We start from the raw sequence: 115,343 nt of genomic DNA on the forward strand, positions 1-115,343 counted from the left end.
CCATGTGCCGTATTCCCACACCCTAGAACACGGGTGCCCGAACCGCGCCTTCGACGGGATCGTCCACGCGGCACCGGTCAGCCCGGCCTCCTGGCTCAGGGACGGCCCCGGGCCAGCAGGAGCGTCACGTCGTCGTCGGGGACTTCCGTCGGCATGGAGCCGATCACCGACCGGGACAGAGCATCGAGGGACCGCCCGGGCTGCCCCAGGGCCTTGCGCAACCGCTGCATCCCCACATCGATGTCCTGGTCACGTTTCTCGACGAGTCCGTCGCTGTAGAGAGCCAGCAGGCTTTCCGCGGGGAGTTCCAACTCTGCCGTCTCGTACGGCGACAGGCCGATCCCGAGGGGCGTGCCGAGCGGCAGGTCGGGAAACACGACGCTGCCGTCGGGCTGGACGAGGGCGGGCGGCGGGTGCCCGGCCAGCGCCACCGAACACGTTCGGGCAGCGGGATCGTAGATCACGTACACGCAGGTGGCCCCCATGGACGGCACCGGTTCCCCCGCCTCCTCGTCGTCCTCCACCAGGCGAATGAATGTGCGGTCCAGTCTGGTCAGCACTTCCCCGGGGGGAAGATCGAATTCGGCGAGTGTACGCACGGCGGTGCGTAGCCGGCCCATGGTGGCGGCGGCGTTGATGCCGTGCCCGACCACGTCGCCGACCACGAGTGCCAGACGGCCCCGAGGCAGGCCGATGACGTCGAACCAGTCGCCGCCGACCGTGTCCTGGCCATCCGCGGGGAGGTACCGGGCCACCACGTCCATGGCCGCCCCGCCGTTCACCCGTCGTGGCAGGAGGCTGTGCTGCAACGCCAGGGCGGTCCTCCGCTCACGGGTGTACCGGCGCGCGTTGTCCAGGCTCAACGCGGCCCTGGACACCAGTTCCTCAGCCAGGAGTTGATCGCTCTCGTCGAACGGCGCCGGATTGTCCGTCCTGACGAACACCGCTACTCCCAGGAGCATGCCTCGGGCGAGCACGGGGAGGATCAGCAGCGAATGCATGCCGTACTCACGGATCTTCTGGGCACGGGAGGGGTCGTTCTCGAGCCAGGTGTCCCGGGAGACGTCCATGACCGGCTGAAGGAAGGGACGGCCAGAGGACAGGACCTGAAGGAAGGGAGAAGGCTCGGGGACGTAGACCACGTCGCCCGGGGACCACAGGGACTCCGGGGAGCCCGTGTGGATGGACGCTCTGCCCGCACGCTGGAAGGTGGGAATGCGACCCTGGGACCGCCCGTGGCGCTCCAGGGGTTCCTCGCCCAGACGCGCCGCCTCGGTCAGGTCCACGGTGACGTAGTCGGCGAACCCGGGGACCGCGAAGTCGGCCAGTTCCTGTGCGGTGAGCATGATGTCCAGCGTGGTCCCGATACGGGCGCCGGCCTCGCTCATCACGGCCAGGGCGTCTCCGGTCCGGGCCGACCGTTCCTCGACGATGAGGCACACTCCCAGAGCGTGCCCGTGCGCGTCGTCCAGGCGGAAGAACGATGCCGAGAACGCCCGGTCCTCCGGCACGCCGGAGCGGGCTCCCACACGGTACTGGACGCCGGTCACGTCATCACCCGTGCTCAAGACACGTCGCACGAGTGTCGCCAGTTCGGCCGCGTCGCCCGCCAGTGCCTCCTGGGGCGGACGCCCCAGCCTCTCGGCCCGCGGGATGCCGTCGCAGCGCTCGAGTGCATCGTTCACCCACGTGCAACGCAGGTCGGTGTCCCAGATGGCGATGGCAGCGGCCGAGTGCGCCAGAAGAGAGCGAAGTGCTCCTGCGACGGCGCCTCCGACGCAATCCACCACGGAGTCCACTTCGGCTGCCGCGACGGCGGGGAGGTCCTTTGACCACATAGGGCATCATCCCTAATGCATGGATTGTTATGTTATTCGAACTAAGTCCCCTTGGTCTGGAGCAGGCGTGCTCCGTCCGGATATTCCCCCTTGGGGGCAGGGTGTGACGCCTAGTGGACGCCTGTCGGGTGCTGGTCGGTGGGCGCCCCCGGAATCTCGCCGGTCCGTACGGGTCTGCGCTCGCGGCGCGAGATGTCGCAGGCCTCCGCGATCCGCAGGGCCTGAAGCGCCTCGCGCCCGTCGCAGGGGTTGGCCCGCTCGCCGCGCACCACCTGCACGAAGGTGGTCAGCTCGGCCTCGTAGGCGGGTCCGAAGCGCTCCACGAAGCCGGTCCACGGCTTGTCGGCGGCCGGTGGTCCGGTCGGCTCGGTGGACGCGATCGGCGTACGGTCGTCCAGCCCCACGACGATCTGGTCCAGCTCCCCGGCCAGCTCCATGCGCACGTCGTACCCCGCCCCGTTCAGCCGCGCGGCCGTGGCCGTGGCCAGTGTGCCGTCGTCCAGCGTGAGCAGCGCCGCGCCGGTGTCCACGTCGTCCGCCGCGCGGAACATCGGCGGACCGGCGTCGGACCCGGCGGCGTACACGTCGACGACCTCCCGCCCGGTCACCCAGCGCAGGACGTCGAAGTCGTGGATGAGCGTGTCCCGGTAGAGCCCGCCGGACTGCGGCAGGTAGTCGGCCGGCGGCGGGGTCTGGTCGCTCGTCACCGCCCGGACGGTGTGCAGCCGGCCGAGCCGCCCGGACCGCACCGCCTCCCGGGCCCCCGCGTAGCCGGTGTCGAAGCGGCGCTGGAAGCCCATCTGGAGGACGGTCCCGGCGGCCTCCACCTCGGCGATCGCCTGTAACGTCCCCGGCAGGTCCAGCGCGATGGGCTTCTCGCAGAACACCGGAAGTCCCGAGCGGGCCGCCCGGCCGATCAGTTCGGCATGGGCCGGCGTCGCCGTGGTGATCACCACCGCGTCCACGCCCCACTGGAAGATCTCGTCCACTCCTGGTGCCGCCGTCTCGCCCAGCCGGTGGGCCAGGTCCTGCGCCCGCGTGATGTCGGCGTCCGTGAGGATCAGGGATCCGACGTCGCGGTGGCGGCTGAGCGTGTTGGCGTGAACGGTGCCGATGCGGCCCGTTCCGATGACCCCGATGCGCATGGAATCAAAGTGGGCTCACAGCCGCTCCCTGTCAATGCGTATGTCCGGACAATCGAACTGCGCAGCTTCCCGTCACCTCGGCACGGAGCTACGCTCGGCCCGTGCCGAAACCAGAAGTGGACCCGACCGTGTCGCTGGACCTCAGCGTGGATCGCAGCAGCCCGGTGCCGCTGTACTTCCAGCTGTCGCAGCAGCTGGAGGCGGCGATCGAGCACGGCGCGCTGACCCCCGGCAGCCTGCTGGGCAACGAGATCGAGCTCGCCGCGCGGCTCGGTCTGTCCCGGCCCACCGTCCGCCAGGCCATCCAGTCGCTCGTCGACAAGGGCCTGCTCGTGCGCCGCCGCGGCGTCGGCACCCAGGTCGTGCACAGCAAGGTCCGGCGCCCCCTCGAACTCAGCAGCCTCTACGACGACCTGGAGGCGGCGGGCCAGCGCCCCGCCACGAAGGTCCTGGTCAACACCGTCGTCCCGGCCACCGCGGAGATCGCCGCCGCGCTGGGCGTGGCCGAGGACAGCGACGTGCACCGCATCGAGCGGCTGCGGCTGACCCACGGGGAACCGATGGCGTACCTGTGCAACCACCTGCCGCCCGGCCTCGTCGACCTGGACACCGGGCAGCTGGAGGCCACCGGCCTCTACCGGCTGATGCGCGCCGCCGGGATCACCCTGCACAGCGCCCGGCAGTCCATCGGCGCCCGCGCCGCGACCTCCGGTGAGGCCGAGCGGCTCGGCGAGGACGCGGGCGCGCCGCTGCTCACCATGGAGCGCACCACCTTCGACGACACGGGACGCGCCGTCGAGTTCGGCAGCCACACCTACCGGCCGTCCCGCTACTCCTTCGAGTTCCAGCTGCTCGTGCGGCCCTGAGCGACCACGTCCGTCGGCCGCTCCCACGGCAGCTGCCACGGCCGCTCCCACCGGCAGCTCCCACCGGCGGCCCCCACCGTGCGGGTTCGTCGCAATGTCCGGACAATGTGACCGTCGGCCGATCCCCGGAGGCGAGCGCTCCGCTTGTGTGTCGGACAATGGGGCGTTTGGGGTTTCCAGAACCCGGCCGGGGCCGGGAAGGCCCCGCACGCACAGCACGGCACAGCAAGAAGGGCACGGCCTCGTGGCACGGTTTCGGACATGGGTGGGCATCGCGCTGGCAGGGGCACTGTCGGTGTCCCTGGCCGGCTGCAGCAGTACCGGCGGCAAGCGCGCCGAGGACGCCCGCAAGGCCGCGTCGGCCGAGGGCAGGGCGGCGGTGAACACCCCCCGCTGGACCTTCGCGATGATCACCCACTCGGGTGATGGCGACACCTTCTGGGACATCGTCCAGAGCGGCGCCGAGCAGGCCGCGGTCAAGGACAACATCAACTTCCTGTACTCCCACGACGACGAGGCGCAGCAGCAGGCCCAGCTCGTGAACGCCGCCATCGACAAGAAGGTCGACGGCATCATCGTCACGCTCGCCAAGCCCGACGCGATGAAGTCGGCCCTCGCCCGCGCGCACAAGGCGGGCATCCCGGTGATCACGGTGAACTCCGGCTCCGAGGAGTCCAAGGAGTTCGGCGCCCTCACCCACGTCGGCCAGGACGAGACGATCGCCGGTGAGGCCGTGGGCGAGGAGCTGAACGAGCGGGGCCGCGAGCAGGCGGTCTGCGTGCTCCATGAGCAGGGCAACGTGGGCCACGAGCAGCGCTGCGACGGCGTCGAGAAGACCTTCGACGGCAAGGTCCAGCGGCTCTACGTCAACGGCACCAGCATGCCGGACGTGCAGTCCGCCATCGAGGCCAAGCTCCAGACCGACAAGTCCGTCGACGCCGTCGTCACCCTCGGCGCCCCCTACGCCGACACCGCGGTCAAGGCCAAGCAGGGCGCGGGCAGCAAGGCCGAGATCGACACCTTCGACCTCAACGCCAAGGTGGCCGCCGGACTGGAGGACGGCACCCTCGGCTTCGCCGTCGACCAGCAGCCCTACCTCCAGGGCTACGAGGCCGTCGACCTGCTCTGGCTGTACAAGTACAACGCCGACGTCCTCGGCGGCGGCCGTCCGGTGCTCACCGGGCCGCAGATCATCACCAAGGACGACGCCGCCGCGCTGGCCGAGTACACGAAGCGGGGCACGCGATGAACGCCACGCAGGTGAAGGCGGCTGACGAAAGGATTCTGCACACCTCTCCGCTGCGGAAACTCCTCGGCCGCCCCGAGCTGGGCTCCGTCGTCGGTGCGATCGCCGTCTTCGTCTTCTTCGCGTTCCTCGCCGACAGCTTCCTGCGCGCCGCCAGCCTCAGCACGGTGCTCTACGCCGCCTCCACGATCGGCATCATGGCCGTCCCGGTGGCGCTGCTGATGATCGGCGGGGAGTTCGACCTGTCCGCGGGCGTCATGGTCACCTCCTCGGCGCTGGTGTCGTCGATGTTCAGCTATCAGATGACCGCCAACGTCTGGGTCGGCGTCGGCGTGTCCCTGCTGGTCACCCTGGCCATCGGCGCCTTCAACGGCTTCATGCTCACCCGCACCAAGCTCCCCAGCTTCATCATCACGCTCGGCACGTTCCTCATGCTGACCGGCCTGAACCTGGGCTTCACCAAGCTCGTCGACGGCACCGTCTCCACCAAGTCGATCGCCGACATGGAGGGCTTCTCCTCCGCCCACGACGTCTTCGCCTCCACGATCACCGTCGGCGGCGTCGGCTTCAAGGTGACCATCCTGTGGTGGCTCGCCCTGGTCGCCGTCGCCAGCTGGATCCTGCTGCGCACCCGCGCGGGCAACTGGATCTTCGCGGTCGGCGGCAACAGGGACGCCGCCCGCGCGGTGGGCGTCCCGGTCGCCAAGACCAAGATCGGCCTCTACATGGGCGTCGGCTTCGGCGCCTGGATCTCCGGCCAGCACCTGCTCTTCTCCTACGACGTCGTCCAGTCCGGCGAGGGCGTCGGCAACGAGCTGATCTACATCATCGCGGCCGTCATCGGCGGCTGCCTGATCACCGGCGGCTACGGCAGCGCGGTCGGCTCCGCGGTCGGCGCGTTCATCTTCGGCATGACCAGCAAGGGCATCGTCTTCGCCGAATGGAACCCCGACTGGTTCAAGTTCTTCCTCGGAGCGATGCTGCTCCTCGCGACCCTGCTCAACGCCTGGGTCCGCAAGCGCGCGGAGGCCACCAAGTGACGCGGAACGAAGACCGTACGGCGCTCGTCGAGCTGTCCGGCGTCAGCAAGAACTACGGCAACGTCCGCGCCCTCGAAGGCGTGTCCCTGGAGGTCCACGCCGGGGAGATCACCTGCGTGCTCGGCGACAACGGCGCGGGCAAGTCCACCCTCATCAAGATCATCGCCGGGCTGCACCAGCACGACGGCGGCACGCTGAGCCTGGACGGCGAGGAGACCCGGCTCTCCTCCCCGCGCGAGGCCCTGGACCGAGGCATCGCCACCGTCTACCAGGACCTCGCCGTCGTCCCCCTCATGCCGGTCTGGCGCAACTTCTTCCTCGGCTCCGAGCCGCGCAAGGGCGTCGCGCCGTTCAAGCGCATGGACGTCGACCACATGCGCCGCACCACCCACGCGGAACTCCTGCGCATGGGCATCGACCTCCGCGACGTCGACCAGCCCATCGGCACCCTCTCCGGCGGCGAACGCCAGTGCGTGGCGATCGCCCGCGCGGTGTACTTCGGCGCCAAGGTGCTCGTCCTGGACGAGCCGACGGCGGCACTGGGCGTGAAGCAGTCGGGTGTGGTCCTGAAATACGTGGCGGCGGCACGTGACCAGGGCCTCGGTGTTGTGCTGATCACCCACAACCCGCACCACGCCTACCTGGTGGGCGACCGCTTCGTGCTGCTGAAGCGCGGCACGATGGTGGCCAATCAACTGCGTGACGAGGTCACGCTGGACGAGCTGACCCAGCAGATGGCCGGTGGAACTGAGCTGGACGATCTACGCCATGAACTGGAACGCAGGTAAGGGGCGCGGGGAACTGCGCGACCAGCCACGACGTACCGTCACTCGGCAACGAACCCCTCCACCCACCCCCCGCCCATTCGGCACCCAGCGTGAGCGTGCGGCACAATCGCACCCGATGAGCACCTACCGCGACTTCACCGCCCCCATCGGCTCCCGCCGTGCCCCGGTCCTGCGCACCGTGGGCACGAGGGAACGCCGCTCGCACCTCACGGCACCCCGCGTGCCCACGGTCGGCATCGACATCGGCGGCACGAAGGTCATGGCGGGTGTCGTCGACGCCGACGGCAACATCCTGGAGAAGCTCCGCACGGAGACCCCGGACAAGTCCAAGAGCCCGAAGGTCGTCGAGGACACGATCGTCGAACTGGTCCTGGACCTCTCCGACCGGCACGACGTGCACGCCGTCGGCATCGGCGCGGCCGGCTGGGTCGACGCCGACCGCAACCGCGTCCTGTTCGCCCCCCACCTGTCCTGGCGCAACGAACCGCTGCGCGACCGCATCGCCGGCCGCCTCGCCGTGCCCGTCCTGGTGGACAACGACGCCAACACCGCCGCCTGGGCCGAGTGGCGCTTCGGCGCCGGCCGCGGTGAGGACCACCTCGTCATGATCACGCTCGGCACCGGCATCGGCGGCGCGATCCTGGAGGACGGCCAGGTCAAGCGCGGCAAGTACGGCGTCGCCGGCGAGTTCGGCCACATGCAGGTCGTCCCCGGCGGCCATCGCTGCCCGTGCGGCAACCGCGGCTGCTGGGAGCAGTACAGCTCCGGGAACGCCCTGGTCAGGGAGGCCCGCGAGCTGGCCGCCGCCGACTCGCCGGTGGCGTACGGGATCATCGAGCACGTCAAGGGCAGCATCGGCGACATCACCGGACCGATGATCACCGAACTGGCCCGCGAGGGCGACGCCATGTGCGTCGAGCTGCTCCAGGACATCGGACAGTGGCTCGGGGTCGGCATCGCGAACCTCGCCGCGGCCCTCGACCCCTCCTGCTTCGTGATCGGCGGCGGGGTCAGCGCCGCCGACGACCTGCTGATCGGCCCCGCGCGCGACGCCTTCAAGCGTCAGCTCACCGGCCGCGGCTACCGTCCCGAGGCCCGCATCGTCCGCGCCCAGCTCGGCCCCGAGGCCGGCATGGTGGGCGCCGCCGACCTGTCCCGGCTGGTCGCCCGCCGCTTCCGCCGGGCCAAGCGGCGCCGGGTGGAGCGGTACGAGCGCTACGAGCGGTACGCCGAGGCCCGCCGCGAGTCCCGGGAGTCGCTGTGACGGAGTCCCTGCCCCACCAGCCCGGCCCCCCGGAGCCGGCCGGCGCCGCGGCCGAGGGCCGTCGGCACATGATCCGCCGCCGTACGCTCACCCTGCTCATCATCGTGCTGCTCATCGGCGTCCCGGCCGGCTACCTCGCGATCTCCGCGAGCCAGAGCCGCGACAGCGGCAGGGACAAGGAGGCGAAGTACGCGGCGACCGGTATGACCAGCGGCTGGCCCTCCAAGCTGCAGCGCCGCATCTACGAGGTGCCCGTCCCGGTCCCGGCCAAGGAGGTCGCGTACTACGAGACGAACAACTGGAAGACCAGCCGGCTCTACGTCCAGTTCGAGACCACCGGTGCCGGTCTCGACGTCTTCCTGGCGGGGCTGGGCGTCGACCGGGACGCGCTGAGGAAGGGCAAGATCGCGATCAGCGACCGCGCCCAGCGGGTCACCGGCTGGCAGTTCGGCGGATCCGGCTCCTGGTGGGGCGTCGTCAACGAGCAGGTGAACCCGGCGCCGACCCAGGACGTCGTAGTGAACATGGAGAACCCGGACTATCCGATGGTGTACGTCGTCTCGCACACCGTTCCGTAGGGCGCTCGCCTCCCGCCTTCGCCCCCGCTCCGCCGCAGGGACCGGAGGCGGGCCGTCGGAGCCGGTTGTCAGACCCCGCCCGTAGAGTCGAAGACATCTGATCGGGCAGACGGGCGGGAGGTGACAGAACGTATGGGCGACATGGCCGTGACGGAGGCAGGGCGGGCCGGGGCGCCGACGGAGTCCGTCCCGGTCGGGCTCGCGGCGGTCTTCCTGCCCGCACCACTCCCGCGCGAGGGACGGATCGCCTTCTGGGATCCCGACGGCGGGCCGGTCGACGCGGCCCTGGACTCCGGCGGGCCGACGGAGCTGACCGTCGTCCGCCCGCACGGCGCCGGGGTGCGGCGCGGGACCGCGCCCGCGCTGTCGCTGCCGCTCGCCGAGGCGCTGCCCCACCTGGTGCGAGCCCGGCACGACCGGGCCGCCCACCCGGCCACCGCCTGCTGGGGCGCGGCGGCCCTGCACGCCCTGCGGCTCACCGCACGCGGCCGGCTGCTGCCCGGCCTGACCGCGACCGGTCACGACGCCTGGCGGGCCGGTCCCCTCGACCCCGACGACATCGCGCACCTGCGGGCCGTGGCCGCCGCCCTGCCGCCGGAGGGCCACGCGGTCCCCCTCGACGGCCCCGGACCGATCCGGCTGCCGGAGCCGGAAGCACTGGTCCGCGCCTTCCTGGACGCGGTCGCCGACACCCTGCCCCGCACTCCGGCCGCGCCCCACGCCTCAGGGCGGCCGTTCGCCGCACCCGAGGCCCGGCACTTGCCCGACGCCCACGACTGGGCCGCGGAGGTCGCCGCGGGCATGGACGCGGGGGTGCGGATCTCGCTCCGCCTGGACCTGTCGGCGTACGACCTGTTCGACCGGGAGGGGGAGGGAGCCCCGGGGAGCGGGAGCGGCGGCGCCGTCGGCGCGCGCAACGCCGGCGCGGCCGTCGTCCAGGTGCACAGCCTCGCCGACCCCACCCTCGTCGCCGACGCGGCGGACCTGTGGTCGGGGGCGGCGGACGCGGCGTTCGGGGCCCGCGCGCGCGTGGACACCGCCCTGGCGGTGCGCCGCGCGGCACGGGTCTGGCCGCCGCTGGACCGGCTCTCCGAGCAGGACGTGCCCGACGTACTCGCCCTGTCCGAGGAGGAGGTCATCGACCTCCTTGGGGTGGCGGCCGCCCGTCTCGCCGCCGCCGGCGTCGCCGTGCACTGGCCCCGCGACCTGGCCCAGGACCTCACCGCGACCGCGGTGATCAGGACCGCGCCCGGCTCCGCGACCGACGGCACGGGCTTCTTCGAGAGCGAGGACCTCCTCCAGTTCCGCTGGCAGCTCGCGATCGGCGGCGACCCGCTCACCGAGGCCGAGATGGACACCCTCGCGGAGGCCCACCGCCCGGTCGTCCGGCTCCGCGACCGCTGGGTGCTGGTCGACCCGGCGCTCGTCCGCCGGGCCCGCAAGCGCGACCTGGGCCTGCTCGACCCGGTCGACGCACTCTCCGTCGCCCTCACCGGCAGCGCGGAGACCGACGGCGAGACGGTCGACGTGGTGCCCGTCGGCGCGCTGGCCGCCCTGCGCGACCGGCTCACCGCGGGGGTGCGCCCCGCCGCACCACCGCCCGGCCTGCACGCCACCCTGCGCGACTACCAGCTGCGCGGCCTGGCCTGGCTCGACCTCATGACCTCGCTCGGCCTCGGCGGCTGCCTCGCCGACGACATGGGCCTCGGCAAGACCGTCACCGTCATCGCCCTGCACCTGAGGCGCGCCCGTACCGAACCGACCCTGGTGGTCTGCCCCGCCTCCCTCCTGGGCAACTGGCAGCGGGAGATCAACCGCTTCGCGCCCGGCGTCCCGGTCCGCCGCTTCCACGGCCCCGACCGCACCCTCGACGACCTGACGGGCGGCTTCGTCCTCACCACCTACGGCACCATGCGCTCCGCCGCCACGACCCTGGCCGAGCAGCCCTGGGGCATGGTCGTCGCGGACGAGGCCCAGCACGTGAAGAACCCGTACTCGGCGACGGCGAAGGCCCTGCGCACGATCCCGTCCCCGGCGCGGGTGGCCCTGACCGGCACGCCGGTGGAGAACAACCTGTCCGAGCTGTGGGCGCTGCTCGACTGGACCACCCCCGGGCTGCTCGGCCCCTTGAAGTCCTTCCGCGCCCGGCACGCGCGCGCGGTGGAGAACGGCGAGGACGACCAGGCAGTGGAGCGCCTCGCCCGGCTGATCCGCCCCTTCCTGCTGCGCCGCAGGAAGTCCGACCCGGGCATCGTCCCCGAGCTGCCGCCGAAGACCGAGACGGACCACCCCGTCCCGCTCACCCGCGAGCAGGCCGCGCTGTACGAGGCGGTGGTGCGCGAGTCGATGCTCGCCATCGAGGAGGCCGAGGGCATCGGCCGCCGCGGCCTCGTCCTCAAGCTGCTGACCTCGCTGAAGCAGATCTGCGACCACCCCGCGCTGTTCCTGAAGGAGGAGCACCCGCCGGGCGGGGCCGACCGGATGACCGCCCGCTCGGGAAAACTGGCCCTGCTGGACGAGCTGCTGGACACGGTGCTCGCGGAGGACGGCTCGGTGCTGGTCTTCACGCAGTACGTCGGCATGGCCCGCCTCATCACCACCCACCTGGCCACCCGCGCGGTCCCGGTCGACCTCCTGCACGGCGGTACGCCGGTGCCGGAGCGCGAGCGGATGGTCGACCGTTTCCAGAGCGGGGCCACTCCCGTGCTCGTCCTGTCCCTGAAGGCCGCGGGCACCGGCCTGAACCTCACCCGCGCCGGACACGTCGTGCACTTCGACCGCTGGTGGAACCCGGCCGTGGAGGAACAGGCCACCGACCGCGCCTACCGCATCGGCCAGACCCAGCCGGTCCAGGTCCACCGGCTCATCACCGAAGGCACGGTCGAGGACCGCATCGCCGAGATGCTCCAGTCGAAGCGTGCCCTGGCCGACGCGATCCTCGGCTCCGGAGAGTCGGCCCTCACGGAACTGACGGCCCGTGAACTGTCCGACCTGGTGTCCCTGCGGAGGCCGTCATGACCCCCCGCCCCGCCGACGAGGCCCGCCGCGCCCTGCGGGAGGCACGCGAGCGCGGCGAGGGCGCGGATGCGCATGCGCATGCGCATGCGGACGCGGACGCGGACCGTGGGCCGACACCCAGGCCGACGCCCACACCCGCGGAAGCGGAAGGGGACCGGGACCGCAAGCCGCCGGAGCACACCCCGACGCGCCCCGGAGACGTCGCCCGTGCCGCGCTGCGCACCGCACTGACCGCGCGGCGGACGGGGGCGCACATTCCCGAGGACATCCCCGACGCACCTGAGGCCCCGGGCGCCGCTGACACCTCGGAGACTGCTCCGGGAGATTCCCGGAATTCGGGAGCGCGTGGAGAGCCGGCGGATCCGGACGAGACGGCGCACCGGCCCGGCGCCATGACCGAGCGGACAGGCCCCATCGAGCCGACCGCCTCCTCCACGGACCCAACCGCCTCCACGGACCCGGCCTCCTCCACGGACCCGGCCGGCTCGACGGTCCCGCCCGCTCCCGATGAGGTGTCCCTCCCCGGCTCCGGTGACGCGGACGGCAGCCGACCGGCGGATGTGGCGCGTGAGGCGTTGCGGGCGGCTCGTCGGCAGGCGAAGGCGGACGCGGCGGCCGAGGGCGCCTCGGCCCGGGGCGCCGCGCCCGCGCGGCGGTCGTCCCGGCCGGCCGGTCGCCAGCGGCGGGCGGACGGTCCGGGCACCGCCGACGCCCGCGCCCGCGCGGTACGGGACTTCGCCGCGGACGCCTTCCGGCTCCCCCCGGAGGCGGACCCGGCCGAGGAGGCCCTGCCCGCCGGGGAGCAGGCCGACGCATCCTCCGCCGAGGGCGGGACGACGGCACACGCGGAGCCTGCTCCGTCGCCCGGTGCGGAGCCTGCCGCCGGTTCCGGTTGGGTCTCTCCTCGTGATGACAGGTATGCGTCGGGCCTCGAAGACCCGTCCCCCGGCGGGCGGTCGGGGCAGCATGCCTCGGCGGCGCGTGGCCGGGCCCTCTCCTCCGCACCGCACCCGAAGACTCGCGCGCCCCGCTCGATGGCCGCACCGGACCGTGACGGCGATCTCCGGCGCACCTTTCCCGCGCTGCCGCCCCGGGAGGCCGCGGAGGAGGGCTTCGCCGGTACCTGGTGGGGGAACGCATGGGTGACCGCGCTGGAGGAAGGCGCTCTGGACGCCGCCCGGCTGGAACGCGGGCGCGGATACGCCGAGCGCGGGCACGTCGACGCCATCACCGTGACGCCCGGGCTGGTCCTCGCCTACGTACAGGGCAGCCGCGCCCGGCCGTACCGGGTGCAGGTGCGGCTGCGCACGCTCGGCGACTCCGACTGGGACCGGTTCCTCGACGCCGCCGTCGAACGCCCCGGGCACATCGCGGCGCTGCTCGACAGGGAACTTCCCCACTCGCTGGCCGACCTGGCGGACCGCGGCGTCCCGCTGCTTCCCGGTCCCGGCGACCTGACCCCGCAGTGCAGCTGCCCCGACTCCGGGCACCCCTGCAAACACGCCGCCGCCCTCTGCTACCAGACGGCCCGTCTGCTCGACGCCGACCCTTTCGTCCTGCTGCTGCTCCGCGGCCGGGGCGAACGCGCGCTGCTCGACGCCCTCTCCCGGCGGAACGCGGCCCGCGCGGCACGCGCGGCCCAGGACCGCGGCCCGGCGCCGCTGCCCGGCGTCCGGGCCGGCACGGCGCTGACCCCGCGCGCCCTGCCGCCCCTCCCGGCACCGTTGCCCGCGCCCCCGCACCCCGAACAGCCGCCGGCCTACCCGGCCGCCCCTGGCGGGCCCGACCCCTTCGCGCTGGACCAGCTGGCCACCGACGCGGCCGCCCGCGCCCACGCCCTGCTCACCACGGGGCGCGACCCGGTCGGGGGACTGACGCTGTGGCAGGACGCCGTCCGGCTCGCCGCCGCGCGACCCGGCTCCGGCCTGACCACGGGCACCCGCGCGCTCTACGCGTCCCTCGCCTCGGCCGCCGGACGCGACACGGCGGAGCTGGCGCGGGCCGTCGCCGCCTGGCGGCAGGGCGGGCCGGAGGGCCTCGACGTCCTGGAGGAGCCCTGGGACCCGCCGGCCGGCCGTTTCGACCGGGCCCGCCCCCTGCTGCTCGCCGCCGACCTCCCCGCCTTCCGCCCCTGGCGCAACCGCCTCACCCACCCGCGCGGCCATGTCCAGCTCAGACTCGGCCGGACGGGGCTCTGGTACGCGTACGAGTCGGAGCCCGGCCGCGAGGACTGGTGGCCGCGCGGCACGCCCGACCTCGACCCGGTCGGCGCCCTGACCGGCCTGGGCACCCGAGTCGATCTCTGACCCTCGCCGACCCCCGGCTGTGAAGTGGGCGTTGTCTTCCGCCTGCCGGATGTATAGCCTCAGTCATGGCATGTGACATTGCACAGTGAGGTGCGTGCACGGAGGAGGAGCCGTTGACCCTGAAGGTCGTCGTCGTGGGCGCGGGAGTCGTCGGGGCCGCCTGCGCCTTCCACGCCGTCTCGGCGGGCATGGACGTCACGGTCACCGACCGCGGACCCGTCGGCGCCGGGACGACCAGCCGCGGAGAGGGCAACGTCCTCCTCTCCGACAAGGAACCCGGCCCCGAACTCGCCCTGGCGCACCTGAGCCGCACGTTGTGGGACGAGGCCGGCCGGGAACTCGGACCCGACTCCTTCGAACTCGAGGCCAAGGGCGGCCTGGTGGTCGCGAGCGGCGCCGAGAACCTCGCGGCGCTCCAGGAGTTCGCCGCCCGGCAGGAGGCGGCCGGTGTCCGCGTCGAGCAGGTCGACCGGGTGCGGGACCTCGAACCCCACCTCGCGCCCGGGATCCCCGGCGGCGTCCACTACCCCGAGGACGCGCAGGTGCAGCCGGTGCTGGCGGCGGCCGCGCTGCTGCGGGCCGCCGTACGGCGCGGCGCGCGCTTCCACCCCGGCGAGGTCGCCGGGGCGGTGACCGCACGGGACGGCCGCGTCACCGGTGTCCGGACGGCCGCCGGTGACGTGCTGCCCGTCGACGCCGTCGTCAACGCCGCCGGAACCTGGGGCGGTGAGGTCGGCCGCCGGCTCGGCGCCCCCATCGAGGTGCTGCCGCGCCGCGGCTTCGTCCTGGTGACCGAACCGCTGCCGCCGATGGTCCGGCACAAGGTCTACTCCGCCGACTACGTCGCCAACGTCGCCTCCTCCGACGCCGGGCTGGAGACCTCGTGCGTCGTGGAGGGCACGCGCGGCGGCACGATCCTCGTCGGCGCCAGCCGGGAACGCGTCGGTTTCGACACCACGATGAACACCGCCGTGGTCGCCCGGCTCGCGGCCCAGGCGTGCCGGCTCTTCCCTTTCCTCCGCGGAGTCCATCTGATGCGTGCCTACCGCGGGTTCCGGCCGTACTGCCCGGACCATCTGCCGGTGGTGGGTCCCGACCCGCGGGTGCCGGGCGTCGTCCACGCGTGCGGCCACGAGGGGGCGGGCATCGGCCTCGCCCCTGGCACCGGCGCGCTCGTCACGGCCCACCTGCTCGGCCGACCCTGGCGCGGCGCCGACCCGGCCGCCCACACCGCCCTTCTCCCCGACCGCTTCCTCACCCCCGGAGGTGCGCCCCAGTGAGCGAGATCGTCGTCGACGGCGAGCCCCTGCCGTTCGTCGAGGGCCAGACCGTCGCCGCGGCCCTCGTGGCCACGGGCCGGGTCGCCTGGCGCACCACCCGCGTCGGACACCGCCCGCGTGGCATCTTCTGCGGCATCGGCGTCTGCTTCGACTGCCTCGTCACCGTCGACGGAGCCCGCGGGCAGCGCGCCTGCCTGGTGCCGGCCCGGCCGGGCATGACCGTCACGACCGTGGAGGGCGACGATGACTGAGCCCGCGGACCTCGTCGTCCTCGGCGCGGGCCCGGCAGGCATGGCCGCCGCGGCCACGGCGCTGGCCGGTGGACTGCGCGTCGCCGTGCTGGACTCCGGAACCGCCCTCGGCGGTCAGTACTGGCGCCACCCGCCCGAGCACGCGCGAGCGGCCCTGCCGACCGACGACCTGCACCACGGACTGGACCGGTACCGCGCCCTGTGCAAGGCGCTGGCCGCACACCGGACGACGGGCCGGCTCGACCTGCGCCTGGGACATCACGCGTGGTCCGCGGTCCGCGAGGGCGACGGATTCGCGGTCCACGCGGTCGACCGCCGCGAGGCGCCGCGGGAGACCGCCGTCGTCCTGCGGGCGCCGAGGCTCCTGGTGGCCACCGGCGCCTACGACCGTCAACTGCCCTTCCCGGGATGGGACCTGCCCGGCGTGCTGACCGCCGGCGGGATGCAGGCCCTGCTCAAGGGCGGCTCAGTGGCCGCCGGGAGCCGCGTCGCGCTGGGCGGCACCGGACCGTTCCTGCTGCCGGTCGCCGCCGGACTCGCGGCCCGCGGCGTCGAGGTGGTCGCGGTGTGCGAGGCGGCCCACCCGCGGGCCTGGCTGCGGCACCCCGGTCCGCTGCTGAGCAACCCCGACAAGTGGGCCGAGGGCGCCGGGTACGCCGCCACGCTCGTGCGCCACCGCGTCCCGGTCCGCCCGCGCACGGCCATCGTCGCCGCGGAGGGCGGCGATCGCGTGACGTCGGTACGGATCGCCTCGCTGGCCCCGGACGGCAGCCCGCGCCCGGGTACGGAACGACGCGTGGAGGTGGACGCCGTCGGCGTCGGCTGGGGCTTCGCCCCCCAGCTCGACCTGCTCGTTCCGCTCGGCTGTTCCCTCACGGACTCGGCGGACGGCAACGCGGTCGTCGCGGTCGACAGGGGCCAGCGCACCACCGTCCCCGGCCTCTACGCGGCGGGGGAGACCTGCGGGGTGGGCGGGGCGGCACTCGCCGTGAACGAGGGCCGGCTGGCCGCGGCGTCGGTCCTCGCCGACGCCCGCGCCGTCTCCGGTGCCACCCCCGTACCTGCGAACAGGCGCCTGGCGGCGCTGCGTTCGGCGGTGGCCCGGCAACGCGCCTTCGCCCGGGCGATGGCGCTGGCCCACCCGATTCCTGCGGCCTGGTCCTCGTGGCTGACCGACGAGACCGTCGTGTGCCGCTGCGAGGAGGTGACCGCCAGTGCGGTCCGGACCGCCCGCGCCGACGGCGCACACGACCACCGGCAGATCAAGCAACTGACCCGGGCCGGCATGGGCTGGTGCCAGGGGCGGATGTGCGGACCCGCCGTGCACTGCCTCACGGCGCGGCGCCGGGCCTACGAGCCCGCGGAACGGCTCGTCGCGACGCCCGTCACCCTCGGGGCCCTCGCCGACCTCGACGAGGGCCCGCCGGTATCGACGACATCGGCGGTACCGGCGACTTCGGCGGTATCGACGGACAGCAGTGAAACCGACAAGGAGTGTCCATGAGCGAGACCCGCAAGCCCTGGCACGGCGTCATCGTCGCCACCAGCCTGCCGTTCGACGACGACCTCTCGGTCGACTTCGGCGCGTACGGCGAGAGCGTCGCCCACCTCGCCGCGCAGGGAATGCACGGCGTCGCGCCGAACGGGTCGCTGGGCGAGTACCAGACCCTCACGTACGAGGAGCGCGACCGCGTCGTCGAGACCGCCGTCGCCAACGCCCCCGAGGGCTTCACCGTCATGCCGGGCGTCGGCGCCTACGGCGGTCGCGAGGCCGAGCGGCACGCCCGGTTCGCCAAGGACGCGGGTTGCCAGGCCGTCATGTGCCTGCCGCCCAACGCCTACCGCGCCGACGACCGCGCGGTGCTCCAGCACTTCGAACGGGTGGCCTCGGTGGGCCTGCCCGTCACCGCCTACAACAACCCGATCGACACCAAGGTGGACCTGCGCCCCGACCTGCTGGCCAAGCTGCACGCCGAGGGGTACATCGTCGGGGTCAAGGAGTTCTCCGGCGACGTCCGGCGCTGCTACGAGATCTCCGAACTGGCTCCCGGCCTCGACCTCATGATCGGCACCGACGACACCGTGCTCGAGGTCGCCCTCGCCGGCGCCAAGGGCTGGGTCGCCGGGTACCCGCAGGTCTTCCCCCGGGCCTGTCTGGCACTGTACGAGGCGTCCGTCCGGGGCGACCTGGAGACGGCGCTGCCGCTCTACCGGCAACTGCACCCGGTGCTGCGGTGGGACAGCAAGACGGAGTTCGTCCAGGCCATCAAGCTCGGCCAGGAGCTGACCGGCCGCCGCGGTGGTGCCTGCCGCCCGCCGCGACAGCCGCTCGGCCCGGAGACCGAGGCCGTCGTGCGCGCCGCCACCCAGGCCCTCGTCGACGCCGGGGTGAACTGACGATGCGTTCGACGGTCTGCTACCACGCCGTCGACTCGCACACCGAGGGGATGCCCACCCGCGTGATCACGGGCGGGGTGGGCGTCCTCCCCGGCGCCACGATGGCCGAGCGGCGGCAGCGGTTCGTGGCGGAACGCGACCACCTGCGCACCCTGCTCATGTGCGAACCGCGCGGACACGCGTCGATGTCCGGGGCCATCCTGCAACCTCCCACCCGGCCGGACGCCGACTACGGCGTGCTCTTCATCGAGGTCTCCGGCTGCCTGCCGATGTGCGGGCACGGGACCATCGGTGTCGCGACGGTCCTGGTCGAGACCGGCATGGTCGAGGTGACCGAGCCGGAGACCGTGGTCCGGCTCGACACCCCGGCCGGACTGGTCACGGCCCGGGTACGGGTGCGCGACGGCCACGCCGAGTCGGTGACCCTGGAGAACGTGGCGTCCTACTGTCACGCACTCGACCAGGTCGTCGACGTCCCCGGACACGGGGAAGTGCGCTACGACATCGCCTACGGCGGCAACTTCTACGCCTTCGTCCGCACGGACGACCTCGGCATCCCCTTCGAGCGGGCGCACAAGCAGCCGCTGCTGGACGCCGGACTGGCCGTCATGGACGCCATCAACAAGCAGAACCCGGTGTCCCACCCCGAGAATCCGGACATCGACGTGTGCCACCACGTCTACCTCGAAGCGCCCGGCTCGACCGCGGAGCACTCACGGCACGCCATGGCGATCCATCCCGGATGGTTCGACCGGTCGCCCTGCGGCACGGGCACCAGCGCCCGCATGGCGCAACTGCACGCCCGTGGCCTGCTGCCGGCCGGCCGGGACTTCGTCAACGAGTCGTTCATCGGCTCCCGCTTCCTCGGGCGGGTCCTCGGGGAGACGACGGTCGGCGGCCGCCCGGCCGTCCTGCCCTCCGTCACCGGCCGGGCCTGGATCACCGGCACCGCGCAGTACCTGCTCGACCCCTCGGACCCCTACCCGGCGGGTTTCACCCTCTGAGCACGGGACCCATGCCTGTGGCCCGGGGCGGCTTCGCGCCACCCCGGGCCTCGGTGCGTCGGTCGTTCCCGCGCCGGGTCCGCGCCGGGTCAGTAACCGGTGGCGACGGTCACCCCGTCGAAGCCGTCCACTGCGTACAGGCTGATGTAGTGGGCGCCGGCCGCCGGGTGTTCGACGGTCAGGGTGTGACTGTTGCCGACGCCCGTGTCACGCCGCGTGTAGCCGGTGGTGCCCGGCCAGCCGCTGTCGCTGTAGTACAGGTCCGCGTCACCCGTGCCGCCGGAGGTGGTGATCGTCAGCTGCGTGGTGCCGGCCGGGACGTAGAGATAGAGGTACGCGTAGTTCCCGGTGGTGGCGGACTGGCCGCTCCGCCGGCAGTTCTGACCCAGCTCCCTGGTGTCGGTGCCGGCGCACTCGGTGCCGGTGCCGCCGCTGACGGCGACCGTCCTCGTCGCGGTGGCGGTCGCGCCCTTGTCGTCGGTGACGGTGAGCCGCACCGTGTAGGCGCCGGCGGTGCCGTACGTCTTGCCCGGGTCGGCGGCGGTGGAAGTGGTGCCGTCGCCGAAGTCCCAGGAACGGGAGGCGATGGTGCCGTCGGGGTCCGTCGACCGGTCGGTGAAGGCGACCTTCAGGCCCTGTACGTCGGTGGTGAACGCGGCGGCGGGTGCCTGGTTGCCGGGCGGGTTGGTGCCCCCGCCGCAGTCACCGGCGGCGCAGCCCGCCAGCCAGGTGTACCAGTCGTCGTCGTAGCGGGTGCCGATGGTGCCGGTCAGGTAGGCGCGGGCGGCGTTCCAGTCGCCGGCGCGGTAGTGGCCGAGCACCGTGTCCAGGTCGGCGCGGTGCTTGTCGAGCATGTACCGCGTGGCGAGGTAGCCCCAGCGGTAGACGCGGGTGGTGTCGTGGCTGTACGTGGTGTCGAAGAGGGTGCTCAGGGCGTAGGTGCCCCGGCCGGCCTCGGTCATCGCCTCCGTGTACGGAACGCCGCGGTAGGAGTAGGAGACGTACTCGGCGAAACCTTCGACCCACCAGATGGTCGGGGTGGTGATGTTGGCGTTGAAGTCGCCGTACATGTCGAAGCGGCCGTCGAGGTAGTGGGTGTATTCGTGGTTGAGGTTCCAGATCTGGAAGTCGGGCCGCAGCCATTCGGCCTCGTAGGCGATGAAGCGCGGCTGGTTGCCGGTCGCCGACGGGTCGCCCTCCAGGTACATGCCGCCGTTGTTGGTGTCGATTCCGAACATGGCACCGGCGTAGGTCTGGTAGTCGGTGCTCGAGTCGAAGACCACGACCTCGATCGTGTCGTTCTTGTCGCCCGCGACCGGCCCGCCGTCCCGGGCGACCGAGTGGAAGTAGGCGTCCTGGCCGCGCAGGCTGTCGCAACTGGACGACAGCTCGCCCGAGGACATCTGCTGGGCCCTGATGGTGATGCTGGAACTGCACGTGTACGTCACCGGCAGCACGGCCTTCTCCAGCTGCGCCGGCAGGTCGCAGGTGCCGTAGGAGGAGCAGTTGGCGGGGTCGTAGTAGGCGGTCATCTCGGCCACGCCGACCCAGAGCGGGGCGGTGTCACCGGTGATCGCGCTCGAGCTCAGCAGGCCGGCGGCGAGCGGGCGGACCTTGCTCCGCAGAGCGGAGTGTTGCAGGAACCTGCCGAGTTCACGTCCGGCGTTGGACGTGAGGTAGGACTGGTCCGTACCCAGGAGTGCGAGGTGACCGGTCGCGAAGCCGTACAGGGCGTCGATCAGGCTGGGATCCGACTCGACGGCGCTCACGAACGCGGGCACCTGGTGACCGCGGAAGGTCACCGTGTAGACGTTGTTGACCGCGTTGAGCATCCACCAGGAGGAGTTCCAGGAGGAGTCGTAGTCCGCCAGGAGCCGTTTGACGACGTGGATGTAGCGGGCGTTCTCCTCGGCGCTGTCGATGAGGGTCACGGCCTCCGCCAGGGTCTCACCGTTGGCGTCGCCGACGTCTCGGGAGTGCGGACTGGCGAAGAAGGCGTCGAGCCCCGCGCGTATGGCCGTCTGCAGGCCGCTGCCGTAGGAGCCCACCGTGTCGGCGTTGTAGTAGTGCACGTAGTAGCCGGCGCGGAGATAGAGCACGAGCTGCGGCATGCCGGTGCTCGCGTTGCCGGGGTAGGACGCCGAACCGTCGCGCAGGGCGTAGGCGACGGTGGTCATCTGCGCTTCGCGGAATGCCTGGTAGGCGTCGCTTCCGGTCAGGTTGAACAGGGTGTTGACGCAGTCGGTCGTGGATGACTCGATCTGCCGCACCAGTGCGCTGCCGGTGCGGGTGGTGAAGGCGGAGACGTCGCACGCGGCGGCCGCGGCGGTGGTCTTCTTCCGGTCCGCGGCCCGCGGTTCCGCGGGTTCTTCGTGCTGTCCGTAGGACTGCTTGAGCGCGTCCTTGCTCGCCGCCAGCGGAGGAATCGCCGAGGCCGTCAGCCGCCCCTTGCCCACATGCTCGGTCGGGGCGGTGACGGACTGGGCCACGGGCGGGGGACCGGCGTGCTGCTGTCCCGTGTGCGCGGCCCGTGCGGCGGAGACGGGGGTCGGGGGCTGGGCAGCGGCCGGCTGCGCCAGAAGACCGACGCCCATGGCGACGGTCAGGGCAAGCGGCAGGGCCGCTCCCAGACGCCGCCGGACAGATGACGTTCTCACTGTGCCTCCCATGAGAGTGGGGATCACGATGGATTGAAGTGAGCATGACCATTGCTGTGCCATGTACCATTGCACATGTGACATGGCATGAAAAGCGGCCTGACGGAATCACGGCCCAACGGTTTACGTCATCACCAAGTGGCCCGTGACAGAGGGGGACTTGAGTGCCCTCTCGGCTCAGTCCCCGGCGTTCGTCCTGCCGTCCGCCCACAGGGTGCGGACGTGCGCAAGATGGCGGCGCATGCATTCCTCGGCCTCGCCGCCGCGGCCCGCCGCCATCAGGTCCAAGAGGTCGACGTGCTCCTGGGCGGAGGCGACCAGCCGCCCCGTCTCGTTCAGGCTGCCCAGCCCGAACAGGCGCGAGCGCTTGCGCAGATCGGCCACCACCTCCACGAGATGGTGGTTGCCGGCCAGAGCCAGCAGCTCCAGGTGGAACCGGTGATCGGCTTCGAGGTACTTGAGGACGTCGTGCTTCCGGGCCGCGGTGACGATCTGCTGTGCCAGCGGGCGCAGCGCCTCCAGTTGCTCCGCGGTCGCCGTCGCGGCGACGCGGCCCACGGTGGGAACCTCGATCAGCGTCCGGATCTCGGTGAACTCGTCGAGGTCCCGCTCGGTCATCTCGGTGACCCGGAAGCCCTTGTTGCGCACCGCTTCGACCAGGCCCTCCCTGGCGAGGTCCAGCATGGCCTCGCGCACCGGAGTCGCGGAGACGCCCAGCTCCGCGGCGAGGGTGGGGGCGGAGTAGACGACACCCGGACGCAGGTCACCGGCGATGAGGGCGGCCCGGAGCGCGTCGCCGACCTGGTCACGCAGATGGGTCTGGACGGAGATCGCCTGGGACCTGAGATGCGGCATCCGTGCTCCTGCGTCCGACCAGCCAATGACCTCCCACTATACAATGTCACGTTGTGTCGACGGTCGGTGCGGGCCCGCGCTGCCCGGTCGCCCGGTCAGCGCAGCGACGCCATCCAGGTCTCCACCTCGTCGGCGCCGCGGGGCAGTTCGGACGACAGACACACGGCCCCGTCGGCGGTGACGAGGAAGTCGTCCTCGATCCGTACGCCGATGCCCCGCAGTTCCGCGGGCACCGTCAGGTCGTCGGGCTGGAAGTACAGTCCCGGCTCGACGGTGAGGACGTGACCGGCCTCGAGCACACCGTCCGGACAGGTCTCCCGGCGGGCACCGGCGCAGTCGTGGCAGTCGAGACCCAGCATGTGCCCCGAGCCGCAGAGGGTGTACCGGCGGTACAGGTCGGACTCGGCGGTGGCGGACGTGCTGCCGTACGGCCGCAGGCCCCACGCGTCGAGTCCCTCGGCGACGACGCGCATCGCGGCCTCGTGGAAGTCGCCGTACCGCGCCCCGGGCCTGAGCGCGGCGATCCCGGCCGACTGGGCGGCCCACACCAGGTCGTAGACCCGGCGCTGGACATCGGTGAAGCGGCCGCCGACCGGCAGTGTCCGGGTGACGTCCCCGGTGTAGAAGGAGTCGGCCTCCACGCCTGCGTCCAGCAGGAGTAGCTCCCCGTCCCGCACCGGGCCGTGGTTGCGCGTCCAGTGCAGGACGCAGGCGTGGGCACCGGCCGCCGCGATGGTCTCGAATCCCAGTCCGTGACCCCCGAGCCGGGCGCGCCGGTTGAAGGTCCCCTCGATCCAGCGTTCCCCCCGGGCGAGGCGCGTCGCCTGACGCAGTTCACCGACGGAGTCCTGGAAACCGGCGACCGTCCAGTCCACTGCCGCACGCAGCTGCGCTACCTCCCACTCGTCCTTGACCAGTCTCAACTCCGCCAGAAACTCGTCGAGTTCGAGATCGGCGCGGGGATTCGGGGCCACCGTCGCGTCGACGTGCGCGTCCACGCCGCGCAGCACACGGGTCGGTACCCTCCCGCGCAGGGCCCGCTCCAGGCCGTCGCGCCCGGCGGCCTCGATGCCGAGCGCGGCCGAGGTCTCCTGCAGCGTCCGGCGGCGACCGGTCCAGAACTCGCCGTACCGCCGGTCGCCGTGGAACTCCGCGCCGTTCGGTCCACCGTCGCGCGGGGACCGCGGCCGGGTGAACAGGGTCGTCGTGTGCCCGATTCCGGTGGGCTCGAAGACGAGGACGCTGTCGGGCACCGCATGCGCCCCGAGTTCGGCGGTGAGATGGACGAACGCGGAGTGCGGCCGGAAGGCGTAGTCGAAGTCGTTGCTCCTGACCTTCAACCCGCCCGCCGGCACGACGACGCGTTCACCAGGGAAGCGCTCGGACACCGCCGAGCGCCGCTTGGACGCGTACGCCGCCCCCGCCAGGAGCGGCAGACTGCGGCCCGTGTCCGCCCACCCGCCGTCGAAGGCGTTCAGCTCTGTCATCCGGTGACTCCCTTGCTCTCGTCCGGCTCTCCAGAAGGGCCAGGAGGCGGAGTCGAGATTTCCACGGCGGATTCGGCCGGACAACGGGCCCGGGCATAAGAGAACACGCGGACCATGCATAACCTTCGGCTTCCCGGCCCGGAGCCGGCCGGCCGGCGAACGCATAATGGACGCCCGTTCCCGCCACACGACGAGGTGTACCGATGGAGCTGGAGCTGCGCCACTTGCGTGTGCTGTGCGCGATCGCCGATTCCGGGAGCGTCGGACGGGCGGCGGCCGCGCTCGGGTACACCCAGCCGGCGCTGAGCACCCAACTGCGCCGGATCGAGCGACTGCTCGGCGAGGGGCTGTTCGCGCGCAGCAGCACGGGAGTGGAGCTGACCGCCTACGGGGCCGACGTCGTGAGCCAGGCCCGCGAGATCGTCACCCGCGCCGATGCTCTGGGACGGCGACGGAGGACGGGCGGCCCGCCCGCGCCGGTCCGCAGACTCCGGCTCGGCGTCACCAACACACCGGTGGTGCCGACGCTCCTGGACGCCCTCCGTGAGGCCTGCCCGGATCTCGCGGTCTCCGTCAGCAGCGTCTACGCCACCGGCGAGCTCCTCAGGCTTCTGGAGGCCGGCGAACTCGACGCCGCCCTGGGCGTCGACTACCCGGGGCTGCCGGTGCGGTACTCCGCCGCGCTCGCGCACCGCGCCATCAACACCGTGCCGGTCTTCGTGGCCCTGCATGTCGGCCATCCGCTGGCGCACCGCATCGAGGTCCCGCTGGAGGAACTGTCCGAGGACACCTGGTTCGTCTCCCACGACGACGGAGTGGGCTGGCCCGGTGCCTTCTACGACGCCTGCCGGGCCGCGGGGTTCCGGCCCACCGACACACACGAGTTCCACGTACTCGACCAGTTGCAGTCGATGATCGCCAAGGGCCTCGGGGTGGCGCTCGTCCAGCCCACCGTGTGTCCTGTCGACGGGGTACTGGTCAAGCCGCTGGCGGGAGATCCCCTGTGGCAGCGGCACCTGCTCCTGTGGCGCCGGGAGCTGGTCGGAGCGCCGGTCGTCGAGGCCCTCCACCACCATGCCGTCCACGCCTACCGGAACCTGCTGGCCGGAGCCCCGCACCTGCAGAAGTGGGTGACGCGCGGCTACACGTCCGCGCGCGTGCCCGACGGGTTGAAGCTCGCGCGGTAGGCCGTGGGCGTCAGCCCGATCCGGGCGACCAGATGCTTGCGGAGGGAGTCCGCACTGCCCAGACCGCTCTTGCGGGCCACCTGGTCCATGGGCAGCCGGGTGGTCTCCAGCAGTTCCCTCGCCCGGTCGACGCGCCGGTGCAACAGCCATTGCGGGGGGCTCAGTCCGGTCTCCGCGTGGAAGCGCCGGGTGAGGGTGCGCACGCTCGTCCCGGCGTGCCGCGCCAGGTCGGTCAGGGTGAGCGGGCGGTCCGGGTGTTCGAGCGCCCAGGCACGGGTGGGGGCGAAGGACGTACCGCGCTCCGGCGGCATCGGGGTCTCGATGAACTGGGACTGGCCGCCCGGCCGTACGGGAGGGACGACCGCGAGCCGCGCGGCCGCGTTGGCCGCCACCGGTCCCAAGGGGCGGGCCAGAGCGCGGGTGTGGGAGGAGGCCGCCGCCTCGGGGGTGAAGGTCACCGAGGTGCGGGCCGCCCAGTTCTACGGTGCCGGCGCCTTCTCGGTGTTCAGCCTCATGGTGCAGGGGCCGGTCCTGGCCGGCAGGCTTGCCCTGGTGCCCCAGGAACTCGACGTGCCGCACAGCTGCTCCGCGATCGGCGACACCGCCCGCACGCTGGTCGCCGCGAGCCGCACCGAGCAGGCGTACGGCCGGGCCTGGCACGTCCCCACCTCGACCCTGTCGGTGCGGGAACTGGCCGGACGGCTCGCCGGACTCGCGGGTGCGCCGACCCCTCGAGCCCGGTCACCCGTTCGTCGTCGACCACTCGGAGACCGGGAAGATCCTGGGCGTGCACGCCACCCCGGTGGACGACGTCCTTAGGGAGGTCGTCCCGAACCCGGGGGCGTAGACAGCCCCGGCACCGGCCGCACGGTGTCCGGTTCTCGCCGGTCCGGGTTAAATGCCTGGACTGTGGCCCCCGTCCGACGGGAGACTTCCGGCTTCCGAACCTCCGGGAGTGTGACGGTGACGACAGACACGCGAGGACCGGCGCCGGGCAGGAGCGCGGTCGTCCTGGCGCTGCGCCACTACGGCCGGGAACTGCTGCGCCTGCGGCGGCTGGCCCTGCCCGCGCTGCTGCTGCCGGCCGTGGGCAACATCGGCATCCGCTACATCGCGCCCCTGCTGATCGCCAAGCTGGCCGGACAGGCCGCCGACGACGGCGGTCTCACCCTCGGCCGGGCGCTGCCGTACGTGCTGGGCTTCGGCCTGACGCTGCTGCTCGCCGAGGCCGTCTGGCGGGTCGGGCAGCACTGCCTGAACCGCGTGGACGCCCTCGGCATGGAGCACCTGTACGTGAGCGGCATGGACGAACTCCTCGCCATGGACGCCGCGTTCTTCCACGACAACTTCGCCGGCTCCCTGACCAAACGGGTGCTCAGCTTCGGCAAGCGCTTCGAGGACTTCGTCGACACGGTGACGTACCGGATCGTGGGCAGTCTCGTCCCCCTGGTGTTCGGTGCCGTGGTCCTGTGGAGCTACGAACCGATGCTTGTCGTCGGCCTGTTCCTGATGATCGCGCTGACGGTGGTGGCCGCGACACCGCTGATCCGGCGCAGGCAACGGCTCGTCAACGACCGGGAGGCCGCGATCGCCCGGGTCTCCGGCCATGTCGCCGACAGCCTCATGAACATGGAGACGGTCCGGGCGTTCGCGGCCGAGCAGCGGGAGGCGGCCGAACACCGCAGCAGGGTCGCGGACTCCCGGCGCCTGACGCTGAGATCGTGGGACTACGGCAACCTGCGCGTCGACATCCTGATCGCGCCCATGTCCGTACTGACCAACGTCCTGGGTCTGTTGGTCGCCATCGCCTTCGGCGGCCCGGGCCAGGGGGTGGAGGAGGTCGTCGTCGCCTTCACCTACTACTCCAACGCCACCCAGATCATGTTCGAGTTCAACCAGATCTACCGGCGGCTGGAGAGCTCGATGACCGAGGCCGCCCAGTTCACCGAGCTGCTGCTCGACCCGCCCACCGTGGTCGACGCCGACGCACCCGTACCCCTCGTGCCGCGGGACTCCGGCATCCGCTTCGAGGCGGTGACCTTCGCCCACGCGGGCGCGAAGCCGATCTTCCGGGGACTCGACCTGGACGTGCCCGCGGGCGCCCGGATCGGCCTGGTCGGCAGGTCCGGCGGCGGCAAGACCACGCTCACCCGGCTCCTGCTGCGGATGTCGGACATCGACCGCGGACGCATCCTGATCGGCGGCCAGGACATCAGCCTGCTGCGCCAGAGCGACCTGCGCTCGCTGATCGCCTACGTCCCCCAGGAACCTGCCATGTTCCACCGCAGCCTGCGGGACAACATCGCCTTCGCCCGGCCCGGCGCCACCGACGAGGAGATCCACGCGGCCGCCGCGGCCGCGCACGTCACCGAGTTCGCCGACCAGCTCCCGGACGGCTTCGGCACACTGGTGGGGGAGCGGGGGGTGAAACTGTCCGGCGGCCAGCGCCAGCGCGTCGCCCTCGCCCGGGCCATCCTGCGCGACGCCCCGGTCCTGCTGCTGGACGAGGCGACCAGCGCGCTCGACTCGGAGAGCGAACTCCTCGTCCAGGACGCCCTGTGGCGGCTGATGGACGGGCGTACGGCCCTCGTGGTCGCCCACCGCCTGAGCACCGTCGCCGGCATGGACCGCCTCGTCGTCCTCGACCGAGGACGCGTCGTCGAGCAGGGCTCCCACGAGAAGCTGCTCGCGACGGACGGCGCCTACGCCAGGCTGTGGCGGCACCAGTCGGGGGGCTTCCTCGGCGAGAGCAACGGGTCGGCGGACGGAGGGGACCGCCGCGACGACGGTCCCCCGCGCCTCAGGCCACGGCGGGGATCGAGCGGCCCGCCCAGTGAGGAGGCGGCTCGGTCAGCTCCGTGAAGCGGCGCCGCACCGGCTCCGGGAACTCGGTGGCGCGCCCCGCCTGCTGGTCGACGTGGACCGCGAGCAGCTCGGACGTCGCGACCGCGGCCGCGTCGGGCGCCGGCTCCGCGTCGGGGCCGGGCACCACGTACATCTCGTGCGTGAAACGCGCCTTGCGGGCCGCCGCGCCCAGCACACGGGTCCGGACGGCCAGATGAGCGGCCTCGGGCACGTCGCGGAGGAAGCGGACGTGGGACTCGACCGTGTAGAGGGAACAGCGGGTGGACTCGCGGTAGCCGGAGTCCAGGCCCGTCCCGGTCATCAGCGCGTCCGTGGCGTGACCGAAGACGAGGACGTAGTAGGCCTCGCTCAGATGGCCGTTGTAGTCGATCCACTCCGGGCGGACCGTGCTGCGGAGCAGCGGGAGCCCGGTCATCGGGAGTCCTCCTCGGGGCTCAGGCGGCCGGTGGCGCGCAGTACCTCGACGACGCCCCGGTCGCGTTCGGCCACCAGGTCGGCGATGGAACGGCCGTCCGCCGCCTCGTCGCAGCCGGCCACCACCGCGTCGTACAACTCCTTGTCCAGTTCCGGCGCCACCAGGCGCGTCCACGGCGACTTCAGGGACGGACCGAAGTGGTCCAGCATGTGTGCCATGCCGCCCTCGCCGCCCGCGAGCGCGAACGTCAGCATCGGTCCCATCACCGCCCAGCGCAGCCCGGGGCCCTCGGTGATCGACAGGTCGATGTCCCGGACCGTCGCCTCGCCGCCGGCCACCATGTGCAGCGCCTCGCGCCACAGCGCCTCCTGGAGGCGGTTCGCGATGAAGCCCGGGACCTCGTGGTCCATCGTGATGACGGACTTGCCCGCGACCTCGTAGAAGCGGGATGCCCAGGCCACCGCCGTCGCGTCGGTGTGCTCGCCGCCGACGACCTCGACGAGCGGGATGAGGTAGGGCGGATTGAACGGGTGGCCGACGACCAGGCGCGAGGGGTCCGCGGCCGTCGTCTGCATGTCGGTCATCGGATAGCCGGAGGTGGACGAGGCGATGACGACGCCGGGCGGCGTCGCCGCGTCCAGGCGGGCCAGCAGATCGCGCTTGAGAGCGAGCTTCTCGGGCGCGCTCTCCTGGACGAACTCGGCGGCGGCGACGGCCTCTTCCAGGGTGCCGGTGACGGTGAGCCGGTCGGTCGACGCGCCCTCGGCGAGGCCGAGCCGGGTGAGCGTCGGCCACGCCGCCTCGACCAGGCGGCGCAGCCTCGGTCCGGCGTCGGGCGCCGGGTCCCAGGCGGTCACGTCGTAGCCGCGCGCCAGGAAGTGGGCGACCCAGCCGCCGCCGATGACTCCGGCGCCGACACAGGCGACGCGGCGGACGTTCTCGGGTGAGGTCATGAGGGGGTCCTTCGTGGTCGCGGTGGGCTACTTGCGCGGCTTGAGGCCGAGCGTGGCGCGGGCCTCGTCCGGTGTCGCGACGCGGGCGCCCATCGACTCGGTGAGGGTCACGGCCCGTTCGACGAGCTGGGCGTTGGTCGCCCTGTTGCCCCGGCCGAGGTACAGGTTGTCCTCCAGGCCCACCCGGACGTGGCCGCCGAGCAGGATCGACTGCGCGACCCACGGCATCTGCATCCGGCCGAGCGCGAAGCTCGCCCAACGCGCGCCGTCAGGCAGCATGTTGACCATCGACTGGAGCACCCCGGGGTCCGCGGGCGCGCCCCACGGGATGCCCATGCACAGCTGGAACACGGTCGGGTCGTCGAGCAGGCCCTCGGCGAGCAACTGCTTGGCGAACCAGAGCTGACCGGTGTCGAATATCTCCAGCTCGGGCCGCACACCCAGCTCCTGGATGCGTCGCGCGCCCGTGCGCAGCATGTCGGGAGTGGAGACGTAGAGGTTCGAGCCGTCGCCGAAGTTGAGCGAGCCGCAGTCCAGCGTGCAGATGTCGGGAAGCAGGTCCTCGACGTGCGGAAGGCGCTCCAGACCGCCGACGAGGTCGGTGCCGGGCAGGTGGGTGAGCGGGTCGTCCGGGTCGATGACCAGATCGCCGCCCATGCCGGCGGTGAGGTTGATGACGACGTCGGTGCCGGTCTCCTTGACGCGCTCGACGACCTCCCGGTACAGCTTCGGGTCGCGGGACGGATCACCGGTCTCCGGGTCGCGCACATGGATGTGGACGACGGCCGCTCCGGCGGCGGCCGCCTCCACGGCGTTCCTGGCTATCTGTTCCGGGGTGACGGGGACGTGGGGGCTCTTGCGGACGGTGTCGCCGGCGCCCGTGAGCGCGCAGGTGATGATGACGTTCTCGGTCATGGGCATGCGGGGGCCTCCCGGGGGATATGGGCCAGGGCAGGGGATTCCGCAGCTCTTGAGCTACGGGGCCAGGATCGTGTCGTTGACGTGGGTGGTCAGCGCCGTGTGCATCGCGTCCGCGGCACCGGCGGACGCCGGCCCGCTCACCGACAGGACGTGCGTCGCCAGGCCGTCGATCAGAGCGGTCAGCGTCAGTGCCGCCGCCTGCGGATCGAGCCCGGCGCGGAAGACGCCCTGTCCGACACCTCGGCGTACGACGTCGGCGACGGTCTCGCGCCACTGCCGGTAGTACTCGGAATGCAGACGGCCCACCGTGGTGGAGCGGGCGGCCTCGGCCCACAGGTCGAGCCACACCGCCCACTGGCGGCGCTGCTGCGCGGTGCGCGGCGTCTGCAGCGCGATGAGCTGGGACAGCTCCGCCGCCGCGTCGTCCGCCTCGGCGAGACGGGCGGCACGGCGCGCGGTGTCCTCGTCCATGCACCAGCGCACGGCCGCCTCCAGGAGTTCGGCGCGCCCCGGGAAGTGGTAGTGGATCGCGGCACTGCTGGTGGCGCAGGCGCGGGCGATGTCGGCGACCCGCACCGCGTGGAAACCGTGCTCCGCGATCAGCCGGACCGTCTCGCGGACGATCTGCAGCGGTCGCCCGCCCTCGACACCGGTCGCCGGTGGCGTGGCCTTCTCCCGGGACCGGGTGCCGAGCAGCCGGCCCGCGTCGACCTTGCCCTCGTCGGCGATCCGGGCCAGCTCCGCGACCGTGAAGCGGCGGGTGCCGCTGAGCGAACGCGACAGCTTGGACGGATCCATGACGACGCGGCGCGCGAACTCGCGCTGACTGACGCCCGCGGCCGCGATGACCTCGCGGACGCGGGCGGCGGTGTCGGCGTTCGGTGCGCCGTCGAGGACGTCGTCGGTTTCCACGGGCCACGACCTTAGACACGTGTTGCGGAAAACTCAACACGCTCGAAGGGAAAACCGCTGGAACAGTGGCCCGTTGAGACCCTGACTGTCGTGTCAGTCAGAGATGGAGGCGGCGGTCGTCAGCGCCCCCGGCGGTCGTCGTACGACAGGCCGTGCCCGAGGCGGAAGAGGACCTCGGCCGGGTCGTCCGCCCGCTGGACGGGTACGGGCAGCTTGCCGCGCGGATCGACCCGGCCGGCGATCACCCGGGCTGCGGCGCGCAGTTCGACCTCGGTCCAGCAGTAGGAGGCCAGCGAGGCCCGGACGTCGCCGAGGTGGGCGATGTCGTAGGGGTTGCGGACCGCGAGGTGGACGACCGGCACTCCCGTCGCGAGCAGCCGGGACACCAGGGTGCGCTGGGCGCTGGTGGCGCTGACGTTGTCGGTGGTGACGACCACCGCGTCCCGTCCGCGTGCCGCGGCCACCGCCTCGTCGATCTTTGCCGCGTCGGGCGCCCGGCCGGTGGCGAGGTGGGAGGTGCGGTAGCCCAGTTCGTCGAAGGCCGCGGCCAGTTCGGGCACCGTGGTGCGGGTGTCGTCGGTCGGGAAGGCCGGGCTGGCGCCGACCACGAGCAGCCTTCGCTGCCGACGGTGCAGCGGGAGCGCCTCGTCCTCGTTGACCAGCAGGGTGGTGGTGCGTTCGGCGATCCGCGCGGCGGCGAGCCGGTGCCTGCGGGCGCCGACGACCCGGTCGACCTCCTTCGGGGAGGTGTAGGGGCTCCCGTCGAACAGGCCGGCCTTGTCCTTGACACGAAGGATGCGCAGAACCGACTCGTCGAGCCGCTCCTCGGTGATCTCACCGCCGCGGACGGCGGCCAGGACCCCCTGGTAGGCGACGTCGATGTCCGGCGGGAACAGCAGTTGGTCCGCACCGGCCCTGAGGGCGAGGACCGGCACGCGGTCGTCGCCGTACTTGGTGCGCACGCCTTCCATGTTGAGGGCGTCCGTGACGATCACACCGTCGAAGCCGAGTTCGTCGCGCAGCACCCCCTGGAGGATCGCGGGCGACAGGGTGGCCGGGTCGTTGCTGGGGTCGAGCGCGGGGACCTGGAGGTGCGCGGTCATGATCGAGTCGACACCGGCGGCGATCGCGGCCCTGAAGGGCGGGGCGTCGATGCGCTCCCACTCCTCGTGGGTGTGGGTGATCACCGGCAGACCGGTGTGGCTGTCCTGGCCGGTGTCCCCGTGGCCCGGGAAGTGCTTGGCGCAGGCCACGACGCCGACCTGCTGGTATCCCGTCACCTGGGCCGCTACCATGCGGCCGACCTCGCGGGCGTCGGCGCCGAAGGAGCGGATGTTGATGATGGGGTTGGCCGGATTGACGTTGACGTCGGCGACCGGGGCGAAGTTCTGATGGATGCCCAGGGCGGCGAGTTCGGTGCCCGATATCCGCCCGGCGGTGCGCGCGTCGGAGAGCGAGCGGCCCGCGCCGAGCGCCATCGCGCCCGGCAACTGGGTGGCGCCGCTGCCGATGCGGACGTTGACCCCGTGCTCCTGGTCGATGGAGATCAGGGACGGAATGGGCGTGGGCAGGGCGAGCGAGGCCCGCTGCACACCGTTCGACAGGTCCGCGATCTGCTGGGGGTCCTGGATGTTGTTCGTCCAGCCGTGGAAGTAGATGACACCGCCGATGTGGTACTTGGCGATGAGCTCGGCCACGGTACGGACGCCGAGTTCCTTGAGGTTGCGGTCCTGGTCCAACTGGCTGGGGGATGTCGCGGACGTACCGTAGAAGTACGGGACGAACAGCTGGCCGATCTTCGCCTCGACGCTCATCCGGGAGACGATTCTCTTGAGGCGCCGGTCGCGCCCGTGCGCGATCGCGGGGGTGGCCGCGGCACCTACGACGCCCGCCGCGCTCGCGGCGACGGCGGTCGCGGAGGCGATGACGGCTCGTCTGGACAGACTCCGGTCCTGCATGCGGACATGCTCCTTCCAGCCTTGCCCATCAGGGGAATTGAAGGAAACGTGGAGAACTCCGAACAGCGGGAAACGTAGCCCGCCGATCTGGGCACGACAAGAGGTCTAGACAAAATAGGTCTAGACAAACGGCCGCGGGTGGATCCGGCTTCAGGCTGCTCACCCCCTGCGCAGCGGTTGGTCACGGTTGAGTCCTGAGCCGGAACTGTGGCCTCCGTCACAGCCAGTGTGATCTTGGCCTGGTGAGATCGCCGGATGCTCGGTTTCCTCATCCGCCTGCTGCCCTTCTGGGTCCGCGAGCCCCTGCTCATCGTGGTCGGGTCCGTGTTGGGCGTACGCCTCATGTATCTCGCCTTCCGCGACGGCGAATGGGTCCCGGCCGGGATCGGCGCGGCGTTCCTGGTGTTCACCGCGGTGCGCGTGCACACAGTGGTCCAGGCCCTGCGCGCCCGACGGAGCCCTGGCCCGGTGGCCGCGGCGGACGGGACGGGGTCGGCGACACCGACGGTGTCTGATACTGCTGCCGTCCCGCCGCAGCCGCAGCCGCAGCCGCAGCCTCCGGCGGAGCAGCGGCGTCCCGCCCCGGCCGCCGAGGAGAAGGAACCCAACGCGTGGGGCCAGGCCGCCGCGGCCGTGGCCGTGTTCGCGGCGCTCGGAGCCGCGCTGTGGCTGGGCCCGCGCCTGCTGCCCTCCGAGGACGCCGGCGCGCCGCATGCCGTCTCGTGCCCCGGCGGGGAGGGCGAGGAGCTGCCGGCCGCCTACAAGAAGACGCCCCGGGCCGTGACCGGCGGCGAGCTGTGCGCGGCGCTCAACAGGTCCGACCTGGCCCAGCTCCTCGGAACCCCGACGGAGACGGCGACCGCGGCGTCCGGCAGCAGCAACACCGCTCCCCTGACCGACGGGAAGGTCGCCCAGCCGGAGGCGGAGGTCCAGTTCGACACGTACACCGTGCACGTCTCGGTCACGTACAACAAGCTGTCGATCGCCCAGTACGTGAAGCTGATGAAGTACGGCGAGGAGACGGACGTCAAGACCCTTTCCGTTCTCGGCCGACCGGCGGTACTCGCCTCGGACCACACCATGAGGATCGAGATCAATCTGGGGAGCGGCGGGTCCGGCGGACCGGTGGAACAGGGCCCCCTGGCCCGAACCCTGACCGTGGCCCTCGACGGAAAGGACCCGGGCGGCTACTACGACATCACCGTGTGGAGCACGTCCGGCACCCTCCCGGACGACAGCGTCCTCCTCGACCTCGCGGAGAAGCTCCTCCCGACGCTCCCCGAACGGACCGTGTGACGGAGCGGGCGTCCCGGTCTCGATGCAGCCGGGGTGGATCGTGTTGACGCGGATACCGCGCGGGCCCAGTCCTGTTCGCTGGTGACGTCGAGGCGTCGGCAGCCGGGCGCCCCCTCACGTCGGTGGCGATGACGCGGGCACCTCCCGGGTGAGCGACTCGGCCTCGGCGGCGCCCTGCCCATCTGCCGCGCCGGTGACGACGACGAGACCTTCCCGGTCAGCCTCTTGGGGCGCAGGTCGCTCACGGCCGCTCCCGGGTCCGGCGCCGGCCGGAAGGCAACGGGACGGGCTCGACACCGGGGACGACGCCGTTGGCGAGCGTGCCGATGCCCTCGACGGTGAGGGTGACGGTGTCGCCGGGCCTCAGCGGCGGCGGGGTCTGCTCGCCGCGCCGCCCCCAGAGCTCGGCGAGGCAGCCGCCGTTGCCGCGCCGCACGTGCGTGCCTGGGCGAGGACCGCCCTGAGTCGGCAGCTGTCGGTGAGGGTGAACGGGGCGTGCCGGGGCATCTTCCGCGCGATGGCCTCCTCTTGTACGGGTTCCAAGGACGCGACCTCCCACTGCCGCAGCCCGATGCGACAGCGGCCTTGCGCGTCGCGTTCCAGAGCACCCCACACGAGCAAATCGCCCACCATGCGGTGCACGGTGGACACGGGCAGACCTGATCGCCGGGCCAGCTCGCTCAGGGGCAGGTGGGGACGCTGTGCAGTGAAGGCACCGAGGCTGCACAGGGCGCGGCCGATGACCGGCCCCGTCCCCGTGGCGGACGAAGCTCCGGAATCCTGTGGGGGCGTCGATGAAGGTGCGATGCGCAGGGCGTGGTGAGTCAAGGCGTGAGTCCTTCCTCGCTCCGGGGTGGCCCATTGCGTACCGGGCTTACGGGCCGTCGCTGAGTGACTCGTTGTCCATCGACGCGATCTTGCGGAGGATCTCGACGGCCAGTTCCCGCTCGCCCCCGGGCGAAGGCGCACCTCTGTCGGGCGAAATTCAGGGCTCCACAGGTGCGGACTGCCAGGAGGACCGCGCGCGGGGAGGGGCCGACGCGTGACGGGGCCAAGGAAGAGGGTGGCAGGTGAAGTGACCGCGTCCGTAGAGTAGCGGGATGGGACTCTTCAAGCGCAACAAGGCGACGTCCGGCCTGCTGCTGGTGTCCGACAGGGGCATCCAGCAAGTAGAGACCGCCTCGTACGGGATGGATCTCGTGCAGGAGGTCGCTCGTCTTCTCGGCTCGGAGCACATACGCTCCACCAAGCTCGGTGAGGAGCTCACCCTCTGGTACGCCGAGGACGGCCCGGGTCGGGCACGCTCCGGCCCGCCCAACCCCGTGGCCAGCCGGCTCCTGGCCGATCACGGCGCGGCGCCCGTAACCGGTCCCGCGGTCGTCGCCGGTCCGCTGCTGTACGGCAGCCCGTACCCGCTGGGCGCCGAGGAGATCACGCAGGTCTCGGGGCGCCTGCAGGGATAGCCGCGGCTCAGCCGGCCATGACCGCGACGATGTGGGGCAGGAGTACGGCGTTGGCGCTGCCGAGGGACACCCTCACGGGCTGGTGCCTGCCCCGCTCGTGGATCCACACCAGGCCGTCCGCGACCTTGACGTCCGTGAGCGAACCCCAATCGGCCTCCATGACCCCGCGCAGCGTGAGCCCGCCGCGGTGCACGCGCATCTCGCCGATGGTGAACGACCCGCCGCGCCGGATCAGGTCGAGACGCTGCGCGAGCAGTCGGGGCTCGAGGACGCGCTGCGCGAACTCGACCAGGGCCAGCCACGCTTCGGGGGCCTCGGCCCGCTTACCGCCCTTGCTCCAGGTCAGATTTTCCAGGCTCTTCGGTGAGTTCCCGTATCTGCCCACGCCGAATGTGTACGTATTGGTGTACATGGAGGGGAACAGGAAGCCCTGGTGTTTGGTCCGCGAGACGGGATACCGGACCCACTCGATCTCCTCCCAGGTCAGCGAGTCACCGCCGTACGTGATGCGCTGCTGGTCGGCGACCACGTGTGTCGTCCAGCCGACCAGACTGTCCACGAAGGGGCGCTCGGGGGCCTCCTGGAGCGGGGGTGCGGATCGCGGAGGCGCCGTGTGCGGGGAGGCCGTGCGCCGGCCGTTCGCCCCGGCATAGGTCCGCAGCCACGCCGGTACCCCGGCCCGCGGGTAGGCGGCGAGGTCGTTGCGGTAGTGCCTGGGGGCGAGCAACTGCCCGTCGGGGAGCCGTTCGTCACCGTAGTCGTACTGGGTGGAGACCTGGGCCTGGCCGCCGGGCCCCTTGGTGACGGCGACCATCAGACGCAGCCACGGTCCGGCCGGCATGGCGGCCGCGAGGTGGCGCTGGCGGCGTACGAGGAGGGCTATTTGCTCCGGCACCCGTGCCTCCACGGGCCGTTCGTGCTGCCAGAAGCACAGATCGGCCGTCTCGGCGGAGACGGCGCAGGAGAATGCCGCCACCATGCGTTCCCACCGCTGTGGTCCGCACAGCGCCAGCTGGCGGGCGATCTCGTCGGTCAGCGCGGTCACGCGGGCCGACGTCATGTCCTCGGGCGGGGTGCCGACGACGGTGAAGTCGGTGATCGCGCCCGGCTGCCCGGACCGGGCATCGAGGCGCTCGAACTCCGCCTTGAGGTCGTTCATGAACGTCTCCTCGGCGGGCGGACGCCGTACGAAGGCCTCCTCCGCGGTGAACAGGGCGTCGGCCTGTCCGGGCGGGATCGCGGAGTTGACCTCCTTGATGCGCCCGGTGTCGCCGACCATGAACACCGAACGGCCGACGGGCATGTCGAGGAAGGCCATGGGATCGCTGTCGTCGACGTCGACGGGCGCGTATACGCTCCAGCCCGCGGCGAACCGATCCGCCACCAGGTTCTGGGTCGGGTAGTCCAGGCCGCCGGTGGCGATGTGCTCCTGGACCAGGGCGATGGCGCGACGCTCGTCGATGCGTCCGACCGCACCCGGTTGCGGAGCCCTGCCCAGCGGATGGCTCGGGTCCGCCCCGTCTGGGCCCGGGTAGTGGTGGGTGAGCTCGAACCACAGGCGCATCTCGTCGGCGGTCACCGCGTCGGTCCCGGGGCTCACAGCGTCCCACGTGCCTCCGGGATCGCGGGCGTAGAGCGCGACGGACGCCCCCTGGGAGACGGTCACGTAGTCGCAGGCATGGACATCTCCGTACGCGGCGACCCATGCGAGCGATGGCGCGGCGGGGCGCTCCTCTCGCGCGATCTCCCTGCCGTCCATGCCCATCGCGGCCAGTACATGGCGGGGCATCAGCACCACTCCCTCGCAGACACGGGGCACGACCGTAGCCCAAGACGACCATGGGGGCGAAGCAGGTGTCCCGTTTCGGGGCCGCCGCCTCAAGCGGTGGAAGCGCTGCCACAACACCACCCACGCCAAAATCCGTTGCCTCGGCGAACAGGCCATGGCCATCCTCAAGGGGTGGGCTCTCCAGGGTGGCCGTGTGCGGGGCGGGAAGGCGGATGGGGCTCCGTCCGGCGGAGATCTGCGGTCTGCGGTGGCCGGACATCGACCTGGACGCAGCCACGCTCAGCATCGCCAGTGGAACGTCGGGGGCGGGTAGGTCCTCGTGGATGAACTTGGGTGCGCGCGGAACGGTCGGCAGCTTCGAACGCGGGCCTACGAAATAATGGACGCAAACGGCCTTCGCAGGGTCCGTCTGTACGATGCTCGGGCGTCTTGCCTCACGTACTTCGCCACCAACGGGGTGCCGGATCACCTGCTCGCCAGGTGGGCCGGACACACGAACGTGAAGACGACGAAGAAGTGGTACGTGCAGCCAGCCGTGGCGTACCCGCTTCCGGCGGCGGAGGCATGGGGAGGTTTCGCAGGGGGCGTGTGACTGATCGTGACAGATGAAGGTGTGAACCCGTGACCGAAGGCAAGACCGAGACGCTGCAATACCGCTTTGACGGGCCAGAACACCTACCAGTCCTGATCTTGGGCCCGTCCCTCGGTACCACCTGGCACATGTGGGACCGCCAGGTGCCCGAACTGACCCAACAGTGGCGGGTCTTCCGGTTCGACCTGCCCGGACACGGTGGCGCCCCGGCCCACCCGGCGGGGTCCGTCGCCGAACTCACCACGCGTCTGCTGGCCACCCTCGACGGACTCGGCGTGCAGCGCTTCGGGTACGCCGGCTGCGCCTTCGGCGGTGCCGTCGGCATCGAGCTGGCCCTGCGCCACCCGGAGCGCGTGGCCTCCCTCGCGCTGATCGCCGCCTCGCCCCGCTTCGGCACGGCCGACGAGTTCCGCCAGCGCGGCGTGATCGTGCGTACCAACGGGCTCGACCCCATCGCCCGCAGCTCCCCGGAGCGCTGGTTCACCGGCGGGTACGCGGCCGCCCAGCCCGCGATCACCGAGTGGGCCGTGCAGATGGTGCGGACCACCGACCCCGGCTGCTACATCTCCGCCTGCGAGGCCCTCGCCGCGTTCGACGTGCGCGGGGGACTCGGCCGGGTCGGCGTACCCACCCTGGTCCTCGTCGGCTCCGACGACCAGGTCACCGGGCCCGCCGAGGCCCGCACGCTGGTCGCCGGCATTCCCGACGCCCGCCTCGCGGTCGTCCCCGGGGCCTCCCACCTGGTCCCCGTCGAGCAGCCCGCGGCCGTCACCGACCTGCTGGTGCGGCACTTCACCACCGCCTGGCAGGCCGCCCACGACGCCACCTCCACCGGCCAGATCCCGGTCCCGGCCCACCCCACGGCACACCAGGTCCCGGTCCCGGCCGCCGGGATCCCCGCCGCCCCCGTTCAGCCGGTGCCGGCTCCGCCGCCGCAGGTCGCGCCCATCGCCGAGATCGCCCCGGCCCCCGTCGTGCCGCAGCAGGCACAGGGGCGGCCCGACCCGTACGACGCGGGGCTCAAGGTGCGCCGCGAAGTCCTCGGGGACGGGTACGTCGACCAGACGCTCGCGCAGGCGGACGAGTTCTCCGGGGACTTCCAGGAGTTCCTGACCCGCTACGCGTGGGGGGAGATCTGGGACCGGCCGGGCCTCGACCGGCGCTCGCGCAGCTGTGTCACCCTCACCGCCCTCGTCGCCGGTGGCCACCTGGACGAGCTGGCGCCCCACCTCAGGGCCGCCCTGCGCAACGGCCTCACCCCGGGCGAGATCAAGGAAGTGCTGCTCCAGGCGGCCGTCTACTGCGGCGTACCGGCCGCGAACGGCGCGTTCCGGGTGGCCCAGCAGGTCATCCGCGAGGAGACGACACCACCGGAGTAGGCCCCTCGGGCAGGGAGCGGGCGTGCGGCGGCAGGATGGAATCATGAAGCTCACCAAGAAGTCGCACGCCTGTGTCCGCCTGGAAAAGGACGGGCAGACGCTCGTCCTGGACCCGGGCGGGTTCAGCGAGGAGGACGCGGCCCTCGGCGCGGACGCGATCCTCGTCACCCACGAGCACCCGGACCACTTCGACGAGCTGCGGCTGCGCGCCGCCATGGAGGACAACCCGGCCGCGGTGATCTGGACGCTGAAGTCGGTCGCGGAGAAGATCTCGGCGGCGTTCCCGGGCCGTGTCCACACCGTCGGGCACGGCGACACCTTCACCGCCGCCGGTTTCGACGTACAGGTCCACGGCGAGCTGCATGCCGTGATCCACCCGGACATCCCGCGCATCACCAACGTCGGCTTCCTCGTGGACGGCGGCAAGGTCTTCCACCCCGGCGACGCCCTCACCGTCCCCGACCACCCGGTCGAGACACTGATGCTGCCGGTCATGGCCCCGTGGAACAAGATCGCCGAAGTGATCGAGTACGTCCGCGAGGTCGGGCCGCGGCGGGCCTACGACATCCACGACGCGCTCCTCACCGACCTCGCCCGCCCGATCTACGACCGCCAGATCGGCGAACTGGGCGGCTCCGAACACCTGCGGCTGACCCCCGGCGACTCGGCGCTGCTCTGAGGCCCCGCCCGGGGCTGGACCGCGTTGTCAGTCCCGCCCGGTAGGTTGTGGGACATGCGCATCGCGACCTGGAACGTGAACTCGATCACCGCCCGCCTGCCGAGGCTGCTCGCCTGGCTGGAGAGCAGCGGCACCGACGTGCTGTGCCTCCAGGAGGCCAAGGTCGCCGAGGCGCAGTTCCCCTTCGACGCCCTGCGCGAGGCGGGCTACGAGGCGGCGGTCCACGCCACCGGCCGGTGGAACGGGGTGGCGGTGCTCTCCCGCGTGGGCCTGGCGGACGTGGTCAAGGGCCTGCCCGGCGACCCGGGCTACGAGGGCGTCCAGGAGCCCCGGGCGATCTCCGCCACCTGCGGCCCGGCCCGCGTCTGGTCGGTGTACGTGCCCAACGGCCGCGAGGTGGACCACCCGCACTACGCCTACAAGCTCCAGTGGTTCGAGGCCCTGCGTGCCGCCGTCGAGGGCGACGCCGCCGGCGGCCGCCCCTTCGCCGTGATGGGTGACTACAACGTCGCGCCGGAGGACGACGACGTCTACGACCGGGCGGCCTTCGAGGGCGCCACCCACGTCACCCCGGCCGAGCGCGCCGCCCTCGCCTCACTGCGCGGCGCCGGTCTGTCCGACGTGGTCCCGCGCCCGCTGAAGTACGACCACCCCTTCACGTACTGGGACTACCGCCAGCTCTGCTTCCCCAAGAACCGCGGCATGCGCATCGACCTGGTGTACGGCAACGAGCCCTTCGCCAAGGCGGTCACCGACTCCTACGTCGACCGCGAGGAGCGCAAGGGCAAGGGCGCCTCGGACCACGCGCCCGTCGTGGTGGACCTGGACCTGTAGCCGCACGCACCGCTCACCCACCGCACACGCACCGCTCACCCACCGCACACACGCCTTCCGCGTGCCCTGTGGTGCACATGGCGGTACGAATGACAGTGTGGAGGTATGAACTTCCCCTTCCTGGGCAAGCGGCGCGAAGATCACCGGGCGCACGATGCGGAGGGCATCGGCGAGCTGCTCGCCGACTGCGATCTGCTGCGCTCGCAGGCGCTGCGGGAGGGGGTCCGGCTCGACGACTCCGCGCTCTCCCTGGAACAGCTGGACCAGGTGCTCCCGCGCTGGCGCAGCGACGAGGAGATCCAGACCTGGCTCGGCAACGACGCCGGTCTGTACCTCGGCACCGTCATCGTGTGCACCGTGCCCGGCGCCGCCTGGAGCATCCGGTCCGACGGGCAGCCGGTGGTCCGGCTCGCCTCCGGCCGGGAGTTCGACGTGGTGGCGAACGGCCATGCGTGGGCGGAGGACGGTGTGCCCGAACTCTCCCAGCTGTACGGCGAGGTGGCCGAAGCGTGAGGTCTTGGCCCTGCTTCCAGCATAAATAGGGGTAATGATCGAAAGGTGCGTGTCGGACACATAAGGGATGTTTGTCCCGATACGTTGCAGTGGTCGGGAGAGGACACGAACGCACGGGGGACATGCGCAGGGTGCAGCCGGAGATCACTGCTCGCGGGCGAGGAGAAGGTCAGCTGCACACCGGCGAGCGACTTCGTCGAGCGGCCGCTCGACGACATGGCGCTCGCCGGTCCGCCCGGGCTCAGCGGGAGGTGCCGGACGGTGCCGTAGGCAGGTACCGGGGCGCCCGCCAGGCGTCCAGCCGGTGCTCCACCGCCGCACCCAGGGACAGCAGTTCGACGTCCTGGCGGTCACCGGCCATGAGGAGCAGCCCGACCGGCAGTTCACCGACGAACCCGGCGGGCACCGACAGCGAGGGGTACCCGGCCACCGCCGCGGGGGTGGAGGACGGAATCACGTCGTTGTCGCCCCGCGCGCAGTCGGTGGTCCACGCGGGCGGGTTCGCCGGGGAGGCGATGGCGTCCAGGTCGTGCGTGGCCATGACCTCGTCGATGGACCGCCGGGAAAGGTCGGTCAACTCCGCGCGCATCGCCCGGTACTCCGGATCGGTGGTGGACGGTGCGGCCAGCGCCTGCTCGAACAGCTCCTGACCGGCGAAGCAGCTCTGCTCCTGCGGGTGGGTGCGGTTGAACTCGATCAGCTCGGCCAGGTCCCGCGGCCCGCCCCGGGTGGCGAGATAGGCGTCGATGTCCCGGTGGAACTCGCTCAGCAGCGCCGGGAACTCGAGTTCGGCCAGTCGCTCCTGGTACGGCAGGCTCACCTCGACGACCTCGGCCCCCGCCGCGGTCAGCCGGTCGGCCGTACGGGTCATGAGGGCGTCCACCTCGGCGCCGAGTGACGGCAGCCGCCACAGGCCGATCCGTTTGCCGCGCAGCGTGCCGGGACGGTGGACCGCGTCCGTGAGGCTCGGAGCGTCGTCGGTGCGGACGGTGTCACGGCCGCTCAGCACCGAGAGTGTGAGCGCGGTGTCGATCACGTTGCGGGCCATGGGGCCGGCCGTGTCCTGCTCGGCGGAGATCGGTACGACGCCCGACTGGCTGACCACGCCGAGGCTGGGCTTGAGGCCGACCACGCCGTTCATCCCGGCGGGGCACACGATGGAGCCGTCCGTCTCGGTTCCTATCGCCACCTGCGCCAGCGACGCGGCGAGCGCCGCGGCCGAACCCGAGGACGATCCGCAGGGGTTGCGGTCCAGGACGTACGGGTTGTTCGTCTGCCCGCCCACCGCCGACCACCCCGACGTCGGCTTGGCCGCGCGGAAGTTGGCCCACTCGGAGAGGTTGGCCTTCCCGAGGATCACCGCGCCGGCCGCCCGCAGCTTCCCGACCAGGACCGCGTCGGTGTCCGGTGGGCTCCCGGCGAGGGCCAGCGACCCGGCGGTCGTCGGCATGTCACGGGTGTTGACATTGTCCTTGAGCAGGACGGGGATGCCGTCCAGCGGGCCACGGGCCCTGCCGAGGCGGTGTCTGACGTCGCTGGCGGCCGCCTGGCGCAGGGCCGTCGGGCTGGTGCGCAGCACCGCGTTGATCCTGGGGTCGACGGCCTTGATCCGCCGCAGGTAGGCGAGGGTCAGCCTGAGCGAGGACAGCGATCCCCGGTTCATGCGCGCCTGTAGTTCGGGGATCGTCACCGTGTCCAGATTCACTCCCTTGACCAGCGTCGACTCGGCGGATCGCGCCGAATCGCCGGGCCGGGAATCAGCGGCCTCGGCCCGTTGACCGGGCGCCGCCGCAACGAGGGGGACCACGACCAGGAGTGCGGTCAGGGCCGCCATGCTTCTCTTCTTCATGGCCGACAGCCCACTACGCGGGGCCGCCCGGCACAAGAGGCCCCCCAGCCGCGGTAGTTGTCGCACGCCGCAGGGCCGGGGATGGTGTGCGCCCCCTTGACGGCCCCCACTCCTTCGCTAAGGTCTAGACCTGCACGCGTAGGTCTAGACCTGCGGTGCGGGGTTGCCTCATCGGCAACGTCGTAAGCCGGGGCAGGCTGATCCGACGTGGACCGAAGGGAACAGTGATGTCATGCGCATGAAAAGACGAGTGGCCGCCGCCGTGGGAGCGCTGGTCGCTCCCGTGGTGGCCCTGAGTCTGCCGGCGCCCACCGCGAGCGCCCACGGCTGGGTTGTCTCGCCGGGGAGCCGACAGGACCAGTGCGCCAACCGCGTGGTGCAGTGCGGTCAGATCAAGTGGGAACCGGCGAGCGTCGAGGGCCCGAAGGGGCTGCGCAACTGCAGTGGCGGCGACGCCCGGTGGGCCGACCTGGACGACGACAGCAAGGGCTGGCGGGTCACACCGATCGGCACCACGCACACCTTCACCTGGACCATCGAGGCCCGGCACGCCACCAGCAACTGGCAGTACTTCATCGGCGACCAGAAGATCGCCCAGTTCGACGGGCACGGCGCTCTGCCTCCCGCGTCGGTCAGCCACTAGCTGGACTTCGGCGGGTTCAGCGGGCGGCAGAAGGTGCTCGCGGTCTGGAACATCGCCGACACCGCCAACGCCTTCTACGCCTGTATCGACGTCAACATCGGCGGCGGAAACGACGGTGGAGGTGACGACGGTGGTGGTGACGACGGCGGGGGAGACGACGGCGGCGGCGACCAGCCGGGCGACTGCGTCGCCGGAGCCTGGAGCGCCGGGAGCGTCTACAACGGCGGCGAGACCGTCTCCCACGACGGCCACACCTGGCGTGCCAAGTGGTGGGTGACGGGTGAGGAGCCCGGCACCACCGGCGCATGGGGAGTCTGGGAGGACCTCGGCGCCTGCTGAACCGCCGTGGCGCTCCGTCTCGGCCCCCGGGGCGGCCGGCCGGCGTACGCACCGGAAGCCGCGTGCGCCGGCCCGCATCTCAGAGTTCTCTGATACCGCGCCGTTAGCGTCCGGCCGGGTGTGCGATCAACCGGTCTCGTGAAGGAGCGCCATGACGGAGCAGTTCCCCGGTGCAGTCCTCGACCTCCTCGACGCGGCGGGCGACCGCACGGTCTTCGAGCACGGCGGCCGGGAGGTGAGCGGGCGGGACCTGCTCGGCATGACCCGGCGGGTGGCGGCCGCCCTGCGGCAGCGCGGCCTCGGGCCGGGCCGTGGCCTGGCCCTGCTGCTCGGCGTCGGTCCGGAGGCCTTCGCCGCCGTCATCGCCGCGTACACGGTCGGAGCCCGCGTCGTCGGGGTACGGCCGGGCATGACGGACCACCAGCAGGCGGCCCTCCTGCGTGACGCGGAGGTCGCCGTCACGGTCACGGACCGGCCCGGCGCACCGGGCGGAGCGGAATTCCGGCCGCCGGGTGCCGTCCTGCCGCTCGGCGAGCTGCTCGCGGCGCCGGACGACGGTCTGCGGCCCCGCGTCCCGGCACGGCCGCAGGACGTCGCCCGGCTCATCCACACCAGCGGCAGCACCGGAGTTCCCAAGGCGTGCGCCCAGACGTACGGGGCGATGACGGCGGCCTGGGCGCTGCGGCCGCAGGACTGGCCGCCGGCGGTCCGGGAGCTGGCGGGCCGGCTGGACAGGTTCCTGGTCTTCGGCACCCTGGCCAGCCAGGTGATGCTCGAGTACGGCCTGCTCGCACTCGCCGCCGGCGGCGTCCTGGTCTCCGCCGACCCGCCCGACCTCCCCGGGGCCCTCGTGCGCCACCGGGCGACCGCGAGCGTCATCACGGTCGGACGGCTGAACCGGCTGGTGACGGAGCTGCGTTCCGCGTCCGTCGACCTCGGTGGCCTGCGCGCGCTCATGGTCTCCGGCTCGCCGCTGGAACCCGGCCGGGCGCGCGCGGCCGAACAGGTGCTCGGACCGGTCGTCTTCCACGGGTACGGACAGACCGAGACCGGCATGATCTCCATGGCCACGCCCGCCGACCCGCCCGGCTCGCTCGGCGTGCCGCCCGTCGACCTGGAGGTCCGGGGCCCCTCCGGCCGCCCCGTCCCGGCCGGCACCGAGGGGGAGATCTTCGTCCGCACGCCCTCGCAGGGTGCCGGGTACTGGGGGCAGCCCGCGCTCAGCGACGAGGTGTTCGTGGACGGCTGGGTCCGCACACGGGACCTCGGGAGCCTCGACGCCCGGGGCAGGCTGTGGCTCTCGGGACGCGTCCGGGACGTGGTCATCGTGGACGCCAACGTGCACTACGCCGGTCCCATCGAGCGGCTGCTCGCCCGGCATCCGGCGGTGGCCGAGGCGTACGTCGTCGCCGTGCCCGACGATGCCACGGGGGAGGCCGTGCACGCCTTCGTCGTGCCCGCGGCCGATCGCGGACCCGCTCTCGACGACCTTCGCGCGCTGGTGGCGGCGCGGCTGGGCGAGGCCTGCGCGCCGACGCGCCTGACCCTCATCGACGAGGTGCCGCTCACCGCCGCCGGGAAGCCGGACAAGCGGCGGCTGACGCGAGGGACCTGACCGGCCGGACCGGCCCTCCCCGTTCACCAACTCCCCGTTCACCAACTCCCCGTTCACCAACTCCCCGTTCACCAACAGCCCGTTCACCGGCCCCCGCTTCACCGGCCGCCGACCGCGACGGCATCCCGCGGACGACCGGCGCGCACCCGGTCCCGCCGGTCCAGCAGGGCCAGCAGCGGCGTCGCCATGACGGTCGTCGTGATGGCGACCACCACCAGGGCGCTGAACATCGCCTGCGTCACGATCCCGGCCGCGAGCCCCAGGTTGAGGGCGACCAGCTGCATCAGCCCGCGCGCGTTCATCAGCGCCCCCACCCGCAGGGCGACCTGGTTGGGCTCGCCCGCCGCCCGCGCCGCGAGCCAGCAGGCGCCGAACTTGCCGACGACCGCGACCACCACGCACCCCGCGGTGAAGAGCAGGACCGGGCCCGAACCCAGCAGGGTGAAGTCGGTGTTCAGCCCCGAGTAGGTGAAGAACAGCGGAACGAAGACCGCGCCCACCGGCTGGAGTGTCCCGACCGTGCGGTCCAGCCGCTCCGAGCGGGGGAAGACGACACCGAGACTGAACGCGCCGAACACCGCGTACAGCCCGACGACGTCCGTGTACCAGGCGATCAGGAACAGCACGCCGACGAGGGCGAGCAGGAGCTGGTCGGCGCTCGTGCGCTCGGCGAGCAGCGCCGTACGGTCGCGCAGCCGCACGCCCACGGCCAGCACCGCGATCAGGCCGAGGCCCCCGGCGACGGCCACCGAGACCTTCCCGGCACTGCCGCCCGCGATGCCGAAGACCCCGGCGAGCAGGACCCAGGCCGCGGCGTCGTCGACCGCGCCGGCCCCGAGGGACAGGGCGCCGAACCGCGTCTTCGCCAGGTTCCGTTCGGCGATGATCCTGGCCAGCATCGGGAACGCCGTCACGGCCAGCGCGACGCCGACGAACAGACCGGACACCGTCAGCGACACGTCCGGGGCGAGCGCGCCGGTGCGTTCGCCGACGGCGGCGATGAGCACCACCCCGAGCACCATCGGCACCACCAGCCCCGCCGCCGACACCAGCCCGGCCGACCGGGCGACACCCCGGAGCCGGTCCGCGCGGAAGTCCCAGCCGACGTGGAACATGAACGCCACCAGCCCGATCTGCCCCACCACGTAGAGCACCGGCCGCAGTTCGGCGGGGAAGAGGGCCGACTCGACGCCGGGCAGCAGCGCGCCCAGGACCGACGGGCCCAGTACCACGCCCGCGAGCATCTCACCGACGACGGGCGGCTGCCCGACCGTCTGCAGCAGCCGGCCGACGACCCGGCAGACGGCGAGGATCACGACGACCGAGAGGAAGAAGGCCGGGCCCAGTTCCGTGGTGCTCATCCGTTGCTCTCCTTGTCGTGGGCGACCGGACAGCGTCCGGAGCGTGATTCCTCGAAGTACCGGCCCGCCAGGCGCAGCCGACGGGCGTGCAGCACCATGAACGTGCCGAGCACCAGTTGCCGCACCCCCCGGGTGACGTCCTCCACGGCGTCGCGCAGCCGGACGAACCGGCGCACGGTTTCCAGTCGGCGCCGCCCCGGGGCGACTTGGCGGGGGATCAGCAGACAGGGCGCGCGGTGCGGGTTGGAGCGGGTGTGCGAGGCCGTCGAGTCGAGCCGGAAGCGGTGCAGCACCTCGCGCACCGCGGCACGCAGGACGATCGGGGACACCCGCCACGCGGGGCAGGGACGGTTCGCCGCCACCCCGAACGGGATGTACCGGGCCTTCCTGACCGCGGGGTCCGACCAGCGGTCCGGATCGAACTCGTCGGGCCGGTCGTGGCCCGTGGCCTGGTAGTCGGGGTAGCTGAAGCACACCACGGACCCGGCGGGCAGCACCGTCGTGTCGTCGAGCGGCACCTCGTCCGTGGTGATGCGGTGGGCGATCCCGAACAGCGGGTACAGGCGCAGGGTCTCGTCGACGACCCGCGCGAGGTACTGGTCGTCGTCCGGGTCCTCCGACAGGCGGTGCTGCACCCGCGGGTGGCGGGCCAGGGCGAGCAGGACGTGCGCGGTCGCCTCGGACAGCTGGACGACCGCCGTGTTGAAGAACGTCCCTTGCAGATACAGCGCCTGCTCGGACGGGGAGAGGGAGGACGGCAGCCGGTGCGGCACGTCCCCGGCGGCGATCCGCTCGCGCAGGTACGCCGTCAGCCGGGCCCTTCGCCGCGGGTGCCGCAGGCCGGTGCACTTCAGGGCGGTGATCACGTCGTCGGCGTGCGCGGTGATCAGGTCCCGGGCGTGCGGCGGGCAGGGCCTGCGGAAGACCAGCTCGTAGGCGAAGGCGGCCCACGCGGGCATCAGCAGGTCGCGCAGCCGCACCAGGCTGACGCGGGTGCCGGGCAGTGTGTCCAGGACGTCCGCGACGGCCCGACCGGCCGCCTCGGCGAGTGAGGCGGAGGAGCCCGCGAGGATGCGCCGCGTCGTCGCGGCGACCTCCTCGTAGCGCTCCCCGGGCTCCAGGTGTTCCTGGTGCACCTCGGGTCCCGGCGCGAGCCAGTACCAGAACAGGTCGGACAGGCCCGCGCCCGCGCTCCGGCCGTTCGCGGCCGGATGGGCGTACACCCGCTCGAACACCTCGGGGCCGTGGACGGCGCCCGGCAGGGTCACCACCCGGTCGCCGTTCACCTTCTCGAAGACGCGCACCCGCAACGCCACCACGGTGCGCGGCAGCCACCACGAGGCGGGCCGTCGGGCGCCGCCCACCACGCCGCGTCCCGTCACCACGCCGCGTCCCCGCGGACGACCATGTCGGCACCCAGATCGGCGTTGCGGCGCCCGCCGCACAGGGCGAGCGTGTGGTCGTACTCGTCGAGCAGCGTCCGCAGCACCTCGCGGACGCCCGCCTCGCCCTCGGCGGCCAGCCCCCACAGCACCGGGCGTCCCACGCCGACGGCCGCCGCGCCCAGCGCGAGCGCGACGGCCACGTCACCGCCCCGGCGCACCCCGCCGTCCAGGAGGACCGGCACCGCACCGGCGACCGCCCGGACGACCGCGGGCAGGCAGTCGACGGACGCCGCGGCGGCGTCGCACTGGCGGCCCCCGTGGTTGGAGACGATCACGCCCGCCGCGCCGTGCTCCACGGCCAGTCGCGCGTCCGCCGGGTGGAGCACCCCCTTGACCCACACGGGCAGCGAGGTCATGCCCACCGTCTCCGCGAAGTCCCGCCAGGACGCCGCCGGATGCATCGGGATGTCGGTGAGGGTGCCCGGCGGGGCGCCGGGCAGGTCGCGCATGTTCTCCGCGGCACAGCCGGGCGGCAGGTCGTCGAACCCGTTGCGCAGGTCCCGGGTGCGCCGGCCCAGGAGCGGCGAGTCGGCGGTGACGACCAGGGCCGAACAGCCCGCCTCCTCGGCCCGCCGCACCAGTGCCTCGGTGACCTCCCGGCGCGGGTGCGGGTAGAGCAGGAACCACACCGCCGCGTACGGGTCCGCCTCCCGGGCCGCCGCGACGACGGCCGGCGCCGCCGTCGTCGCGGCGACGCCCGTCACCAGGACGGCGCCCTCGGCCGCGGCGGCCCGCGCCGTGGCCCGCTCCCCGTCCGGGTGCAGCAGCCGGTGGAACGCCGTCGGCGCGACCACCACCGGCGCCGCGCCCCGGGCGCCCGGCAGGTCCACGGCCGTCTCCCGCCGCGTGGCACCGCGCAGTACCCGGGGCAGCAGCGCGTACCGGTCGAACGCCCGCCCGTTGGCGGCCAGCGCGCGCTCCTCGCCCGCGCCGCCCGCCACGTAGTCGTAGTGGACCGGGTCGAGCGCCGCGCGCGCCGCGTCGTGCAGTTCGCGGAGGGTCACGGCGCCACCGGGGCCACCGCGTCGCGCCGGGCGGCGAGGAACGCCCGCAGCGGGGCCCGGTGGTACTCCTCGCTGTCCCACTCGTTCTCCAGGTTCGACGCCAGGTGGTGCTCGGCGACGAACGCGCCCTGCCGGTACCAGCGCACGACCGGGTGCAGATAGCGGCCGTCCAGTCCGGAGACGTCGTACTGGGACCCGCGGCCGGCACTCACGTCGAAGGGATCCACGAGGTCGTGGTCCCTGCCGTACTCCAGGGTGATCACGGCGTGCGCCTCGACGTCGCCGAAGTCCCCGGCGGCGACGGCGTCCGGCACATGGGCGACCGGGACCTCCTCGGCGTAGCGCATCGTGCCGTCCGGGGCGAGCGTGAGCAGGTCCCCGAGGACGGCGAACTGCTGCCACAGCGCCGAGGACCGGTTGACCCGGCCGATCACGGCGTCCACGGCCCGCTCCGTGGTGCCCCCCAACTCCGTCGCGGGCCACGGCTCCTGGTGGTGACGCTGCCGCAGTCCCCGGTGCAGGGCCCGCACCATGTAGCGGAAGCCGTGGATGAAACCGGTCGTGGCCTTCCGGAAGTCCCGGCCCTGCATCAGCGTCCCGGCGAAGTACAGGCCGGGCACGTTGACCGACTCGCTCAGGGGCGTCAGCTCCGGGAAGCGGCCGTCGACCATCAGGTCCGGCGTGCAGGTCTCGTCGAAGAGCGAGACGTCGCAGCGGAACCCGGTCGCCACGATCACCCGGTCGTAGCGCAGGTCCTTGACGACGTCCTCGTTGCGCTCGAAGGCGAACTGGACCCGGAAGCCGTCCGCGTCCCGCCGGATGTCCAGCACCCGGCCGTCCAGGAGGGCGTTCTGGGACTTGAGCTGGTAGCTGTCCAGGAAGTTGTTGTAGACCGCCCGCAGGTGGCCCACGTAGTGCGTCCGCCAGGCCATGCGCAGCGAGCCCGAGCCGGCCACGTGGATGACCGCCGCGTTCTCCATCAGGTTCTCGGCGGTCTCGAACGCGGAGTTGCCCCGCCCGACGATCAGCACCCGCTGGTCGGTGTAGCCCGCCGGGTCGGTGTCGATCGTGTCGTAGCGCTCGGCCAGCTCGACGCCCGGGATCGACGGCAGGTTCGGCACGGGCATGCCGGTGGCGACCACCAGGTGCCTGGCCCGCCACTCGGTCCCGGCCTGATCGGTGACGGTGAACCCCTCGGCGTCGCGGGTGACGTGCCGCACCGCGGTGTCGTACCGCACCCGAACCCCGGTCCGGTCGGCGAAGTCCGCCAGATAGCGCACCAGGTCGTCGGCGGGCGGGAAGTAGCGGGGACTGTAGCGGGTGAACACCAGCTCCGGGTCGTCGCTCAGCAGCGAGTTCCAGTCCATCCGCAGCCGCAGCTCCGGGTCGTCGTACCCGGTGTGCACCTTGTTGTTCGAGATCAGGTTGCGGTGCCGGGGGAAGCGCGTGAAGAACGCGCCCGGCACGCCGCCGCGCTCCAGGACGACGTAGTCCGCGCCGTCCCGCTCCAGGAAGGAGGCGAGTTGCAGGCCGGCGGGGCCCGCTCCGATGATGAGGTAGTCATGGCAGTCATGGCTCATGGCACGGAAGGTAGCCACGGGATTTCAGAGCGTTCTGAGATCCCCGGCCTACGTTCCCCGGTGTGCTCACACCCACGGACACACCCACGGACACCGTCCCGCTCTCCGGCCCCCTGGACCCGGCCGCCCTGCGCCGCGCGGCGCTGCCCCTCACCGTCACGGTGGACGAGGAGGCCCGCGCCCGCGTCGCACGCGGGCGCCGTCTCTTCCACGCGCTGCGGCACGGACCCGGCGGCGCGGACCGCCGGATCTACGGCGCCGACACCGGCTTCGGCGCCCTCGTCGGCTACGCCGGCCGCACCGACGACGCGGACCAGTGCGACAACACCCTGGCGCACCTCGGCGCGGGCCAGGGACCGGACCTCGCGCCCGGGATCGTCCGGGCCGCCCTGCTGCTGCGCACCCGCTCCCTCGCCCAGGGGCTCTCGGGGGTGTCGGCCGGGGTGGTCGACCGGCTCGCGGCGATGTTCGCCACCACCTTCGCACCCGCCGTCCCCCGCTACGGCTCCGTCGGCGCGAGCGGCGACCTCATCCCGCTCGCCTACGCCACCCAGGCACTGCGCGGCCGGGGCCACGCCTACCTGGACGGCGACCGGATGCCGGCCGACGACGCGCTGACCGCCGCCGGACTGCGCCCCCTCGCCCTCGACGGACGCGACGCGCTCGCCCTGGTCAACGGCACCTCCCTCACCACCGCGGCCACCGCGCTGGCCCTCGACGCCGTGCGTGCCGCGCACCGTTCGCTCACCGTGCTCACCTGCCTGCTGACCGACCTCCTCGGCTGCGACACCGGCTTCCTCGACGCCGACCTGCTGCGGGCCTACGGCCACCCCGGCACCGTCGACGTGGGCGGACGGATGCGGCGGACCTTGGCGGGCGGCACGCCCTCCGGCACCCGGCCGTTGCAGGAGCCGTACAGCATCCGCTGCGCCCCGCAGCTGCTGGGCGCCGCCGAGGACGCGCTGCGCCACGTCGACGGAGTCGTCGCCGCCGACCTCGCCGGGGTGAGCGACAACCCGCTGTTCTTTCCCGGCACGGGCGCGGGCACCGGCACGGGCACGGGCACGGGCACGGGCACGGGCACCGGCACCGGCACCGAGGACGCGGCCGTGGGGAAGGTCGTGCACGGCGGCAACTTCTTCGGGCAGCCCGCCGCCTTCGCCGCCGACCTGCTCGCCGCCGTCACCGCCCAGCTCGGCAACCTCGCCGAACGCCAGCTCGACCTCCTGGTGGACCCGGCCCGCAACGGCGGGCTGCCGCCGATGCTCGCCACCGAACCCGGGGCGCAGCACGGGTTGCAGGGCGTGCAGCTGGCCACCACCGCGTTCGTGGCGGAGATCCGCCGCGCCGCGACCCCGGCCGGCATGCAGAGCCTGCCGACGAACCTGCACAACCAGGACGTCGTCCCGTTCGGCACGCAGGCGGCCCTGCGCGCCCACGACACGGCCGAGCTGCTCGGCCTGCTGTGCGGGTCGCTCGCCCTGGGCCTGCGCCAGGCCGCCCACGTCGGAGCCCGCCGCCCCACCGCACCCCGGTGCGGGGAACTCCTGGACGCCCTTGCCGACGCGATCCCCCCGGTCGACCCGGACCGCCCGCTGGACTCGGACGTGCGTGCCGCCGCCCGCCTGCTGGTCAGGTACGCCCGGCCTTGACCCGGCGTGGTAGGAGGCGGGGCGCCCGGCCCCGGAGCGGCGGGACGGAGACGGCCGGGGGACCGCCCAGGGGGAGCCGGATGGTGAACAGGGCGCCGTGCCCGGGGCGTCCGGTCGCGGCGACCGTACCGCCGTGGTGGGTGACGACCTCCCGCAGCAGCGCGAGCCCCAGCCCGTAGCGGCCGGTGGAACCGCCCCGGTGGAACCGCTCGAAGAGCCGTTCCGCCTCGGCGGGGTCGAAGCCCTTCCCGGTGTTCGCGACGGTCAGCGTGACCGTCCCGCGCACCCGTGCCAGGGCGACCTCGATGCGCCCGCCCGGCGGGGTGTGGCCGACGGCGTTGGACAGCAGCTCCCCGACGGCCCGGCGCAGCGCCGACTCGACCCCGTCGACGGACAAGGGGTGCGGCGGAGGGTCCAGGACGACCGTGAGACGGCCCTCCCGCACCCGGTCCGCCTCCTCCGCGACCACCGCACGGACCAGCGCCACCAGGTCGACCGGCCGGTGCTCCGACGGCCGCGCCGGGCCCGCCGCGAGGCTCGCGGACAACAGCAGGTCGTCCAGCACCTCGCCCAGCCGGCCGGCCGAACCGACCAGCCGCGTCAGCCCCTCGCGGTGCCGGGCGGGCAGGTCCTGCGCCGCCGCCTGCCGTGCCAGCAGCTGCGCCCGCGTGAACACCTGGGTGACCGGGGTGCGCAGCTCGTGGCTGGCGTCCGTGACGAACCGGCGCTGCCGGGTGAGCGCCTCGGCCAGCGGGGACACGGCGAGCCGCCCCAGGACCACCCCGGTGACCGCCGCGGCCAGCAGACCCACCAGCTCGGCGACGCCCAGCGCGAACCACAGGTGCCGGCGGTCGGCCAGCTGGAACCGCAGGTCGAACACCGCCTGCACGACCTTCCCGTCCGCCCTGACCTGCGTACGCACCAGATACCGGGTGTCGTCGCGTCGCACCGTGCGCTCCACCGCCTCGCGGGTCCGGCGGACCCGCCGCATGTCGGTCCGAACGGGGAAGCCCGCCGGGGCGTTGGCCAACGGCGTCGCGCCGCGCGCGAACAGCCAGGTGCACACCGGCGGACTGGACAGGTCGCCGCGCTCCGCGCCGTAGCGCAGCTCCCGCCACACCTGGTCGCTCTGCGCCCGCGTCATGACGGTGTCGGCGACCCCGCCGACGACGGTGACCAGCAGGGTGATGATCGCTCCGGTCAGTACGGCGATGCGCAGCCGGGCCCGGCGGACGGCCGCCCGCTCCCCGGACGCCGAGGCGCTCACAACGACCCCAGGCGGTAGCCCAGTCCGTGCACCGTGCGCACCACCTGCCGGCCGAGCTTGCGGCGCAGGTAGTAGACATAGGTGTCGACGATGGAGGGGGCGGGTGCCTCCTCGAACACCAGCCGGCGCAGCTCCGCGCGGGTGTGGACGGCTTCGGGGTGCGAGGCGAGCACCCACAGCAGGGCGAACTCCCGCGCGGCGAGCGCGATCCGCTCGCCGTCCGCGGCCTCCACCTCGCGCCGCCCGACGTGCAGACGTCCCGAACCGATTCGCAGGACGTCACCGCCCTCCAGGGAACGCCGGCACAGCGCCCGCAGTCTGGCTCCCAGTTCGTCCAGCTCGAACGGTTTCACCAGGTAGTCGTCGGCGCCGGCGTCCAGGCCGTCGACCCGGTCGTGCACGGTGCCCATCGCGGTCAGCATCAGCGCCGGGGTGCGGACCGCGCGGGTGCGCAGCCGGCCCAGCAGGTCGAGACCGTCAAGGACCGGCAGCCGCCGGTCGACGACGAACACGTCGTAGCGCCGGGTGAGGCCCAGATGCAGGCCCCGTTGGCCGTCGGTCGCCACATCGACCGCGTAGCCCTCGTCCCGCAGTACGTCGGAAAGCATGACGACCAGTTCCCGGTCGTCCTCGATCAGCAGCAGCCGCCACGGATTCCGCGCGAGCTCCCGTGTCATGTCCACTCCTCTTCAGCCCCGCAACGGCCTCAACGCCCTTGTGTTGTAAGGAAGTTCCCGATCGGGAGGCCGAGGCGCAGGAGATCGAGAGTGCACCGCGGGGGTCCTGATAGCGATGCCAGAGTCCTCCCGGCCGCCCTCGATGCCGCCTTGCTGGTCGCGTCAGAGAGAGGATTGGCATCGATAACATCATCTGCCATAGTCACAGCTATCGATGGTCAAGGAGGAAACCGTGCAGCGATCCACCCTCACCTACGCCGACGGCACCCTTCTGCGGAACGGGCGACCGCACCGCCTCCTGGCGGGCTCGCTGCACTACTTCCGGGTCCACCCCGGGCACTGGGCCGACCGGCTCCGGCGGCTGGCCGCCCTCGGCCTGAACGCGGTCGACACCTACGTCCCCTGGAACTTCCACGAGCGCACCGCGGGCGACATCCGCTTCGACGGCCCGCGCGACCTGGCCCGGTTCATCCGGCTCGCCCAGGAAGAGGGGCTGGACGTCGTCGTGCGGCCGGGTCCCTACATCTGCGCCGAGTGGGACAACGGCGGTCTGCCCGCCTGGCTGACCGGCACTCCCGGCATGCGGCTGCGCACGTCCCACGGCCCCTACCTCGAAGCGGTCGACCGCTGGTTCGACGCGCTCGTCCCGCGCATCGCGGAACTCCAGGCCGGCCGGGGCGGACCCGTCGTGGCCGTGCAGATCGAGAACGAGTACGGCAGCTACGGCGACGACCGGCCCTACGTCCGCCACCTCCGCGACGCCCTCGTCGCCCGCGGCATCACCGAACTGCTCTACACCGCGGACGGACCGACCCCGCTGATGCAGGACGGCGGCGCCCTGCCCGGCCAACTGGCCGCGGCGACCTTCGGCTCACGCCCCGACCGGGCCGCGGCGCTGCTCCGCTCCCGCCGGCCCGGGGAGCCCTTCTTCTGCGCCGAGTTCTGGAACGGCTGGTTCGACCACTGGGGCGACAAACACCACGTCCGGCCGGCCCGGAGCGCCGCCGAGGACCTCGGCGGCATCCTCGACGAGGGCGGCTCCGTGAGCCTCTACATGGCGCACGGCGGCACCAACTTCGGACTGTGGGCGGGCGCCAACCACGAGGGCGGCACCATCCGGCCGACCGTCACCAGCTACGACTCGGACGCCCCCATCGCCGAGAACGGCGCCCTGACCCCGAAGTTCTTCGCCCTGCGGGACGGACTGACCGCGCTCGACGACGCCGCGGCCCGGCGTCCGCTGCCCGCCGACCCACCGCTGCTGGCCCCTCGCGACCTGCCGGTCACCCGGCACGCGGCCCTGCTCGACGCGCTGCGCTCGGTGTCCGAACCGGTGTCCGCACCGGTGCCGCTGAGCTTCGAGGAACTGTCCCTGGCCTCCGGCCTGGTGCTCTACGAGGCCGAGCCGCTGCTGCCGCCGGGGGACCACGAGGTGACCGTCACGGGGCTGCACGACCGCGCCCAGGTCTTCGTCGACGGCGCACCCGTCGCCGTACTGGACCGCGAGAGCGCCTCGTTCACCGTCACCGGCACCGGAGTACAAGTCCGGCTGGCGCTGCTGGTGGAGAACCAGGGACGGATCAACTACGGTCCGCTGCTCGGCCAGGGGAAGGGCATCCTCGGCGGGGTACGGGTGGAGCGCCGGCTGGTGCACGGCTGGACGATGCGTCCGCTGCCGCTCGACACGTGGACACCGCGGGACACGGCACGCGCCGCGGCCGCCGCCCCCTCGGACGGCCGCGCCGGGTTCGCCACCGCCGTCCTGTCCGTGGCCGAGCCCGCGGACACCTTCGTCGCCCTGCCCGGGTTCGGCAAGGGCTTCCTCTGGGTCAACGACACCCTGCTGGGCCGCTACTGGGAGATAGGCCCCCAGACCACGCTCTACCTGCCCGGTCCGCTCCTGCGCCCCGGCGACAACACCCTGACCGTGCTCGAACTCGAACGCCTCGGTGACCGCCTCACCCTGCACGAGGGCCCCGACCTCGGACCGTCGGAGGAGTACGTCGAGACCTTCGACTGACGCCCTGGGCCAACGGCCGCCGGGTGCGGCCCGCCCCCCGGGAGGGACGAGCCGCACCCGGCGGTGTCTCAGCGGGCGTCGGCGGGGCGTTCGCCCGGCGGGTAGCCCGTGGGAAGGTCCACGGGCACGCCGTACACGCGCATCTCCGCGGCGGCCGCGTAGGGCTGCCCGTTGAGCGCGTTGAGCGCGGTGAAGCGCACGTAGGAGGCGCGGACCCGGTCGAAGGAGACGCGCTGGGTCTGCGGCACGTCCTTCAGGGTGCCGGCGGCCACCCTCGTCCACTCCTCGCCGTCGTCCGACACGGCGACCTCGTAGTCGGCGACGCGTCCGTTGCGGCCCCCGCTCTGCCGGCCCAGGTACCCGAACCCGTCGACGTCGGCGGCGCCGCCGAGCTTCAGCGTCACCCAGTGCGGATACGGCGCCTGGGAGGCGGTGTAGTCGGTGTGCCAGATGGTGCCGGCGTCGCCGTCGAGGACGTTGGACACCGGCCCCTCGGCGGCCCCCGACGAGCCGTTCTCCGAGTCGGCGGTCGCGGTCGTCGAACCCGGGGAGAGGACCGGCTCGTCGGTCACCGCGGCGCGGGCCTCGGACGAGACGGTCTTGGTCGTTCCGGCGTGGGCGTAGGCGGCCGATACCCGCCACGTGGCGGAGGTGCCGGCCGGGCCGGCCGGCGGGGTGAGGAGCCAGGTGGTGCGCACGGTCGCGCCCGGCTGCACGCTCTCGAAGAGGTTGCCGTCCTTCTCCTTCACCTCGGCCTTCCAGCCCTCGGGCAGCCCCTGGAGGGCGATGCCCACGTTGCCGGCGTCGGCGGACTCGTGGTTGGTGAACGTCGTGACGTACTCACCGGGGACTCCGGGGCTCAGTTCGGCGCCGGAGGGTGCCGTGACACCGGCGCAGGCGGGCCCGGACTCCGCCTCGCCGAGGTCGGTCACCGTGAAGTCGTCGAGGACGAGATCGGTGCCCCGGGCGCTGCCCAGCTTGCGCAGCCCGACCCAGGTGTCCCCGCAGCCGGCGACGAACTCACGGGAGTAGGCCGCCGTGTCCAGGGCGGGTGCCAGGACGTCCCGGGTGATGTCCCGCGAGGTCGTCGTCCCGTCGGCGACCCGGTCGGCGCCGGTGACCCAGGCCCACTGGCCCTCGATGTTGGTCTGGTAGGAGAAAGACACCCGGTACTTGTGGCCCTCCTGGAAGGGCACGGTGGCGGGGGTCGTGCGGTGGACCAGCCCGGTGTTCTCGGCGTGGGACTTCAGCGAGTGCCGGCCGGCGAGCACGTCGTCGACGGCCCTGCCCTTCAACGCGCCGGTGTCGTAGGGCGAGTAGGTGTTCTTCCACTCCTTCTGGCTGTAGGGCGCGTGCAGGTCGCTGATGCTGGTGCGGGGGTCGGTGACGCCACCGGCGTCGCCCTTGACGAACGGTCCCCAGCCGGGCTGGTTCCCCTCGAAGTCTTCGTGGGCGACGACCGTGCCGTCCTGGGAGCGGGGGAGCGGGGCGGTGGTGTCCGCCATGACGCGTACGTCGTCCAGGACGACCGGGGTGCCACCGGCGACGGCCCCGAGTTCCACGGTGACCGTGCCGTCCCGCGGCGCGGTGAAGGAGACCGAGGCCCGCTGGGAGTAGGTGTCCCGCTTCTCGTCGGACGCCATCGAGTTCCGCGCCGGTGTGATGTCGAAGGTCCTGGCCTCGCTGTCCTTGCCGCCGCGTACCCGCAGCGTCGTCTCCCGGCGCTCGCCGGGGCCGATCTCGACGTCCGCGCCGAGCGTGTACCGCTCGCCCGGGGTGAGGCCGCGGACCCGCTGCGCGATGCCCGAGGCGTCGTCGCCCAGGCGGACCACGTTGTCCCCGTTGCCGGTCCGGACGATTCCGGCGCCGCCGCGTGCGTTCCAGTCGTCGAGGTCGCCGCCGTTGAAGCCGGGGTCGGACAGCCCGGTGAACTCGCCGTAGTGGGCGTCGCGGTGCGGTGCCTTGCCGCCGTTCGGCACGAGAACGTAGGGCTGCCCCTTCTCGGCGGTGAGGGCCACCCGCCCGTCGTGGGCCGTCACCCGGGCCTTCTCCGCCCGGCCCTGGTCGGTGAGTTCGTAGAGGGTGAAGTCCTCGTTGCCCGCGAACTGGTCGGTCAGTTCGAAGGTGTGCTCGCCGCCGGAGGCGCTGTAGAAGTACATCTTGTCGGCGTCGCGGGGCGACGAGGTGCCGCCACCCTTCCCGGCGTTCTGCCAGGGCAGCAGGTAGGTGTCGCCCCTGAGGACTTCGGTGCCGTCCATGGAGATCCGCCGCTCGCCGTCGACGGACTTCACACGGACGCCGCCGGTGAGCCTCGCGGAGCTGCCGCGGTCCCAGTCCAGCACCTGGAAGTGCTGGAGGAACTTGGTCGGCAGGTTGTCGGTCCAGATGTTGCGGTAGAAGGCGTTCCAGTCGTCCTGGCCGGTCCAGCCCTCGAACTCGACGACACTGGCGCCGCCGAGCAGCGGGTCGACGTTCCACACGTCACGGTCGGAGTTGGCGATGAACCGGACGATGTCGGAGTTGATGCCCTTGTTGGTGGCGCCGCCGTAGTTCTTGTCGGCCGCCCAGTGCGACCACACCGAGGTGCCCTCGAACTTGTACGCCCACTCGGTGGCGACCTCGAAGCCCATCTCGCGCAGTCCGGCGGCCAGACCGTCGGCCAGCCAGCCGCTGGAGTAGTAGGCGTCGATGTAGACGGTCCTGATGCCCGGTGCCTCCTTGCGGAGCTGCTTGAACCGGTCGAGGACGGCACCTGTGCCCAGATCCTTGCGCTGGTCGATGTGGTAGGCCTGATTGAGCCAGTCCCAGCCGTCGGCCTGGCCCTTGACCATGTCCTCGCTGAAGGTCTTGGCCTGGGCGTAGGCCTCCGTGGCGTTGACGTGGACGGCGAAGTCCGCGTTGTAGGCGGCTCCCGTCCGGGTGAGGCGGTTCAGGTCCTTCCAGCCGCCCGCGCGGACGTTCTCGTTGCCGCCGTAGTCGGGGTGGGCGGAGTCGTGGCCCTCGCTCGCGTAGCCCTTCTCCAGCACCCACTGCCCGAGGTCGTCGGTGGCCATGGAGATGCGCTTGGTGTCGTCCAGCGTCTTCAGGAACGGGTTGGTGGCCTGGCTCGCGAAGTTGAACGGGATGCGCTGGACCACGCGTTCGGGCACCCGCTCCGCGCCGAGCGGGCGGCGCATGTGCTCCCGGTGGGCGATGGCGCCGTCCTGCCAGTCGACCGTGCCGTCCCGGTTGGCGTCGGCGGCGAGGACCACCGTCGCCCGGGGCAGTTCATAGGTGTCGACCCGCGGATCGGTGGCGCCCTCGGGGTGGTAGGTGTACGTGCCGGCCGACAGCTCCGCCCGGCGCCGCCCTTCCCCCTCGTCGACGATGCGGGACTTGAGGCGGGTGTTCCAGTTGGTGTTGTCGTCCTGGGGCGAGTCCTCGGTCGCGTTGGTGATGACGCCCGCCGACAGCTGCGCGTTGCCGACGAACGCGTACGGGGTGCCGACGGGTTCCTTGTCCGGGGCGGTGTCGCCGGTGACGGGGATGAAGCGGTCGGCGGTTGTCGTCGAGTCCGTGGAGATCTTCGTCCGGGCGAGGTTGGCGCCCGGCTCTGCGGAGTCGACGGAGACCAGGGACTGACCGGGGATCGCGAGGGTGCGCACGCTCGACGCGGCCTCGCCCGAGATCTTCTCGACGGCGAAGACGACCGTCGTCTCCTTGGTGACCGTGATGCTGGAGGTGATCGTGAGACCGGGCAGGTCCTCGAACGTGGAGGTGTAGACCGCCCTGCTGCCCTTCGCCTTCATGGTGGTGGTGGCGCGGTGGCTCTCGCCGTTGACGGTGAAGCTGTCCAGGGCCGTCGCCTGCCCGTCGAGACCGCGCCGCCCCAGCCGGTAGGAGATCACCTGGGGGAACTCCTCCGCCACGGTGACGGTCAGCCCGCCCCGGCTCAGTTCCACCGGTGTCGGTGTCCCCGCGGGCGCCGGAGCCGCGGCGTGGCGGGGCGGGGCCGCGCCCGCGGGCAGGGCGGCGGCCGACAGCAGGCCGGCGGTGAGGCCCAGCGCCGTGACGAGGGCCCCGTGCCGCCGGACCCGTCCGCGTCCGGTTGGGGGAGGTGATGAGGCTGTCGAGGTGCCCACTCTGACCGATCGGTTCGGTGTGATCGCTGCCATCTCGTTGCCGCTCGCCTTTCTCCGCGCCGACAGAGGCGTCTTCAGAGAAACTTGATCCACGCGAGGTCCGCGTTGGCGGGAACTATGGCAGAGGATGTTATCGATGCCAATGGGTCGCGTCTGGCTAGACTCCGAGGCGGGACCATTACCTGCGACGGCGGCCGGAGCCGCTGTTCCCATGGAGAGGCGAGCGATGTCATCGGAAACGCCGGCAGCCGACGGGGCGCCCGTGAGCAGGCGGACGGCCGACGACGGTGCCGCCCGGCAGCCCGGCATGGCCGACGTGGCCCGGCTCGCCGGGGTCTCCGCCCAGACGGTCTCCCGTACGCTGGCCGGCCATCCCAACGTCCAGCACACCACCCGCGCCAAGGTGCTCGCCGCGGTCGAGGAGCTGGGCTACCGCAAGAACAACGCGGCGCGGATGCTGTCCTCGGGGCGCAGCCGGACGATCGGCGTCGTGACGCTGCGGACCACCTTCTACTCCCGCGCGAACCTCCTCTTCGGCATCGAGGCCGCGGCGCGCGAGGCCGGGTACGCGGTCAGCACCGCCGCCACGGCGTCCCTGGACACCGCGGCGATCGAGAGCGCGCTGTCCCGGCTGGCGGAGCAGGACGTCGAGGGGGTCATCCTCTCGGTGCCGCTGGTGCACGTCAGCCCGAGGATCGAGCGGCTCACCCGCTCGGTGCCGACCGTCACCGTCGACGGGTCGAGGACCCCGGCCACCGAGATCGTCGCCGTCGACCAGACCCTGGCGGCAAGGCTCGCGACCCGGCACCTGATCGAGCTGGGCCACCAGGTCGTCTGGCACGTGTCGGGGCCCCAGGAATGGCTCGACGCGGCCAGTCGCTGCGCCGGCTGGCGCGACACCCTCGAGGAGGCGGGACTGTCCGTGCCACCGGTGCTGGAGGGGGACTGGACACCCGCCTCCGGATACCGCAACGGCCTGGTCCTGGGCAAGATCCCGGACGTGACCGCGGTGTTCGTGGCCAGCGACGAGATGGCCTTCGGCGTGATCCGGGCCCTGCACGAACTCGGCCGCAGGGTGCCCGAGGACATCTCCGTCGTCGGGGTCGACGACATCGCGCTCGCCGAGTACTGCTCGCCCTCACTTACCACGGTGGCCCAGCCGTTCGCCGAGATGGGTGCCCTCGCCGTCGCCCACCTGCTGCGGCACATCGCGGATCCGGACGCGACTCCCGAGCCCGCCTCCGTCGAGCCCGTGCTGGTCGTGCGCGCCAGTACGGCGGCGGTCGACGGCCCGGCGGCATGCCGGTCCTGACCGGCCACCGGTGCGCCGCCCGGGAGACGTCGCTCAGGACTCACCGCGGGCGTCGCGGGCCTGAGTCCCGGCGAGGAGAACGAGTGCGGCGAGGAAATCCTCGAAGGCCCGGTCGGCTCTCGGCACATCACCCGTGGTCTCGATGTCCATGATGAGGCCGCGCACGACCGCCAGTACGAGCGTCGCGAGTTCGGGACGGCCCATGCTGCGCATGCCTTCCTCGAACGGCTGCAGCCAGTCCGTGGTGGACTCGCGGCGAAAGCCCGGCCACAACTGCTGCTCGGCATCCTCGCGGAGCCTGCCGAACATGGTGAGGTACGGCAGGCCGGCCGGGCCGGTCATGACCCGCCAAGCCCGTCGCAGCGTGCTCGGATAGGGCTCGTCGGGCCGGGGAGCGACCAGTTGGCCGAAGAAGTCGCGCTGACGTCGCCGTGCCCGTCTCAGGGTCTCCCGCAGCAACGCGTCCCGGGTCCCGAAGTGGTAGATGAGCATCCGGGCCGACGTGCCGGAGGCGGCCGCGAACGGCTCAAGGCGGCTGGGAAGGCCGTGCACGAGCGCGTGGTCGACGCAGGCGTCCAGGATTCGGTCGCGGATCTCGGGCTGCTTGTGTCGACCCATCGCCGCACTTTTTCACGTAACTGAAGCTACGTCTACCGTTGATCGTGGAGCTTGGCGCCCGGATTCGAGGAGGAAGAGATGCGCGTTGTGTTCGTGCACGGGGCTTGTGTCCGTGACGGGTCGTGGTGGTGGCACCCGGCGGCCTCGGCCCTGCGCAAGCACGGTATCGGCAGCACTGCCCCGGCGCTGCCGAGCTGCGGCGAGGGCGACCGGCCGGCCGGTTTGGAGGGCCCCGGGCTGGCCGAGGACGTCGCCGCGGTGCGCGCGGTCCTCACCGACTCGGACGAGCCGACCGTGGTGGTGGCGCACAGCTACGGCGGAATCGTCGCCGCCGAGGCGGCCGCGGGCGTGGGTGCGGTGCGCCACATGGTGCTGGTGTCGAGCTATCTGCCCGAGCCCGGCGAGTCCCTGTCGAGGTTCGGAGCCGACGTACCGCCACCCTTCCTGGACTTCGATCCCGACGGCGGCACGTTCGGCGCCCGGCCGGAGCTGTTCGCCGAGACCTTCGCCCAGGACTGCCCGCCGGACCTGGCCCGCGACGCGGCGGCCCGGCTGGTCCGGCAGACGCTGGCCGTCACCCAGCAGCCCGTTCGGGCGGCGGCGTGGCACGACGTGTCCACGACCTACGTGGTGTGTACGGAGGACCGCGGCACCCCGGTGGCCGCGCAGCGTGAATTCGCCCGCCGTGCGGGCAAGGTCGTCGAGGTGGAGACGGGCCACCACCCGTTCCTGTCGCAGCCACAGGTTGTCGCCGACATCGTCCGACACCTGCCGTGAATCTCTCGAAGAACCTGGAGTTCGAGAGGCGGTCAGGGTGGTCCGGCCGGATCTCGCCGAGGAGATCGGCTTTCAGCGCCGTTTCGCCCGGCGCTGCGCGGTGTGGTGGAGTCCTGCCTGGAGAAGGACCCCCGGCGGCGTCCCACCGTGGCCCCTCTCATGGCGGAACTGCTGTCCGCGGCCACCAGGAGCGAGGGCACCGCGCGGCCGTTCCCCCTGACTGCGACTGGCTGCCACCGGCGGTCGCCCGGACGGTGTCGCACGCGTCCGGCCTTCGACTCATGGGGCCGACCGGTCAACTCCCGCCGCGGGGACGGTCCACGGAGGGCGTCACTGGTCCCATGGCCCCCCGTCAGGCGAGCACGGCGGAGGTCGAACCGTTCCCGGCGAAGGCGACGGGGACCACCCGGCGGCGCGCTCCGCTCGGTCTACGCGATACGGGCTTGACGCTCACCGGCAGACCAGAGCCGGGTGCCGTGCCTGGGCCGCGCTCGCTCTACGCCCGGTGGGAGTTGCGGGAGGTCGGGGCCGGGGTCGGGAGGGGGCTGGTGGCCGCTCGGGTGACGTCGCCGACCAGTTCGACGACGTCCGGGCCGTATGCCTGTGAGTTGACGACCTTGAGGAGGAGTACGAAGGAGTTGTTGCCGTGCTTGCGGGCCAGTTTCTCGTGGTGGCGGGCGAGGTAGCGGGTGGCGGCCTGGTTGGTGATCGCGCGCTGGCCGCAGAACAGGAACGCGGGCCGCGCCTCGCGCCGGTCCCCGGCGGTGAGGCGGGCCAGCAGCACGTATTCCGTGACCCCCGTCTCCAGGCGGTAGCGCTCACTGCCGATCTGGAAGGCGCCCCGGTCCGGTCCGGGCTCCGGGTCGACGTTCATCCGCACCCCGGGCAGCATCGCCGCCATGTGGGCGACCATGCGCCGGTTCGAACCGGGGCCGCCCACACAGAACTCCGTGCGCTCGCCGAAGCCCTGGCCGACCATGTCCTGGGTGACCACCTGGGCGTGCGCGCCGCAGTCCTTGATCAGTGCGGACAGTTCGAGCAGCGCGAAGACGTCGAAGCGGTGGACGGCCGGTTCGGTGGCGGCGGGGTCCCGGTTGACGACGAGGAGTGACTCGGAGCTGTCCGGCAGGCCGAAGAACGCCTGCTTTCGGCGGAGTTTCCGCTTCCACAGGTAGGTACGGGCGAACCAGCCCAGCGCGGCACTGATGCCCGCCGCGACCACGCCCAGGACGATGTTGCGTACGTCGTCAGTCATGGGCGCGCATGCTAGCGGGCGACCGCGCACTCGTGTTCGACGGGGCGCGGTGAGCGGTCGCGCGAGGGGCCGGGCCGGGGGCGGTCAGGCCGTGGCCCCGGCCAGGGTCGCGGAGACCGTGTCCAGCACGCCGCGGGACTGGGCCTCCAGGAAGAAGTGGCCGCCCGGGAACGTGCGCACCTCGAACGCCCCCGTGGTGTGCGCGCTCCATGCGGCGGCCTCCTCGGCACTGGTGCGCGGGTCGTCGGCCCCGGTCAGGACGGTGATCGGGGAGCCGATGACCGCGTGGGGCGCGCAGCGGTAGCGCTCGATGGCGCGGTAGTCGGACCGGACCGCGGGGAGCACCATGTCGAGGATCTCCGGGTCGGCCAGCAGCCGGGAGTTCGTGCCGCCCAGCAGCTTCATCTCCGCGACGACGCCCGCGCGGTCCCGCAGGTGGACCGACTCGTCCCGGTGGGTGCCCGGCGCGCGCCGCCCCGACGCGAACACGACCAGTGGCGCGGTGGCACCGTCGCGCTCCCTGCGGCGGGCCACCTCGAAGGCGACGACGGCGCCCATGCTGTGGCCGAAGAACGCCAACGGGCCCGCCAGCGGCTCCAGTTCCCGGGTGAGGGCGTCGGCGAGCGCGTCGATGTCCTCGATGCACGGTTCATGGCGCCGGTCCTGCCGCCCGGGATACTGGACGGCGACCAACGCCACCCCGGGTGCCAGGGCGGCGGAGACCGGGTGGAAGTAGCTGGCGGAGCCGCCCGAGTGCGGGAAGCACACCAGGGTCACGGCGTCCGCGGCGGCGCTGTGGTAGCGGCGCAGCCAGGGGCTCGTCCGCGTGTCCGGTACGGTCATGTCGCCAGCCTTTCGCAGTGCGGTGAGTTGCTCAGGAGCCAGTCCACACCGGATCCCGTTTCGCGACGAACGCCCGCGGCCCCTCGGCGGCGTCCTCGCTGTGCATACGCCGCTCCTCCCAGGGGTAGCGGGTGGCGAAGGCCTGCTCCAGGGGGAGCGACGCCGACCGGGCGGCGGCCTGCTTGATCGCCCTGACCGACAGCGGCGCACACCTCAGGATGTCGGCCACCCATCCGTCCACGCAGCTGTCCAACTGCTCGGCGGGCACCACCTCGTTGACGAGGCCCAGTTCAGCGGCGCGGGCCGCGGTCAGGGGCCGCCCGGTGACGAGGTGCCCCATCGCGACGCGGTACGGCACCTGCCGGGTCAGCCGGAACACCCCGCCCGCACCTGCCGTCAGACCCAGTCTCGCCTCGGGCAGCGCGAACGAGGCGTGCCCCGCGGCGACGATGATGTCGCAGGCCAGGGCCAGCTCGAAGCCGCCCCCGTAGGCGACTCCGTTGACCCGGGCGACCACCGGCTTGGAGAGGTCGAACCGCTCGGTGAGGCGGGGCCAGCCGGGCTTGCCGCGGCTGCCGAAGGTGGCGGTGCCCGCCTCGTCGGACTCGATGCGCGCCGCCAGCTCCTTGAGATCCTGGCCGGCGGAGAACGCCCGCTCACCGGCGCCGGTCAGCACCGCGACCCACAGCTCGTCGTCCCTCTCGAAGTCGTCCCACACCCTGCCCAGTTCCTCGTGCATGGCGAGGTCCATGGCGTTGAGCACCCGCGGCCGGTCGAGCGTCACCCGGGCGACGCGGCCGTGCTTGGTGTAGCCGACGCGCGTCAGCCCGAGCCCGGAAGGCTCCGTGGTCATGCCGTTCCCCTCAGATCTCCTCGGACGTCCGCGGCCTCAGCTGCCGCGGACCGTGGTCCAGCGCCACCGCGTGAACTCGTCCCAGCTGTTCAGCGACCCGTGCCGACTGCCGTTGCCGGAGGCCCCCGTACCGCCGAACGGCACGATGGCGTCGTCCTCGATGGTCGGGTCGTTGACGTGGACCATGCCCGTCCGCAGCTCCCGCGCGACGGCCTCGGCGCCCGCGCCGCCGAACACCGAGGCGACCAGGCCGTACTCGGTGCGGTTGGCGACCGCCACGGCCGTCTCGGCGTCCGGCACGGTGACGACGGGCGCGACCGGGCCGAAGACCTCGGCCGACCACACCTCGCTCCGCTCGTCGACGCCGGTGAGCACGGTCGGCCGGTAGCAGGGCCCCTCGACGGTTCCGCCGCACTCCAGCCGGGCACCGGCCGCGACCGCGTCGCCGACCAGCCGGTGCACTTCCTTGAGCCGGCCGTCGTCGATGAGCGGGCCGAGGTCCACGTCCCCGGTCCACGGGTCGCCGACCGTCATGGCCCGGGCCCGCCGCACCAGCGCCGCGGTGTACCTCGCGGCGACGGACTCCACGACGACGTGCCGGCCCGCGGCCATGCAGACCTGGCCCTGGTGGAAGAAGGAACTGAACGCCGCCGCCTCGGCGGCCTGTTCCACGTCGGCGTCGTCGAGGACGATCAGGGCGTTGTTGCCGCCCAGCTCCAGGGACGCGCGCTTGAGGGCACGCCCCGCCCGCTCCCCGATGGCCCGCCCGACCTCCGTCGACCCGGTGAACGCGATCATCGCCGTCTGCGGCGCGTCGACGAGTGCCCGGCCCGCGTCGGCACCGCCGGGCAGCACGTGCAGGACCCCGGGCGGCAGACCGGCCTCCTCGAACAGCCGGGCCACGACGTAGCCGCCGCAGACCGCCGTACGGGCATCCGGCTTGAGCACGACCGCGTTGCCCAGCGCGAGAGCAGGTGCCAGTGCCCGCATCGCCAGGACGAGGGGCACGTTCCAGGGACTGATCACCCCGACCACCCCGAGCGGCTCGCGCACGGCGTACGAACGCCGTCCCGGCACCTCGGGAAGCAGCACACCCGGCGGACGGCCGGGCAGCGACGCCGCGACGAGCAGTTCGTCGAGGACCGCCGCGATCTCGAAGTCCGCCTTGCCGCGTACCGATCCGGCCTCGCGGACGAGCCACTCGGCCACCTCGTCGCGACGGTCGGACAGGATCTCGGCGGCGCGGCGCATCACCTCCGCACGCGCCCGGTGACCGGAGGCGGCCCAGCCCCGCTGGGCCGCTGCCGCCGTCCGCACCGCGCGCTGCACGTCCTCGGCCGCGGCGTGCCCCACCACGGCCAGGACCCGGCCGGTGGCGGCCTCGACCGCCTCGGCGGTGCCGCCCGACGGAGCCACCCAGCCACCGCTGTGGATCAGACCGGCGTGCGCCTCGGGGGTCAGGAACTCGGACATGGCAGCCCTACCCGTCCTCTCGTGTCCCGCGGGCACCGGAGTGACCGGTGACCCTCACCTCGACCAGCACGGGAGTGGTGGCCTGCGCGGACCGGGCGATCGCCTCCGACAGCTCCTCCAGGGTGTCCGGACGGACGGCCGGGATGGCGAAGAACTCGGCGACCCGGGTGAAGTCCAGCCGCGGCGGCGCCAGTTCCAGCAGCGGCTGGGCGGCGGGCGAGTCCCAGGCGTCCAGGGTCTGCTTCAGCGTCCGGTACTCGCCGTTGTTCATCACCACGAACGTCACGGGCACCTGGTAGCGGGCCGCGCTCCACAACCCCTGCAGCCCGAACAGCGTGCACCCGTCGCCCAGTACGGCCACGACCGGACGTGCCGGATCGCCCAGCCGGGTGCCGATCGCGGCGCCGATGCCGTGCCCTAGACCCCCGCCGACGGTGTGCACGTAGGAACCGGGACGCTCCAGCCGCAGCGCCTGTCTGAGCAGCAGACCCGCGGTGATCGCCTCCTCGACGACGGTCGCCTCACGGGGCAGCGCCGAGGCGACGGCCAGCACCGCCGCGGCCGGGTCGAAGGGAGCCGGGCCCTTGAGCGTCGCCGCACGGGCCCGCTGGGACATCATGTGGCTGTGCGCTCGCTCGCGCGCCGCCACCATGCGCTTACGGGCCCGCGCCGGCAGGTCCTCGTGGGCGCGCAGCTCGCCGCGCAGCGCGCTCAACGACTCCTTGACGCCTCCGGTCAGCCCCAGTGCGACGGGGAAGTTCCGGCCGGGCTCGGCCGGGTCGTCGTCGAGCTGCACGACGGTGGCCCCGGGGGGAATCGGGTCGACGGGCGTGTAGTGGTGCGGGGTGAAGGCGTGGCAGCCGACGATCAGGATCAGGTCGTGGCCGTCGAGCGCCTTGCGGATGTCGGCGTGCGAGGCGCCGAGCATTCCCTGGTGGAGCGGATGGGTCAGGGGGAAGTCGAGCCGGTCGAACATCGGCTGGTGGAAGACCCGGGCACCCACCGCCTCGGCGACGGTGACCAGCTCCCGCACCGCCCCGCTCCGCCCGACGCCGTCACCGGCGACGATCACGGGGTTCCCGGCCCGCGCCAGCAGCTCCGCCGCCCGGGCCAGGCCGCCCGAGGGCCGCGCCGGGGCCGAGCCCGACCTGACCGGCACCTCGACGGCGGTGTCCTCCGCGAGCAGGTCCATCGGCACCGTCAGCAGCACCGGCCCCGCGGGCGCCCGGCGGGCGAGGTCGAAGGCGCGCCGCACAATCAGCGGCAGGTCGAAGGCGTGGTGGACGTCCAGGGACTCCTTGACCGCGGGACGGGCCAGCGCCGCGATGTCCGCCGACAGCATCGGGTCCTGGGCGAGGTGCCGGCGGTCCTGCTGCCCGGCCAGCGCCACCAGCGGGGTGCGCGAACGCCGGGCGTTGAGCAGACCGACCAGGCCGTTGGCCGTTCCGCCCGCCGCGTGCAGGCTCACCACGGCGGGGCGTCCGGTGGCTCGCGCGTACCCGTCGGCCATCGCCACGACCGACGCCTCCTGCACACCGAGGACGTACTCGATGTCGGGGGCCTCGGCCAGGGCCGTCAGCAGGGGCAGCTCGGTGGTGCCGGGGTTGCCGAAGACCCGGTCGACGCACTCGTCCCGGAAGATGTCCAGGACCGCCTGGACGGGGGAGACGGTCACGACGCGCGCTTCTTCGCCGAACGGCGGCCCACCTTGGCCAGGACGTCGTCGCTGTTGAGCCGCAGCGCCTGCTCCAGCGCGAACTCGGCCATGTAGTCGCGGAAGGCGTCCAGCGGCTCCTCCGCGACGTGCACCATGCGCCGGTTCGAGGCGACCGCAGGCGCGGCCAGCCGCTCGACGGCGGCCTCGATCGCGGTGTCCATCCGGTCGGGTTCGACCACCTCGTCGAAGACCAGCCCGGCCTCGGGCGAGGTGGCGCGGATCTTGGCACCGTCGAGCAGCACGCGGCGGGCCAGGCGCCCGCCCGTCAGCCGGTTCAGCCGCAGGTTGGCGACGCCGGGCACGATGCCCTCCTGCGCGGCGGGCACGCTGAAGTAGGCGTCGGCCGCCGCGACGACGTGGTCGACGGCGAGCAGCAGCTGGCCGCCGCCGCCGATCGCGAAGCCGTCCACGGCCGCGAGCCACGGCTTCTGCAGACTGCGGTGCGGCCACGCCTGACGGCGGGCGTCGTCGTCCACCGGGACGACACCCCGGTACATCTTGCTGATGTAGCCCAGCTCCCTGCCGATGAGGAACCGGCTGTACGAGATCCGGCCCTCGTGCAGATGGGCCAGGTTGATCCCGGCACTGAAGACCCGCCGGCCGGCGTACCTGGGGTGGGTCATGACGCCTCCCCGCAGCACCCCGACCCGCACCCGGGGGTCGAGGAGCACGAGGTCGACGGCGACGTCCATGTCGTCGGCGAGTTCGTTGTCCTCGGCGTTGAGGCAGTCGGGATTGTGCACGGTCAGGTGCGCGGCGGGCCCGATCCGCTCCAGGGTCAGCTTCTCCAGCTCGACCCTGCCCGTCTCCCTGAACCGCCCGAGCAGCGCGGCGGACCGCTCCACCGGCCGGAGCATGGACTCCAGCAGGTGGCGTCCGGCGACGGGGGAGCCCAGCACGTGCCGCAGGAACAGCCCCTGGTCGACCTCCCAGCCCTCCTTGTGCGCCTGCGGCAGCCCGTCCTCGGCCTTGAGCCGGGCGGCGCCGGGCACGAGGCCGGGGAAGCGCTCGGCGGCCTCCGCGAGCAGCTCGGGCACCCGCGGGTGCAGGGTGCGGGACGCGGTGAGCGCGTCGTAGACGGTATCGGCGTGGGCCCGCAGGAACGCCTCGCGCGCCAGGCGGGCCGTTCGGTGGAGTCCGGCCGCACCCGCGCGCTGGTCCGGCGTCCGCGCGGCCGGGGCGGGCAGCGCGTCCAGGCCCTTCTCGCAGTCCGCCGCGACGGAGGCGAGCGAGGCCGCGTCGGCGGCCAGGTCCCCGGTGGCGGACCAGGAGTCCGGGCGGGTGGCAGCGGTCATGGTCAGGCTCCTATCGTCTGCTTCTCGTGGTGACGCAGCGCCCGGTCGCAGGCCGACAGGTGCACGCCGACGGCCTGGTCGTAGCTGGTGGTCGCCGCCTCCAGCAGCAGCTGCCTGCGGACCCGGACCTCGCTGCCGGACAGGCCCGCGAGGGACTCCAGGAGAACCCCCAGCGTGTCACCGGGCTGCTCCTCGATCCGGTCGATCAGACCGGCGGCGAGGGCCTCTTCGGCCCCGATCTCGCCGCCGAACAGGGCGAGCCGGCGGGCGCGGGCCACACCGAGCTGCTGGACGAGCCGGTACAGGGCCATCGACGGCCACAGGACGTCCGAGGAGCCGCCCAGGCCGAAGGTGCTGGACGGAGTCGCGATCCGGTAGTCGGTGGCGAGCAGCAGCTCCATCGTGGCGCCGCTGCAGGTGCCCTGGACGACGGCGACGGTCGGGGCGTCGGCCTGCTCGATGCGCCGTACGGCACGCTCCCACCGGTTGGCGGAGTGGACGCCGACCTCGCCCGGCCAGGGCGCCCGTTCGTCGCCCGCGCCGCCGACCAGCTCGAAGACCGCGACGGTCGGCTCGGTGGCGTCCTCCAGCCGGTCACAGGCCCGGTTGACCGTCGCGATGATCTCCTGGGTCAGCGGCTGCCTGTTGTCGAACCACAGACGCAGCGGTTCGCCGTCGCCGCCGACGGCGGTCTTGTCGGACATGTCAAAGCCCTTCGTGTATCGGAGGAGAGGACGAGCCGGCCGGGGCGGCCGAGGTCAGCAACGGACGAGTGCCGTCTCGATGGTGGAGCCGGGGCCCATCGTCATGAACACCACGTGGTCACCGGGGCGGGTCAGGCCCTCGCCGACGAGTTGCTGGTAGGAGAACAGGAACGAACCGCTCGACAGGTTCCCGTAGTCCCGCAGCACGTTGGTGGTGTGCCGCACGTCGTGGGCGCTGAGTCCGAGGTTGAGCCGGACCGAGTCGATGACCTTCTTGCCGCCGGAGTGGATCACCCAGTGCGCGATCTCGCTGCGCCGCAGACCGCTGCCGGACAGCAGTTCGTCGATGATGCCCTCGGCGTTCGCGCCCACCACGTAGGGGACGTCGCGGTCGAGGTAGAAACTGAACTTCCCGTGGTCGTCGTCCCAGTCGAAACGCATCGCGTCCAACGCCTGCGGAATGATACGGCTGGCGAATTTCAAAATGGCCGGGCTGCCCGTCGGGACGTCGTATCCCGCTTTCACCGCCAGCGCCCCGGAACCGTCCCCGAAAAGGCTGTTGACGACCGAGGTGCGCATCGTCCCGTCGAACACGTAGGCGGCCGAGCACGCTTCGATGCAGAGCAGCACGGCGAGTTCTCCCGGGTGGGCGGCAGCCCATCCGCCCACGGCGGTGAGGCCGTTGAGACCGGCGTTGCAGCCCATTCCCACGACATCCAGCCGGGCGCAGTTCGGGTCGATTCCCAGTTCCCTGATGAGCAGCGCGCTCAGACCGGGGGTCAGGAAGCCGGTGGACGACACGCACACTAGGTAGCGCACGTCCGAGAGGTCGGCCTGCGCCTCCTTGAGGCAGGCCATCAGGGCCCGGGAGCCCATGTCGACGCCGTTCTCGCGGTGCTTGGCGAGCAGCCGGCCCTGGGTCTCCATGAGGCGCGAACCGTCGGGCAGTTCGGGCGGCAGGGTCAAAAACCGGCCGTCGATGGCGCTGTTGAGATATATCGAGCGAATCTTCGGATCGGTGACCCGGAATGTTTCAAGCAGCTCTTCCTGGGTGTAATAGTTCGGTGGAGTGGCGGTTCCCGAGCCGATGATCCGGGGAAGTTCTCCCGCGAGACCGAAAGGGGCCTTGACGGTCACGGCGGAGGGACCGATAGCGCTCTCAAGGGTGCTTGTCAATTGTCCTCCTAGGAGACAAGGCAGGCGACGGCCGCCGACACCCGCACCCTAGGTGTCACCCCCGTGCACCGGAATCCCCCTAAGGGGGCCGCGCCGGCACAAGGGGGCTCTTTCCGGGGCCGTTTAGGGGTGGACTGGGGGTGCCGGGGGGCACCCCTCGCTGCCCAGAATGAACGTGCGGGCGTGTTGATCATGTGTCTCTTGCCGCCGCGCCCGGGGCCACCGCCTCCGGAGCCGCGAAGCGCCCGCCCGACCAAGGGGGTAGTCCAGCAGATGGTGCGCCAGGAGCTGATTCGTCCACTGCCGGACGTACTGCGTACCCAGGCGGCCCGGTACGGCGGCAAGACCGCCTACCGGGACGAGCGGCGCGCCGTCGACTACGCCGGACTGGACCGTGTCACGCGCCGCATCGGCGGACACCTCGCCGGGCTGGGCCTGCGACGCGGCGAGCGGGTCGTGCTCCTGGTCGGCAACCGGGTCGAGTTCGTGGAGGCCTTCCTCGCCGTCACCCGGGCCGCGGGGGTCGCGGTCCCGGTCAACCCGCACGCCGCTCCCGCGGAGATCGCCCACATCCTGACCGACAGCGGCGCGACCGCGCTGATCACCGAACGCTCGCGGCTGGGCAGGCTGGACCCCGAGACCGTGCCGCACCTGGTTGTCCTGCTCGACGACGGCGACGCGTACAACGAAGGCGACGTCTACGGCGAAGGTGACGCCCACGACGAAGGCACGGGCGCGGCGCACGACGAGCCCGGCACGTACGGCGAGGCCGCCGCCGGCCCGCACGCCTACCGGACACTCGCTGCGACGGACCCCGCCCAGGAGCCGCCGGACGACCTCGGGCTCGACGAGATCGCCTGGTCGCTGTACACCTCCGGCACCACAGGGCGCCCCAAGGGAGTGCTCGCGACCCAGCGGCACGCGCTCTGGTCCGTGGCCACCGCCTACTCCTCCGTCTTCGGGCTCGACGAGGACGACCGCCTGCTCTGGCCGCTGCCCCTCTTCCACAGCCTCGCGCACGTCATGTGCGTCGTCGGCGCCGTCTCCGTCGGCGCCACCACGCGGATCCTGCCCGGGTACTCGGCCGACGACGTCCTCGACGCCCTGCGCGCGGAACCCTGCACGACGCTCGTCGGCGTGCCCGCGGTGTACGAGCAGATCCTGCGCGCCGCACGCGACGGCGAACTGGACACCTCGGCCCTGCGCGCCTGCCTGGTGACCGGTGCCGGCGCGAGCCCCGCGCTGCGCCGCTCCTTCGTCGAGACCTTCGGGATCGCGCTGACCGACAGCTACGGCAGCACCGAGACCTCCGGCGCGATCACCATGTCCCCGCCCGGCCAGCTGGTGCCGCACGGCTCGTGCGGCCTGCCGCTGCCCGGCCTCTCGCTGCGGTTCGTCGACCCCCACACCGGCCGCGACGTCGCGGAGCCCGGCACCGAGGGCGAGATCTGGGTCAACGCGCCGAACGTGATGCTCGGTTACCACGACCGCCCCGAGGAGACCGAGCAGGCGCTGCGCGACGGCTGGTACCGCACCGGCGACCTCGGCGTACGCGACACCCACGGCTTCGTCACCCTCACCGGCCGTCTCAAGGAACTCATCATCCGGGGCGGCGAGAACATCCACCCCGGCGAGGTCGAGGACGCCCTGCGCGGACCGGGCGTCCGGGACGTGGCGGTGGCGGGACAGGCCGACGAGATCCTCGGCGAGGTGCCCGTCGGCTACCTCGTCGTCGACGAGCACACCGGCCTGCGCCCCGACGACCTCCTCGCGGCGGCGGCCGACCGGCTGGCCGCCTACAAGTTGCCCGACCGCCTCTACGCGATCACCTCGATCCCCCGCACCGGCTCCGGAAAGGTGACCCGCCGGGCCCTCGCCGGACTCCCCGCCCGGCTGCTCACCGTGAGCGGAGCGGGCCACCCGGCACTGCTGCGCCCGACCGGGAACGGGGCAGGCCACGAGCGCGTGCCCGCCGCCGCACTGCGCCCGGTGGGAACGGGAACGGTCCTGCTCAACGGCCCCGACGCCGCACTGCTCGCGCCGCTCGCGGACCACCTGACGGACGCGCAAGGCATGACGGCCGTCGTCTCCACGAAGCCGCCGGCCATCGCGCTGCGCGAACTGGGCCGGACGCCCGACGCGGCCGTCGTCGTGACCGGGCCCGACACCGCCCTCGCCGGACCGGAGGCCGCCGAGTGCGCCGCGGCCCTCGGCACGGGCCGGCTCGTGCTCATCGCGCCCGACGGCGAACCGCCCGCCGACCAGCCCGACGCGGCACACCCCCTCCTCGCCGCACGGCGCGCCGCCGGCCTGCCGGCCGTGCTCCTCGCCTGCCGGCTGTGGACCGAGGACGACGAGACCGTCGCCCCCTCCGGCCAGGACTCCCTCCCGATGACCACCCGCCAGGGCCTGGACGCCCTGGACGTCGCCCTGGGCGGCGACGAACCCGTCCTGTGGGCCGTACGCCGCGACGATCACGACGGGCCCACCGGCCTCCCCGAGTCCGATCCGGCCGCCGTCGCCGCGCTGCGCGCCCGGGTCACCGCCCTGACCGCCGACCGGCGCGAAGCCCTGCTGCTCGACCTGGTGCTCGACGCGGTCGCCGCACTGACCGGGCGGCGCGACATCGACCCCGACCGCGCCTTCAAGGCACTCGGCTTCGACTCCGCCCTCGCCGTGCGGCTGCGCAACGCGGCGGCCGCCGCGACCGGCCTCCACCTGCCCACCGCTATCGTCTTCGACCACCCGACGCCCACCGAACTCGCCGCCGAGCTGCTCGCCAGACTGACCGGGACCGTACGCAAGACCGCCGCACCGGCCCTGCGGAGGAGCACCGCACAGCCGGACGAACCGATCGCGATCGTCGGCATCGGCTGCCGCTATCCCGGCGGCATCGGCTCACCCGACGAACTCTGGGACCTGGTTCTGGCCGAGCGCGAGGGCCTCGGCCCGTTCCCCACCGACCGTGACTGGGACCTCGCGGACCTCATCGACGACGACCCCGGCGCGGCCGGCACCAGCTACGTCGGCACCGGCGGATTCCTCTACGACGCCGCCGACTTCGACGCCGCCTTCTTCGGCATCTCCCCCCGCGAGGCGCTGGCCATGGACCCGCAGCAGCGGCTGCTGCTGGAAGTCGCCTGGGAGGCCGTCGAACGCGCCCGGATCGCCCCGGACACGCTCAAGGGCAGCCGCACCGGCGTGTTCACCGGAGCGATGTTCCACGACTACCTCTCCCGGCTGACGTCCGTCCCCGAGGACATCGAGGGATACCTGGGCACCGGCGGCGCCGGAAGCGTGGTCTCCGGCCGCATCGCCTACCTGCTCGGGCTCGAAGGCCCGGCCGTCACCGTCGACACGGCCTGCTCGTCGTCGCTGGTGGCACTGCACCTGGCGGCCCAGTCGCTGCGCCAGGGCGAGTGCGACCTCGCCCTCGCCGGTGGTGTCGCGGTCATGGCGACACCCACCACCTTCGTCGAGTTCAGCCGCCAGCGCGGCCTCGCGCCCGACGGCCGCTGCAAGCCCTTCGCGGCGGCGGCCGACGGCACCGGCTGGTCCGAGGGCGCCGGACTCCTCGTCGTCGAGCGGCTCTCCGACGCCCGGCGCCTCGGCCACCCCGTACTGGCCGTACTGCGCGGCTCGGCGATCAACCAGGACGGCGCCTCCAACGGGCTGAGCGCACCCAGCGGCCCCTCCCAGCAACGGGTGATCGACTCGGCGCTGACCGCCGCCGGGCTCACCCGGGCGGACGTGGACGCCGTCGAGGCACACGGCACCGGCACCGCCCTGGGCGACCCGATCGAGGCCCAGGCACTGCTCTCCGCCTACGGCCACGACCGCGACGAACCGCTCTGGCTCGGCTCGATCAAGTCCAACATCGGCCACACCCAGGCCGCGGCGGGCGTCGCCGGGATCATCAAGATGATCCAGGCCATGCGGCACGGCACACTCCCCAGGACCCTGCACGTCGACGCGCCCACCCCGCACGTGGACTGGAACTCCGGCAACGTCCGGCTGCTCACCGCGGCCCGCCCCTGGCCCGAGTCCGGCCGACCGCGCCGCGCGGGTGTCTCCTCCTTCGGCATCAGCGGCACCAACGCCCACGTCATCCTGGAGCAGGCGCCCGAGCACGAACAACGCCCCGGCATCAGCCTGCCCGTCGCCCCCACGCCGGTGTCCGCGAAATCCCCCGAGGCACTGGACGCCCTGGCCGAAACGGTCGCCGGACTCGACGGCGACCCGGCCGACCTGGGCCTGTCCACGGCCGTGACCCGATCGGCGTTCGACCACCGAGCCGTCCTGTGGCCCGGCGTCCGGATCGACGGCGTCGCCGTACGCGGCCGCACCGCCTTCACCTTCACCGGCCAGGGCGCCCAGCGCCCCGGCATGGGACGCGAACTCCACGCCGCCTTCCCGGCGTTCGCCCGCGCCTTCGACGAGGTCTGCGCCCACCTGCCGGACACCGTACGGACCGCGGTACTCGGCGACGACGCCACCCTCCTGGACCGGACCCGCAACGCCCAGCCCGCGCTCTTCGCCGTCGAGGTGGCGCTGTACCGGCTGTTCGCCTCGTGGGGCGTCACCCCCGACGTGCTGATCGGCCACTCCGTCGGCGAGCTGGCCGCCGCCCACGTCGCCGGCGTCTGGTCCCTCGAGGACGCCTGCCGCATCGTCGTGGCCCGCGGCGCCCTGATGGACGCCCTGCCCGAGGGCGGCGGCATGCTGGCCGTACGGGCGAGCGAGGAGCGGGTACGCGCGCTGCTGCTCCCCGACACCGGCATCGCCGCGGTCAACGGCCCGGACGCGCTGGTCGTCTCGGGCACGAACGACGCGCTCGACCGGCTCGCCGCTTCCCTGGAGGCGCTGGAGGCCGACGGCGTACGCTCCCGGCGACTGCGGGTCAGCCACGCCTTCCACTCCCACCTGATGGAACCGATGCTCGACGGGTTCCGGACCGTGGTGCAGGCCGCGCGGAGCCACCCACCGGCCATCGACGTGATCCCCACCGGCGGAACGGACACGACCGGCGACTGGAGCGACCCCGAGTACTGGGTCGCCCAGGTCCGCAACCCGGTGCGCTTCGCCGACGCCGTCCTGGCCGCCCCCGACGTGACACGCTGGCTGGAGATCGGCCCCGACCCGGTCCTGACCGCACTCGTCGCCCAGACGTCCGACGCACCGCTGACCGTGCCCACCCTCCGCGCCGGCCGCGGCGAGGCCGAGACGGCGGTGTCCGCGCTGGGCGCCCTGTGGGCACACGGCGCCGAGGCCGACTGGGCCGCCTACTTCGACGGCGCCCGCACCACCGACCTGCCCACCTACCCCTTCCAGCGGCGACGTTACTGGCTCCCCTCCGGCGACGCCGGGGCCGACGTCACCACCGCCGGTCTGCGGGCCGCCGCCCACCCACTGCTCGGCGCGGTCGTCGGCCTCGCCGACACCGGCTCCGTCGTCCTCTCCGGCCGGCTCTCGCTCGCCGGTCACCCGTGGCTGACCGGCCACACGGTCCGGGGACAGGTCGTCCTGCCCGGCTCGGCGTTCGTCGAACTCGCCCTGCGGGCCGGTGACGAGACCGGCTGCGGTCTCATGCAGGAACTCACCCTGGCGGCGCCGCTCGTGCTGCGGCACGGCGAGGCCGTCCAGATCCAGGTGACCGCCGACGCCCCCGCACCGGACGGCACCCGCGCACTCGCCGTCCACGCCCGCACCGAGACCGACGAGGAGTGGACCAGGCACGCGACCGGCCTGCTCGCGCCCGAACCGGCCGCGGCCCCCTCCGACGACTTCGGCACCTGGCCGCCCGAAGGAGCCCAGCCGGTCGAGATCGGCGACTTCTACGCCGACCGGGCCGCGGCCGGCCTCGGCTACGGACCCGACTTCCAGGGCCTGCGCGCCGCCTGGCGGCACGGCGACGACGTCTACGCCGAAGTCGTACTGCCCGAGGCCCGCGCGGCCGAAGCCTTCATCGTGCACCCCGCCCTCCTCGACGCGGCCCTGCACGCCATGGAGTTCGGCCCGCACACCAACCAACCGGGCCAGGTCCTGCTGCCGTTCTCCTGGACCGTGGTCAGCGCCGCCGCATCCGGAGCGACCGCCCTGCGGGTACGGATCTCACCCGCCGACGGCGACGCCATCGACATCACGGCCACCGACCTCACGGGCGCCCCCGTGCTCCGTATCGGCTCCCTGACCATGCGGCCCGCGACCGCCCCGACGGCACACCACCCCCTCTACCGGGTCGCCTGGGAACCCGCGCCGGTGCTCGAACCCGCCGACACCGCCCACTGGGTGACGATCGGCCACGCACTGCCCGGCCTCGGCCTCCCGCACTTCCGCACACCGGCCGAACTCGGCGCCGACACCGCGGCGGGCACCGTCCGCCCCGACCGCATCGTGCTGGCACCGGACCTGCGCGCCGACACGGCCGACCGCGCCGCCGCCGCACGGGACGCCACGACCGAGACCGTCGCGCTGATCGCCCAGTGGCTCGGCGAAGAGCACCTCCAGGACACCCGCCTCGTCGTCGTCACCTCCCGCGCGACCGGCACGGCACCCGACCCCGCGGCCTGCGCGGTGTGGGGCGCGGTGCGCTCCGCCCAGTCGGAGAACCCCGGCCGGATCGCCCTCGTCGACACCGGGGCCGGTGCCGAGGACACCGGCGTCAGCGCCCTGTCCGCCGCCGTCGGAGCGGGCGAGGACGAGAGCGCCGTACGGGACGGACGCGTCGAGGTGCCGCGCCTGGTCCCCGTCCCGCAGGACCTGCCGACGCCACCGGCCGGACCGTGGCGCCTGACCTCGACCGGCACCGGCACCCTCGACGGGCTGACCATCACCCCCGCCCCCGAGGCGGCCCGCCCGCTGGCCCCCGGCCAGGTGCGGATCGACGTACGCGCCGCCGGCGTGAACTTCCGGGACGCCATGTCGGTACTCGGGATGTATCCGGGTGCGGTGGAGTTGGGTGGTGAGGGTGCTGGTGTGGTGTCCGAGACGGGTCCTGGTGTGGTGGGGGTGCGGGTCGGGGACCGGGTGATGGGGATGGCGTCGGGTGCGTTCGGGCCGGTGGTGGTTGCGGATGCGCGGATGGTGTGCCGGGTGCCTGAGGGGTGGTCGTGGGAGCAGGCGGCTTCGGTGCCGATTGTGTTTTTGACGGCTTGGTATGCGTTGCGTGATCTGGGTGGGGTCGGGGTGGGGGACCGGGTGTTGGTTCATGCCGCGGCTGGTGGTGTGGGGATGGCGGCGGTGCAGATCTGCCGGTATTTGGGTGCGGAGGTGTATGCGACCGCGTCGGAGGGCAAGTGGGATGTCCTTCGGGGGATGGGTGTTCCGGAGGAGCGGATCGCCAGTTCCCGTTCGGTGGACTTCGGCACTGCCTTCGGTGGGGCGTCCGATGGGGTGTCCGGTGGCGTGGATGTGGTGCTGAACTCGCTGGCCGGTGAGTTCGTGGACGTGTCGCTCGGACTGCTGAGCGAGGGTGGCCGGTTCCTGGAGATGGGCAAGACCGATGTCCGGGACGCGGCGGCGGTGGACCGGTCCCATCCCGGCGTCACCTACCAGGCCTTCGACCTGGTCGACGCCGGCCCCGAGCGGACCGCCGAGATGTTCGACGAGCTGCTGACCCTCTTCACGGCCGGAACACTGGAACCGCTGCCTGTCCGGACCTGGGAGTTGTCGCGGGCGCGGGAGGCGTTCCGGTTCGTCTCCCAGGCCCGCCACATCGGCAAGGTCGCACTGACCATCCCGTCCGCCCTTCCCTTCGGCGACGGCGCCGTCCTGGTGACCGGCGGCACGGGCACGCTCGGCGCCCTCACGGCCCGCCACCTGGCCGAGCACCACGGCGTACGACACCTGGTGCTGGCGAGCCGCCGGGGCCCTGCCGCTCCGGGCGCCACCGAACTGGTCGCCGACCTGGCCGAGTTGGGTGCGCACGCCGAGACGGTGGCCGTCGACCTCGGCGACCGTGCCGAGGTGGAAGCCCTGACCGCCGGACGCACCTTCACCGCGGTCGTCCACTGCGCCGGCATCACCGACGACGGCGTCATCGCCACCCTCACCCCGCGGCAGGTGACCGCGGTCATGCGGGCCAAGGCCGACGCCGCCTGGAACCTGCACGAGGCGACCCGCCACCACGACCTGCGCGCGTTCGTCCTGTTCTCGTCGGCGGCCGGAGTGTTCGGCAACGCCGGACAGGCGGGCTACGCCGCAGCCAACCGCTTCCTCGACGCCCTGGCCGCCCACCGACAGGCCCTCGGCCTGCCCGCCGTCTCCATCGCCTGGGGCCTGTGGGAACAGGCCAGCGCGATGACCGCGGGCCTCGACGCCGCCCACGCCCGCCGGACCGCACGCGACGGCATGATCGCGCTCACCGTCGAACAGGGCCTGACCCTGCTCGACGCGGCCGTCGGCCAGGCCGAACCGGGTGTCGTGGCGACCCGCCTCGACCTGACCGCGCGGGCGAACGTGCCGGGCCTGATGCACCGGCTGGTCCGTGTCGCACCGCGGCGGGCCGTCGCCGGTACGGGCAGCACCCCCGACCTGACCTCCCTCAGCCCGGCCGAGCGCGAAAGCGAACTCATCACCCTGGTCAGGCAGACCATGGCCACCGTGCTCGGTCACGCCGACGCGGCAGCCCTCTCCCTCGACAGCAGCTTCAAGGAACTCGGCTTCGACTCCCTCACGGCCGTCGAACTGCGCAACGCGCTCACCGCCGCCAGCGGTCTCCGCCTGCCCGCCACCATGATCTTCGACTACCCCACGCCGGGGTCGCTCGTCTCCCACCTGGCGGGTGGACTGGAGCCGTCGCCCGCGACCGCGCGCCCCGAGTCCCCGCACCCGACCGGTGACGCCTCCGACGACGACGCGCTCGCGATCGTCGGCATGGGCTGCCGCCTGCCCGGCGGCATCACCTCGCCCGACGCGCTGTGGCGGCTCCTGGTGAACGGCGGGGAGGGACTCGGCGGACTCCCCGACGACCGCGGCTGGAACCTCGGCACGCTGGTCGACCCCGACCCCGATGCCATCGGCACCACCTACGCCACAAGCGGTGCGTTCCTCTACGACGCCGCCGAGTTCGACGCCTCGTTCTTCGGCATCTCCCCGCGCGAGGCGCTGGCGATGGACCCGCAGCAGCGGCTGCTCCTGGAAACCTCGTGGCAGGCGATCGAACACGCCGGGATCGACCCGCACCGGCTGAGCGGCAGCCGCACCGGTGTGTTCACCGGCGTCATCAGCAACGACTACACCGTGCCGCTGCGAGCAGGCCGCCGCGACCACGTCGAGGGACACGTCCTGGCCGGGACCGCCGTCAGCGTCGCCTCGGGCCGTATCGCGTACACCTTCGGCTTCGAGGGCCCCGCGGTCTCCGTGGACACGGCGTGCTCGTCGTCGCTGGTCGCCCTGCACCTCGCCGGCCAGTCCCTGCGCCAGGGCGAGTGCGACCTGGCCCTGGTCGGCGGCGCGACGGTCATGTCGACGCCGGAGGTCTTCGTGGAGTTCAGCCGCCAGCGGGGGTTGTCTCCGGATGGGCGGTGCAAGGCGTTCGGTGCGTCGGCCGACGGGACGGGCTGGGGCGAGGGCGTTGGTGTCCTGCTGGTCGAGCGGTTGTCGGATGCGCGTCGTAACGGGCATCGGGTGCTTGCGGTGGTGCGGGGGAGTGCGGTCAATCAGGACGGTGCGTCGAACGGGTTGACGGCTCCGAACGGTCCGTCGCAGCAGCGGGTGATTCGGCAGGCGTTGGCGAGTGCCGGTGTGTCGGCTGCTGAGGTGGATGCGGTGGAGGCGCACGGGACGGGCACGTCGTTGGGTGACCCGATCGAGGCGCAGGCGCTGCTGGCGACGTACGGTCAGGAGCGGGCCGAGGAACGCCCCCTGTGGCTCGGTTCGTTGAAGTCGAACATTGGTCATACGCAGGCGGCTGCGGGTGTTGCTTCGATCATCAAGATGGTGGAGGCGATGCGGCATGGTGTGCTGCCGAAGACCCTGCACGTGGACGAGCCTTCGTCACATGTGGACTGGGCTTCGGGTGAGGTGCGGCTGCTGACCGAGGCCGTGGAGTGGCCGGAGACGGGTCGTCCGCGCCGGGCGGGCGTCTCGTCGTTCGGGATCAGCGGTACGAATGCCCACGTCATCCTGGAGCAGGGCCCTGAGGAGCGGGCTGAGGAACCGGTTGAGGTTGCGCCGGTGGTGTTGTGGCCGGTGTCGGCGAAGTCGGCCGAGGCGGTTGAGGAGTTCGTTGCCGGACTCGGCCGGTTGGACGCTCCTGCGGAGGGTGTTGCCCGTTCACTCGCTCTGCGTTCTCGGTTTGATCACCGTGCGGTGGTGTGGCCGGGCGGTGATGTGCGCGGGGTGGTGCGTGGCGGTGGCTTGGCCGCGTTGTTCACGGGTCAGGGTGCGCAGCGGGTCGGTATGGGTCGTGAGCTCTACGGCAAGTTCCCCGTTTTTGCTGCCGCGTTTGACGAGGTGTGCGCCGGTCTTGAGGTGCGGGACGACGAGCTGCTGGATCGGACGGTGCATGCGCAGGCTGCGTTGTTCGCGGTTGAGGTGGCGTTGTTCCGGTTGCTGGAGTCGTGGGGTGTGCGGCCGGATGTGCTGATCGGTCATTCGGTGGGTGAGCTGGCTGCGGCGCATGTGGCGGGTGTGTGGTCGTTGGAGGATGCGTGCCGGGTGGTGGCGGCGCGGGGCCGGCTGATGGACGCACTGCCGGAGGGCGGTGGCATGGTCGCCCTGCGGATGGGCGAGGTGGACGCGCTCGCTGCGATCGAGGGTCGGCCGGGTGTCGGGCTCGCTGCGGTCAACGGCCCCTCCTCGGCGGTCGTTTCTGGTCCTCTCGATGCGCTGGAGGGTTTGGACGGTAAGCGTCTCAACGTCAGCCATGCGTTCCACTCCGCGCTGATGGAGCCGATGCTGGACGACTTCCGTGCCGTGCTGGAGTCGGTGGAGTTCGGTGAGCCGACGTTGCGGTATGAGGCCACGGCCTTGTGTGGGCTTGGTTGGTCGGATGCGGAGTACTGGGTCCAGCAGGTGCGTGAGCCGGTCCGTTTCCTGGATGCCGTGAAGGCGGCAGATGCTTCCGCGTGGGTGGAGGTGGGCCCGGATGCGGTGCTGTCCGCCTTGGTCGCGGGCATCCGCGACGACGAGCCGGTGCTGGCGCCGTGCCTGCGCAAGGGCCAGGACGAGACCGACACCTTCGTCACCGCCCTGGCCACCCTGTGGACGTCCGGCATCGAACTCGACTGGGCCACCCAGTACACGGGAGCCCGCCCCGTCGACCTGCCGACCTACCCCTTCCAGCACGAACGCTACTGGCCGGAGCGGCCAGTAGCCGGCGGTGGAGACCTCACTTCCGTGGGGATCGACCGGGTGGAGCATCCGCTGCTCGCCACCGTGCTGCACGACCCCGAGACCGGTGGAGCGACCTTCACCGGGATGCTGGCGGCCACGGAACACGCTTGGCTGGCCGATCACGTGGTCGCGGACACGATCGTGCTTCCGGGCACGGCCTTCCTCGAGATGGCGCTGCTGGCCGGCGCCGAGCTGGACACCGAGCGCGTCGAGGAACTCGTCATCGAGACTCCCCTCGCCCTGTCCGGGGAAGTCGCGGTGCGGGTCGCCGTCGGCGGGGCCGGTGACGACGGGCAGCGGGAGATCACCATCCATTCCCGGGGTACCGGTGACTGGCTCCGGCATGCCAAGGGCGTCCTGGCACCGATGGTCGGAGTCGGACAGGCGAGCACCTGGAGTTCGGCGTGGCCGCCGGCCGGTGCGGAGCCTGTCGCCGTCGACGGGCACTACGCGTCCTTCGCTGAGGCCGGACTCGACTACGGTCCCGCATTCCGAGGGCTGCGGGCGGCCTGGCGGGACGGGGACGCGGTGCTGGCCGACGTCGGGCTCCCGGCCGAGGGCGGGGAAGCCACGCCGTACGGCCTGCACCCGGCTCTGCTGGACGCCGCGCTTCACCCGATCGGCCTGCTCCGTCCCGAGACCAGTGCCGAAGCGTTCATGCCCTTCCTGTGGCGGGGCGTCGAACTCCACCTGAGCGGCGCGTCCGAGATACGCGCCCGTATCGTCGCCGACGGAGACGACACCGCGCTGTCCCTCTACGACGCGCACGGAGATCGGGTCGCCACGGTCGAGTCGATGGTGCTGCGGCCCGCGGCCGTGCCTGAACGGCAGGGGCTGTACCGGCTCGCGTGGCAGCCCGTCACCTCGCTCGGCCAGGACGAAGGGGTCCAGGTCGTGCGAGCGGAGTCGGCCGCGCAGGTCCTCTCGGTTCTGCGGGAGAGCACCGACGACTGGATCGTGATCGTGACGCACCGGGCCGTGGCCGTCGCCGACGAAGATGTCGACCCCGGTCAAGCCGCCGTCTGGGGCCTGGTCCGAGCGGCCCAGCTGGAGACGCCGGACCGCTTCACCCTGCTCGACATCGACATCGACATCGACATCGACATCGCCACGGGATTCGTCGGGGTTCCGCTGGTGCCCGGCGAGGGGCAACTCGCCGTCCGGGACTCGGTCGTGCTGACTCCCCGGCTGACAGCCGTCGGTCCGGGTGAGCAGGAGACAGGGTTCGGTGACGGCGCCGTGCTGGTCACCGGGGGTACCGGTGCACTGGGCGCTCTGGTGGCGCGACACCTTGTCGTCGGGCACGGGGTCACCGACCTGGTGCTGGCCTCGCGCCGCGGGCCGGATGTCCCGGGCGCCGACGCGCTGAAGGCAGAGCTGGTCGGGCGCGGCGCCCGCGTGCGGATCGTCGCGTGTGATGTGGCGGACCGCGACCAGGTCGCGGACCTCCTGGCGGCTCACCGTGTCACCGCAGTCGTGCACGCCGCAGGCGTCACCGACGACGCGATGATCGAGTCTCTGACCGAAGAGCGCCTGGCCGGGGTGATGGCCGCCAAGGCCGATGCGGCCCGGCATCTGGACGAGTTGGGCGGAGACGACCTCGCGGCGTTCGTGTTGTTCTCCTCGACGGCTGCCGTCCTGGGGAACGCCGGCCAAGCGGCCTACGCGGCCGCCAACGGCTACCTCGACGGCCTAGCGGCCCACCGCGCGTCCCGCGGTCGTGCCGCGACGTCGATCGCATGGGGGCCCTGGGAGGAGGGACTGGCCGCGGACCTGTCCGCCGTTCACGTCGCCCGCATGCGCCGCAACGGCATCGACCGGCTCACGGCGGAACGCGGTCTGGATCTCTTCGACCAGGCTCTGAGCAGCGGGCTTCCGGTCGTCACCGCCCTGGCCCTGGACCAAGCCGCGGCTGTGGCTCCCCTCGCGCTGATGAGCCGGCGGAGCAGGCCGCGCAGGGCCGCCGCCGTGCGTGGTGCCGTCCCCGCGGCAGCCGCACGACTCGCTGCACTGCCGCCCGCCGAGTTGGCCGAGGCCGTCCGCGGGCTCGTGGCCGCCGAGGTCGCCGGTGTCCTCGGGCACGCCTCCGGGAGCGTGCGACTCGACCGTTCCTTCAAGGAGATCGGTCTCGACTCCCTGACGGCGGTGGAGCTGCGCAACCGGCTCAACGCCACGACCGGACTGAAGCTGTCGGCGACCCTGGCGTTCGATCACCCGAGCCCTGCCGCGCTCGCCGAGCACCTGATCGAGGAACTCACCGGCGACGCGCGTCGGCAGGACGGCGCCGCGGCGACGGCCACCGCGTACGACGGTGACCCCATTGTGATCGTCGGGATGAGCTGCCGCTTCCCCGGCGGCGTCCGCACTCCCGAAGACCTGTGGCTGTTGACACGCGATGGCGACGAGGCGATCGGTGGCTTCCCCGTCGACCGTGGCTGGGACGCCGCTGCTCTCTTCGACGCCGATCCGGACGCCGTCGGCCACACTTACTCCACGGAGGGTGGATTCCTCTACGACGCGGCGGAGTTCGACGCCTCGTTCTTCGGGATCGCGCCGCGTGAGGCGTTGGCGATGGACCCGCAGCAGCGGCTGCTTCTGGAGTCGTCGTGGGAGGCGTTCGAGCGCGCGGGCATCGACCCTGCCTCGCTGCGTGGCAGCCGCACCGGCGTCTTCACCGGCGTCATGTACCACGACTACTCCTCCCGGATAGCCCAGGTGCCCGACGAGATCGAGGGCTACCTGGGGACGGGCAACTCGGGCAGTGTGGCGTCGGGTCGGGTCTCGTACACCTTTGGTTTCGAGGGTCCGGCGATGACGGTGGACACGGCATGTTCGTCGTCTCTGGTGAGCCTGCACCTCGCGGCGCAGGCACTGCGACAGGGCGAGTGCGACTTGGCCCTGGCCGGCGGTGTGACCGTCATGTCGACGCCCGAGACCTTCGTGGAGTTCAGCCGCCAACGCGGACTGTCCTCGGACGGGCGGTGCAAGGCGTTCGGTGCGTCGGCCGATGGTGTGGGCTGGGGCGAGGGCGTTGGTGTCCTGCTGGTCGAGCGGTTGTCGGATGCGCGTCGCAACGGGCATCGGGTCCTTGCGGTGGTGCGGGGGAGTGCGGTCAATCAGGACGGTGCGTCGAACGGGTTGACGGCTCCGAACGGTCCGTCGCAGCAGCGGGTGATCCGGCAGGCCCTGTCCAGCGCCGGTCTGTCGCCCGCCGAGGTCGACGCGGTCGAGGGCCATGGGACGGGGACCACGTTGGGTGACCCGATCGAGGCGCAGGCGCTGTTGGCGACGTACGGCCAAGAGCGGGTGGAGGGTGTGCCGTTGTGGCTGGGGTCGCTGAAGTCGAACATCGGCCACACTCAGGCGGCTGCCGGTGTCGGCGGGATCATCAAGATGGTCGAGGCGATGCGGCATGGTGTGCTGCCGAAGACCCTGCACGTGGAGGAGCCGTCGCCGCATGTGGACTGGGCTTCGGGTGAGGTGCGGCTGCTGACCGAGGCCGTGGAGTGGCCGGAGACAGGCCGTCCGCGCCGGGTGGGTGTCTCCTCGTTCGGATTCAGTGGCACCAACGCCCACGTCATCCTCGAACAGGCTCCTGACGAGGAGCCGGTCGCACAGCCGACGGATAGTGCTCCGGTGACGTTGTGGCCGGTGTCGGCCAAGTCGTCGGACGCGGCTCAGCAGTTGGTAGACGTGCTGAGCGATGTGGACGCTCCTGCTGAGGGTGTTGCCCGTTCGCTGGTGTCGCGTTCTCGGTTTGATCATCGTGCGGTGGTGTGGCCGGGTGGTGATGTGCGCGGAACGGTACGTGGCGGTGGTCTGGCCGCGTTGTTCACGGGTCAGGGTGCGCAGCGGGTCGGTATGGGTCGTGAGCTCTACGGCAAGTTCCCCGTTTTTGCTGCCGCGTTTGACGAGGTGTGCGCCCGTCTTGAGGTGCGCGATGACGAGCTGCTGGATCGGACGTTGCACGCGCAGGCCGCGTTGTTCGCGGTTGAGGTGGCGCTGTTCCGGCTGCTCGAATCGTGGGGTGTGCGGCCGGATGTGCTGATCGGTCACTCGGTGGGTGAGCTGGCTGCGGCCCATGTGGCGGGTGTGTGGTCGTTGCAGGACGCCTGCCGGGTCGTTGCGGCGCGGGGCCGGCTGATGGACGCACTGCCCGAGGGTGGCGGCATGGTCGCCCTGCGCATGAGCGAGACGGACGCGCTCGCCGCGATCGAGGGTCGTCCCGGGGTGGGTCTCGCTGCGGTCAACGGCCCGGCGTCGGTTGTGGTGTCAGGGCCTCTCGATGCGCTGGAAGGTCTGGACGGCAAGCGTCTCAACGTCAGCCATGCTTTCCACTCCACGCTGATGGAGCCCATGCTGGACGACTTCCGTGCCGTGCTGGAGTCGGTCGAGTTCGCCGAGCCGTCGATGCGGTACCAGGCCACGGCCTCGTGCGAACTGGGTTGGTCGGATGCGGAGTACTGGGTCCAGCAGGTCCGCGAGCCGGTCCGTTTCCTTGACGCCGTGAACGCGGCAGACGCTTCCACGTGGCTGGAGGTCGGCCCCGACGCCGTACTGACCGCCTTGGTCGCGGGCATCCGCGACGACGAGCCGGTGCTGGCGCCGTGCCTGCGCAAGGGTCAGGACGAGACCGACACCTTCGTCACCGCCCTGGCCACCCTGTGGACGTCCGGCATCGAACTCGACTGGGCCGCCCAGTACCCCGGCGCCCAGCGTGTGGAACTGCCGACCTACCCCTTCCAACGCCAGCGCTACTGGCTCGACGCCCCCGAGGTGTCGGCCGGAGTTGGTGGGACGGGCCTTGAGGAGGCGGGCCACCCTCTGCTCGGCGCCGTCGTACGAGTGGCGGGATCCGACAGCGTCCTGCTCACCGGACGGGTGTCGGTAGACACGCACCCCTGGCTCGCGGACCACCGGGTGGCGGGCACCGTGATCCTTCCCGGCACCGCCCTGGTCGAGCTGGCGCTGCGCGCCGGTGACGAGGTCGGGTTGCACCGCATCGAGGACCTCACCATGGAGGAACCGCTGGTTCTGCCCGGCACGGGCGAGGTCAAGCTTCAGGTGACCGTGGCGGCGCCCGATCCCGAGGGCCGCAGGGAGATCGCCGTCTACGCCCGTACAACGGCGGATGCTCCCTGGACGCGTCACGCTGCCGGAGCCCTCGCCACCGGGTCGGTGCCCAGTGCGGGTTCCGAGGACTGGCTGCCGGGGGGTGCCGAGCCCGTCGACGTTGACGACCTGTATGCGGGGCTCGCGGAGTCCGGACTCGCATACGGCCCGGCGTTCCGAGGACTGCAGAACGCATGGCGGCACGGCGACGACGTCTACGGCGAGATCGCCCTGTCAGAGCTGGACGGAACCGGGTACACCCTGCACCCGGCACTCATGGACTCGATTCTCCACCTGGCAGCGGTCCTGCCGAGCGAGCCGGGTACACGACTGCCGTTCAACTGGCGGGGTGTGTCGGCCGCGGCGGGAAGCACCGGGTCCTTGCGCGTCAAGATGTCACCCGGTCTGGTGTTCAGCGCCCTGGACGAGTCCGGACGTACCGTGCTCGCCGTCGAGGAACTGGCCGTACGCGTCCTTGAACCGGGCGCGCTGCGCTCGGCTAGCCGCGACCTGCTGTTCGACCTCGACTGGATGCCCGTCCCCGCTCCGGCCGCTGCCGACCTCGTGTGGTTCGCGACCCTGGACGAGGCTCTGGACCTGCCCGAACTGCCCGAGCTGGTCGCGCTGACCGTGCCCACAGGGGCTCCGGACGAGGTATTGGGGGGTGTGCTCGAACAACTCCAGACGTGGCTCGGCACCGAGCGAACCGGCCAGTCGCGCCTGGTCCTGACGACCCGTGGCGCCGTGGACACCGACGTCGCCGACGTCACCGACGTCGATCCCGTCCATGCCGCGGTCTGGGGCCTGGTGCGCACCGCGATGACCGAACACCCCGACCGGTTCGTACTGGTCGATGGCGACGACCGCACCCTCATCGCGAGCGCTGTCGCGACCGGCGAGTCCCAGACGTCCGTGCGCACGGGAACGGTTCGCGTGCCGCGGCTGGCCCGCGCCGCCGCCGGGGGAGCGGGCGAGCCGGCAGTCGGGGACGGTGCCGTCATGGTGACCGGGGGGACCGGTGCCCTCGGGGCCCTTGTCGCCGAGCACTTGGTCGTACGGTGGGGAGTCCGCGACCTCGTTCTGGTCGGGCGGCGTGGTACGTCCGCCCCTGGCGCGCGGGAGCTCGCCGAGCGACTCACCGGCCTCGGCGCGTCCATCGAGATCGTCGCCTGCGACCTGGGCGACCGGGACGCCGTCGAAGGGCTGCTGGCTCGGCGGGACACGTGGTCGGCGGTACTGCACGCCGCCGGTGTCACCGACGACGGAGTGATCACCGACCTGACGCACGAGAGTCTCCGGAAGGTGTTCGCCGCAAAGGCGGACGCGGCCCGGAACCTGCACGAGCTGACTCAGGACCTCGAGCTGGACGCCTTCGTGCTGTTCTCCTCCATCGCCGCCGTACTCGGCAGCGCCGGGCAGGCCGGCTACGCGGCTGCGAACGCCTACCTGGACGGCCTGGCCGCCCACCGGCGCACGCTCGGTCTGCCCGCCACTTCGATCGTGTGGGGGCCCTGGGAGACCGGGATGGCCGCCGAACTGTCCTCCGCCGACCGGGCCCGCATCGCCCGCTCCGGCGTCCGTGAACTCGGCACCGACGAGGGGCTCGCCCTCCTCGACCGTGCCCTTGCCGGTGGCGCGACCGTCCAGGTGGCGGCCGGCCTCGATCTGGCACCCCGTACGACGGTGCACCCGCTGCTGCGCGCCCTGGTCAGAACCGTCACCCGGCGTCCGGTACCGGTCGTGACGGAGACCGAAGCCCTGCCACTGGTGCGGCGCCTGGTCGCCGGGGCCCTCGGTTACCCGTCGGCCGACGCAGTGGGACCCGATCAGGCCTTCAAGGACCTCGGCTTCGACTCACTGACCTCGATCGAGTTGCGCAACGCCCTCAAGGAAGCCACCGGGCTGCGGTTGCCCGCGACCCTGGTCTTCGATCACCCGACGCCCCGGGCGCTCGCCGCCTACATCGAGGCAGAACTGGGCGGCACCAGCAAGAGCGTCGAGGTACGGGAGCACAGGGCCGTCGCCGATGAGCCGATCGCGATCGTGGGGCTGGGCTGCCGCTTCCCGGGTGGCATCGGTTCCGCCGCGGACCTGTGGCAGGTCGTGACCGGAGGCGTGGACGCGGTCACCGGCTTCCCCGTCGACCGCGGCTGGGACCTCGACGCTCTGTACGACCCCGACCCGGACGCCCGTGGGCACAGCTATGTACGGCACGGTGGCTTCCTGCATGACGCGGCGGAGTTCGACGCCTCGTTCTTCGGGATCGCGCCGCGTGAGGCGTTGGCGATGGACCCGCAGCACCGGTTGCTGCTGGAGTCGTCGTGGGAGGCGTTCGAGCGTGCGGGCATCGACCCGGCCTCGCTGCGCGGCAGCAGCACCGGCGTGTTCACCGGCGTCATGTACCGGGACTATGCCCAAGGAGTGGACCTCGGCGACCTCGAAGGCCTCGTCGGTACGGGCAACGCGGGCAGCGTGGCGTCGGGCCGCATCTCGTACACCTTCGGTTTCGAGGGTCCGGCGATGACGGTGGACACGGCCTGTTCGTCGTCTCTCGTGAGCCTGCATCTTGCGGCGCAGGCGCTGCGGCACGGCGAGTGCGACCTCGCGCTGGCCGGCGGTGTGACCGTCATGTCGACGCCCGAAGCCTTCGTGGAGTTCAGCCGTCAGCGCGGACTCTCCCCCGACGGCCGGGTGAAGGCCTTCGGTGCCGCAGCGGACGGCACCGCGTGGTCGGAGGGCGTGGGCATGCTGGTGCTGGAGCGGCTGTCGGATGCGCGTCGCAACGGGCACCGGGTGCTTGCGGTGGTCCGGGGCAGCGCGGTCAATCAGGATGGCGCCTCCAATGGCCTGACCGCCCCCAATGGTCCGTCGCAGCAGCGGGTGATCCGGCAGGCGTTGGCGAGTGCCGGTGTGTCGGCTGCTGAGGTGGATGCGGTGGAGGCGCACGGGACGGGGACGTCGTTGGGCGATCCGATCGAGGCGCAGGCGCTGTTGGCCACCTACGGCCAGGAGCGGACGGATGAACGTCCGCTGTGGTTGGGGTCGCTGAAGTCGAACATTGGTCACACGCAGGCGGCTGCGGGTGTCGCTTCGATCATCAAGATGGTGGAGGCGATGCGGCATGGTGTGCTGCCGAAGACCCTGCACGTGGACGAGCCGTCGCCGCATGTGGACTGGGCTTCGGGTGAGGTGCGGCTGCTGACGGAGACGGTGGAGTGGCCGGAGACGGGTCACCCGCGCCGGGCGGGTATCTCCTCGTTCGGATTCAGTGGCACCAACGCCCACGTCATCCTGGAACAGGCTCCTGAGGAATCTGCAGAAGAGCCCAATGAAATCCCGGTGGCGTTGTGGCCGGTGTCGGCGAAGTCCGCCGAGGGGGTCGAGGAACTGCTCGCCGCGCTCGGCGGGTTGGATGCTCCTGCGGAGGGTGTTGCCCGTTCGCTCGCTCTGCGTTCTCGGTTTGACCATCGTGCGGTGGTGTGGTCGGGCGGGGACGTGCGTGGGTCGGTGCGTGGCGGTGGCTTGGCCGCGTTGTTCACGGGTCAGGGTGCGCAGCGGGTCGGTATGGGCCGTGAGCTGTATGCGAGGTTCCCGGTGTTCGCTGCCGCGTTTGACGAGGTGTGCGCCGGTCTTGAGGTGCGGGACGACGAGCTGCTGGACCGGACGGTGCATGCGCAGGCCGCGTTGTTCGCGGTTGAGGTGGCGTTGTTCCGGTTGCTGGAGTCGTGGGGTGTGCGGCCGGATGTGCTGATCGGTCACTCGGTGGGTGAGCTGGCGGCTGCGCATGTGGCGGGTGTGTGGTCGTTGCAGGACGCCTGCCGGGTGGTTGCGGCGCGGGGCCGGCTGATGGACGCACTGCCGGAGGGCGGTGGCATGGTCGCCCTGCGCATGAGCGAGACCGACGCACTTACCGCGATCGAGGGCCGCCCCGGTCTCGGTCTCGCGGCGGTCAACGGCCCCTCCTCGGTTGTGGTGTCAGGGCCTCTCGATGCGCTGGAGGGTTTGGACGGCAAGCGTCTGAACGTCAGCCATGCTTTCCACTCCACGTTGATGGAGCCGATGCTGGACGACTTCCGTGCCGTGCTGGAGTCGGTCGAGTTCGGCGAGCCGTCGATGCGGTATCAGGCCACGGCCCGGTGCGAACTGGGCTGGTCGGACCCGGAGTACTGGGTCCAGCAGGTCCGCGAACCGGTCCGCTTCCTCGACGCCGTGAACGCCGCTACAGACGTGACGACGTGGCTGGAGGTCGGCCCGGATGCCGTCCTGTCCGCCTTGGTTGCGGGCATCCGTGACGACGAGCCGGTGCTGGCCGCATGTCTGCGCAAGGGCCAGGACGAGACGGACACGTTCGTGACCGCCCTGGCCGCCCTGTGGACGTCCGGCATCGAACTCGACTGGGCCGCCCAGTACACGGGATCCCGCACCGTCGACCTGCCGACCTACCCCTTCCAACGCCAGCGCTACTGGATCGCGGGCGATCCCGCCCCGGTTGCCGAGGCATCGACCTCCTGGCGCTACGGCATTGGCTGGGCCCCACTCGCCCTCCCGCCCGGCCGACTTGAGGGGCGCTGGCTCCTCGCACTCCCCGAAGGTGCGGACGGAACCGCTCTCGCGGCGGCGCTCTCGGCGGCCGGTGCGGACCCGCTCTTGGTCCGCAGTCGTACCGACCGCGTGGCGATGGCCACCGTGCTCGCCGAGTCGGGTCCGGTGCGGGGTGTCCTGTGCCAGACGCCGTCCGAGCGGGAGGGACTGACTTACGTCCTCACCCTCCTCCAGGCGATGGAGGACGCCGAGATAGACGCGCAGCTCTGGTGCGTCACCGAAGGAGCGGTCTCCGTCCCGCCCACGGAATCCCCTGCGTCCGACGGCCCCGTGGTCCACCCCGAGCAGGCGGCGGTCTGGGGTCTCGGCCGGACCGCGGCTCTCGAATCACCGCAGCGTTGGGGCGGCCTCATCGATCTGCGTCCTGGTTGGGACGTCGCCGAGGGGGAACTTCTCTGCGCTCTGCTGGCGGACCGCTCCGAGGATCAGGCCGCGATCCGCGACGCAGCGGCCTGGGGCCGCAGGCTCGTCCGGGCCGAACAGCCCGACCCGGCGACTCCGTGGCAACCGCACGGCACCGTTCTGGTCACGGGCGGTACCGGCGCGATCGGCGGCCAGGTCGCGCACTGGCTGGCCGCAAACGGCGCCGAGCGTATCGTCCTGGTGAGCCGTAGCGGTGCGAGCGCCGATGGCGCGGCCGATCTGGCGCGGCGAGTCGGTGAACTGGGCGCGGCCGTCTCGATCGAGGCGTGCGACATCACGAACGAGCGCTCGCTCAAGGAGCTGCTGAACCGGCTCCCCGAGCTGACCGCCGTGTTTCACGCGGCCGGCGTCTCCGACCGGGGGCCGCTCGCTGAACTCACCCCCGACCGCGCCGCGCGGATCCTGGCTCCGAAGGCCGACGCGGCATGGCACCTGCACGAACTGACGCAGGACCGGCCGCTGGAGGCATTCGTGATGTTCTCCTCCATCGCCGGCGTGTGGGGCGGTGCGGGGCAGGCGGCGTACTCGGCGGCGAACGCCTACCTCGACGGGCTGGCGGATCTGCGGCGCGCCCAAGGCCTCCCTGGGCTCGCGATCGCCTGGGGCCCGTGGGCCGGTACGGGCATGGCGGCCGACGAAGCCGACTTCGAGCGTGGACTGATCGAACGAGGACTGCGCCCGATGAGCCCCGAAGCAGCGATCACGGTGCTGGCCGACGCGGTGGGCGGTGACGGGGCGACCGTCGTCGCGAACGTGGACTGGACGCGATTCGCCGACGTCTACGCCTCGGCACGGCGGAGCCCGCTGCTGGCCGAGGTGGCCCGCACTGCCGGAACTGCCGGGACCGCCGGAACAGGCGGCCCCGGCACCGACGGCCCGCAGAACGACGGTGCGTTCAGGCGTGCTCTGGCCGCGACGGCTGAATCCGATCGGGAAGAAGCCGTTCTCGACCTGGTGGTGACGACGGCCGCGGAGGTACTTGGCCACGACGAGGCCGACGCCATCGACACGGAACGAGGCTTCCTGGACCTCGGCTTCGGCTCCATGGGCATCGTCGAGGTGCGCAACAAGCTGTCGACGGCGCTCGGAACACGACTGCCCACCACCACCCTGTTCGACTACCCGACGCCCCGCGCGCTGACGCGACACCTGCTGGACAGGCTCGCCGCGGACATCGAGGAAGAGGAGTTCCGTCGGCTGGTGGCCGACATTCCACTGGAACGCTTCCGCTCCGCCGGCCTGCTGGACGCAGTGCTCGGCCTGGCCGGCGGTGCGACATCCCAACCCCAGCCACGCGACACCGAGACCGGTGACAGCGAGCTTGGCGAAGCGGACGGGGACATCGACGCGATGGGCCTCGACGATCTGCTGGCCATGGCGCGGGAAAACCTGGAGAGCTGATGGACAAGTCGATGCAAGAGGTGGTCGTCGCCCTGCGCGACTCCCTGAAGGAAGTCCGGCAGCTCCGGCAGCAGAACCTCCAGCTGCGTGAGGCCGCCCGCGAACCACTCGCGATCGTGGGACTGAGCTGCCGCTACCCGGGCGGAGTTCAATCCCCCTCAGAGCTGTGGGAGTTGCTCATCGACGGCCGCGATGCCGTCAGCGGCTTCCCCACCGACCGCGGCTGGGACCTCGACGCCCTCAACAGCACGGACCCCGACGAACTCGGTACCAGCTACGTGCGCGAAGGCGGGTTCCTGTCGGACGTGGCCGGCTTCGATGCCTCGTTCTTCGGTATCTCGCCGCGCGAAGCCCTGGCCATGGACCCGCAGCAGCGCCTGCTGCTCGAAGCCTCGTGGGAGGCGATCGAACACGCGGGAATCGACCCGGCCGCGCTGCGCGGCAGCCGCACCGGAGTGTTCACCGGGACCAACGGCCAGGACTACGTGTCGCTTCAGAACGCCGCCCTCGACCAGACCGAGGGGTACCTCGGCACCGGCGGCACCGCGAGCATCCTGTCCGGACGTGTCTCCTACTTCTTCGGGTTCGAGGGCCCCGCGGTCTCCGTGGACACGGCCTGCTCGTCGTCTCTGGTGAGCCTGCATCTCGCGGCGCAGGCGCTGCGGCAGGGCGAGTGCGACCTGGCGCTGGCCGGCGGGGTGACCGTCATGTCGACGCCCGTCACCTTCATCGACTTCAGCCGCCAGCGGGGTCTGGCCGTCGACGGCCGCTGCAAGGCGTTCGCCGCCGGTGCCGACGGGACGGGCTGGGGCGAGGGCGTGGGCATGCTCGTCCTGGAGCGCCTGTCGGACGCTCGGCGCAATGGCCACCGGGTCCTTGCGGTGGTCCGGGGCAGTGCGGTCAATCAGGACGGCGCCTCCAGCGGTTTGACTGCTCCGAATGGTCCGTCGCAGCAGCGGGTGATCCGGCAGGCCCTGTCCAGCGCTGGTCTGTCGCCCGCCGAGGTGGATGCGGTGGAGGCGCATGGGACGGGGACGTCGTTGGGTGACCCGATCGAGGCGCAGGCGCTGTTGGCGACGTACGGTCAGGAGCGTGTGGATGAACGTCCTCTGTGGTTGGGGTCGTTGAAGTCGAATATTGGTCATACGCAGGCGGCTGCGGGTGTTGCTTCGATCATCAAGATGGTGGAGGCGATGCGGCATGGTGTGCTGCCGAAGACCCTGCATGTGGATGAGCCGTCGCCGCATGTGGACTGGGCTTCGGGTGAGGTGCGGCTGCTGACGGAGGCCGTGGAGTGGCCGGAGACGGGTCGCCCGCGCCGGGCGGGTGTCTCCTCGTTCGGATTCAGTGGCACCAACGCCCACGTCATCCTGGAACAGGCTCCTGACGAGGAGCCGGTTGCGGAGCCGACTGAGGTTGCGCCGGTGGCGTTGTGGCCGGTGTCGGCGAAGTCCGCCGAGGCGGTCGAGGAACTGATCGCAGCGCTCGGCGGGTTGGATGCGCCAGCGGAGGGTGTCACCCGTTCACTCGCCCTGCGTTCTCGGTTTGATCACCGTGCGGTGGTGTGGCCGGGCGGGGACGTGCGCGGAACGGTGCGTGGCGGTGGTCTGGCCGCGCTGTTCACGGGTCAGGGTGCGCAGCGGATCGGCATGGGCCGGGAGCTGTACACGAGGTTCCCGGTGTTCGCTGCCGCGTTTGACGAGGTGGCTGCGTGTCTTGAGGTGCGCGATGACGAGCTGCTGGACCGGACGGTGCACGCCCAGGCCGCGTTGTTCGCCGTTGAGGTGGCGCTGTTCCGGCTGCTCGAAGCGTGGGGTGTGCGGCCGGATGTGCTGATCGGTCACTCGGTGGGTGAGCTGGCGGCCGCCCATGTGGCGGGTGTGTGGTCGTTGCAGGACGCCTGCCGGGTCGTTGCGGCGCGGGGCCGGCTGATGGACGCACTTCCCGAGGGCGGCGGCATGGTCGCCCTGCGCATGAGCGAGACCGACGCACTTACCGCGATCGAGGGCCGCCCCGGGGTGGGCCTCGCGGCGGTCAACGGACCCTCCTCGGTGGTCGTCTCCGGCCCCCTTGATGCGCTGGAGGGCTTGGACGGCAAGCGTCTCAACGTCAGCCACGCTTTCCACTCCACGCTGATGGAGCCGATGCTGGACGACTTCCGTGCCGTGCTGGAGTCGGTCGAATTCGCTGAGCCGTCGATGCGGTACGAGCCCACGGCCTCCTGTGGGCTGGGTTGGTCGGATGCGGAGTACTGGGTCCAGCAGGTGCGTGAGCCGGTCCGTTTCCTTGACGCCGTGAACGCGGCGGACGCTTCCACGTGGCTGGAGGTCGGCCCCGACGGCGTATTGTCCGCCCTGGTCGCGGCCATCCGCGACGACGCCCCCGTACTCGCCCCCTGCCTGCGCAAGGACCAGGACGAGACCGACACCTTCGTCACCGCCCTGGCCACCCTGTGGACCTCCGGCATCGAACTCGACTGGGCCACCCAGTACACGGGAGCCCGCCCCGTCGACCTGCCGACCTACCCCTTCCAGCACGAACGCTACTGGCTGGATGCGTCGTCCGCCGCCCTGGACGTCACCGGTGCCGGGCTCGATTCCGCGGACCATCCTCTGGTCGGCGCGGTCGTGAGCGTCCCCGGGGACGACTCCTCCGGCTCCGTCGTGCTCACCGGTCGTCTGTCCCGGACCACCCACACCTGGCTGGCGGACCACCGGGTGATGGGTGCGCTCATCGTGCCGGGTACCGCGTTCGTCGAGCTACTGCTGTGCGCCGGTGAGGAAGTCGGCCTGCTGCGCGTCGAGGAACTCACCCTGGAAGCACCCCTGATCCTCCCCGAGGACGGCGCCGTCCAGCTCCGGGTGACCGTGGAAGAGGGCGAGAGCACTCGCGCGGTCGTCGTCCACGCCAGGCCCGAGAACAGCACCGAGCCCTGGACGCGGCACGCCGGGGGCGTCCTCGGCGAAGCCGTCCCCGCCGAGAGCCTGTCCGCCCCATGGCCGCCACGTGATGCCGAGGAACTGCCCCTCGAAGGCTTCTACGCCGCGCTGGGCGAGGTCGGTTTCGCCTATGGCCCGGCCTTCCGGGGCGTACGAGCGGCATGGCGATCGGGTGACGACCTGTATGCCGAGCTTCAGGCCGACGATGCCCGTGAGGCCGGCCGGTTCGGTATCCACCCCGGGCTGCTCGACTCGGCGCTGCACGGCGTCGGTCTGCTCCCGGACGCCGACGGTACGGCCAAGCTGCCGTTCGTCTGGCAGGGTGTCCAACTGCACCATCGTGGGGCGGCCGTGGCGCGGGTCAGGCTGCGGCCCAACGGGTCCGGTGTCTCCCTGACCCTGGCCGATCCGTCGGGCGCCGTTCTGTGCGAGGCCGCTCAGATCGACCTCATGCCGGTTACCGCCAACCAGCTGCGTACCGCCCGCACCAGCGGGTCCGACACGCTCCTGCGGCTCGAATGGCAGCCGGCGTCCGAAGCGTCGCGGCCGATGCCGGAGCTGGTCCGGCTGCCGCGTACCGAGCCCGGTGCCGAGGGCGTACGGGCGGCCGTTCACCACGTGCTCGGCCTGGTCCAGGAACGGCTGGCCGGGACCGACACCGGCCCGCTCGTGATCGTCAGCCGGGGTGCCGTCGACACCGGGGACGGTGCCACCGACCTTGGACACTCCTCCGCCTGGGGCCTGATCCGCTCGGCCCAGTCCGAGCACCCGGGACGCTTCGTCCTCGTCGATGTGGACGCGGACGCGGTTCCGGCTGCTCTGCCCGAGGGCGCGGACCAAGTCGTGATCCGACGCGGCGAGGCCCTCGTGCCCCGGTTGGCCCGCTTGGTCCCCGGTCGGAGTGCCGGTGCGGACGAGGACGACGGACGGCACGCTCGGCGTGCCTTCGGTACGGGGCCGGTCCTGGTCACCGGCGGGACCGGAGCCCTCGGCTCTGCGATGGCCCGGCACCTGGTGACCGAGCACGGCGTCACCGAGTTGGTGCTCGCCGGCCGTCGCGGCCCGACCGCCCCCGGCGCCACGGAACTGGCGGACGAGCTGACCGGCCTCGGCGCAGCCGTCGACATCCGCGCCTGCGACCTCGGGGACCGTGCACAGGCCGCCGAACTGATCGCCCAGCGGCACTGGTCGGCCGTCGTGCACACGGCGGGCACCACCGAGGACGGGCTCGTGGAGGCTCTCACTCCCGACCGTCTCGACGCCGTTCTGCGCCCCAAGCTCGACGCGGCCTGGAACCTGCACGAGCTGACCGCGGACCTCGAACTCGACGCGTTCGTACTCTTCTCCTCGGCCGCAGGTGTCCTCGGCACCCCGGGGCAGGCGAACTACGCCGCGGCCAACGCCTTCCTCGACGGTCTCGCGGCCCGGCGTCGCGCCACCGGTCGTCAGGCGGTCTCACTTGCCTGGGGCCTCTGGGACGCCGGCCTCGGCGCTTCCGTCACCGACCTGGACCGTGCCCGTATGGCTCGCACCGGGATGGCCCCCCTTTCGGTCGACTCCGCACTCGCCCTGTTCGACGCCGCTCTGCTCGACGTCGTCAGGGACGAGGCCGGGCCGGTCGGCAGCACGGCGGTCGTCGTACCGCTCGCGCTCGACCTGAGGCGTGCCGACCCCGAGTTGATGTCTCCGTTGCTGCGGCACATGGTCAAGGGACATCGACGCCGCTCCTCCGCCACGTCTGCCGCCCCCGGTATCGACCCGGCCACCGCCCTGGATCCGGCGGCTCTGGAGCAGTCGGTCGAGACCCTCCTGCGGGAGTCCGTGGCGGCGGCTCTCGGCCACTCCACGGCGGGGACCCTCGAACTGGGGAAGCCCTTCCGGGATCTCGGCTTCGACTCGCTCACCGGTGTGGACCTCAGGAACCGGCTGAATGCCGGGACGGGGCTGCGGCTGCCCGCCACGCTCGTCTTCGACCACCCCACGCCCCGAGCACTCACCCGCCACCTGCTGGCCGAGCTGACCGGCGTCACTGCCGACAGCGCCGACAGCGCGATACCGGCCACGGTGGCCGTCGACGAGCCGATCGCCATCGTCGGGATGAGCTGTCGGTATCCGGGTGGCGTCGATTCCCCCGACGGGCTGTGGCAGTTGGTCGCCGACGGTCGCGACGGCGTCAGTGCCTGGCCGGACGATCGCGGCTGGGACCTGGAGTCCCTGTACGACCCCGATCCGGACGCACACGGGCACAGCTACGTGCGGCACGGCGGCTTCCTGCACGACGCGGCGGAGTTCGACGCCTCGTTCTTCGGGATCGCGCCACGTGAGGCGTTGGCGATGGACCCGCAGCAGCGGCTGCTGCTGGAAACCTCCTGGGCGGCGGCGGAGAGCGCGGGAATCGACCCGGCCTCGCTGCACGGCAGCCGTACCGGCGTGTTCGCCGGCGTCATGTACTTCGACTACGCCGCGCGCCTCCGCGACGTGCCCATCGAGGCCGAGGGCTACCTCGGCAATGGCAGCGCCGGGAGTGTCGCGTCGGGCCGTATCTCGTACACGTTTGGTTTCGAGGGTCCGGCGATGACGGTGGACACGGCGTGTTCGTCGTCTCTGGTGAGCCTGCATCTCGCGGCCCAGGCCCTGCGGCAGGGTGAGTGCGACCTGGCGCTGGCCGGCGGCGTGACGGTGATGTCGTCGCCGGTGACGTTTGTGGAGTTCAGTCGTCAGCGGGGGCTTTCCCCGGATGGGCGGTGCAAGGCGTTCGGTGCGTCGGCCGATGGTGTGGGCTGGGGCGAGGGCGTGGGCATGCTGGTCCTGGAGCGGTTGTCGGACGCGCGTCGCAACGGGCATCGAGTCCTTGCGGTGGTCCGGGGCAGCGCGGTCAACCAGGACGGCGCCTCCAATGGCCTGACCGCCCCCAATGGTCCCTCGCAGCAGCGGGTGATCCGGCAGGCCCTGTCCAGCGCCGGTCTCTCGCCCGCCGAGGTCGACGCGGTCGAGGGCCATGGGACGGGCACGACGTTGGGTGACCCGATCGAAGCACAGGCACTGCTGGCCACCTACGGCCAGGAGCGGACGGATGAACGCCCCCTGTGGTTGGGGTCGCTGAAGTCGAACATCGGCCACACTCAGGCGGCTGCCGGTGTCGGCGGGATCATCAAGATGGTCGAGGCGATGCGGCATGGCGTGCTGCCTAAGACCCTGCATGCGGACGAGTCGTCGCCGCACGTGGACTGGGCTTCGGGTGAGGTGCGGCTGCTGACCGAGGCCGTGGACTGGCCGGAGACAGGTCGCCCGCGCCGCGCGGGGGTGTCCTCGTTCGGGATCAGCGGCACCAACGCCCACGTCATCCTCGAACAGGCTCCTGACGAGGAGCCGGTCGCGGAGCCGACTGCGACTGCTCCGGTGACAATGTGGCCGGTGTCGGCCAAGTCGCCTGAGGCAGCTCAGCAGTTGGTGGACGCGCTGAGTGGCGTCGACGCTCCGGCGGAGCGTGTTGCTCGTTCACTCGCTCTGCGTTCTCGGTTTGATCATCGTGCGGTGGTGTGGTCGGGCGGTGATGTGCGTGGGGTGGTGCGTGGCGGTGGTCTGGCCGCGTTGTTCACGGGGCAGGGTGCGCAGCGGGTCGGTATGGGTCGTGAGCTCTACGGCAAGTTCCCCGTCTTTGCTGCCGCGTTTGACGAGGTGGCTGCGTGCCTAGAGGTGCGCGACGACGAGCTGCTGGACCGGACGATGCACGCCCAGGCCGCCTTGTTCGCCGTCGAGGTGGCGTTGTTCCGGCTGCTGGAGTCGTGGGGTGTGCGGCCGGATGTGCTGATCGGTCATTCGGTGGGTGAGCTGGCGGCGGCGCATGTGGCGGGTGTGTGGTCGTTGCAGGACGCCTGCCGGGTGGTGGCGGCGCGGGGCCGGCTGATGGACGCACTGCCGGAGGGCGGTGGCATGGTCGCCCTGCGCATGAGCGAGACCGACGCACTTACCGCGATCGAGGGCCGCCCCGGTCTCGGTCTCGCGGCGGTCAACGGACCCTCCTCGGTGGTCGTCTCCGGGCCTCTCGATGCGCTGGAGGGTCTGGACGGCAAGCGTCTCAACGTCAGCCATGCTTTCCACTCCGCGCTGATGGAGCCGATGCTGGACGACTTCCGTGCCGTGCTGGCGTCGGTGGAGTTCGGCGAGCCGTCGATGCGGTACCAGGCCACGGCCCGGTGCGAACTGGGCTGGTCGGACCCGGAGTACTGGGTCCAACAGGTCCGCGAACCGGTCCGCTTCCTCGACGCCGTGAACGCCGCTACAGACGTGACGACGTGGCTGGAGGTCGGCCCGGATGCCGTCCTGTCCGCCTTGGTTGCGGCCATCCGCGACGACGCCCCCGTACTCGCCCCCTGCCTGCGCAAGGACCAGGACGAGACCGACACCTTCGTCACCGCCCTGGCCACCCTGTGGACCTCCGGCATCGAACTCGACTGGGCCACCCAGTACACGGGATCCCGCCTCGTCGACCTGCCGACCTACCCCTTCCAACGCCAGCGCTACTGGATCGACGCGGGTGCCGGTTCCGCAGAGCCCGTCACGCTCGGTGTCGACGGCTCCGACCACCCCATGGTCGGCTCGGTCATCGAGCATGCCGGTACGGGCAACTACACGCTCACCGGCCGGCTTGACCTCGCCAGCCTGCCTTGGCTCGCCGAGCACCGGGTCATGGGCGCCGTGATCCTGCCCGGCACGGCCTTCGCCGACCTGGCGTCGCACGCCGCCGCGCAGACCGGGTGCGACACGGTCGAGGAACTGACGCTCGACGCGCCGCTCACCCTGGATGACGGGCCGGTGCGGCTGCAGATGGCGGTCGCCGAGGCGGATGCCGAGGGCCGCCGGGCGTTCACCGTCCACTCCCGTGGTGAGGAGCCGGACGCGGAATGGGTCCGGCACGCGGAGGGCACACTCGGCACCACGGTGCCCGCCGACGCGAAGGCGGACGCCCTGCCCGCCGACGCGGTGCCGATCGCACTCGACGGCTTCTACGATTCGCTGGCCGACCGGGGCCTCGCCTACGGCCCGGCGTTCCGCGGTGTCAAGCACGTCTGGCGGCACGGGGCCGACGTCTACGCCGAGGTGGAGGCACCGGAGCTGACCGGCGACCACGTCGTGCACCCCGCTCTGCTCGACGCCGCCCTGCACCCGATCGCCCTGCTCCTGAACGGTGACGGAGGCGAAGAGGGCGACGGAGGAGACCGGCCCAGCGGGACGGAGACCCTCGTTCCCTTCGCTTGGCGCGGTCTCACTCTGAGGCAGACTCCGCCCGACGCCACGCTGCTCGTGCGGCTCAGCGCCGCGGGTGAGCAGCAGGCGGCGCTGTCCCTGTCCGCCGACGGTGTCCGGGTGGGCGAGATCGCCTCGCTGACGCTCCGTCACGTCACGGCCGGGGCCGTGCCCGCCCGCCTCCGGAACAGCCACCTCACGCCGGTCTGGCAGCCGGCATCCGCCACCACGGCCGGCACCGCGGACACCCCCGAAGCCGACGGCACCGCCGGTGCCGCCCCGGTCGAGGTGTTCCGTCTCCCGGCCACGGAGGGCACCGAACCGGCCGCGGTGCGCGCGGCTGTCGCCGCCGCCCTCACGGCCGTTCAAGCCGGACTTGCCGACGAGGGGCCGCGGCTCGCGGTCGTCACCAGCGGTGCCGTCGAGCCCGTCACGGACCTCGGGCACGCGGCGGTCTGGGGCCTGGTCCGCTCCGCGCAGACCGAGAACCCCGGCCGGTTCCTGCTCATCGACGCGGAGGACGACGACGGCGTACGGCGGGCGCTCGACATCGGGGAACCGCAGGTCGCCGTGCGCGGTGCGGAGATCCTCGTACCGCGGCTCGCTGCCGCCGTGCCCCGCAAGGAGCGGACGACGGCGACGGACACGGGGTCGGAGGCCGGGGAACGGCCGCGGTTCGGATCGGGTCAGGTGCTGGTCACCGGCGGCACCGGCGCGCTCGGTGCGCTCGTCGCCCGTCATCTCGTCGTCGCGTACGGTGTGCGCGATCTGCTCCTGACCAGCCGCCGCGGCCCCGATGCCCCGGGCGCCGCCGAACTCGCGGCGGAACTCGAAGGCCTCGGCGCACGCGTGGAGACCGTCGCCTGCGATGTCGGCGACCGCGAGGCCGCCGCCCGTCTGCTGGACGGGCGCAGCCTGTCGGCCGTCCTGCACATGGCGGGCGTCACCGACGACGGTGTGATCGGGTCGCTCACTCCTGAGCGCCTGGACGCGGTGCTGCGTCCGAAGACCGACGGCGCCTGGCACCTGCACGAGCTGACGAGGCATCAGAAATTGGCGGCGTTCGTGCTGTTCTCCTCGGCCGCCGGATGGCTCGGTGGCGCCGGACAGGGCAACTATGCCGCCGCCAACGCCTACCTCGACGGGCTCGCCGACTGGCGGCAGGCGCGGGGCCTGCCCGCCACGTCCCTCGCCTGGGGGCTGTGGGAGGGCGGCATGGGCGGCGAACTCGCGGACGCCGACCGGGAGAGAATCGAGCGGTCGGGCATGCGCGCCCTCGGCCGGGACGACGGGCTCGCCCTGTTCGACCTCGCCGTCGCCGGAACGCACCCGACCACGGTGCCGGTCCGGTTCGACTCGGCCGTGCTGCGCGCCCAGGCCGCCGAGGGCCGCCTGCCCCGACTGCTCAGCCGTCTCGTCACCACCACCGGCAAGACCGGCGCCGCCCGCGCCGACCGGTCCGACCAGCCGGCCGCGCTGCGGGCACGACTGGCCGCACTGGCGGAGTCCGCCCGCCCGCGGGCGGTGCTCGACCTGGTCCGCACGGAGGTCGCGGGAGCGCTCGGACACCGCTCGGCGGCGGCCGTGGGCGCGGAACGCTCCTTCAAGGAGCTGGGGTTCGACTCCCTCAGCGCCGTCGAACTCCGCAACCGGTTGCGCGCCGCAACCGGGATCGCCCTTCCGGCGACGCTGGTCTTCGACCGGCCGACGCCGGAAGCGATCGCTGAACTGATCACCACCGAGCTGGCACCGGAACCGGCCGTCGCAGCGGCGTCCGACGCCGAACAGGCCACTGCCGCCGACTCGATCGACGCGATGGACGCCGCGGACCTCATCGCCCTGGCACTCGCGAACTCCAGCAGCTGAAGGGGAAGCACGACAGTGGACAACAGTGGTTCTGACCGTCTCGTAGCCGCGCTCCGGGCCTCGCTCAAGGAGAACGAGCGCCTGCGCTCGCGTATCGAGGAGCTGGCCGGGGAACCTGTCGCGATCGTCGGCATGAGCTGCCGCTTCCCCGGCGGTGTCACTTCGCCGGAGGAGCTGTGGAAGCTCGTCGCAGACGGGGCGGACGCCATCACGGGCTTCCCCGCCGAGCGCGGCTGGGACGCCGACGCACTCTACGACCCCGACCCCGACGCGTCCGGCAAGAGCTACGCCCGTGAGGGCGGCTTCCTCGCCGACGCCCAGGACTTCGACGCCAACGCGTTCGGCATCTCGCCGCGTGAGGCGTTGGCGATGGACCCGCAGCAGCGGCTGCTGCTGGAGACCTCCTGGGAGGCGATCGAGCACGCCAGGATCGCGCCGTCCTCGCTGCGCGGCAGCAGGACCGGTGTGTTCACGGGCGTCATGTACCACGACTACGGGACGCTCGCCGACCCCGTGCCGCAGGAGGTCGAGGGCTACCTCGGCACCGGCAACTCGGGCAGCGTCGCATCCGGTCGGGTCGCCTACACCTTCGGGCTCGAGGGCCCCGCCGTCACCGTCGACACCGCCTGTTCCTCCTCCCTCGTCGCCCTGCACATGGCGGCCCGGTCGCTGCAGACGGGCGAGTGCGACCTGGCGCTCGCGGGCGGGGTGACCGTCATGGCGACGCCCGGCACGTTCATCGAGTTCAGCCGTCAGCGGGGGCTGTCCCCGGACGGCCGCTGCAAGGCGTTCGGCGCGTCGGCCGACGGGGTGGGCTGGGGCGAGGGCGTGGGCCTGCTGCTCGTGGAGCGCCTGTCGGACGCCCGGCGCAACGGTCACCGGATCCTCGCCGTGCTCCGGGGCAGCGCCGTCAACCAGGACGGCGCCTCCAACGGGCTGACCGCACCGCACGGGCCCTCCCAGCAGCGGGTGATCCGGCAGGCGCTGCACAGTGCCGGACTGGTCACGGGCGACGTGGACGTGGTCGAGGCGCACGGTACGGGGACGACCCTGGGCGACCCGATCGAGGCGCAGGCGCTGCTGGCGACGTACGGCCAGGACCGTACGGACGGGCGGCCGCTGTGGCTCGGCACGGTGAAGTCGAACATCGGCCACGCCCAGGCCGCCGCCGGTGTCGCCGGGATCATCAAAATGGTCGAGGCGATGCGGCACGAGGTGCTGCCCAGGACCCTGCACGCCGACGAGCCGTCCCCGCACGTCGACTGGAACGCGGGCGAGGTACGGCTGCTCACCGAGCAGCGCGACTGGACCCGGGGGGACCACCCACGCCGCGCCGCCGTCTCCTCGTTCGGGATCAGCGGCACCAACGCCCACGTCATCATCGAGGAGCCCTCGTTCGAGCACTCCTCGAGCGAGCAGCCCTCGAACGAGCAGCCCTCGAACGAGCAGCCCTCGAACGAGCAGCCCTCGAACGAGGAGCCCTCGAACGAGGAGCCTTCGGACGAGGAGCCTTCGGACGAGAAGCTCGTGGTGTGGCCGCTGTCCGGCCACGACGGCCTCGCCCTCGGCGCCCAGGCCGAGCGGCTCCACCGCCATCTGACCGACCACCCCGCGCTGGACGTCGGCGACATCGCGCGCTCGCTCGCCACCACCCGCTCACACCTGGAGGCCCGGGCCGCCGTCGTCGGCGCCGACCGTGCCGAGCTGCTCGCCGAGCTGGCGCTGCTCGCCGAGGGGCGGCTCGGGCCCGCGTCCGTGCGCGGTACCGTCACGGGCGGCGGGCTCGCCTTCCTGTTCACCGGTCAGGGCGCCCAGCGCCTCGGCATGGGCCGGACCCTGCACGCCGCCCACCCCGCCTTCGCCGCCGCGTTCGACGCGGCCGTCGCCGGGTTCGAGGCCGCCGGGCTGGACATCCGCTCCCTCATGTGGGGCGAGGACCCGGCCGCGTTGAACCGGACGGCCGCCGCCCAGGCCTCGCTGTTCACGGTCGAGGTCGCGCTGTACCGGCTGCTGGAGTCCTGGGGCGTCGTACCGGACGCGGTGGCCGGACACTCCGTCGGCGAGCTGGCCGCCGCCCATGTCGCCGGGGTCCTGGACCTCACCGACGCCTGCCGGCTCGTCGCCGCGCGCGGCGCCCTCATGGACGGCCTGCCGTCGGGCGGCGGCATGCTCGCGGTCGCCGCCGGCGAGGCCGACGTCGCGGCCGAGCTGCCGGACGGCGTGTGGATCGCCGCCGTCAACGGGCCCGCCGCGACCGTGGTCTCCGGAGCGCTCGACGCGCTCGCCCCGCTCGCCGACCAATGGCGGGAACAGGGCCTGCGGGTAAGGCAGCTGGAGGTCTCGCACGCCTTCCACTCGCCGCTGATGGAACCGGTGCTGGACGACTTCCGTGCCGTCCTCGCGACCCTCGACTTCCACCCGCCGTTCCACGACGTCACGACGACCGGCGGCCCCGGTCGCTGGGACGACCCCGAGTACTGGGTCCGCCAACTGCGCGAGCCCGTCCGGTTCGCCGACGCGATCACCGCGCAGGAGGAGGCGGGCGCCCGCACCTTCCTGGAGATCGGCCCCGACGGAGTGCTGGCCGCCCTCGGCCAGCAGTGCTCCACCGAGGACTCCGCGTTCGTCCCCGCCCTGCTGCGGGACCACCCCGAGGACACCCAGCTGCTGCGGGCCGTCGCCGAACTGCACGTGCGCGGTGTACGGGCCGACTGGCGGGCCCTGACCACCGGAGCCGGAGCCGGAGCTGGAGTCGGAGCCGGAGTCGGAGCCGACGTCGACCTGCCCACGTACGCCTTCCAGCGGCAGGGATACTGGCTCGACCCGTCGGCGCCCGCGGCCGCCGGCGTCGTACGCACCCCGATCCGGCAGGCCGACCCCGACGGCTCCCCGGCGCTGGTCGCCCGCCTCGCCGGGCTCGACGAGGCCGGGCGGCTACGGGCGCTCACCGAGCTGGTCCGGGCCGAGGCCGCGGCCGTACTCGGTCATGCCGCGGGCACCGACCTGCGCTCCGACCGGCCGTTCACCGACTCCGGCTTCGACTCGATGACCGCGGTCGGCCTGCGCAACCGGCTCGCCATGGCCACCGGTCTCACGCTGCCCGGCACGCTCGTCTACGACCACCCCTCGCCCGTGGCGCTCGCCCGGCACCTCGCCGGCCTCCTCCTCGGCGGTGAGCAGGACACCGAACGGCACCGCTCCCGCTCCGCGGACGAGCCCGTCGCGATCATCGGTATGGCCTGCCGCTACCCGGGCGGCATCGCCTCGCCCGCCGACCTGTGGCGGGTCGCGGTCACCGGCACCGACGCCATCGGCGAACTCCCCGACGATCGCGGTTGGGACGTCGAGGGCCTCTACGACCCCGACCCCGAGGCCCCCGGCAAGACCTACGCCAGGCACGGCGGATTCCTCACCGACGCGGGCGACTTCGACCCGGCCTTCTTCGGCATCTCACCGCGTGAGGCGCTGGCCATGGACCCGCAGCAGCGCCTGCTGCTGGAGGTCGCGTGGGAGACCTTCGAGAACGCCGGTATCGACCCGGCCACCGCACGCGGCACCCACACCGGTGTGTACGCCGGCATCAGCGGCCAGGACTACGGCGGTCTCATCACCGACGACCCGGACGCGGAAGGCTACTTCCTCACCGGCACCGCGACCAGCGTCGTCTCCGGCCGGGTCGCCTACACCTTCGGCCTCGAAGGCCCGGCCGTCACCGTCGACACCGCGTGCTCGGCCTCGCTGGTGGCGCTGCACCTGGCGGTGCGCGCGCTGCGCCAGGGCGAGTGCGACATGGCCCTGGGCGGCGGCAGCACCCTCCTGTCGACGCCCGTCGGCCTGACCGAGTTCAGCCGGCAGCGCGGCCTGTCCCCGGACGGCCGGTGCAAGGCCTTCTCGGCGTCGGCCGACGGCGTCGGCTGGGGCGAGGGCGTCGGCACCGTCCTGCTGGAGCGGCTGTCGGACGCGCGCCGCAACGGCCACCGCGTCCTCGCGGTGATCCGCGGCAGCGCCGTCAACCAGGACGGCGCCTCCAACGGGCTGACCGCCCCCAGCGGCCCCTCCCAGCAGCGGGTCATCCGCCAGGCGCTGCGCGACAGCGGCCTGGCCCCCTCCGACGTGGACGCCGTCGAGGCCCACGGCACCGGCACCACCCTCGGCGACCCCATCGAGGCACAGGCCCTCATCGCTGCCTACGGCCAGGAGCGGCCCGCCGAACTTCCCCTGTACATCGGGTCGTTCAAGTCGAACATCGGTCACGCCCAGGGCGCGTCCGGCGTCGCCGGCGTGATCAAGATGGTGGAGTCGATGCGGCACCGCGTGCTGCCCAGGACCCTGCACGTCGACGCCCTCAGCCCGCACGTCGACTGGTCCGCCGGAAACGTCAGCGTGCTCACCGAGGCACGCCCCTGGCCCGACACGGGCCGGGCCATGCGGGCCGGTGTGTCCTCCTTCGGCATGAGCGGCACCAACGCCCACCTGATCCTCGAACAAGGAGACCCGGACCGGTCCGCCGACCCGGCCACCGAGCCCGCCGACCCGGCACCCGTCACCGTCTGGCCGGTCTCGGCCCGCAGCGAGGCCGCCCTGCGCGCACAGGCCTCCGCCCTCCTGGCCCGCCTCGCACAACCCGCGGACGACACCGGGATCTCGGACCTCTCCGCCGCGCTGGTGACACGGCGGGCCCGCTTCGAACACCGGGCCGTCGTGGTCGGCTCCGAGCGGGACGAACTCCTCGCCGGACTCGAGGCGGTCGCCGCCGGGACGCCCGACGCCCGCGTCGTGACCGGCTTCGCACCGGGCGACGCCCGCCCGGTGTTCGTCTTCCCCGGCCAGGGCTCCCAGTGGATCGGCATGGCCGACCGGCTGCTGCGCGAGTCGCCCGCGTTCCGCGACCGGCTCCAGGAGTGCGCGGCCGCCCTCGCCCCGCACACCGACTGGTCGCTGACGGAGGTGCTCGCCGACACCGACCGCGGCGCGCTCGACCGGGTCGACGTGGTGCAGCCCGCGCTGTGGGCCGTCATGGTGGCCCTCGCCGAGACCTGGCGCTCCTTCGGCGTCGAACCCGCCGCCGTCGTCGGCCACTCCCAGGGCGAGATAGCCGCCGCCTGCGTCGCCGGAGCCCTCTCCCTGGAGGACGCGGCCAGGATCGTCGCCCTGCGCAGCCGCGCACTGACCGCGCTCGCCGGCACCGGCGGCATGATGTCCGTGGCGCTGCCCGCCGAACGGGTCGCCGACGACCTCGGGGCCTGGCCCGGCCTGCTCGGCATCGCCGCCGTCAACGGAGCCTCCTCCACCGTCGTGTCCGGCGCCCCCGAGGCCCTCGACGCGCTGAAGGCCCGCTACCAGGCCGACGGTGTCCGGGCGACCCGTATCCCGGTGGACTACGCCTCGCACTCCCCGCACGTGGACGCCCTGGAGGACGAACTCGCCGGGCTGCTGGCCGGGATCGAGCCCAGGTCCACCTCCGTCGCCTTCTACTCGACCGTCACCGCCGAACCCGTCGACGGCGCCACCCTGGACGCGGCGTACTGGTTCCGCAACCTGCGCCGCACCGTCGCGTTCGACGCCACCGTCCGCCGCCTCGTCGCCGACGGCCACCTCACCTTCGTGGAGAGCAGCCCGCACCCGGTCCTGCCGCACGGCATCGAGCAGACCCTCGACGCTGCGGGCGCCACCGGACGGGTCGTACCCTCGCTGCGCCGCGGCGAGGGCGGACTGGACCGCTTCGCACTGTCGGTGGGCGCCGCCCACGCGGCAGGGGTCGAGGTGGACTGGTCGCCGCTGGTCACCGGGGACGGCGCACGGGCCGACCTGCCCACCTACGCCTTCCAGCGCCGGCGCTACTGGGCCGAGGGCCGCACCGACGCGGACGTCACCTCGGCCGGTCTGCGCTCACTCGACCACGGCCTGCTCAGCGCGAGCGTGCCGGTCGGCGGGGACGGACCCCTGGTGCTCTCCGGACGCCTGTCGCTGGCCGGCCAGCCCTGGCTCGGCGACCACCGGGTCGGCGGCACGGTCTTCGTGCCCGGCACCGCCTTCCTGGAGATGGTGCTGCGCGCCGGCGACGAGGTGGGCTGCGCCCGGATCGAGGAGCTGACCGTCGAGACGCCGCTGACCGTTCCCGACCGCGGCGGCGTGGCCGTGCAGGTGGTGGTCGACGGGAGCGACGGCGGCACCCGTGAGGTGCGGGTCTTCTCCCGTCCCGACGACGCCGAGACCTGGACGCGGCACGCCACCGGCGAGCTGACCGATGCCCCCTCGCCCGTCGGCTCCGACACCGCCGACCTCGCGGCCTGGCCGCCGCGCGACGCCCGGCGCGCCGACCTGGACGGCTTCTACCCGGCGCTGGCCGAGCGCGGCCTCGGCTACGGCCCCGCCTTCCAGGGGCTGACCGGCGTATGGACCCGCGGTGGCGAGGTGTTCGCCGAAGTCGCGCTGCCCGACGGGGTGGGCGTCGAGGAGTACGGGCTGCATCCGGCCGTCCTCGACGCCGCCCAGCACGCCGTCGGCTTCGGCCCCTTCCTCGGCGACGAGGGCCAGGCCTGGCTGCCCTTCTCCTGGCGCGGCGTGTCCCTGGCCGCGGTCGGCGCCTCCCGGCTGCGCGTCCGGCTGGCCGCCGCCGAATCCGGCACCGGTGTCGCCTTCACCGCCGCGGACACCTCCGGCGCCCTCGTCGCCCGGGTCGAGTCGCTGACCCTGCGGGCCCTCACCGCCGGCCAGGACCGTCCCGACGACGCCGCCGACGGCCTGTACCGCACCGTGTGGACCGCCCTGCCCGACGGACTGCGGTCGTCCGGCGAGGCCGACACCGCTCCCGGGACGGTGCTCCTGCACAGCCGGTTCGACGACGGCGCCGCACCGGCCGACGCGGTCTCCCGGACCCTGGCCGAACTCCAGAGCCTGATGGCCGACCCCGACGAGCCGACCGTGGCGGTCCTGACCGGCGGAGCGGTCGCCGCCGTCGAGGACGACCGGGTCCCCGACCTGGCCGCAGCGGCCGTCGTCGGCCTGGTCCGCTCGGCCCAGTCCGAGCACCCGGGCCGGATCGTCCTGGTCGACCTGGAGGCGCCCGCCCCGCACGACGCCTCCACGGCCGCCCCGCACGAGGACTCCACGGCCGTCACCGCGGCCGTCGAGACCGCCGTACTGGCCGGTGAACCCCAGGTCGCAGTCCGCGCCGGCCAGGTCCTCGTCCCGCGCCTCGCCGCCGACGACGGGCTCCGCCCACCGGCCGGAACGGACCACTACCGGCTGGCGCCCGCCCCGAGCGGCTCCTTCGACGACCTGAAGCTGATACCGGCACCCGAGGCGGACGAGCCGCTGGCCCCCGGCCAGATACGGATCGCGATGCGCGCGGGAGGTGTCAACTTCCGCGACGTCCTCAACACGCTCGGGATGTATCCGGGTGCGGTGGAGTTGGGTGGTGAGGGTGCCGGTGTGGTGTCCGAGACGGGTCCTGGTGTGGTGGGGGTGCGGGTCGGGGACCGGGTGATGGGGATGGCGTCGGGTGCGTTCGGGCCGGTGGTGGTTGCGGATGCGCGGATGGTGTGCCGGGTGCCGGAGGGGTGGTCGTGGGAGCAGGCGGCTTCGGTGCCGATCGTGTTTTTGACGGCTTGGTATGCGTTGCGTGATCTGGGTGGGGTCGGGGTGGGGGACCGGGTGTTGGTTCATGCCGCGGCTGGTGGTGTGGGGATGGCGGCGGTGCAAATCTGCCGGTATCTGGGGGCGGAGGTGTATGCCACCGCGTCCGAAGGCAAGTGGGATGTCCTTCGGGGGTTGGGTGTTGCGGAGGAGCGGATCGCCAGTTCTCGGACGGTGGACTTCGGCACTGCCTTCGGTGGGGCGTCCGATGGAGCGTCCGGTGGCGTGGATGTGGTGCTGAACTCCCTGGCCGGTGAGTTCGTGGACGTGTCGCTCGGACTGCTGAGCGAGGGCGGCCGGTTCCTGGAGATGGGCAAGACCGACGTCCGGGACGCGGCGGCGGTGGGCCGGTCCCATCCCGGCGTCACCTACCAGGCCTTCGACCTGCACGACGCCGGGCCCGAGCGGATCAGCGCCATGTACGGCGAACTGCTCGAGCAGTTCACGGCCGGAACACTGGAGGCGCTGCCCGTCCGGACCTGGGAGCTGTCCCGGGCGCGGGAGGCGTTCCGGTTCGTCTCCCAGGCCCGCCACATCGGCAAGGTCGTCCTCACCCTCCCCGAGCAGCGGGGATTCGGCGACGGCCCGGTGCTGATCACCGGCGGTACCGGTGTGCTCGGCTCCGAGATCGCCCGCCACCTGGCGCGGGAGCACGGCGTCCGGGACCTGGTCCTGGTGAGCAGGCGCGGCCCGTCCGCGCCCGGCGCCGACGACCTGGTCGCCGGACTCGCCGAGCTCGGAGCCGAGGCCGAAGTCGTGTCCTGCGACCTCGGCGACGCCGGGCAGGTCGCCGCCCTCACCGCCGGACGCCCCCTCACCGCGGTGATCCACGCCGCCGGTGTGACCGACGACGGCGTCCTGGCGTCCCTCACCCCGGAGCGGGTCGGCACGGTCATGCGCGCCAAGGCCGACGCGGCCCGGAACCTGCACGAGGCGACCCGCCACCACGACCTGGCACGGTTCGTGCTCTTCTCGTCGGTCGCCGGTGTCTTCGGCGGCGCGGGCCAGGGCAACTACGCCGCCGCCAACACCTTCCTCGACGGGCTCGCCGCCCACCGAAGGGCCCTGGGTCTGCCCGCCGTCTCCATCGCCTGGGGCCTGTGGGCGGTCGAGAGCGACATGACGCGCCACATGAGTGAGATCGACCTGGCCAGGATGGCCCGGGGCGGCATCCCACCGCTCGAACTCGCCCACGGCCTGACGCTGTTCGACGCGGCCTGCCGAACCGACGAGGCGAACCTGACGGCGGTCCGCTTCGACCTGGCGGCGCTGCGCTCGGCCGCCGCGTCCGCACTCCCGCCCGCAGTGCTGCGCGGCCTGGTCCGGACGCCCGCGCGGCGCCGGGCCGAAACCGCCGACGCCACCGGCCTGCTCAAGCGGCTCACCTCGCTCGGCGACACGGAGCG

At 72.4% G+C, this 115,343-nt stretch carries 58 protein-coding genes and 4 pseudogenes (1 of these 62 cut by a window edge); 31 read left to right on the forward strand and 31 right to left on the reverse strand.

Annotation, left to right across the window (positions count from 1 at the left end; all coding sequences use genetic code 11):
* Positions 1-95: 95 nt before the first annotated feature.
* Both ACZ7MF_RS32250 and ACZ7MF_RS32255 read right to left on the reverse strand, forming a co-directional pair.
* The gene (locus ACZ7MF_RS32250; protein WP_471481862.1) at positions 96-1,799 is read right to left on the reverse strand and encodes a SpoIIE family protein phosphatase; all 1,704 of its coding nucleotides are present in this window, start codon (positions 1,797-1,799) and stop codon (positions 96-98) included.
* A gap of 149 nt (positions 1,800-1,948) precedes the next feature.
* Positions 1,949-2,983 carry a Gfo/Idh/MocA family protein gene (locus ACZ7MF_RS32255; protein ID WP_471481795.1) on the reverse strand — a complete coding sequence of 345 codons (1,035 nt, stop codon included), beginning with the start codon at positions 2,981-2,983 and terminating at the stop codon, positions 1,949-1,951.
* 128 nt (positions 2,984-3,111) lie between these two features.
* On the opposite strand from ACZ7MF_RS32255, the gene ACZ7MF_RS32260 reads away from it, so the two are divergent.
* The 13 genes from ACZ7MF_RS32260 to ACZ7MF_RS32320 all read left to right on the forward strand — a co-directional run bounded on the left by ACZ7MF_RS32260 (position 3,112) and on the right by ACZ7MF_RS32320 (position 19,021).
* Positions 3,112-3,849, forward strand: a complete 738-nt coding sequence (locus tag ACZ7MF_RS32260) for a myo-inositol degradation transcriptional regulator (protein WP_471481863.1) — start codon at positions 3,112-3,114, stop codon at positions 3,847-3,849.
* 244 nt (positions 3,850-4,093) lie between these two features.
* Positions 4,094-5,098: a sugar ABC transporter substrate-binding protein gene (locus tag ACZ7MF_RS32265; RefSeq protein ID WP_471481796.1), complete on the forward strand. Its 1,005-nt coding sequence runs from the start codon at positions 4,094-4,096 to the stop codon at positions 5,096-5,098.
* Entirely contained in the window at positions 5,095-6,135 is a 1,041-nt protein-coding gene (locus ACZ7MF_RS32270) for an ABC transporter permease (protein ID WP_471481797.1), read from the forward strand. The genes ACZ7MF_RS32265 and ACZ7MF_RS32270 overlap by 4 nt, the downstream gene beginning before the upstream one ends.
* The gene (locus ACZ7MF_RS32275; RefSeq protein WP_471481798.1) at positions 6,132-6,923 is read left to right on the forward strand and encodes an ATP-binding cassette domain-containing protein; all 792 of its coding nucleotides are present in this window, start codon (positions 6,132-6,134) and stop codon (positions 6,921-6,923) included. Before ACZ7MF_RS32270 ends, ACZ7MF_RS32275 begins: the two co-directional genes overlap by 4 nt.
* A 115-nt stretch (positions 6,924-7,038) precedes the next feature.
* Entirely contained in the window at positions 7,039-8,187 is a 1,149-nt protein-coding gene (locus tag ACZ7MF_RS32280; RefSeq protein WP_011030775.1) for an ROK family glucokinase, read from the forward strand.
* Entirely contained in the window at positions 8,184-8,765 is a 582-nt protein-coding gene (locus ACZ7MF_RS32285; RefSeq protein WP_471481799.1) for a sugar kinase, read from the forward strand. Before ACZ7MF_RS32280 ends, ACZ7MF_RS32285 begins: the two co-directional genes overlap by 4 nt.
* Positions 8,766-8,897: 132 nt before the next feature.
* Entirely contained in the window at positions 8,898-11,783 is a 2,886-nt protein-coding gene (locus ACZ7MF_RS32290; RefSeq protein ID WP_471481800.1) for a DEAD/DEAH box helicase, read from the forward strand.
* The gene (locus ACZ7MF_RS32295; RefSeq protein WP_471481801.1) at positions 11,780-14,089 is read left to right on the forward strand and encodes an SWIM zinc finger family protein; all 2,310 of its coding nucleotides are present in this window, start codon (positions 11,780-11,782) and stop codon (positions 14,087-14,089) included. The genes ACZ7MF_RS32290 and ACZ7MF_RS32295 overlap by 4 nt, the downstream gene beginning before the upstream one ends.
* A 119-nt stretch (positions 14,090-14,208) precedes the next feature.
* Complete coding sequence (locus ACZ7MF_RS32300; protein WP_471481864.1) at positions 14,209-15,369, forward strand: NAD(P)/FAD-dependent oxidoreductase; 1,161 nt, start codon at positions 14,209-14,211, stop codon at positions 15,367-15,369.
* Positions 15,366-15,620 (forward strand): (2Fe-2S)-binding protein, encoded by a 255-nt coding sequence (locus tag ACZ7MF_RS32305; RefSeq protein ID WP_471481802.1) that lies wholly within the window; start codon positions 15,366-15,368, stop codon positions 15,618-15,620. The genes ACZ7MF_RS32300 and ACZ7MF_RS32305 overlap by 4 nt, the downstream gene beginning before the upstream one ends.
* The gene (locus tag ACZ7MF_RS32310; protein WP_471481803.1) at positions 15,613-17,124 is read left to right on the forward strand and encodes an FAD/NAD(P)-dependent oxidoreductase; all 1,512 of its coding nucleotides are present in this window, start codon (positions 15,613-15,615) and stop codon (positions 17,122-17,124) included. The genes ACZ7MF_RS32305 and ACZ7MF_RS32310 overlap by 8 nt, the downstream gene beginning before the upstream one ends.
* A complete protein-coding gene (locus ACZ7MF_RS32315) occupies positions 17,121-18,017 on the forward strand; it encodes a dihydrodipicolinate synthase family protein (RefSeq protein ID WP_471481804.1) in 897 nt (298 codons plus the stop codon). Before ACZ7MF_RS32310 ends, ACZ7MF_RS32315 begins: the two co-directional genes overlap by 4 nt.
* Before the next feature lie 2 nt (positions 18,018-18,019).
* Positions 18,020-19,021: a proline racemase family protein gene (locus ACZ7MF_RS32320; protein ID WP_471481805.1), complete on the forward strand. Its 1,002-nt coding sequence runs from the start codon at positions 18,020-18,022 to the stop codon at positions 19,019-19,021.
* A gap of 89 nt (positions 19,022-19,110) precedes the next feature.
* Here the strand turns inward: ACZ7MF_RS32320 and ACZ7MF_RS32325 are convergent, their stop codons facing one another.
* The 3 genes from ACZ7MF_RS32325 to ACZ7MF_RS32335 form a co-directional block, all read right to left on the reverse strand.
* Positions 19,111-21,678 (reverse strand): collagenase, encoded by a 2,568-nt coding sequence (locus ACZ7MF_RS32325; protein WP_471481806.1) that lies wholly within the window; start codon positions 21,676-21,678, stop codon positions 19,111-19,113.
* Positions 21,679-21,855: 177 nt separating this feature from the next.
* Positions 21,856-22,533 (reverse strand): GntR family transcriptional regulator, encoded by a 678-nt coding sequence (locus ACZ7MF_RS32330; protein WP_471481807.1) that lies wholly within the window; start codon positions 22,531-22,533, stop codon positions 21,856-21,858.
* 95 nt (positions 22,534-22,628) lie between these two features.
* Positions 22,629-24,020, reverse strand: a complete 1,392-nt coding sequence (locus ACZ7MF_RS32335; RefSeq protein WP_471481808.1) for an aminopeptidase P family protein — start codon at positions 24,018-24,020, stop codon at positions 22,629-22,631.
* Positions 24,021-24,223: 203 nt separating this feature from the next.
* Here ACZ7MF_RS32335 and ACZ7MF_RS32340 point away from each other — a divergent pair, with 203 nt between their 5' ends.
* Positions 24,224-25,207: a LysR family transcriptional regulator gene (locus ACZ7MF_RS32340; protein ID WP_471481809.1), complete on the forward strand. Its 984-nt coding sequence runs from the start codon at positions 24,224-24,226 to the stop codon at positions 25,205-25,207.
* Here ACZ7MF_RS32340 and ACZ7MF_RS32345 read toward each other — a convergent pair.
* Positions 25,162-25,593: pseudogene (locus ACZ7MF_RS32345) on the reverse strand (GlxA family transcriptional regulator); the annotation flags it as partial. The gene ACZ7MF_RS32340 and the pseudogene ACZ7MF_RS32345 sit on opposite strands and share 46 nt — an antisense overlap.
* Before the next feature lie 61 nt (positions 25,594-25,654).
* On the opposite strand from ACZ7MF_RS32345, the gene ACZ7MF_RS32350 reads away from it, so the two are divergent.
* Both ACZ7MF_RS32350 and ACZ7MF_RS32355 read left to right on the forward strand, forming a co-directional pair.
* The gene (locus ACZ7MF_RS32350) at positions 25,655-26,026 is read left to right on the forward strand and encodes a Rossmann-fold NAD(P)-binding domain-containing protein (protein WP_471481810.1); all 372 of its coding nucleotides are present in this window, start codon (positions 25,655-25,657) and stop codon (positions 26,024-26,026) included.
* Positions 26,027-26,170: 144 nt separating this feature from the next.
* Positions 26,171-28,069: an ABC transporter ATP-binding protein gene (locus tag ACZ7MF_RS32355; protein WP_471481811.1), complete on the forward strand. Its 1,899-nt coding sequence runs from the start codon at positions 26,171-26,173 to the stop codon at positions 28,067-28,069.
* On the opposite strand, the gene ACZ7MF_RS32360 is transcribed toward ACZ7MF_RS32355, so the two are convergent.
* From ACZ7MF_RS32360 to ACZ7MF_RS32380, 5 genes are all read right to left on the reverse strand, one after another.
* Positions 28,008-28,487: a thioesterase family protein gene (locus ACZ7MF_RS32360; RefSeq protein ID WP_471481812.1), complete on the reverse strand. Its 480-nt coding sequence runs from the start codon at positions 28,485-28,487 to the stop codon at positions 28,008-28,010. The genes ACZ7MF_RS32355 and ACZ7MF_RS32360 overlap by 62 nt on opposite strands.
* On the reverse strand, positions 28,484-29,440 hold the full coding sequence (locus ACZ7MF_RS32365) for a 3-hydroxyacyl-CoA dehydrogenase NAD-binding domain-containing protein (protein WP_471481813.1): 957 nt from the start codon (positions 29,438-29,440) through the stop codon (positions 28,484-28,486). Before ACZ7MF_RS32365 ends, ACZ7MF_RS32360 begins: the two co-directional genes overlap by 4 nt.
* A gap of 27 nt (positions 29,441-29,467) precedes the next feature.
* Positions 29,468-30,361 (reverse strand): beta-keto acid cleavage family enzyme, encoded by an 894-nt coding sequence (locus tag ACZ7MF_RS32370; protein WP_471481814.1) that lies wholly within the window; start codon positions 30,359-30,361, stop codon positions 29,468-29,470.
* A gap of 54 nt (positions 30,362-30,415) precedes the next feature.
* Positions 30,416-31,273: a TetR/AcrR family transcriptional regulator gene (locus ACZ7MF_RS32375; RefSeq protein WP_471481815.1), complete on the reverse strand. Its 858-nt coding sequence runs from the start codon at positions 31,271-31,273 to the stop codon at positions 30,416-30,418.
* Positions 31,274-31,392: 119 nt separating this feature from the next.
* Positions 31,393-33,231 carry a glycoside hydrolase family 3 protein gene (locus ACZ7MF_RS32380; RefSeq protein WP_471481816.1) on the reverse strand — a complete coding sequence of 613 codons (1,839 nt, stop codon included), beginning with the start codon at positions 33,229-33,231 and terminating at the stop codon, positions 31,393-31,395.
* Between the two features lie 255 nt (positions 33,232-33,486).
* Between ACZ7MF_RS32380 and ACZ7MF_RS32385 the strand changes: the two genes are divergently transcribed.
* On the forward strand, positions 33,487-34,527 hold the full coding sequence (locus tag ACZ7MF_RS32385; protein WP_471481817.1) for a DUF6215 domain-containing protein: 1,041 nt from the start codon (positions 33,487-33,489) through the stop codon (positions 34,525-34,527).
* A gap of 241 nt (positions 34,528-34,768) precedes the next feature.
* Here ACZ7MF_RS32385 and ACZ7MF_RS32390 read toward each other — a convergent pair.
* Together ACZ7MF_RS32390 and ACZ7MF_RS32395 are read right to left on the reverse strand one after the other, a co-directional pair.
* Positions 34,769-34,954 (reverse strand): annotated as a pseudogene (locus ACZ7MF_RS32390) (fumarylacetoacetate hydrolase family protein); the annotation flags it as partial.
* Positions 34,891-35,496 (reverse strand): helix-turn-helix domain-containing protein, encoded by a 606-nt coding sequence (locus tag ACZ7MF_RS32395; protein WP_471481818.1) that lies wholly within the window; start codon positions 35,494-35,496, stop codon positions 34,891-34,893. The pseudogene ACZ7MF_RS32390 and the gene ACZ7MF_RS32395, both read right to left, overlap by 64 nt.
* A gap of 131 nt (positions 35,497-35,627) precedes the next feature.
* Here ACZ7MF_RS32395 and ACZ7MF_RS32400 point away from each other — a divergent pair, with 131 nt between their 5' ends.
* Positions 35,628-35,990: a hypothetical protein gene (locus ACZ7MF_RS32400; RefSeq protein ID WP_471481819.1), complete on the forward strand. Its 363-nt coding sequence runs from the start codon at positions 35,628-35,630 to the stop codon at positions 35,988-35,990.
* Positions 35,991-35,997: 7 nt separating this feature from the next.
* On the opposite strand, the gene ACZ7MF_RS32405 is transcribed toward ACZ7MF_RS32400, so the two are convergent.
* Entirely contained in the window at positions 35,998-37,779 is a 1,782-nt protein-coding gene (locus ACZ7MF_RS32405; RefSeq protein WP_471481820.1) for a hypothetical protein, read from the reverse strand.
* Positions 37,780-38,400: 621 nt separating this feature from the next.
* On the opposite strand from ACZ7MF_RS32405, the gene pcaDC reads away from it, so the two are divergent.
* The 4 genes from pcaDC (at position 38,401) to ACZ7MF_RS32425 (ending at position 41,776) form a co-directional block, all read left to right on the forward strand.
* A complete protein-coding gene (gene pcaDC / locus ACZ7MF_RS32410) occupies positions 38,401-39,750 on the forward strand; it encodes a bifunctional 3-oxoadipate enol-lactonase/4-carboxymuconolactone decarboxylase PcaDC (RefSeq protein WP_471481821.1) in 1,350 nt (449 codons plus the stop codon).
* Positions 39,751-39,793: 43 nt separating this feature from the next.
* On the forward strand, positions 39,794-40,429 hold the full coding sequence (locus tag ACZ7MF_RS32415) for an MBL fold metallo-hydrolase (RefSeq protein WP_471481822.1): 636 nt from the start codon (positions 39,794-39,796) through the stop codon (positions 40,427-40,429).
* A gap of 54 nt (positions 40,430-40,483) precedes the next feature.
* Positions 40,484-41,263, forward strand: a complete 780-nt coding sequence (locus ACZ7MF_RS32420; protein ID WP_471481823.1) for an exodeoxyribonuclease III — start codon at positions 40,484-40,486, stop codon at positions 41,261-41,263.
* A gap of 105 nt (positions 41,264-41,368) precedes the next feature.
* On the forward strand, positions 41,369-41,776 hold the full coding sequence (locus ACZ7MF_RS32425; protein ID WP_471481824.1) for a DUF6278 family protein: 408 nt from the start codon (positions 41,369-41,371) through the stop codon (positions 41,774-41,776).
* Positions 41,777-42,017: 241 nt separating this feature from the next.
* Here ACZ7MF_RS32425 and ACZ7MF_RS32430 read toward each other — a convergent pair whose 3' ends face one another.
* Complete coding sequence (locus tag ACZ7MF_RS32430; RefSeq protein WP_471481825.1) at positions 42,018-43,625, reverse strand: amidase family protein; 1,608 nt, start codon at positions 43,623-43,625, stop codon at positions 42,018-42,020.
* A gap of 232 nt (positions 43,626-43,857) precedes the next feature.
* Between ACZ7MF_RS32430 and ACZ7MF_RS32435 the strand changes: the two are divergent.
* Together ACZ7MF_RS32435 and ACZ7MF_RS32440 are read left to right on the forward strand one after the other, a co-directional pair.
* Positions 43,858-44,607 (forward strand): annotated as a pseudogene (locus ACZ7MF_RS32435) (lytic polysaccharide monooxygenase).
* Positions 44,608-44,758: 151 nt separating this feature from the next.
* The gene (locus tag ACZ7MF_RS32440) at positions 44,759-46,222 is read left to right on the forward strand and encodes a class I adenylate-forming enzyme family protein (protein WP_471481826.1); all 1,464 of its coding nucleotides are present in this window, start codon (positions 44,759-44,761) and stop codon (positions 46,220-46,222) included.
* A 98-nt stretch (positions 46,223-46,320) separates the two neighbouring features.
* Here ACZ7MF_RS32440 and ACZ7MF_RS32445 read toward each other — a convergent pair whose 3' ends face one another.
* The 4 genes from ACZ7MF_RS32445 to ACZ7MF_RS32460 are packed head-to-tail and all read right to left on the reverse strand — an operon-like array spanning position 46,321 to position 51,612.
* Positions 46,321-47,583, reverse strand: coding sequence for a cation:proton antiporter (locus tag ACZ7MF_RS32445; protein WP_471481827.1), 1,263 nt, complete (start codon positions 47,581-47,583; stop codon positions 46,321-46,323).
* Positions 47,580-48,968 (reverse strand): cytochrome P450, encoded by a 1,389-nt coding sequence (locus tag ACZ7MF_RS32450; RefSeq protein ID WP_471481828.1) that lies wholly within the window; start codon positions 48,966-48,968, stop codon positions 47,580-47,582. The genes ACZ7MF_RS32445 and ACZ7MF_RS32450 overlap by 4 nt, the downstream gene beginning before the upstream one ends.
* Entirely contained in the window at positions 48,962-50,032 is a 1,071-nt protein-coding gene (locus tag ACZ7MF_RS32455) for an alpha-hydroxy acid oxidase (protein WP_471481829.1), read from the reverse strand. Before ACZ7MF_RS32455 ends, ACZ7MF_RS32450 begins: the two co-directional genes overlap by 7 nt.
* Entirely contained in the window at positions 50,029-51,612 is a 1,584-nt protein-coding gene (locus ACZ7MF_RS32460) for an NAD(P)-binding domain-containing protein (RefSeq protein WP_471481830.1), read from the reverse strand. Before ACZ7MF_RS32460 ends, ACZ7MF_RS32455 begins: the two co-directional genes overlap by 4 nt.
* Before the next feature lie 62 nt (positions 51,613-51,674).
* Between ACZ7MF_RS32460 and ACZ7MF_RS32465 the strand changes: the two genes are divergently transcribed.
* Complete coding sequence (locus tag ACZ7MF_RS32465) at positions 51,675-53,264, forward strand: aromatic amino acid ammonia-lyase (protein ID WP_471481831.1); 1,590 nt, start codon at positions 51,675-51,677, stop codon at positions 53,262-53,264.
* Here ACZ7MF_RS32465 and ACZ7MF_RS32470 read toward each other — a convergent pair.
* Both ACZ7MF_RS32470 and ACZ7MF_RS32475 read right to left on the reverse strand, forming a co-directional pair.
* Positions 53,245-54,531 (reverse strand): sensor histidine kinase, encoded by a 1,287-nt coding sequence (locus tag ACZ7MF_RS32470; RefSeq protein ID WP_471481832.1) that lies wholly within the window; start codon positions 54,529-54,531, stop codon positions 53,245-53,247. The two genes, ACZ7MF_RS32465 and ACZ7MF_RS32470, sit on opposite strands and share 20 nt — an antisense overlap.
* Positions 54,528-55,208: a response regulator transcription factor gene (locus tag ACZ7MF_RS32475; RefSeq protein ID WP_471481833.1), complete on the reverse strand. Its 681-nt coding sequence runs from the start codon at positions 55,206-55,208 to the stop codon at positions 54,528-54,530. The genes ACZ7MF_RS32470 and ACZ7MF_RS32475 overlap by 4 nt, the downstream gene beginning before the upstream one ends.
* 214 nt (positions 55,209-55,422) lie before the next feature.
* Between ACZ7MF_RS32475 and ACZ7MF_RS32480 the strand changes: the two genes are divergently transcribed.
* A complete protein-coding gene (locus tag ACZ7MF_RS32480) occupies positions 55,423-57,228 on the forward strand; it encodes a glycoside hydrolase family 35 protein (protein ID WP_471481834.1) in 1,806 nt (601 codons plus the stop codon).
* 68 nt (positions 57,229-57,296) lie between these two features.
* Here ACZ7MF_RS32480 and ACZ7MF_RS32485 read toward each other — a convergent pair whose 3' ends face one another.
* Positions 57,297-61,169, reverse strand: a complete 3,873-nt coding sequence (locus tag ACZ7MF_RS32485; protein ID WP_471481835.1) for an endo-alpha-N-acetylgalactosaminidase family protein — start codon at positions 61,167-61,169, stop codon at positions 57,297-57,299.
* Between the two features lie 406 nt (positions 61,170-61,575).
* Between ACZ7MF_RS32485 and ACZ7MF_RS32490 the strand changes: the two genes are divergently transcribed.
* Entirely contained in the window at positions 61,576-62,661 is a 1,086-nt protein-coding gene (locus ACZ7MF_RS32490; RefSeq protein ID WP_471481836.1) for a LacI family DNA-binding transcriptional regulator, read from the forward strand.
* Between the two features lie 33 nt (positions 62,662-62,694).
* Here ACZ7MF_RS32490 and ACZ7MF_RS32495 read toward each other — a convergent pair whose 3' ends face one another.
* Positions 62,695-63,279 carry a TetR/AcrR family transcriptional regulator gene (locus ACZ7MF_RS32495; RefSeq protein WP_471481837.1) on the reverse strand — a complete coding sequence of 195 codons (585 nt, stop codon included), beginning with the start codon at positions 63,277-63,279 and terminating at the stop codon, positions 62,695-62,697.
* A 78-nt stretch (positions 63,280-63,357) separates the two neighbouring features.
* On the opposite strand from ACZ7MF_RS32495, the gene ACZ7MF_RS32500 reads away from it, so the two are divergent.
* On the forward strand, positions 63,358-64,056 hold the full coding sequence (locus tag ACZ7MF_RS32500) for an alpha/beta hydrolase (protein ID WP_471481838.1): 699 nt from the start codon (positions 63,358-63,360) through the stop codon (positions 64,054-64,056).
* Between the two features lie 496 nt (positions 64,057-64,552).
* Here the strand turns inward: ACZ7MF_RS32500 and ACZ7MF_RS32505 are convergent, their stop codons facing one another.
* The 8 genes from ACZ7MF_RS32505 to dpgA form a co-directional block, all read right to left on the reverse strand.
* Positions 64,553-65,311, reverse strand: coding sequence for a hypothetical protein (locus ACZ7MF_RS32505; RefSeq protein WP_471481839.1), 759 nt, complete (start codon positions 65,309-65,311; stop codon positions 64,553-64,555).
* An 84-nt stretch (positions 65,312-65,395) separates the two neighbouring features.
* Entirely contained in the window at positions 65,396-66,154 is a 759-nt protein-coding gene (locus ACZ7MF_RS32510) for a thioesterase II family protein (RefSeq protein WP_471481840.1), read from the reverse strand.
* Between the two features lie 31 nt (positions 66,155-66,185).
* Positions 66,186-67,007 (reverse strand): enoyl-CoA-hydratase DpgD, encoded by an 822-nt coding sequence (gene dpgD / locus ACZ7MF_RS32515; RefSeq protein WP_471481841.1) that lies wholly within the window; start codon positions 67,005-67,007, stop codon positions 66,186-66,188.
* A gap of 36 nt (positions 67,008-67,043) precedes the next feature.
* The gene (locus ACZ7MF_RS32520) at positions 67,044-68,480 is read right to left on the reverse strand and encodes an aldehyde dehydrogenase family protein (RefSeq protein WP_471481842.1); all 1,437 of its coding nucleotides are present in this window, start codon (positions 68,478-68,480) and stop codon (positions 67,044-67,046) included.
* 7 nt (positions 68,481-68,487) lie between these two features.
* The gene (locus ACZ7MF_RS32525) at positions 68,488-70,155 is read right to left on the reverse strand and encodes a thiamine pyrophosphate-binding protein (protein WP_471481843.1); all 1,668 of its coding nucleotides are present in this window, start codon (positions 70,153-70,155) and stop codon (positions 68,488-68,490) included.
* Positions 70,152-71,492: a (3,5-dihydroxyphenyl)acetyl-CoA 1,2-dioxygenase DpgC gene (gene dpgC, locus ACZ7MF_RS32530; RefSeq protein ID WP_471481844.1), complete on the reverse strand. Its 1,341-nt coding sequence runs from the start codon at positions 71,490-71,492 to the stop codon at positions 70,152-70,154. Before dpgC ends, ACZ7MF_RS32525 begins: the two co-directional genes overlap by 4 nt.
* A gap of 2 nt (positions 71,493-71,494) precedes the next feature.
* Complete coding sequence (gene dpgB / locus ACZ7MF_RS32535) at positions 71,495-72,196, reverse strand: enoyl-CoA-hydratase DpgB (protein WP_471481845.1); 702 nt, start codon at positions 72,194-72,196, stop codon at positions 71,495-71,497.
* 54 nt (positions 72,197-72,250) lie between these two features.
* A complete protein-coding gene (dpgA, locus tag ACZ7MF_RS32540; protein WP_398288521.1) occupies positions 72,251-73,372 on the reverse strand; it encodes a 3,5-dihydroxyphenylacetyl-CoA synthase DpgA in 1,122 nt (373 codons plus the stop codon).
* Between the two features lie 327 nt (positions 73,373-73,699).
* Here dpgA and ACZ7MF_RS32545 point away from each other — a divergent pair.
* From ACZ7MF_RS32545 to ACZ7MF_RS32555, 3 genes and pseudogenes are all read left to right on the forward strand, one after another.
* A pseudogene (locus ACZ7MF_RS32545) lies at positions 73,700-95,986 on the forward strand (SDR family NAD(P)-dependent oxidoreductase); the annotation flags it as partial.
* A 281-nt stretch (positions 95,987-96,267) separates the two neighbouring features.
* Positions 96,268-106,299 (forward strand): SDR family NAD(P)-dependent oxidoreductase, encoded by a 10,032-nt coding sequence (locus tag ACZ7MF_RS32550; RefSeq protein ID WP_471481865.1) that lies wholly within the window; start codon positions 96,268-96,270, stop codon positions 106,297-106,299.
* A 15-nt stretch (positions 106,300-106,314) separates the two neighbouring features.
* Positions 106,315-115,343: the 5' portion of an SDR family NAD(P)-dependent oxidoreductase gene (locus tag ACZ7MF_RS32555; RefSeq protein WP_471481846.1), read on the forward strand. It continues 3,445 nt past the right edge of the window; only the first 9,029 of its 12,474 coding nucleotides appear in the window; the start codon lies at positions 106,315-106,317; the stop codon falls past the right edge of the window.

Source organism: Streptomyces sp. NPDC111628, assembly GCF_055635195.1.

What these genes read in the sequence shown, in the direction of transcription:
- ACZ7MF_RS32430 (WP_471481825.1), bottom strand. Translation starts at nt 43,625, where the DNA reads ATGAAGAAGAGAAGCATGGCGGCCCTGACCGCACTCCTGGTCGTGGTC.
- ACZ7MF_RS32360 (WP_471481812.1), bottom strand. Translation starts at nt 28,487, where the DNA reads ATGACCGGGCTCCCGCTGCTCCGCAGCACGGTCCGCCCGGAGTGGATC.
- ACZ7MF_RS32440 (WP_471481826.1), top strand. Translation starts at nt 44,759, where the DNA reads ATGACGGAGCAGTTCCCCGGTGCAGTCCTCGACCTCCTCGACGCGGCG.
- ACZ7MF_RS32475 (WP_471481833.1), bottom strand. Translation starts at nt 55,208, where the DNA reads ATGACACGGGAGCTCGCGCGGAATCCGTGGCGGCTGCTGCTGATCGAG.
- ACZ7MF_RS32335 (WP_471481808.1), bottom strand. Translation starts at nt 24,020, where the DNA reads ATGACAGAGCTGAACGCCTTCGACGGCGGGTGGGCGGACACGGGCCGC.
- ACZ7MF_RS32500 (WP_471481838.1), top strand. Translation starts at nt 63,358, where the DNA reads ATGCGCGTTGTGTTCGTGCACGGGGCTTGTGTCCGTGACGGGTCGTGG.
- ACZ7MF_RS32480 (WP_471481834.1), top strand. Translation starts at nt 55,423, where the DNA reads ATGGTCAAGGAGGAAACCGTGCAGCGATCCACCCTCACCTACGCCGAC.
- ACZ7MF_RS32495 (WP_471481837.1), bottom strand. Translation starts at nt 63,279, where the DNA reads ATGGGTCGACACAAGCAGCCCGAGATCCGCGACCGAATCCTGGACGCC.
- ACZ7MF_RS32425 (WP_471481824.1), top strand. Translation starts at nt 41,369, where the DNA reads ATGAACTTCCCCTTCCTGGGCAAGCGGCGCGAAGATCACCGGGCGCAC.
- ACZ7MF_RS32290 (WP_471481800.1), top strand. Translation starts at nt 8,898, where the DNA reads ATGGGCGACATGGCCGTGACGGAGGCAGGGCGGGCCGGGGCGCCGACG.
- ACZ7MF_RS32295 (WP_471481801.1), top strand. Translation starts at nt 11,780, where the DNA reads ATGACCCCCCGCCCCGCCGACGAGGCCCGCCGCGCCCTGCGGGAGGCA.
- ACZ7MF_RS32320 (WP_471481805.1), top strand. Translation starts at nt 18,020, where the DNA reads ATGCGTTCGACGGTCTGCTACCACGCCGTCGACTCGCACACCGAGGGG.
- dpgB (WP_471481845.1), bottom strand. Translation starts at nt 72,196, where the DNA reads ATGTCCGACAAGACCGCCGTCGGCGGCGACGGCGAACCGCTGCGTCTG.
- dpgC (WP_471481844.1), bottom strand. Translation starts at nt 71,492, where the DNA reads ATGACCGCTGCCACCCGCCCGGACTCCTGGTCCGCCACCGGGGACCTG.
- ACZ7MF_RS32270 (WP_471481797.1), top strand. Translation starts at nt 5,095, where the DNA reads ATGAACGCCACGCAGGTGAAGGCGGCTGACGAAAGGATTCTGCACACC.
- ACZ7MF_RS32340 (WP_471481809.1), top strand. Translation starts at nt 24,224, where the DNA reads ATGGAGCTGGAGCTGCGCCACTTGCGTGTGCTGTGCGCGATCGCCGAT.
- ACZ7MF_RS32405 (WP_471481820.1), bottom strand. Translation starts at nt 37,779, where the DNA reads ATGCCCCGCCATGTACTGGCCGCGATGGGCATGGACGGCAGGGAGATC.
- ACZ7MF_RS32510 (WP_471481840.1), bottom strand. Translation starts at nt 66,154, where the DNA reads ATGACCGTACCGGACACGCGGACGAGCCCCTGGCTGCGCCGCTACCAC.
- ACZ7MF_RS32505 (WP_471481839.1), bottom strand. Translation starts at nt 65,311, where the DNA reads ATGACTGACGACGTACGCAACATCGTCCTGGGCGTGGTCGCGGCGGGC.
- ACZ7MF_RS32255 (WP_471481795.1), bottom strand. Translation starts at nt 2,983, where the DNA reads ATGCGCATCGGGGTCATCGGAACGGGCCGCATCGGCACCGTTCACGCC.
- ACZ7MF_RS32520 (WP_471481842.1), bottom strand. Translation starts at nt 68,480, where the DNA reads ATGTCCGAGTTCCTGACCCCCGAGGCGCACGCCGGTCTGATCCACAGC.
- ACZ7MF_RS32280 (WP_011030775.1), top strand. Translation starts at nt 7,039, where the DNA reads ATGAGCACCTACCGCGACTTCACCGCCCCCATCGGCTCCCGCCGTGCC.
- ACZ7MF_RS32365 (WP_471481813.1), bottom strand. Translation starts at nt 29,440, where the DNA reads ATGACCTCACCCGAGAACGTCCGCCGCGTCGCCTGTGTCGGCGCCGGA.
- ACZ7MF_RS32415 (WP_471481822.1), top strand. Translation starts at nt 39,794, where the DNA reads ATGAAGCTCACCAAGAAGTCGCACGCCTGTGTCCGCCTGGAAAAGGAC.
- ACZ7MF_RS32380 (WP_471481816.1), bottom strand. Translation starts at nt 33,231, where the DNA reads ATGCAGGACCGGAGTCTGTCCAGACGAGCCGTCATCGCCTCCGCGACC.
- ACZ7MF_RS32330 (WP_471481807.1), bottom strand. Translation starts at nt 22,533, where the DNA reads ATGCCGCATCTCAGGTCCCAGGCGATCTCCGTCCAGACCCATCTGCGT.
- dpgD (WP_471481841.1), bottom strand. Translation starts at nt 67,007, where the DNA reads ATGACCACGGAGCCTTCCGGGCTCGGGCTGACGCGCGTCGGCTACACC.
- ACZ7MF_RS32370 (WP_471481814.1), bottom strand. Translation starts at nt 30,361, where the DNA reads ATGCCCATGACCGAGAACGTCATCATCACCTGCGCGCTCACGGGCGCC.
- ACZ7MF_RS32385 (WP_471481817.1), top strand. Translation starts at nt 33,487, where the DNA reads ATGCTCGGTTTCCTCATCCGCCTGCTGCCCTTCTGGGTCCGCGAGCCC.
- ACZ7MF_RS32315 (WP_471481804.1), top strand. Translation starts at nt 17,121, where the DNA reads ATGAGCGAGACCCGCAAGCCCTGGCACGGCGTCATCGTCGCCACCAGC.
- ACZ7MF_RS32420 (WP_471481823.1), top strand. Translation starts at nt 40,484, where the DNA reads ATGCGCATCGCGACCTGGAACGTGAACTCGATCACCGCCCGCCTGCCG.
- ACZ7MF_RS32310 (WP_471481803.1), top strand. Translation starts at nt 15,613, where the DNA reads ATGACTGAGCCCGCGGACCTCGTCGTCCTCGGCGCGGGCCCGGCAGGC.
- ACZ7MF_RS32460 (WP_471481830.1), bottom strand. Translation starts at nt 51,612, where the DNA reads ATGAGCCATGACTGCCATGACTACCTCATCATCGGAGCGGGCCCCGCC.
- ACZ7MF_RS32445 (WP_471481827.1), bottom strand. Translation starts at nt 47,583, where the DNA reads ATGAGCACCACGGAACTGGGCCCGGCCTTCTTCCTCTCGGTCGTCGTG.
- ACZ7MF_RS32400 (WP_471481819.1), top strand. Translation starts at nt 35,628, where the DNA reads ATGGGACTCTTCAAGCGCAACAAGGCGACGTCCGGCCTGCTGCTGGTG.
- ACZ7MF_RS32490 (WP_471481836.1), top strand. Translation starts at nt 61,576, where the DNA reads ATGTCATCGGAAACGCCGGCAGCCGACGGGGCGCCCGTGAGCAGGCGG.